Annotated in this window: 104 protein-coding genes and 1 riboswitch (1 of these 105 running past the window's edge); of the genes, 60 read left to right on the top strand and 44 right to left on the bottom strand. The window is 57.2% G+C overall.

Annotated elements, in window-relative coordinates:
- Positions 1 to 115: 115 nt before the first annotated feature.
- Complete coding sequence (locus EU556_RS02165; RefSeq protein WP_135430573.1) at positions 116 to 961, bottom strand: hypothetical protein; 846 nt, start codon at positions 959 to 961, stop codon at positions 116 to 118.
- 142 nt (positions 962 to 1,103) lie between these two features.
- On the opposite strand from EU556_RS02165, the gene EU556_RS02160 reads away from it, so the two are divergent.
- Both EU556_RS02160 and EU556_RS02155 read left to right on the top strand, forming a co-directional pair.
- Positions 1,104 to 2,072 (top strand): YihY/virulence factor BrkB family protein, encoded by a 969-nt coding sequence (locus tag EU556_RS02160; RefSeq protein ID WP_135430571.1) that lies wholly within the window; start codon positions 1,104 to 1,106, stop codon positions 2,070 to 2,072.
- A gap of 237 nt (positions 2,073 to 2,309) precedes the next feature.
- On the top strand, positions 2,310 to 3,530 hold the full coding sequence (locus EU556_RS02155) for a hypothetical protein (RefSeq protein WP_135430569.1): 1,221 nt from the start codon (positions 2,310 to 2,312) through the stop codon (positions 3,528 to 3,530).
- 840 nt (positions 3,531 to 4,370) lie between these two features.
- On the opposite strand, the gene rlmN is transcribed toward EU556_RS02155, so the two are convergent.
- Positions 4,371 to 5,438 (bottom strand): 23S rRNA (adenine(2503)-C(2))-methyltransferase RlmN, encoded by a 1,068-nt coding sequence (gene rlmN, locus EU556_RS02150; RefSeq protein WP_135430566.1) that lies wholly within the window; start codon positions 5,436 to 5,438, stop codon positions 4,371 to 4,373.
- Between the two features lie 170 nt (positions 5,439 to 5,608).
- Complete coding sequence (locus EU556_RS02145) at positions 5,609 to 6,037, bottom strand: thioesterase family protein (protein WP_135430563.1); 429 nt, start codon at positions 6,035 to 6,037, stop codon at positions 5,609 to 5,611.
- 139 nt (positions 6,038 to 6,176) lie between these two features.
- On the opposite strand from EU556_RS02145, the gene mnmD reads away from it, so the two are divergent.
- From mnmD to EU556_RS25950, 5 genes are read left to right on the top strand one after another with little or no spacing between them, the layout of a single operon-like run.
- Complete coding sequence (gene mnmD / locus EU556_RS02140) at positions 6,177 to 6,872, top strand: tRNA (5-methylaminomethyl-2-thiouridine)(34)-methyltransferase MnmD (RefSeq protein WP_135430561.1); 696 nt, start codon at positions 6,177 to 6,179, stop codon at positions 6,870 to 6,872.
- Between the two features lie 15 nt (positions 6,873 to 6,887).
- Complete coding sequence (locus EU556_RS02135) at positions 6,888 to 7,436, top strand: hypothetical protein (protein WP_210116202.1); 549 nt, start codon at positions 6,888 to 6,890, stop codon at positions 7,434 to 7,436.
- A gap of 47 nt (positions 7,437 to 7,483) precedes the next feature.
- Entirely contained in the window at positions 7,484 to 8,704 is a 1,221-nt protein-coding gene (locus tag EU556_RS02130; RefSeq protein ID WP_135430559.1) for a DUF2157 domain-containing protein, read from the top strand.
- On the top strand, positions 8,701 to 9,276 hold the full coding sequence (locus EU556_RS02125) for a GDYXXLXY domain-containing protein (RefSeq protein ID WP_135430556.1): 576 nt from the start codon (positions 8,701 to 8,703) through the stop codon (positions 9,274 to 9,276). Before EU556_RS02130 ends, EU556_RS02125 begins: the two co-directional genes overlap by 4 nt.
- Before the next feature lie 6 nt (positions 9,277 to 9,282).
- A complete protein-coding gene (locus EU556_RS25950; protein ID WP_167855415.1) occupies positions 9,283 to 9,522 on the top strand; it encodes a hypothetical protein in 240 nt (79 codons plus the stop codon).
- A gap of 275 nt (positions 9,523 to 9,797) precedes the next feature.
- On the opposite strand, the gene EU556_RS02120 is transcribed toward EU556_RS25950, so the two are convergent.
- The 10 genes from EU556_RS02120 to EU556_RS25945 all read right to left on the bottom strand — a co-directional run bounded on the left by EU556_RS02120 (position 9,798) and on the right by EU556_RS25945 (position 18,722).
- On the bottom strand, positions 9,798 to 10,310 hold the full coding sequence (locus tag EU556_RS02120) for an ExbD/TolR family protein (RefSeq protein ID WP_167855414.1): 513 nt from the start codon (positions 10,308 to 10,310) through the stop codon (positions 9,798 to 9,800).
- Positions 10,311 to 10,406: 96 nt separating this feature from the next.
- Complete coding sequence (locus EU556_RS02115) at positions 10,407 to 10,985, bottom strand: 5-formyltetrahydrofolate cyclo-ligase (RefSeq protein WP_135430551.1); 579 nt, start codon at positions 10,983 to 10,985, stop codon at positions 10,407 to 10,409.
- 73 nt (positions 10,986 to 11,058) lie between these two features.
- Positions 11,059 to 12,651, bottom strand: a complete 1,593-nt coding sequence (gene bshC, locus EU556_RS02110; RefSeq protein WP_135430550.1) for a bacillithiol biosynthesis cysteine-adding enzyme BshC — start codon at positions 12,649 to 12,651, stop codon at positions 11,059 to 11,061.
- Positions 12,652 to 12,973: 322 nt separating this feature from the next.
- Positions 12,974 to 14,287 (bottom strand): 30S ribosomal protein S12 methylthiotransferase RimO, encoded by a 1,314-nt coding sequence (gene rimO / locus EU556_RS02105; RefSeq protein WP_135430547.1) that lies wholly within the window; start codon positions 14,285 to 14,287, stop codon positions 12,974 to 12,976.
- A 269-nt stretch (positions 14,288 to 14,556) separates the two neighbouring features.
- Complete coding sequence (gene ftsY, locus EU556_RS02100) at positions 14,557 to 15,540, bottom strand: signal recognition particle-docking protein FtsY (RefSeq protein ID WP_135430545.1); 984 nt, start codon at positions 15,538 to 15,540, stop codon at positions 14,557 to 14,559.
- 190 nt (positions 15,541 to 15,730) lie between these two features.
- Positions 15,731 to 15,892, bottom strand: a complete 162-nt coding sequence (locus EU556_RS02095; protein WP_072144823.1) for a DUF4295 domain-containing protein — start codon at positions 15,890 to 15,892, stop codon at positions 15,731 to 15,733.
- 7 nt (positions 15,893 to 15,899) lie between these two features.
- Complete coding sequence (rpmG, locus tag EU556_RS02090) at positions 15,900 to 16,082, bottom strand: 50S ribosomal protein L33 (RefSeq protein ID WP_045689232.1); 183 nt, start codon at positions 16,080 to 16,082, stop codon at positions 15,900 to 15,902.
- 220 nt (positions 16,083 to 16,302) lie between these two features.
- Complete coding sequence (locus tag EU556_RS02085) at positions 16,303 to 17,964, bottom strand: aminopeptidase P family protein (protein ID WP_135430542.1); 1,662 nt, start codon at positions 17,962 to 17,964, stop codon at positions 16,303 to 16,305.
- Between the two features lie 236 nt (positions 17,965 to 18,200).
- Positions 18,201 to 18,440, bottom strand: a complete 240-nt coding sequence (rpmB, locus tag EU556_RS02080) for a 50S ribosomal protein L28 (protein WP_045689230.1) — start codon at positions 18,438 to 18,440, stop codon at positions 18,201 to 18,203.
- A 96-nt stretch (positions 18,441 to 18,536) separates the two neighbouring features.
- Positions 18,537 to 18,722 (bottom strand): DUF5522 domain-containing protein, encoded by a 186-nt coding sequence (locus tag EU556_RS25945; protein ID WP_210116201.1) that lies wholly within the window; start codon positions 18,720 to 18,722, stop codon positions 18,537 to 18,539.
- A 145-nt stretch (positions 18,723 to 18,867) separates the two neighbouring features.
- Between EU556_RS25945 and EU556_RS02075 the strand changes: the two genes are divergently transcribed.
- Entirely contained in the window at positions 18,868 to 19,341 is a 474-nt protein-coding gene (locus EU556_RS02075; RefSeq protein ID WP_135430540.1) for a hypothetical protein, read from the top strand.
- A gap of 21 nt (positions 19,342 to 19,362) precedes the next feature.
- On the opposite strand, the gene EU556_RS02070 is transcribed toward EU556_RS02075, so the two are convergent.
- Complete coding sequence (locus EU556_RS02070; RefSeq protein WP_135430538.1) at positions 19,363 to 20,277, bottom strand: LEA type 2 family protein; 915 nt, start codon at positions 20,275 to 20,277, stop codon at positions 19,363 to 19,365.
- A 209-nt stretch (positions 20,278 to 20,486) separates the two neighbouring features.
- Between EU556_RS02070 and rocD the strand changes: the two genes are divergently transcribed.
- The 6 genes from rocD (at position 20,487) to EU556_RS02040 (ending at position 25,145) form a co-directional block, all read left to right on the top strand.
- Complete coding sequence (gene rocD, locus EU556_RS02065; RefSeq protein WP_135430535.1) at positions 20,487 to 21,734, top strand: ornithine--oxo-acid transaminase; 1,248 nt, start codon at positions 20,487 to 20,489, stop codon at positions 21,732 to 21,734.
- A 381-nt stretch (positions 21,735 to 22,115) separates the two neighbouring features.
- Complete coding sequence (locus tag EU556_RS02060) at positions 22,116 to 22,319, top strand: LPXTG cell wall anchor domain-containing protein (protein WP_135430533.1); 204 nt, start codon at positions 22,116 to 22,118, stop codon at positions 22,317 to 22,319.
- Between the two features lie 340 nt (positions 22,320 to 22,659).
- Positions 22,660 to 22,920 carry a hypothetical protein gene (locus tag EU556_RS02055; protein WP_135430530.1) on the top strand — a complete coding sequence of 87 codons (261 nt, stop codon included), beginning with the start codon at positions 22,660 to 22,662 and terminating at the stop codon, positions 22,918 to 22,920.
- A gap of 162 nt (positions 22,921 to 23,082) precedes the next feature.
- The gene (locus tag EU556_RS02050) at positions 23,083 to 23,298 is read left to right on the top strand and encodes a hypothetical protein (RefSeq protein WP_135430527.1); all 216 of its coding nucleotides are present in this window, start codon (positions 23,083 to 23,085) and stop codon (positions 23,296 to 23,298) included.
- 186 nt (positions 23,299 to 23,484) lie between these two features.
- Positions 23,485 to 24,477, top strand: coding sequence for a porphobilinogen synthase (gene hemB, locus EU556_RS02045; protein WP_210116200.1), 993 nt, complete (start codon positions 23,485 to 23,487; stop codon positions 24,475 to 24,477).
- 155 nt (positions 24,478 to 24,632) lie between these two features.
- A complete protein-coding gene (locus EU556_RS02040; RefSeq protein WP_135430525.1) occupies positions 24,633 to 25,145 on the top strand; it encodes a GNAT family N-acetyltransferase in 513 nt (170 codons plus the stop codon).
- 18 nt (positions 25,146 to 25,163) lie between these two features.
- Here EU556_RS02040 and EU556_RS02035 read toward each other — a convergent pair whose 3' ends face one another.
- Positions 25,164 to 26,537 carry an APC family permease gene (locus tag EU556_RS02035; RefSeq protein ID WP_135430523.1) on the bottom strand — a complete coding sequence of 458 codons (1,374 nt, stop codon included), beginning with the start codon at positions 26,535 to 26,537 and terminating at the stop codon, positions 25,164 to 25,166.
- A gap of 285 nt (positions 26,538 to 26,822) precedes the next feature.
- Here EU556_RS02035 and EU556_RS02030 point away from each other — a divergent pair, with 285 nt between their 5' ends.
- The 3 genes from EU556_RS02030 (at position 26,823) to EU556_RS02020 (ending at position 29,906) form a co-directional block, all read left to right on the top strand.
- A complete protein-coding gene (locus tag EU556_RS02030; RefSeq protein ID WP_135430520.1) occupies positions 26,823 to 27,782 on the top strand; it encodes a cation diffusion facilitator family transporter in 960 nt (319 codons plus the stop codon).
- A 136-nt stretch (positions 27,783 to 27,918) separates the two neighbouring features.
- Positions 27,919 to 29,133, top strand: coding sequence for a glycosyltransferase family protein (locus tag EU556_RS02025; protein ID WP_135430518.1), 1,215 nt, complete (start codon positions 27,919 to 27,921; stop codon positions 29,131 to 29,133).
- A complete protein-coding gene (locus EU556_RS02020; protein WP_135430517.1) occupies positions 29,130 to 29,906 on the top strand; it encodes a phospholipase D-like domain-containing protein in 777 nt (258 codons plus the stop codon). The genes EU556_RS02025 and EU556_RS02020 overlap by 4 nt, the downstream gene beginning before the upstream one ends.
- Here EU556_RS02020 and EU556_RS02015 read toward each other — a convergent pair.
- The gene (locus EU556_RS02015) at positions 29,878 to 31,452 is read right to left on the bottom strand and encodes a PA14 domain-containing protein (protein WP_135430515.1); all 1,575 of its coding nucleotides are present in this window, start codon (positions 31,450 to 31,452) and stop codon (positions 29,878 to 29,880) included. The two genes, EU556_RS02020 and EU556_RS02015, sit on opposite strands and share 29 nt — an antisense overlap.
- 450 nt (positions 31,453 to 31,902) lie before the next feature.
- Here EU556_RS02015 and EU556_RS26405 point away from each other — a divergent pair, with 450 nt between their 5' ends.
- Entirely contained in the window at positions 31,903 to 32,214 is a 312-nt protein-coding gene (locus EU556_RS26405; protein ID WP_245327369.1) for a methylated-DNA--[protein]-cysteine S-methyltransferase, read from the top strand.
- Between the two features lie 82 nt (positions 32,215 to 32,296).
- Here the strand turns inward: EU556_RS26405 and EU556_RS02005 are convergent, their stop codons facing one another.
- Positions 32,297 to 32,656 carry a winged helix-turn-helix transcriptional regulator gene (locus EU556_RS02005; RefSeq protein WP_135430510.1) on the bottom strand — a complete coding sequence of 120 codons (360 nt, stop codon included), beginning with the start codon at positions 32,654 to 32,656 and terminating at the stop codon, positions 32,297 to 32,299.
- A gap of 227 nt (positions 32,657 to 32,883) precedes the next feature.
- Between EU556_RS02005 and EU556_RS02000 the strand changes: the two genes are divergently transcribed.
- Positions 32,884 to 33,480: an FMN-dependent NADH-azoreductase gene (locus EU556_RS02000; protein WP_135430508.1), complete on the top strand. Its 597-nt coding sequence runs from the start codon at positions 32,884 to 32,886 to the stop codon at positions 33,478 to 33,480.
- 146 nt (positions 33,481 to 33,626) lie between these two features.
- On the opposite strand, the gene EU556_RS01995 is transcribed toward EU556_RS02000, so the two are convergent.
- Positions 33,627 to 34,526, bottom strand: coding sequence for an alpha/beta hydrolase (locus EU556_RS01995; protein ID WP_135430506.1), 900 nt, complete (start codon positions 34,524 to 34,526; stop codon positions 33,627 to 33,629).
- Between the two features lie 186 nt (positions 34,527 to 34,712).
- On the opposite strand from EU556_RS01995, the gene EU556_RS01990 reads away from it, so the two are divergent.
- Both EU556_RS01990 and EU556_RS01985 read left to right on the top strand, forming a co-directional pair.
- Positions 34,713 to 35,447, top strand: a complete 735-nt coding sequence (locus EU556_RS01990) for a tetratricopeptide repeat protein (RefSeq protein WP_135430503.1) — start codon at positions 34,713 to 34,715, stop codon at positions 35,445 to 35,447.
- A gap of 77 nt (positions 35,448 to 35,524) precedes the next feature.
- The gene (locus EU556_RS01985) at positions 35,525 to 36,283 is read left to right on the top strand and encodes a hypothetical protein (RefSeq protein ID WP_135430501.1); all 759 of its coding nucleotides are present in this window, start codon (positions 35,525 to 35,527) and stop codon (positions 36,281 to 36,283) included.
- A gap of 97 nt (positions 36,284 to 36,380) precedes the next feature.
- Here the strand turns inward: EU556_RS01985 and EU556_RS01980 are convergent, their stop codons facing one another.
- A complete protein-coding gene (locus EU556_RS01980; protein WP_167855412.1) occupies positions 36,381 to 38,861 on the bottom strand; it encodes a M4 family metallopeptidase in 2,481 nt (826 codons plus the stop codon).
- 304 nt (positions 38,862 to 39,165) lie between these two features.
- On the opposite strand from EU556_RS01980, the gene EU556_RS01975 reads away from it, so the two are divergent.
- Positions 39,166 to 39,957: an SDR family oxidoreductase gene (locus EU556_RS01975; RefSeq protein ID WP_135430497.1), complete on the top strand. Its 792-nt coding sequence runs from the start codon at positions 39,166 to 39,168 to the stop codon at positions 39,955 to 39,957.
- A 231-nt stretch (positions 39,958 to 40,188) separates the two neighbouring features.
- On the opposite strand, the gene EU556_RS01970 is transcribed toward EU556_RS01975, so the two are convergent.
- The 3 genes from EU556_RS01970 to EU556_RS01960 form a co-directional block, all read right to left on the bottom strand.
- Positions 40,189 to 41,058 carry an ATP-grasp domain-containing protein gene (locus tag EU556_RS01970; protein ID WP_135430494.1) on the bottom strand — a complete coding sequence of 290 codons (870 nt, stop codon included), beginning with the start codon at positions 41,056 to 41,058 and terminating at the stop codon, positions 40,189 to 40,191.
- A 164-nt stretch (positions 41,059 to 41,222) separates the two neighbouring features.
- A complete protein-coding gene (locus EU556_RS01965) occupies positions 41,223 to 42,536 on the bottom strand; it encodes an amidohydrolase (RefSeq protein WP_135430493.1) in 1,314 nt (437 codons plus the stop codon).
- Between the two features lie 74 nt (positions 42,537 to 42,610).
- On the bottom strand, positions 42,611 to 43,921 hold the full coding sequence (locus EU556_RS01960; RefSeq protein ID WP_135430491.1) for an amidohydrolase: 1,311 nt from the start codon (positions 43,919 to 43,921) through the stop codon (positions 42,611 to 42,613).
- A gap of 189 nt (positions 43,922 to 44,110) precedes the next feature.
- On the opposite strand from EU556_RS01960, the gene EU556_RS01955 reads away from it, so the two are divergent.
- A complete protein-coding gene (locus tag EU556_RS01955; protein WP_135430479.1) occupies positions 44,111 to 44,764 on the top strand; it encodes a phosphatase PAP2-related protein in 654 nt (217 codons plus the stop codon).
- A gap of 106 nt (positions 44,765 to 44,870) precedes the next feature.
- Here EU556_RS01955 and EU556_RS01950 read toward each other — a convergent pair whose 3' ends face one another.
- Both EU556_RS01950 and EU556_RS01945 read right to left on the bottom strand, forming a co-directional pair.
- On the bottom strand, positions 44,871 to 45,656 hold the full coding sequence (locus EU556_RS01950) for an SDR family NAD(P)-dependent oxidoreductase (protein WP_135430477.1): 786 nt from the start codon (positions 45,654 to 45,656) through the stop codon (positions 44,871 to 44,873).
- A 91-nt stretch (positions 45,657 to 45,747) separates the two neighbouring features.
- Positions 45,748 to 46,566, bottom strand: coding sequence for a phytanoyl-CoA dioxygenase family protein (locus EU556_RS01945; RefSeq protein ID WP_135430475.1), 819 nt, complete (start codon positions 46,564 to 46,566; stop codon positions 45,748 to 45,750).
- Positions 46,567 to 46,794: 228 nt separating this feature from the next.
- Between EU556_RS01945 and EU556_RS01940 the strand changes: the two genes are divergently transcribed.
- The 5 genes from EU556_RS01940 to EU556_RS01920 all read left to right on the top strand — a co-directional run bounded on the left by EU556_RS01940 (position 46,795) and on the right by EU556_RS01920 (position 50,778).
- Entirely contained in the window at positions 46,795 to 47,565 is a 771-nt protein-coding gene (locus tag EU556_RS01940) for a WG repeat-containing protein (protein WP_135430473.1), read from the top strand.
- A 109-nt stretch (positions 47,566 to 47,674) separates the two neighbouring features.
- The gene (locus tag EU556_RS01935) at positions 47,675 to 48,331 is read left to right on the top strand and encodes an energy transducer TonB (RefSeq protein ID WP_135430471.1); all 657 of its coding nucleotides are present in this window, start codon (positions 47,675 to 47,677) and stop codon (positions 48,329 to 48,331) included.
- 82 nt (positions 48,332 to 48,413) lie between these two features.
- Positions 48,414 to 49,970 carry a hydroxymethylglutaryl-CoA reductase gene (locus EU556_RS01930; RefSeq protein ID WP_135430469.1) on the top strand — a complete coding sequence of 519 codons (1,557 nt, stop codon included), beginning with the start codon at positions 48,414 to 48,416 and terminating at the stop codon, positions 49,968 to 49,970.
- A 223-nt stretch (positions 49,971 to 50,193) separates the two neighbouring features.
- A complete protein-coding gene (locus EU556_RS01925; RefSeq protein WP_135430467.1) occupies positions 50,194 to 50,481 on the top strand; it encodes a hypothetical protein in 288 nt (95 codons plus the stop codon).
- A gap of 9 nt (positions 50,482 to 50,490) precedes the next feature.
- Positions 50,491 to 50,778 carry a contact-dependent growth inhibition system immunity protein gene (locus tag EU556_RS01920; RefSeq protein ID WP_135430465.1) on the top strand — a complete coding sequence of 96 codons (288 nt, stop codon included), beginning with the start codon at positions 50,491 to 50,493 and terminating at the stop codon, positions 50,776 to 50,778.
- Here the strand turns inward: EU556_RS01920 and argH are convergent.
- On the bottom strand, positions 50,773 to 52,083 hold the full coding sequence (argH, locus tag EU556_RS01915; protein ID WP_135430463.1) for an argininosuccinate lyase: 1,311 nt from the start codon (positions 52,081 to 52,083) through the stop codon (positions 50,773 to 50,775). The two genes, EU556_RS01920 and argH, sit on opposite strands and share 6 nt — an antisense overlap.
- A 169-nt stretch (positions 52,084 to 52,252) precedes the next feature.
- Here argH and EU556_RS01910 point away from each other — a divergent pair, with 169 nt between their 5' ends.
- Entirely contained in the window at positions 52,253 to 52,717 is a 465-nt protein-coding gene (locus EU556_RS01910; RefSeq protein ID WP_135430461.1) for a VOC family protein, read from the top strand.
- Between the two features lie 701 nt (positions 52,718 to 53,418).
- Here EU556_RS01910 and EU556_RS01905 read toward each other — a convergent pair.
- Entirely contained in the window at positions 53,419 to 54,489 is a 1,071-nt protein-coding gene (locus EU556_RS01905; protein ID WP_135430459.1) for a M20 family metallo-hydrolase, read from the bottom strand.
- Positions 54,477 to 55,259, bottom strand: coding sequence for an acetylglutamate kinase (gene argB / locus EU556_RS01900; protein WP_135430457.1), 783 nt, complete (start codon positions 55,257 to 55,259; stop codon positions 54,477 to 54,479). The genes EU556_RS01905 and argB overlap by 13 nt, the downstream gene beginning before the upstream one ends.
- A gap of 617 nt (positions 55,260 to 55,876) precedes the next feature.
- On the opposite strand from argB, the gene EU556_RS01895 reads away from it, so the two are divergent.
- The 12 genes from EU556_RS01895 (at position 55,877) to EU556_RS01840 (ending at position 68,188) form a co-directional block, all read left to right on the top strand.
- Positions 55,877 to 56,458 carry a GNAT family N-acetyltransferase gene (locus EU556_RS01895; protein WP_135430455.1) on the top strand — a complete coding sequence of 194 codons (582 nt, stop codon included), beginning with the start codon at positions 55,877 to 55,879 and terminating at the stop codon, positions 56,456 to 56,458.
- A complete protein-coding gene (argG, locus tag EU556_RS01890) occupies positions 56,455 to 57,645 on the top strand; it encodes an argininosuccinate synthase (protein WP_210116230.1) in 1,191 nt (396 codons plus the stop codon). The genes EU556_RS01895 and argG overlap by 4 nt, the downstream gene beginning before the upstream one ends.
- Positions 57,635 to 58,615, top strand: a complete 981-nt coding sequence (gene argC, locus EU556_RS01885) for an N-acetyl-gamma-glutamyl-phosphate reductase (protein WP_135430451.1) — start codon at positions 57,635 to 57,637, stop codon at positions 58,613 to 58,615. The genes argG and argC overlap by 11 nt, the downstream gene beginning before the upstream one ends.
- A gap of 179 nt (positions 58,616 to 58,794) precedes the next feature.
- Positions 58,795 to 59,934, top strand: coding sequence for an aspartate aminotransferase family protein (locus tag EU556_RS01880; protein ID WP_135430449.1), 1,140 nt, complete (start codon positions 58,795 to 58,797; stop codon positions 59,932 to 59,934).
- 530 nt (positions 59,935 to 60,464) lie between these two features.
- Positions 60,465 to 61,550: a glutamine-hydrolyzing carbamoyl-phosphate synthase small subunit gene (carA, locus tag EU556_RS01875; protein ID WP_135430447.1), complete on the top strand. Its 1,086-nt coding sequence runs from the start codon at positions 60,465 to 60,467 to the stop codon at positions 61,548 to 61,550.
- Between the two features lie 87 nt (positions 61,551 to 61,637).
- Positions 61,638 to 61,910, top strand: coding sequence for a hypothetical protein (locus tag EU556_RS01870; RefSeq protein ID WP_135430445.1), 273 nt, complete (start codon positions 61,638 to 61,640; stop codon positions 61,908 to 61,910).
- 68 nt (positions 61,911 to 61,978) lie between these two features.
- A complete protein-coding gene (locus tag EU556_RS01865) occupies positions 61,979 to 62,344 on the top strand; it encodes a hypothetical protein (protein ID WP_135430443.1) in 366 nt (121 codons plus the stop codon).
- Positions 62,345 to 62,358: 14 nt separating this feature from the next.
- On the top strand, positions 62,359 to 62,727 hold the full coding sequence (locus EU556_RS01860) for a hypothetical protein (protein ID WP_135430441.1): 369 nt from the start codon (positions 62,359 to 62,361) through the stop codon (positions 62,725 to 62,727).
- Positions 62,728 to 62,824: 97 nt separating this feature from the next.
- Positions 62,825 to 66,055 (top strand): carbamoyl-phosphate synthase (glutamine-hydrolyzing) large subunit, encoded by a 3,231-nt coding sequence (gene carB / locus EU556_RS01855; protein ID WP_135430439.1) that lies wholly within the window; start codon positions 62,825 to 62,827, stop codon positions 66,053 to 66,055.
- A gap of 139 nt (positions 66,056 to 66,194) precedes the next feature.
- Positions 66,195 to 66,485: a GIY-YIG nuclease family protein gene (locus EU556_RS01850; protein WP_135430437.1), complete on the top strand. Its 291-nt coding sequence runs from the start codon at positions 66,195 to 66,197 to the stop codon at positions 66,483 to 66,485.
- Between the two features lie 33 nt (positions 66,486 to 66,518).
- On the top strand, positions 66,519 to 67,163 hold the full coding sequence (locus tag EU556_RS01845) for a hypothetical protein (RefSeq protein ID WP_135430435.1): 645 nt from the start codon (positions 66,519 to 66,521) through the stop codon (positions 67,161 to 67,163).
- 80 nt (positions 67,164 to 67,243) lie between these two features.
- Positions 67,244 to 68,188: an N-acetylornithine carbamoyltransferase gene (locus EU556_RS01840; RefSeq protein WP_135430433.1), complete on the top strand. Its 945-nt coding sequence runs from the start codon at positions 67,244 to 67,246 to the stop codon at positions 68,186 to 68,188.
- A 156-nt stretch (positions 68,189 to 68,344) separates the two neighbouring features.
- Here the strand turns inward: EU556_RS01840 and EU556_RS01835 are convergent, their stop codons facing one another.
- The 3 genes from EU556_RS01835 to EU556_RS01825 form a co-directional block, all read right to left on the bottom strand.
- Positions 68,345 to 69,586: an aminotransferase class V-fold PLP-dependent enzyme gene (locus EU556_RS01835; protein WP_135430431.1), complete on the bottom strand. Its 1,242-nt coding sequence runs from the start codon at positions 69,584 to 69,586 to the stop codon at positions 68,345 to 68,347.
- A 237-nt stretch (positions 69,587 to 69,823) separates the two neighbouring features.
- Positions 69,824 to 70,354: a hypothetical protein gene (locus tag EU556_RS01830; RefSeq protein ID WP_135430429.1), complete on the bottom strand. Its 531-nt coding sequence runs from the start codon at positions 70,352 to 70,354 to the stop codon at positions 69,824 to 69,826.
- Positions 70,355 to 70,543: 189 nt separating this feature from the next.
- The gene (locus EU556_RS01825) at positions 70,544 to 71,752 is read right to left on the bottom strand and encodes a homogentisate 1,2-dioxygenase (protein WP_135430427.1); all 1,209 of its coding nucleotides are present in this window, start codon (positions 71,750 to 71,752) and stop codon (positions 70,544 to 70,546) included.
- Between the two features lie 181 nt (positions 71,753 to 71,933).
- Between EU556_RS01825 and EU556_RS01820 the strand changes: the two genes are divergently transcribed.
- Positions 71,934 to 72,947: a transglutaminase-like domain-containing protein gene (locus EU556_RS01820; RefSeq protein WP_245327368.1), complete on the top strand. Its 1,014-nt coding sequence runs from the start codon at positions 71,934 to 71,936 to the stop codon at positions 72,945 to 72,947.
- 237 nt (positions 72,948 to 73,184) lie between these two features.
- On the opposite strand, the gene EU556_RS01815 is transcribed toward EU556_RS01820, so the two are convergent.
- Complete coding sequence (locus EU556_RS01815; RefSeq protein WP_135430425.1) at positions 73,185 to 74,867, bottom strand: S41 family peptidase; 1,683 nt, start codon at positions 74,865 to 74,867, stop codon at positions 73,185 to 73,187.
- A gap of 423 nt (positions 74,868 to 75,290) precedes the next feature.
- Between EU556_RS01815 and ruvX the strand changes: the two genes are divergently transcribed.
- The 5 genes from ruvX (at position 75,291) to EU556_RS01790 (ending at position 80,513) form a co-directional block, all read left to right on the top strand.
- Complete coding sequence (ruvX, locus tag EU556_RS01810; protein ID WP_135430423.1) at positions 75,291 to 75,701, top strand: Holliday junction resolvase RuvX; 411 nt, start codon at positions 75,291 to 75,293, stop codon at positions 75,699 to 75,701.
- On the top strand, positions 75,698 to 76,297 hold the full coding sequence (def, locus tag EU556_RS01805; RefSeq protein WP_135430421.1) for a peptide deformylase: 600 nt from the start codon (positions 75,698 to 75,700) through the stop codon (positions 76,295 to 76,297). Before ruvX ends, def begins: the two co-directional genes overlap by 4 nt.
- A gap of 338 nt (positions 76,298 to 76,635) precedes the next feature.
- Entirely contained in the window at positions 76,636 to 77,487 is an 852-nt protein-coding gene (locus tag EU556_RS01800) for a zinc dependent phospholipase C family protein (protein ID WP_245327367.1), read from the top strand.
- A gap of 115 nt (positions 77,488 to 77,602) precedes the next feature.
- Positions 77,603 to 77,974 (top strand): DMT family protein, encoded by a 372-nt coding sequence (locus EU556_RS01795; protein WP_135430419.1) that lies wholly within the window; start codon positions 77,603 to 77,605, stop codon positions 77,972 to 77,974.
- Between the two features lie 202 nt (positions 77,975 to 78,176).
- Complete coding sequence (locus EU556_RS01790) at positions 78,177 to 80,513, top strand: patatin-like phospholipase family protein (RefSeq protein ID WP_135430417.1); 2,337 nt, start codon at positions 78,177 to 78,179, stop codon at positions 80,511 to 80,513.
- 192 nt (positions 80,514 to 80,705) lie between these two features.
- Here the strand turns inward: EU556_RS01790 and EU556_RS01785 are convergent, their stop codons facing one another.
- The 4 genes from EU556_RS01785 to EU556_RS01770 all read right to left on the bottom strand — a co-directional run bounded on the left by EU556_RS01785 (position 80,706) and on the right by EU556_RS01770 (position 85,556).
- The gene (locus tag EU556_RS01785) at positions 80,706 to 81,545 is read right to left on the bottom strand and encodes an MIP/aquaporin family protein (protein ID WP_135430415.1); all 840 of its coding nucleotides are present in this window, start codon (positions 81,543 to 81,545) and stop codon (positions 80,706 to 80,708) included.
- A gap of 94 nt (positions 81,546 to 81,639) precedes the next feature.
- Entirely contained in the window at positions 81,640 to 83,649 is a 2,010-nt protein-coding gene (pulA, locus tag EU556_RS01780) for a type I pullulanase (protein WP_135430413.1), read from the bottom strand.
- A 188-nt stretch (positions 83,650 to 83,837) separates the two neighbouring features.
- Positions 83,838 to 84,572, bottom strand: a complete 735-nt coding sequence (locus EU556_RS01775; RefSeq protein WP_135430411.1) for an alpha/beta fold hydrolase — start codon at positions 84,570 to 84,572, stop codon at positions 83,838 to 83,840.
- A gap of 54 nt (positions 84,573 to 84,626) precedes the next feature.
- Entirely contained in the window at positions 84,627 to 85,556 is a 930-nt protein-coding gene (locus EU556_RS01770; RefSeq protein WP_135430409.1) for a LysR substrate-binding domain-containing protein, read from the bottom strand.
- A 294-nt stretch (positions 85,557 to 85,850) separates the two neighbouring features.
- On the opposite strand from EU556_RS01770, the gene EU556_RS01765 reads away from it, so the two are divergent.
- The 5 genes from EU556_RS01765 to EU556_RS01745 all read left to right on the top strand — a co-directional run bounded on the left by EU556_RS01765 (position 85,851) and on the right by EU556_RS01745 (position 91,192).
- Complete coding sequence (locus EU556_RS01765; protein WP_110976297.1) at positions 85,851 to 86,528, top strand: response regulator; 678 nt, start codon at positions 85,851 to 85,853, stop codon at positions 86,526 to 86,528.
- A complete protein-coding gene (locus tag EU556_RS01760; protein WP_135430407.1) occupies positions 86,528 to 87,904 on the top strand; it encodes a sensor histidine kinase in 1,377 nt (458 codons plus the stop codon). Before EU556_RS01765 ends, EU556_RS01760 begins: the two co-directional genes overlap by 1 nt.
- Positions 87,905 to 88,142: 238 nt before the next feature.
- Positions 88,143 to 88,418, top strand: coding sequence for a hypothetical protein (locus EU556_RS01755; RefSeq protein ID WP_135430405.1), 276 nt, complete (start codon positions 88,143 to 88,145; stop codon positions 88,416 to 88,418).
- 54 nt (positions 88,419 to 88,472) lie between these two features.
- Positions 88,473 to 89,414: an SdiA-regulated domain-containing protein gene (locus EU556_RS01750; protein WP_135430403.1), complete on the top strand. Its 942-nt coding sequence runs from the start codon at positions 88,473 to 88,475 to the stop codon at positions 89,412 to 89,414.
- 260 nt (positions 89,415 to 89,674) lie between these two features.
- Positions 89,675 to 91,192 carry a catalase gene (locus EU556_RS01745; RefSeq protein WP_135430401.1) on the top strand — a complete coding sequence of 506 codons (1,518 nt, stop codon included), beginning with the start codon at positions 89,675 to 89,677 and terminating at the stop codon, positions 91,190 to 91,192.
- Positions 91,193 to 91,328: 136 nt separating this feature from the next.
- Here the strand turns inward: EU556_RS01745 and EU556_RS01740 are convergent, their stop codons facing one another.
- Entirely contained in the window at positions 91,329 to 92,141 is an 813-nt protein-coding gene (locus EU556_RS01740) for an SDR family oxidoreductase (RefSeq protein WP_135430399.1), read from the bottom strand.
- Positions 92,142 to 92,224: 83 nt separating this feature from the next.
- On the opposite strand from EU556_RS01740, the gene EU556_RS01735 reads away from it, so the two are divergent.
- Positions 92,225 to 92,587, top strand: coding sequence for a winged helix-turn-helix transcriptional regulator (locus tag EU556_RS01735; protein ID WP_135430397.1), 363 nt, complete (start codon positions 92,225 to 92,227; stop codon positions 92,585 to 92,587).
- 121 nt (positions 92,588 to 92,708) lie between these two features.
- On the opposite strand, the gene EU556_RS01730 is transcribed toward EU556_RS01735, so the two are convergent.
- From EU556_RS01730 to EU556_RS01700, 7 genes are all read right to left on the bottom strand, one after another.
- Entirely contained in the window at positions 92,709 to 94,178 is a 1,470-nt protein-coding gene (locus EU556_RS01730) for a M16 family metallopeptidase (protein ID WP_135430395.1), read from the bottom strand.
- Between the two features lie 9 nt (positions 94,179 to 94,187).
- Complete coding sequence (locus tag EU556_RS01725; RefSeq protein WP_135430393.1) at positions 94,188 to 95,630, bottom strand: M16 family metallopeptidase; 1,443 nt, start codon at positions 95,628 to 95,630, stop codon at positions 94,188 to 94,190.
- A 356-nt stretch (positions 95,631 to 95,986) separates the two neighbouring features.
- Positions 95,987 to 97,324, bottom strand: coding sequence for a family 1 glycosylhydrolase (locus EU556_RS01720; protein ID WP_135430391.1), 1,338 nt, complete (start codon positions 97,322 to 97,324; stop codon positions 95,987 to 95,989).
- Between the two features lie 198 nt (positions 97,325 to 97,522).
- Positions 97,523 to 99,214, bottom strand: a complete 1,692-nt coding sequence (locus tag EU556_RS01715; RefSeq protein WP_135430389.1) for a GMC family oxidoreductase — start codon at positions 99,212 to 99,214, stop codon at positions 97,523 to 97,525.
- 150 nt (positions 99,215 to 99,364) lie between these two features.
- The gene (locus EU556_RS01710; protein ID WP_135430387.1) at positions 99,365 to 99,964 is read right to left on the bottom strand and encodes a gluconate 2-dehydrogenase subunit 3 family protein; all 600 of its coding nucleotides are present in this window, start codon (positions 99,962 to 99,964) and stop codon (positions 99,365 to 99,367) included.
- Between the two features lie 287 nt (positions 99,965 to 100,251).
- A complete protein-coding gene (locus EU556_RS01705) occupies positions 100,252 to 101,238 on the bottom strand; it encodes an SDR family oxidoreductase (protein ID WP_135430385.1) in 987 nt (328 codons plus the stop codon).
- 335 nt (positions 101,239 to 101,573) lie between these two features.
- Entirely contained in the window at positions 101,574 to 102,707 is a 1,134-nt protein-coding gene (locus EU556_RS01700; RefSeq protein ID WP_135430383.1) for an alkene reductase, read from the bottom strand.
- Between the two features lie 397 nt (positions 102,708 to 103,104).
- On the opposite strand from EU556_RS01700, the gene EU556_RS01695 reads away from it, so the two are divergent.
- Positions 103,105 to 104,046: an NmrA family NAD(P)-binding protein gene (locus EU556_RS01695; protein ID WP_245327365.1), complete on the top strand. Its 942-nt coding sequence runs from the start codon at positions 103,105 to 103,107 to the stop codon at positions 104,044 to 104,046.
- Positions 104,047 to 104,056: 10 nt separating this feature from the next.
- Here EU556_RS01695 and EU556_RS01690 read toward each other — a convergent pair whose 3' ends face one another.
- Positions 104,057 to 105,184, bottom strand: coding sequence for a PA14 domain-containing protein (locus EU556_RS01690; RefSeq protein WP_135430382.1), 1,128 nt, complete (start codon positions 105,182 to 105,184; stop codon positions 104,057 to 104,059).
- A 275-nt stretch (positions 105,185 to 105,459) separates the two neighbouring features.
- A riboswitch (SAM riboswitch) is annotated at positions 105,460 to 105,573 on the top strand.
- A gap of 71 nt (positions 105,574 to 105,644) precedes the next feature.
- Here EU556_RS01690 and metH point away from each other — a divergent pair.
- The 6 genes from metH to EU556_RS01660 all read left to right on the top strand — a co-directional run.
- A complete protein-coding gene (gene metH, locus EU556_RS01685; RefSeq protein WP_135430380.1) occupies positions 105,645 to 109,361 on the top strand; it encodes a methionine synthase in 3,717 nt (1,238 codons plus the stop codon).
- A 189-nt stretch (positions 109,362 to 109,550) separates the two neighbouring features.
- Complete coding sequence (gene metF / locus EU556_RS01680; RefSeq protein WP_135430378.1) at positions 109,551 to 110,507, top strand: methylenetetrahydrofolate reductase [NAD(P)H]; 957 nt, start codon at positions 109,551 to 109,553, stop codon at positions 110,505 to 110,507.
- A 129-nt stretch (positions 110,508 to 110,636) separates the two neighbouring features.
- Positions 110,637 to 111,116: a tetratricopeptide repeat protein gene (locus EU556_RS01675; RefSeq protein WP_135430376.1), complete on the top strand. Its 480-nt coding sequence runs from the start codon at positions 110,637 to 110,639 to the stop codon at positions 111,114 to 111,116.
- Positions 111,117 to 111,381: 265 nt separating this feature from the next.
- Entirely contained in the window at positions 111,382 to 111,957 is a 576-nt protein-coding gene (locus tag EU556_RS01670; RefSeq protein ID WP_135430374.1) for an energy transducer TonB, read from the top strand.
- 96 nt (positions 111,958 to 112,053) lie between these two features.
- Positions 112,054 to 112,590 (top strand): hypothetical protein, encoded by a 537-nt coding sequence (locus tag EU556_RS01665; protein ID WP_135430372.1) that lies wholly within the window; start codon positions 112,054 to 112,056, stop codon positions 112,588 to 112,590.
- Positions 112,591 to 112,654: 64 nt separating this feature from the next.
- Positions 112,655 to 113,084: the 5' portion of an N-acetylmuramoyl-L-alanine amidase gene (locus tag EU556_RS01660; RefSeq protein ID WP_135430370.1), read on the top strand. It continues 1,091 nt past the right edge of the window; 430 of the gene's 1,521 nt are visible here — the first part of the coding sequence; its start codon is at positions 112,655 to 112,657; its stop codon lies beyond the right edge, outside the window.

Below are 113,084 nucleotides of genomic sequence, written 5' to 3'. Positions count from 1 at the left end.
GAGAAGATCCTTCGCAAGCTCAGGATGACGTGCTGTTGTAGTTGGTCGTCGGTATTACAACGTCAGCCAATGAGACTGTTCGACATTCTTACCGTGACGTTGCGTAACTACTGGCCTAGAGCTTGGTGATGGGAGTTTTGCTGGTCATTACGCCCGCGGGCACCGTGTCCGAAGCATAGACGTGGTCGAGCTTGCGGCCGTCCTTTCCGTCGGTGCGGTCGGTGGCCAGCATGATGCGGCCGTAGCGGCGGTAGTCGGCCCAGCGGCGGCGGAAGGCGGGCTGTGCGTCGGTGGCTTTCGGGAAGTAGGCCCACTCCTCTACCAGGTTGGTAGCGGGATTGATGAGCACTTCGTACTTATTGTCGGGCGTGACGCCCACGTTTTTAAACGTCATGTTAAGCACTTCGGCGGGCTTGCCGTCCATCAGGGTGCCGGCGCCCTTGTAGGTCAGCGTCACACCTGAGTCTTTGAGCTTGAAGGGCATCACCAGCCACCAGGAGTTGTTCACCCAGATGGGGTACATCCGGCTCAGCAGCTTTTGGCCGTCGGGAGTAGCCGAAATGTCTTTGCCGCTGCGGTAGGCCTGTCCTTGCTTAGTGTTTATGTTGTACACGGCCACGGTGCTATCCTTTTGCCAGCGGAAGTCGCCGGTATGCTTGTCCCAAAGCTGGTACGAGCCGTCTAGGAAGTCCCAGCCAATGAGGCGCGTCTGTTGCCAGGCGGGGTAACCGCCCATCTGGCGCATCACTTTGTCGGCCAGGGCCAAGGCCTTGGCATCGGAGCCAGTGCGGTCAAAATCTGGGGCGGCGGGGAAGGAGGCCGTATCGGTCGCTACCGTGGCCGACTTACTCGCCCGCTGTTTTTTGCCCGAGGGCGACTTTTGCTGGCAGGCGCCAACACTGATGGACAGCCCCGTGATGCACAGGGCCAGGGCTACTTTGGAGAGGCTACGTACTCGCATGATGAGGGAAAAACTGCACCCGAAAGCCACGCGGCTCCGGTTCAGCTTGTACGCTAAAGCTACGAACGGCGGCCATCTTTAGCCAACGTAGTGCTGATAGCCGCCGTACTACCTCCAATCACCTTTCTGTTTTAGCTGCCCTATGCCCACGCACTATCGCCTTTCCGATGTTCTTGGTATTCTGAAAACGACGGCCAGTGAGTTTATGGTGAATAACTCCTTTCGCCATGCGGCGGCCTTGTCGTACTACACCATTTTTTCGCTGCCGCCCCTACTTATCATCGTCATCACCACGGCTAGTGCCATTTATGGTACCGAGGCCGTAACGGGTCAGATTTATGGGCAGATGCGAGGCTTCCTGGGGCCCGACTCTGCCAAGTTTCTGCAAGACTCCATTGCCGAGTTTACCAAGCAGCAGAAATCCGGTGTGGCGTCCATTATTGGGGTGGGCACGCTCATATTCGCGGCCACTACCTTCTTTGTAACCCTGCAGGAAAGCATCAATGATATCTGGAACCTGAAAGTGAAGCCCCGTAATGGTCTGCTGCAGTTTGTGCGCGACCGTTTTTTATCCTTCGGCTTGATTCTAAGCGTAGCGCTGCTGCTGCTTATTTCTTTCGTAATCAGCGCCTTGTTGAGCGTATTCACGGATCAACTTCAGAAGTGGTTTCCGGAAGTTGCCGTGATATTCATTCACATCGTTGATTTTACTCTCTCGCTGTTCATCACGTCTTTGCTCTTTGGGTTGATTTATCGGTTCCTGCCCGATGCCATTATTCGGTGGCGCGATGTGGGCATTGGAGCCGTGATTACTGCCCTGCTCTTCTTAGTGGGCAAATACCTAATTGCCTTTTACATTGCCAAATCGGACCCTGGCTCGGCCTTCGGCGCTGCGGGCTCGGCTATTGTGCTGTTGCTGTGGGTGAACTACTCGTCGCTGATCATCTTTTTCGGGGCCGAGTTTACCCAAGAGTTTGCTGATGCCTTTGGGCAGAAGGTGCAGCCCAAAGCGCATGCCGTACGCATTGAAACACGTGAGGTGCCCGAAGGCGAAACCAAGGAAGAAATCAGTACAGGCCGCCCGCGCTCCGAAGGACGCTGGCGCGGCTAGGCTGCGTGCTACTTGGCTCTATTCTGCCCTTGTTTTGCACAAGTAGAAAGTCAGATTTTTCTTTTAGCAAAGCGCCACTCCTGGCCTAGAATAATGTTCTAGGCCAGGAGTGGCGCTTTTTTAACTTACTCTCAGAGTACACACAAAGTCTGATTACCCAACATTATAGCTAAAGCAATATATTGGAGTGAAGTGCCGAAGTGATACGTTTGGATTGTACTCCTATTCCTCGGCTATATGTGCTCCTTATTACGCTTACCCCGGTTGCTGCCCGCGTTACTGCTGCTGTTGGGTAGCCACACCTTGTATGCGCAGCAACCCACTACGCGTCAGCTGGTTATCAGCCCCATCGTTGGGCCGGTCATTGATGCGCAAGAACGCACTCGCTACCAGCTGTTTCCTTTCTATTCAAACAAGGAGTTTAAGGAGGCCAGCTTCGAGCAGAACATTACTCCCGACAGCATGATTACGCTGCGTACTGCCTTCACGGATGGCCGAATTGTGCTACGCCCTATGCCGCAGTATGAATACCTGAATACCCGGCGGCAAATTGAAGAGAAGGAGCAAGTATTGCGGGCGGCGGCCGGCGCTACCTCCCCCGATTCCATTGGTGGTTCTTACCGCGTAACGTTGCTTTCAGGCTCCACGTTTGCGGGCATCTTGCGCGCCACCCGCCCCCAAGAGCTGGAGTTTAGCACCAATGAGCCGGGGGCCGTTATTATCCCGCGCAGCCAGATCAGCCGCCTGGAGCTGGTGCCCCGAGTAGAGCTGGCCGATGCCATGCGCCACCCTGGCTGGGGCTACGTGGGCAATGGTACGCGCGTATTTTTTGCCCCCACTGCCCGCAACCTGCGGGCTGGGGAGGGCTATTTCCAGACAATTGATCTGTTTTTGCTAGGCGTCAACTACGGCATCACCGACAATGTCTCTATCGGTATGTTGGCGTCGGCTGTTCCGGGCATTGGCATCGGCAACCAAGTGGTGGCCATTACCCCTAAATTCAGCTACCCCGTAAGCAACAAGCTAAGCGTGGGGGGTGGGCTCTTGTACGCCCGCATTCCCACCTTCGATTCGTATAACTATAGCACCGGCTACGGGGCCGGAGTGGCCTACGGCTTGCTCACTACGGGCAGCGCCGACAATAACTTTACCGTTGGCTTGGGCTATGGATTCTCCGGAGGCCGCGGCGACCAGGGCTTCGGCAAGTCGCCGGTGGCGGTTGTTAGCGGTGCCACCCGCGTGAGCAGGCGCATTTCGCTCATGTCGGAAAACTACCTGATTACCTCGGGCACTGGTGGCCTAGCCGGCCTTTATGGCATTCGCCTGAACTGGCCCCGCACTACGTTAGGTATCGGCTCCTTCTATGTGGCACCCTTTGAGGGCGAAGGCGCTTTCGGCTACATCTACCCCGTGTATCTCGACCTCTCCTTCCGGTTTGGCAAAACAGCGCAGCAGTAGTGACTAGTGCCCCTCGTTGTGAGACAGGACTATTATACTTGACGGTCGTTATAAGCCTGTCACGTTACTTACTCTATGAAATTCATTAGCTCAGTACTTATCCTACTAGCCTGTCTTTGTCACTCTGCAAGCTACGCCCGTACGCTCCCATCCCTTCCTGATACACTTGCTGGCCAAAGCCACTTGATAAGGCAGCTTAGCACAGAGGCCTGCGAGCAACTTCTCCTTAAGCAGAAAAGCTCTGCTTTTTCTACCCTAAGCGCTGCTGATGCCCAAAAGATCTTTGAGGAGGAGTTATCCGCGGTTATTGAAAAGCGCGTGAGCAACATTCGGCAGCTAGCGGCACGCTCGGAGGCAGCCGGCGCTTACGAGAAGCTTCGGGCTCTTCTGCCTACTGCAATAGCCATTCAGCTCGTGAAAACCTGTCAGCCTGCTGCTGCTTTATACGGCCGGTTTCAAAGTACCATGCCTTCCTCTGCGGAGCGGGCGTTACTTGAACCCTGGGCGAACGAGCTTTGCAGCCGACTCAAGGCGTTAAAAGATACCGGGAGCTTCCGGGGCAAGACTTCTGCTGAACGAATAGAGCTTTTCCACAAGGAGTTTCTCGCCTCTTTGAACACACGCGGCCCGCAGATTATGAGGCTATATGGCCCTGCAGGCAACAGCCCACAAGTTGTAGGCCGGTTAAGTCAGCTGGTATCGCAGCACATGCAGGAGCAATGCACTCCGCTCCTGCAGCTCTTGTATCAGGCTGATTAACGCATTTTTTAACCCTACAAACGACAACAGCCCCGTCGTTATACGTTAATGACGGGGCTGTTCTTTGCTCTTATTACTGGCCTAGGCCACCTCGGTCTTCTCCTTCACGGCCAACTGACCGCAGGCAGCGTCGATGTCTTTGCCCCGTGAGCGGCGGATGTTGGTCTGCACGCCGCGGTCGGCGAGGTACTTGTGGAAGGCCGTCAGCTTGTCGTCGGCGGTGTTTACGTAGGAAGCGTTTTCGATAGGGTTGTACTCGATGAGGTTCACCTTGCAGGGAATCCACTTCGAAATCTGGAACAACTCTTCGGCGTCCTGCAGAGTGTCGTTGAAGCTCTCGAACACGATGTATTCGTAGGTAACCTTACGGCCGGTTTTCTGGTGGTAATACTTAAGCGCTTCCTTCAGCGAGGCCAGGGAGTTGGCTTCGTTGATAGGCATAATTTCGTTGCGCTTAGCGTCGTTAGGGGCGTGCAGCGAGAGGGCTAGGTTGGCCTTCACGTCGTCGTCGGCCAGCTTCTTGATCATCTTGGCAATGCCGGCGGTGCTGATGGTGATGCGGCGCGGGGCCATGTTCAGGCCATCGGGGGCGGTGATGCGGCGCACGCTTTCCACTACGTTGGCGTAGTTCAGCAGCGGCTCGCCCATACCCATGTACACGATGTTGGTGAGCGGCGTGCCATACTGAGCCTCGCACTGCTCCCGAATGCGTACCACCTGGTCGTAAATCTCGGCAGCATCGAGGTTGCGCTTGCGGTCCATGTAGCCGGTGGCGCAGAACTTACACGTGAGGGAGCAGCCCACCTGCGACGAGATACAAGCCGTCATGCGGGTGTCGTGCGGAATGAGCACACCTTCCACAATGTTGCCATCGTAGAGTCGGAACGCCGACTTGATGGTGCCATCGTTGGAGAGCTGCGAGTTCTGCACCTTCACCCCATTAATGGTGAAATACTGATCGAGCAACTGCCGGGTAGCCAAAGAGATATTGTTCATCTCCTCAAACGACGAGGCGGTGTTCTTCCACAGCCACTCGCTCACTTGTTTAGCCCGGAATGGCTTTTCGCCGTGCTCCACCATAAAGGCTTTGAGCTCGTCGGGAGTGAGTTTGCGGATGTCGCGCTTGGTGAGTACGGGCAGGTCAATCATAGCTGCAAAGATACAACACCAGAGGCAGTTGGGTTCCCAGAAATTTACCTTTGCGCATATAGTCAGGAATCTGGTTTGTCATCCTTCCCATCGGGCTGTGTTTACTGCAAAGCTTCATATCGAGCTGGCTGAGACACGCCGGGCGCTTCTAACTACAGAGGCCTAGGCCACTACTCGCCGCGTAGGCGACGGGTGGCTTCCTCACCCAGAGGCAGCAGTTTGCGGGTGTTGTAGTCGAAGCCGAGCATGCCGGTTTTGGCGCGGGCAATTTCGCGGCCGTCTTGGTTTTTAACCCAGTACACAATGTCGAAGCCGAAGGTGTGCAGGTCGGTGGCGGCCATTTGGATGTGCAGGACGTCACCGTGAAAGCCTTCGCCCTTGTACTCAATGGCCACGTCGGCCATGATGTGGCCTAGGCCAGTGGCGCGGTCAACCTCGGGGCGGCCCACGAACTGCAGGAACTGCACGCGGGCTTCATGCAGCATGCTAAGCAAGGCATCATTGCCTAAGTGCGCTCCATAGTTGAGGTCCGTAATTCGGATGGGAAGCTGGGTGGTGAACAGGAAGGTTTCGGGCAGATTTACTTTGATGCGGGCCATAGGGTGGGGCAATGGAACATAATGAAGTACTAGTAGGACTACATAAAGCCCGTAAAGTTGCCGTTCAATTCGTATTTTCCGGTCTGCTCTCTCGTCTGCCTCCCCCACCCCGTGTTTCACTCCACTCCACAACCCCTGCATGTCTACCCCTTTACTCGAAGTACGCGCCACCGCCGACGGCTCCAGCACCCTCTACGTACCCGCGCTTGACGAGCATTACCACTCAACCCACGGCGCGCTGCAAGAAGCCCGCCACGTATACCTGGCCGCTGGCCTAGAGCCGGCGCTTATGCCGGTTACGGAAGCACCAACGCCGGTTTGGGTGCTGGAAATTGGCTTTGGCACGGGCCTGAACGCCTTACTCACGCTGGAGCGCAGCCTGGCCCTGCCCAGCTCCCAAGTTATTTTCTACGATACCATTGAGAAGTTTCCCTTGCCCGCCGAGGTCATTGGGCAACTCAGCACCGAAACCTACTCCGACGAGCTACTCGATTATCAGCAGCAGCTGCACGCCGCCGCCTGGAACCGGCCAGTAGTACTAACTCCGCAGTTTGTATTGCTCAAGTTGGCCGGACAGCTCCAAGAAACTCCGCTAGCCGAGAACACCTATCAGGTTATCTACTTCGATGCCTTTGCTCCCGAAAAGCAGCCCGATATGTGGACCGACGAAATATTCGCCCAGCTTTACGCTGCCACAGCTCCGGGTGGAGTGTTGGTGAGCTACTGCGCCAAGGGTAGCTTCCGCCGCAGCCTGAAGGCAGCCGGCTGGCTGGTAGAAAAAATTTCTGGCCCTCCCGGCAAGCGCGAAATGACGCGGGCCCGGAAGGTGGCGTAACTATTCATATACCTAATGAAGCTCAACCGTCGCCTGAATCAACTTACGGAAGCCGATTACCTAAACCTGTTGGTCAACCATCAGCGCTACACTGATTTCAACTCACTAGGCCTGTTTCGGAGCCTGCTTGAAAATGAGAAACTGAATCTGGAACAGCGGCAACATTTGCGGGATGTAGCTATTGATGTCTTTCCAAAGTTCTACGACTTTCTGCAGCTGAAGGACCCGTACACTTATTTCCGCCTCCAGACGCTGGGCCAGGAGCTGACAGTGGCTGATGAGCAAACCGCGTGGGATGAAATCAGGCGGGCACAACAGCGCATCCTGACCGAGAAGCGCATCCGACACCGCAATTTTGGAACATACACTAAGCATAATTGCGGCTACGACATTTGTCCATTCAATGGCCTCATGGTCAGGCAAGGAGCGCGTCTTGCAGAAGGCGTGATGGGGTTTGGCTCAGACAAGCGGATTTCTAATAACAGGCACGTTGACCACCGGGCCGACCTGCGCCGCCGGGAGCGGAAAGCTTGGGCTAACCAGCGAACCTACCTAGAAGAATAGCAGTGTACCTGCTAACTTCTCTGCATCCTGCGTAAGTTGGGCCTGTTATGAGTCGAAAATTCCTGGAAACCGACGGTCCTCAGTGGGTGCAGAAAGGCATCATCACCGAAGAGCAGCGGGAGCAACTACTGGCCCTTTACCCCACCGACGCCACGGCTATAGGCCTATTGCCGCTCCTGGGCAGCTTCCTGGTGGGCTTAAGCGCACTGAGTCTCGTGGCCGCCAACTGGCAGGGCTTGCCAGAGCTGGTGCGCCTAGCCTTGCTACTTGGCTCGTTGTGTAGCGCTTACGCGGCGGGTGAGTACTTCCGGCGGCGCGGCAACACTAACCTGGGCATGGGCCTGGTGGCGCTGGGCCTGATTCTGTTCGGAGCCAGCATTGTGCTTACCAGCCAGCTCTACCAGCTCATCGGCTACGATTTAACTGGCCTACTGGCCTGGGCCGTAGCGGGCATGGGCCTGACGTGGCTCTACCGCAGCCGCCTGCTGTTCATCATGACTGTGGTTATTGGGGGCATTGTGCAAGGCTATAATACGGGGCAACTGGGCGCTTTCAGCTACCTCACGGCGGCTTTTACGGCGCTAGGCCTCGGCTACTACTGGTGGCGCCGCCCCGATTCTCTGGCGGGGGGCGTACTGGCGGCTGGGCTGCTCTGGCAGGCTGCTTTACTCATCAACCACCTCCACATCAAAATCACGTGGTTCGTCGTGCCGGCTATGCTCATCTACGCTTTCGGCGACTGGCAGCCCGACCGGCCCGCGGGCCGGGCCATGCAGGGGCCACCGCTGGTAGCAGCCTTCCTGTTTACACTAGGCCTAGCGTTGTTCGGCGAATCAGATTTATACACCGGTCAGCTCCGGCCGCCGCTACTGGCCTACCTTGGGGCCATGGGCGCGGTGCTAGCCATATCCTTACTGGGCAAGCGGCAGCGCGGCCGCCTCACCAGCGCTACCGACTGGCTACTGCTATTGCCGGGCTTTTACTTTACGGGTGGCCTAGCCCTGGCCGTAGCAACGCTGGTGGTGCTGTATGCCTACTCTGGCTCAGTGCTGTTTCGGGCTCACCAAGAGCAGAACCCCGACCGCGTGACGCTGGGCACGGTGCTGTTTATTGTTACTACGGCAGTGGCCTACTTCAAGCTCACGTGGGGCTTCATGGATAAGTCGTTGTTTTTCTTGCTGGGCGGCGTGTTGCTGCTGGGGCTGAGCTGGTACCTGCGGCGCCGGGCAAACCACACCTTCGCCGATAAAACTCCCGCGAAATCATGAGTGAGCAGCCTATTTCTGTGGCGCCGCCTACGCCCGTGCAGCCGGCCCCACTCCCTGAGCTAGCCCCGGCCCTACACCGGCGGTGGCTACAGTGGCTGGTGGCGGCTCAGGTGCTGTTTGTGCTGGGAGTAGCGGCGGCGGGTTACGCTACCGGCGCACTAGGGAAGTCCATCTGGCTCCGTACCGCGCCCGTCGATCCGCGCGACCTGCTTTACGGCGACTACGTGCGTCTGAACTACTCCATCAGCCAGCTACCAGGCCACCTCTGGCACGGCTCCCAACTCCCGCGCCGGCAGCAGGCCGCCTACGTGCTTCTAGAGCAGCGTAACGGTTCTTACGAAGCCGTGGGCATCTACCCTGAAAAACCCGTAGAGCAATCCAATCAAGCTATCCTCCGCGGCTCAGTGCAAGATGTGTGGCGGCGAGGCCTGCGCCTACGCTACGGTCTAGAGCGCTACTACGTGCCCGAAGACATGAGCCGCGAACTACAGAAAAGGCAGTCGTTGCGGGTGCAGGTGAGCATTGCGCCCTGGGGCCAGGCCCGCATCACGAAGGTAGAAACGGCTCCCTAGAGGCCTATGAAGTTTTGGAAGCGGCTATATCGGGAAGTGTTGCTAGCCGTAACCATAACTATTTTGGTTGCAGTAGGACTGATGTTCCTACTGGGGCCTTACTTTTTTCAGGTTTCGCCCCTCGATATCCAACTGCACAACACGTATATCATAATCCATTCCTGGGAGCTTGTGTTGCTGCTTTCCCTACCTATTTGGCTGCTGGCTCAGCTTACCCGAGGCGTACTTTACTGGTGGCAACGGTAGCCCTCAATTGCAGTTGCTACACGATTTTATCTGCTATATATTGCTACTGTAATTTTTGCCCCTAGCTATTCAGGGGAGGCTCTATCTATATCAGTAATTATTTCTCGCATGAAAAGTGGTTTGTGCAAACTAGCCCAAGTCTTGGCCGCGCAGCGCATCAATAGTTCCTCCTCTTCTAGCAAGAGTACGCCGTCCAAAGACCGACAACGAAATCGGGCAGAAGGTCCAACTTATTCAAGCCAAGCCTAAGCATTCTGCTTCTATTTCGTCTGCGTTTACAACCTGCCTTTCTTGACCAGGTCGTACTCCTCCGCGCTTATGTCTACCATTGCGTACTTCTTGCGGTTGGTGATATTCATCTCATCCAAGGCGTCCACCATATCCTGATATTTAGCGTCGTCACTAGCTTTGATATAGACTACTTCTTTGCCCGATAAAGTAAGCAACACTTGTCGCAAGCCAGCAGAGCTTAAGTCCGTAACATGTATCTCAGGATTTTGAACTGCCCCATACACTCCTGAGTAATAATACACCTTGCTATTTTCACCTAGAATTACTGTCAAGCCTCCTAAAAGACCAAAGCATGAGTAACCGACTCCATCTGGTCGCTCTTTAACCGGCATTGTCACCTGCATCACGGTAGGCTTTTCTAGAGTGGCCGTTAGCAAAAAGAACGATACTAGTAGAAAGCCCACGCCTACCATAGGAGTCATATCGGGTATTACAATGGCCCGGAAGGCGCGGCGGGGACGCTTGGCGGATATGTCTAACGGTTGGGTAGAAGCCATAGTTATAAACTGTTTAATGAATATTACCGCTTCAACGCCCATCTGGGCTGCCGAAGTATATTGAACCAATAATATTATGGTGTAGCACTCCGCTTTCTATTGCTCAAACCGCCACACCTTTTCCGGCGTGATGCAAGCGTGCAGGCGTACATCACCGGGCCAGGCGTCGGTTATGCGCGGTACTGGCGGCTCCAGGCTCAGGCCGATACGCACCGTATCAGGCCGACACTGGCCTAGGAAGTGGTCGTAGAAGCCTTTGCCGTAGCCCACGCGGTGGCCGGTTTCGTCGAAAGCCAGCAGCGGCACCAGCACGGCATCTAGCTGCGCCGGCTGTACCTCGACGGCTCCTACTGGTTCCGGAATACCCCAGCGGTTTTCTACCAACTGCGTATCAGGCGAGAGGTGATAATGACGCAGCGTGTGGCCATCGGCCTGTACTACCGGCACGGCTAACTTCACCGGAGACTCTTCGTGCAGAAACTCACTAATAATTGGCCACGTGTTAGGCTCCTTCTGGTGCAGGATGGGCAGAAATACATGCAGCCATTGCCAATTATCCGTCGGGAATTGTTGGATCAATAGATTGCGTAATCTGTCGCTACGGCGCGTCACTTCTTCCTCCGACAAAGCGCGGCGGCGAGCCAGGAATTTTCGCCTGATATCAGCCTTCAGCATACTCTTGGATACTAACACGGCCCGCATCAATCTGTGAGGCGGGCCGTGTCTACAGCGTTACTACTTGAGTTTTCTACTCTTCTTCCAGCACCGTAAATTCCAGCGCCAGCGGGTCGAAGGCCTCGATGAGCTGATCTATAAAGCTGGGGTTGTTGATGAGAATGCTCAGCACGTTATCCACCCGCTCCTGCAACGAACCACCTGGGAAAAGCTTCTCCTTGAGTGCCGTAAGCTGACTGTAGGCCACTTCGTGCTTAGTTTCGGCGGCTTTGCTTAGTCGTTTTTCCAATCCGGCGAGGCTGCCCGCTGCTTTTTGCTGCTCAGCGGCTACGGTTTTCACCAAGGTTGGGTCGAGGCGCTGGGCTAGGTCAGCTACTTCCTTAAATACTGCTGCCAAGGCTTGCTGCTGAGCCGCGAGACTCACTTCTTCCTGGCCTAGTGATGCACCCACCTGCTTCTTCAGCTCGGGCAGGGGCCGGAAAATATCGGGAGCCGTGAGGCTGAGTTTACGCAGCTTGCCGGCGTTGGCTTTCCCAATGTACAGTCCAGAGTTGCGGAGCAGCAGAATGGGAAAGGGCACTTGGTTGTCAGTGAAAATCTGCTTCAGCTGAAACCAGTAGGCCACTTCCGCTCCGCCCCCAATGTAGCAGAGGTTGGGCAGTAGCAGTTCCTGATACAGAGGCCGCAGTACCACGTTGGGGCTGAATTGCTCCGGGTGTTGGCGGGCCAAGTCGAGTAATTCCTGCTGACTATGACATCGGTTGGTGTTGCGCACAGTTATCTGCACGCAATCAGCCGCGGCATCGTACTCCAGCCGCTCCCGCTTGCCGCCATCGGTCAGGAAAAACAGGTTAATGGGGCGCGAGTACACCTGCGGCTTGTAGCCGGCCGCTTCGAGCTGCTGGTTGGTGGCCTGCACTGCTTGGTTGGAGGCCTGCTCCTGAATTTCCTTTTCCAGCACCGGCACCAACGCTTGCTTCAGGGCTGGCGAGTCGCCATCTAACGCCACTAGGCCATATTGCCCGAATAAGGAGTGCGTGAGCTTGCGCATGGCCTCGGCCAAGGTAGCAGAGCTCGTGTAGGCCTCCCTGAAGGCAGCCGGAATATCGGCGGGCAGTTGCTGGAGCAGCTCTTCTTCCAACCCATCCAGCGGCAAGCGTCCTACGGGCCCACCGGTATTGGCGGCGTTCCACTCGTATTTCTTTCCGAACAGATGCAGGTGGTTGATTTCAGCGAAGTCGTGGTCTTCGGTAGCCATCCAGTACACCGGCACAAAATCGTACTGGGGGTACTGCTCCTTCAGTTGGCGGCTCAGCTTCAGGGCCGTTACAATCTTGTAAATGAAGTACAGCGGCCCAGTAAGCAGGTTGAGCTGGTGGCCCGTCGTGATGGTAAAGGTGGTGTCCTTTTCCAGTAGCGCTATGTTGCTCTGCACGGCGGAATGTACGTCCGGCACGGCGGTATACTGCTCCCGCAAGGCAGCTACCAACCGCTGTCGGGCCTCCGGTGTGTAGGTTGCCTTTTTTTCTTCAATCTGAGCCGCAAACTCCTCCAGCGTCGGGAAGCGGTGGTAGTATTGGTTGAGCTCGGGGCGCCGGCTGAGGTAATCAGTAAGAAGAGGCGAAAATGAGCCAGTATCGGCGTAGCGGAGGGTCGTGACGGACATGGATTGGGGAGTAATTCGGCTATAACCGGCCAGACGCCATAAAGTAACTGGGTATTTGCCGAAACTAGCTTCCGCAGGTTTCTAGGCTACTTACGTTTCCGGCCATAATATCGCCAGACTGAGTGTAAAGGCGGTTTTCCTGCGACTAAGCCAGGGTAACGAAATGAAGTAAATTTGGAAGGCATTCCGACCACAGGAAGGAATCAGGCTAGTCTCCAAGCCCAGTTCTTATATTCCTCCTTCAGTCAAATTCACAGCTTAAAAGAAAACCCTGCCTTAGCCAAGTAGCTAAAGCAGGGTCATCGAAGGTGGCCTAGGCCAGTTAAATCAGCTTGCCGTACAAATCGAAGTCTGAGGCCTCCGTGATTTGCACCTGGGCAAAGTCGCCGAGGCGTACGTAGGTGTCTTTGGTGGCAGGTACCAGCACCTCGTTGTCTACTTCCGGCGAGTCGAACTCAGTACGACCCACAAAGTAGCCGCTTTCCTTACGATCGAAGAGAACTTTGTAGGTCTGGCCTACTTTCTCCTCGTTTAGCTCCATTGAAATACCCTGCTGCAATTCCATAATCTGGTCGGCGCGGTCCTGCTTTACTTCAGCGGGCACATCGTCTTCCAGCGTGTAAGAGTGGGTGTTGTCCTCGTGCGAGTAAGTGAAAATGCCAAGGCGGTCGAAGCGGGTTTCCTCCACGAAGTTGTAGAGGTCCTCGAAATCCTGCTGGGTTTCGCCGGGGTGACCGGCAATAAGCGTGGTACGCAGGGCAATATTGGGTACCCGCTGCCGGATGGTGTCTACTAGCTCCACGGTGCGCCGCTTGCTGATGCCCCGGCGCATGGTTTTCAGCATATTATCGGAGATATGCTGCAGGGGCATATCCAGATACTTGCAAATGTTGGCGCGCTCGTTCATCACGTCCAGCGCATCCAAAGGGAACTGCGAAGGGTAGGCGTACTGCAGACGAATCCAGTCGATGCCGTTTACGTCAGAGAGGTTGCGCAGTAGGTCGGCTAGTTTCCGCTCACCATAGTGCTGCAGGCCATAATAGGTCAGGTCCTGAGCAATCAGAATGAGTTCTTTTGTACCCATAGAGGCTAAGCGCTTGGCTTCTTTCACTAAATCCTCAATAGGCCGGTCTTGGTGCTTGCCGCGCATGAGCGGGATGGCGCAAAACGAGCACGGACGGTTACAACCTTCTGCAATTTTGAAGTATGCATAGTGCTTGGGCGTAGTCAGCAGCCTCTCCCCTATCAGCTCGTGCTTATAGTCCGCCTCCAAGGTTTTCATCAACTGAGGCAGCTCCAGGGTGCCAAAGTAAGCATCTACCTGCGGAATCTCCTGCTCCAGGTCGTCCTTGTAGCGCTGGGAGAGGCAACCCGTCACGTAGAGCTTATCCAGACGGCCGGCTTCCTTCTCGTCGGCGTAGCGCAGAATGGTGTCGATGCTTTCCTGCTTGGCGTTATCAATAAAGCCGCAGGTATTGATAATGACGATATTGGCGTCGCTCTTATCGACTTCGTGCGTTACCTCAAACTGGTTGGCGCGCAGCTGCCCCATCATCACCTCCGAATCGACGAGGTTTTTGGAGCAGCCGAGGGTAATAACGTTGACTTTATTGGCCTGCTGGCTTCTGACTTTCATGCTGGGTAGGTAAGCGGGCGGCCGGACAATTTCTTAGGAGTGAGAAAGTTGCCCGCTACGGCCCGCGGCGAATTTTGGACCGCAAAGGTACGAACTCGGCAACGCCTTTTCCTACTGCGAATGTTCCATTACCGGAGTAGTTGCGTCAGCTGCCCCACTTCTTACCGGCAGGAGCTTACTTCTATCGGCCGCATCAGTTATCGGCCGCGAAAGCAAAAGCCCCACCTAGCAACTGCCAGGTGAGGCTTTGTAGTCTTTGCGTAAGTGGCCTAGGCCTGCTTTTTAAACAACGAATTCACGAAGGTGTGGCGGTCGAAGAGCTGCAGGTCGGTCATCTTCTCACCTACGCCAATGTAGCGTACCGGAACTTGCAACTGGTCAGAGATGCCGATAACCACGCCGCCCTTAGCCGTGCCATCGAGCTTGGTAATGGCTAGGGCCGATACTTCGGTGGCCTTGGTGAACTCCTTGGCTTGCAGGAAAGCGTTCTGGCCCGTGCTACCATCCAGCACCAGCAGTACCTCGTGAGGCGCATCCGGAATAACCTTCTGCATAACCCGCTTGATTTTACTGAGCTCGTTCATCAGGTTCACCTTGTTGTGTAGGCGGCCCGCTGTGTCGATAATTACCACATCGGCCTGCATTTCCACGCCCTTCTGCACCGCGTCGTAGGCCACTGAGGCAGGGTCGGTGTTCATGCCGTGCGAAATCACAGGCACGCCAACCCGCTCACCCCAGATGATGAGCTGATCTACGGCCGCCGCCCGGAAGGTGTCAGCAGCACCGAGCACTACCTTTTTGCCAGCCGAATGGAAACGGTGCGCGAGCTTACCAATAGTGGTAGTTTTACCCACCCCGTTCACTCCCACTACCATAATCACGAAGGGCGAGCCAGTATTATCGGGGCGGTCAAGGATAGCACGTGAGCCGGTGGCCCCACTGTTGCGGTCCAGCAGGTCGGCAATTTCTTCGCGCAGGATACGGTCAAGCTCCGAGGTGCTCACGTACTTGTCGCGGGCCACGCGCTTCTCAATCCGGTCAATGACCTTCACCGTCGTGTCGATACCCACGTCGGCGTGCACCAGCAACGTTTCTAGGTCGTCGAGCACGGCTTCGTCCACCGTATTCTTACCGACCACGGCTTTGCTGAGCTGATCAAAGAAGCTGGTTTTGGTTTTCTGCAGACCTTCATCGAGGGCCTGCTGCTGCTCCTTGCTTTCCTTGTCTTTCTTGAAGAAATCGAAGAGGCCCATAGTGTGGGGTCTTGGGGGCTTAGGGTCTTGGGGTCGGGGATGGGGACGGCAATCCGAAGAGTAACCTCAGCGGACCTTGCTCAGAAACCTAAGACCCCAAGACCCTAGGCTCCGTAGCCCCTAACACGCAAAAAAGTCCCACAAAGGCGGGACTTCTTCATTTACGTTGGAAAGCCGCGAAGGCGCCCAATTACTTAACGCCCGTGGCGATGTACTCCTGTACTTTGTCAACCGGCACCATCTCTTCTTTGAAGGTGTAAGCACCAGTCTTTTCCGATTTCACCGCGCGGATAACCTTAGCCCAGTCTTTGCCGGTAGCGGTTTTCAGGGTTGCTACTACTTTCTTAGCCATTGCTCAATTACTTGATTTCCTTGTGAACGGTCATCTTCTTGAGCACGGGGTTGAACTTCTTCAGCTCAATGCGCTCAGGGGTATTCTTGCGGTTCTTCGTGGTGATGTAGCGCGAGGTGCCCGGCTGGCCCGAGTTTTTGTGCTCGGTGCACTCCAGGATTACCTGCACCCGGTTTCCTTTTTTAGCCATCTCGACTTAGGTTTTAGGATTAAGGACTGCAAAGGTAAGAAGGTTCGCGGAATTGACAAACAATCAGATGGAGAAACCTTTGTAAAGTTATTTCCCTCCTGCGCGCTTCCTCGCGCTCAACGTTTGCTGGATAGGCCTAGCAGCGTTTGAAAATGCATTTTAAGCTTCAGAACGAAGCATGTGCCTGAGCCTATATTTTAAGCAAACACTCTTACAGCAATTAGTTGAGCTCAGGCAACTTGAAACCATCAAGGGCGCTAGGCCTATCCATCATAGCCTCTATTTCAGCTACAGTGCGCGGCGCTTCCTTCGATAAATTGTCGTAGCCTTTCTCAGTTATGAGCACATCATCCTCAATTCGTACGCCAATGTTCCACCATTTTTGGTCGCAGGGGCTGCCTTCGGGAATATAGATGCCGGGCTCAACGGTAATTACGCTGCCCGCCTGCAAAGGCCCGTTAGTACCCCGGTCGTGCACATCGAGGCCGAGGTAGTGACTGGTGCCATGCGGAAAATAGCGGCGAGTTTCTTCCACTTTCTTGATAATTCCCAGCTTTACCAAGCCCTGCTCAATGACTTTTTGAGCTGCTGCGTGCGGGGCCTGAAAGTCTTTGCCAGCCTTGCACTCTTTAAAGGCAGCATCCTGCGCAGCCAACACCAGCTCATAAATCTGGCGTTGAGCGGGGCTGAACTTGCCTGAGGGCGGAATGGTACGGGTGACGTCGGCGGAGTAGCCGTGGTATTCGGCACCGCAGTCCATCAGCAGCAGGTCGTTTTTCACCTGGGGCTTGCTGTTTTCAATGTAGTGCAGCACGCAGGCATTGTTGCCGGCCCCTACAATGCTGGGGTAGCCTTCAAACTCAGCCCCATACTTGCGGTACACGTACTCGTGCAGGCCCTGGAGCTCCCGCTCACTCATGTTGGGGCGGGTGGCTTTCATCACTTCCTGCTGGCCTACGGCACTGATGCGCACCGCCCGGCGAAGCAAAGCAATTTCTTCCGGTGTCTTGATTTCCCGTAGCTGGTCAAGGGCGCTACTCAGAGTACCAGACTCGAAACGGCTGCTTGGCTTATTAACTATTGCGCGTTGCCGCTCGGCATCGGTCTTTGCAGCCAAGTAGCTCTGAATGTAGGCGTCTTGGCCTAGAGCAGCTTGTTCCTGCGACAGCCGCTGCAAATACGGGCGAAGCTGGTCAGCGGCTTTGAGGCCGTATTGCTCAATGAGCTTGTGCACCTCGGAGGCTGAGGCGTCAAAGGTTGCGGGCACGGCGGCCTGCTGCCGGAAGGTGGCCACTAGGTCGTATAGGTCGGCAGGGTCGCGTGGGTCATTGCGTACATCCGCAGGCAATTCCAAGAAATGTACTTGCTGGAAACTAGCCCACTTAATTCCCGCCGTTGCAAAGTCTTTGTTATCGGCTACGTACTGCACCTTGAGCTGTTGCTTGGTACCCTCGGTGCCGAGGCGGTGGCCGGTCCACTGCTCCCGCTCCGGGTTGCGGGGCTGCACAAAAATGGCCTCCGTTATGCCCGTTTGCCCATTAATAGTCTGGGGTTCCTTGAACAGCACCAGCATTGCCTCGGGCTCCTCATACCCCGTGAGGTAGTAAAAGTCAGGGTTCTGATGGTACACGAAATCTACATCATTGGCGCGGTTGCGCACAGGAGCCGCGAAGAACACCGCCACCGAACCCGCCGGTAGGGCCTGGCGCACCAGATCCCGGCGCTGCTTATGAAAGGCAGGGTCCAGAAAATCGGTGGGGCGGTCGGGGCCGGCGGCGCGCTGGGCCTGCCCTGAGTGGGGCGCGGCAAGGGCCAGTAGGCCAGTTAGCAGCAAAGCGGGCAGCGCCGGCCAAACGCAGGGCTTCAGGAGAGAGTAGGGCATAGTTACCGCAAGAACCTGGATTATCTTCTGGCCTTGCGCCAGAAGGCAGCCGTGGCTGAGGTGACTTGGGCGGCGCTAACTTCCGGAAAAAACCGCAACCTGCAAGCGGCACTGGCCTAGCAAAAAGCAAGCGCAACGCTTCCATTCTGAGTAGCCACCTAGGCCTCTTCAACAAGAGACCCGGCAATAATCAGAATAGAAGCGTTGCGCTTAACTTTTTCTAGCCTTTGCTAAGACTAGTAAACGATAAAGCCCTGCTCTTTGGCCTTCTTCAGAACCGACATGATGCCGTTCTTATTGATGGTGCGGATGGTGCTGGCAGCAACTTTCAGCGTTACCCAAGCATCCTCTTCAGGGATGTAAAAACGCTTTTTTTGCAGGTTCGGGTAGAACTTGCGCTTGGTTTTGTTGTTGGCGTGCGAAACGTTGTTGCCTACGCGGGTACGCTTGCCGGTCAGATCACAAACACGGGCCATGATATCAGGAGCTTAGAGGTTTCAATGCTGGAAAAAGGGACGCAAATATCGGTATTTCTTTGACAGAAGCAAACCGGATGGCTGAAAAATAGCAGGTTAGCCCCGCCCAGTGCCTCCAGGGCCACTCTTTTTTTCGCGGGCCCGCCGCCACGGGCAGTGCCGGCAGCCGTTTCCGCAGCAACTACCCCGCCGCAAGTGGTACTGCTCCGTAAAGACCATGTAGCCTTCTGGAGTGTAATAATAGTCGCCGGGTTGGAGTGGCAAAGGAGCTGAACTGGGCACGCCGAAAAACCAATTTAGCCCGCAAGATACAACCTGCTTGCCGGAAGAGCTTCGGTAAAACTCTAACAGGCTTTCTTTTGTATCTTACCTATGTAGCGGTTTTGCCGCTGCTTTTCTTTGGCCAGCGCTTTTAGCTCTTCTGCGTATGCGTACCGTCTTGACCTTCCTGCTGGCGTTTTCTTTATCTGGTCCCTTACTGGCACAACAGCCCACTTCCACCTTGGCTACTCTAGTAACGCAGCTAGAGCAACTGCAAGGCCCACTCCCAGAAGTGCCACGGAAAGAAGCAAAGCGCACCTTGCCGCAGCTTCGGCAACGCTATCAGCGGGGGCTTCCCGTTGGTACAATCTGCTACCTCACGGTTAATACTCTTAACGAGTCGGCTACCCCTGAACCGCTGGTAGTGGAGGTTGCTACCTGGCAGGCAGGTAAGCTTACCGGCCGCATTATGCGCCTTTCCCACGAAGAAGGACGCGCTATGGCTGGTGCTCCGGTTAGCTTTGAGGAAACTGCTATTCTGGATTGGTTGCTGCTCCGGCCTAATGGCGCTGAGGAAGGCAACTACGTTGGGAAGTACCTGGATTTGGAGGAGCGCCTGGCTACTTTGTCGAATAAATAGGTCACTAGGCCACCTGCGTAGCTAGTCCTTTAGCTTTTCGGGCTTGGCAATTTCCTTTAGGTCCTTCAGCGAGCCGCTGCTGTTGAAATTCATCGTCATATCTTTTGGGTTATGCTCGCCGGCGGCAATGACGGCGGCACCCGTTAGCTTGTAGGGCGTTTTCTCAGCCTTGAATAAGCCTTTGAAGGCTACTTTGGGCATGGCTTTGGGCTCGAAACGCACGTGAATAGGCATGAGCTCCGCCCCTTTTTTGTTGAAGGTGACGTCTTTGGTCTCAGTGCCCTCTACCTCCATATCGTCGCTGACGCTGAACTTGTAGCGGACGCTGCGCACGGTTACCGGGAAAGGATTATAGTTGGTGACGCGTAGGCTTACAACAGCTTCCCCATTCTTGAGGCCTAGGTCCTTGATATCTACGTCCGCTACTTCAATTTTCGGCAGCTTCGGGATGTACACGCGCTTGGTTACGCGCACCGGAATGGTTTGAGGGCCAGCTACGGGTAGCCGAGTAAACAGCTTCATGACCATTTCCACATTCACGCAGTCTTGCTGGCTGGTGCGCACCTTGCGCTTGAGGTTATCCATCTGCACCGAGACGGGCAACGTGAGGTGCGACACGGAGTCGCCGTGCAGGACGGTTGGCTCATCCTTCGTGCCCTGCGTGAGCAATTCCCCATCCACGCGAGTCACGTAGCTGAAGCTGTCAATTTTAAGCGTAACAGGCATTTGGTTACGCAAATCCACCTTCATCTGGGCCTGCAGGGTACTAGGTGTAATGTTCTTGATATTGAGGGAAGCGTTTTCCAGCGCGGGCAGCAGTTCTTTGCCCTTGTCGGTTTTGAAATATGTGTAGGCACCGCCAGCTATGAACAACACCAGTACAATCAGAAAAAAGGAAGCAACCCGGTGCCGTCCAAAAAAACCCTGCGTAGCCATACCTCTTCACGTGTAAGCAGAACCGTAGCTACAAATTCATAGCTCAACAATTCAACAACTTGTATTACAATTATTTACGATTCCATACGAGTTGTACCCCGTGGGTTGTTATTGTCGCGTTTAGGATTGTTGAGGCCTGACCTTCGCGCATTCTTTTGCGTAGTTTTGGGTTATCTGCTTACCCGTCCATCTCAATCCCACCCACGCATATGCACTCTACCACTGCCACCACCCACCGCCGCAGCCAAGAGCTGATGGCCCTTGAAGACCAGTATGGCGCCCATAACTACCACCCGCTGCCCGTGGTGCTTAGCCGGGGCGAGGGCGTGCACCTATGGGACGTTGAAGGCAAGCACTACTACGATTTCCTATCGGCTTACTCGGCCGTAAATCAGGGCCACTGCCACCCGCGCATCATTGGTGCTCTAACAGCGCAGGCCCAAAAGCTTACCCTCACCTCCCGGGCCTTTTTCAACGACCAGCTGGGCGCCGCCGAAAAACAGCTGTGTGAGCTGTTCAACTACGACAAGGCCTTGCTGATGAACTCTGGGGCGGAGGCCGTAGAAACGGCTCTGAAGCTGGCCCGCAAATGGGGCTATCAGGAGAAAGGCATTGCTCCCAACCAAGCCGTCATTATTGTGGCTGAACATAACTTCCACGGCCGCACCACGGGTATCATTTCCTTTAGCACCGACCCCGACTCAACTGGCGGCTTTGGGCCCTACAACCCCGGCTACCAGGTAGTGCCATACGACGACTTGGAGGCGCTGGAAGAAGCCCTGCATAACCCGCACGTGTGCGGTTTTCTGGTGGAGCCCATTCAGGGTGAGGCCGGCGTAGTAGTGCCCTCAGAGGGCTACTTGGCTAAAGCCGCAGCCCTGTGCAAAGCGCACAAGGTGCTGTTTATTGCTGATGAAATTCAGACTGGCCTAGGCCGCACCGGCGAGCTGTTAGCCGTGTGCTACGAGGGAGTGCACGCCGATATCCTGATTTTGGGCAAGGCACTTTCGGGCGGGGTGCTGCCAGTATCGGCGGTGCTGGCCCGCAACGAAATCATGCTCACCATTCAGCCCGGTCAGCATGGCTCCACGTTCGGCGGCAACCCACTTGCCAGCGTAGTATTGCGCGCCGCCCTCGATGTGCTGCTGGAAGAAAAGCTCACGGAAAATGCCCGCGCCTTGGGTGAAGTATTCCGGGAACGGATGCGCCGGGTGCAAGCCAAGCGCCCCGAAGTGGTAGAGCTGGTGCGTGGCAAAGGGCTGCTGAACGCTGTAGTCATTAAGCCCCACGCCGATGGCCGCACCGCCTGGGACGTGTGCGTAACCCTAATGGAGCGCGGCGTACTGGCCAAACCTACGCACGGCGACATCATTCGCTTCGCGCCCCCACTGGTAATTACCGAAGAGCAGTTGCACGAGGTCTGCGACATAATTGAGCAAGTGATTCTGGAGTTCTAGGCCACCGCTTCGCCTTATATGAATCCTGCAACGGACTGCCTTACTTTAGGCAGTCCGTTATTTTTTACTGGTGCTGTTATGCGTTATCATGTAGTATGTTGCGTAGCCTTGTTCTTACTACTGACGAGCAGCTGCCGTAGCAGCCAAACGGCTTTCCAGTTTCGCCCACCCAATGGCTCTAGGCCACCTGAGGTAGTGAATGCTGCTTTGAGGCAACTACCTCAGGCACCGTTGGTCACGGCCCCAAAGTCCTCCCTAGCCCAACTAGCTCATTTCTCTTGTAGGGAGCGGCCTAAACAACGCCACAGATCTCAGCTACGGGCTGCCGCAGCGGCTATATACCCCTCTCGTGCTAAGCCTATCACAACCAGCCAGCAGGCTGTGCCGTACCGCAGAGCACTTCTCCGCCCCGCTCACCCTACCCGCGACTATATGCCGCTGGTGTTAGCAGTGCTAACGGCCGCTCTCGGCACCTTGCTTCTTGTGGGGGCAGCGGCGGGTTCCAGCTCGTCGTTTATTCCGCTGATTGGGATATTGCTACTTGTGCTGGGCGGGGTAATCTTTTATTACTGGCGCTACGAATAGTATTCTGCTTCACCTCTTTACTACACTCTCAATGCCGCTTCGGCTACCTCTACGCTTTTCTTCCTCTCGTCAGGCTCTTCTTGTTCTCGTAGTTGCGTTGGGTGGCCTATTAGGTAGCTGCCGCAGTGAGCGGATAGCCTTCCAGTTCCATCCCTCACCGCAGGCTCACAGGCCTAGTTCTGCCCAGTCTCGGTCCGATAGTACGGTGAGCAGCATACCCTTGATAGTAACAACAGCGCCACCTTCCGCTGTAACGGCGCCTCTTTCGCCTGTCCACCGCTGCCAGCTGCAGAAGCATAAGACGTTCATCTCCACGCATGCTCGAGTGGCCCACCGGGTTATGCGCAGCGTTTCCCATAGCCTACTCCCTGCATCAGCCGCCGTTAGCAAGCCAAGCGGTACCTCAGCTCACGAAACGCGCCATTTGCTGCTGGGCATAGCAGCCATTGTGGCGGGAGTAGTAACGGGCTTATTGCTAGGCGGATGGCTAGGCTTGGGCGTGGGCGCCCTCATCGTCATTCTGGGGTATTATTTCCTAGGCATGGCCTTCGGGGGAGAGCACGCTTGGCTGGAGGTGTTCCAAGAGTTTTTCAATATGTAGGCCAGTCTGGCGGGTACAATCAGGGCTTCGCCTGAGGTCCTGCTTCGCTAACCGACGAAACCACGTAGCTGGTAGCGCATCGCCTGCCATTGACCGAGTTGCCCAGCATTGGGCTAGAGCCCCTAGTAGTTTTGCTGCATAACTACTTCAAGCTCTACCATTATGCGTGCTCGTCTTCTACTTCTGCTCTGTGGTGCTTCCATGTTGGCTAGCTGCCAGACCAGCCGCTCAGCGTTTGTGTCGCGCCCGTTTAAGAATGTAGTGGATATGCCCGCCGACTCGGCCCGTACCATCGTGATTCTGCACGACTCGCAGGGGCCCCAAGGCACTCGCGTTGCTCTCACGGCTGCCCAGGCTGCTGAGTTCAGCCAGCAGTAGGCCACTCTTTTCCGGCGCCGGTATTACCCGCGTTGGTTTCGATCTGATTTTCACACACCGCCGCTCGCCGTGCCGCCCCTGTTTTCTGGGAGCAGCGCGGCGTTTTGGTGTACTGGGAATTTGGTGTCACCGCAACCTTACCTTTGCCGCAGTTGTTCTAGTTCGTCTCATTTCTGAAAACAACGCATGGCCATTATCCCCACGCATCGTCCGCGTCGCAACCGCAAGTCTGAAGTTATCCGCAACATGGTGCAGGAAACGACGCTTTCGGTGCACGATTTTATTTACCCCGTCTTCCTGATTGAAGGGCAGAACCAGCAGCTCGAGATTCACTCCATGCCCGGCATCCACCGCTTCAGCGCCGACCGCCTCATCGACGAAATAGGGCGTTGCGTGGAGCTGGGTATCAAGAGCTTTGCCCCTTTTCCTAGCATTAATGATGGCCTAAAGGATCGGCTTGCCAAAGAAAGCGCCAACCCTGAAGGCTTGTACCTGAAAACGGTAGCCGACATCAAGCGGCAGTTCCCCGACATCGTCATCATGACCGATGTGGCCATGGACCCCTACTCCAGCGACGGGCACGATGGCATTGTGGATGCCGATTCCGGCGAAATCCTCAACGATGCCTCTTTGGAGGTGCTAGGCCAGATGGCCCTGGCCCAAGCCCGTGCCGGCGCCGATATCATTGGCCCGTCGGATATGATGGACGGCCGCGTAGCCTGGATTCGGGACGTGCTCGACCAGAACGGCTTTTCGCACGTGAGCATCATGAGCTACACCGCCAAGTATGCCTCAGCCTTCTACGGCCCCTTCCGCGACGCCCTGGATTCGGCCCCCAAACGCGGCGACAAGAAGACGTATCAGATGAACTACGCCAACCGCCGCGAAGCCCTGCGGGAGCTAGCGCTAGATGAGCAGGAAGGCGCTGATATGGTGATGATTAAGCCCGCCCTGAGCTACCTAGATGTGATTCATGAAGTGCGCACCAACACGCACCTGCCAGTCACCGCTTACAACGTCTCGGGGGAGTACGCCATGGTGAAGGCTGCCGCTCAGCAAGGCTGGCTCGATGGCGAGAAAACCATGATGGAAGTGCTCATGAGCATTAAGCGCGCCGGCGCCGATGCCATCCTGACCTACTTCGCCAAGGAAGCCGCAGCCGTATTGCGCCGCGGATAAACAAGAAATGGCTTAGGTGGCCTAGACGAAAAAAGCGACCTACTACAGGTCGCTTTTTTCGTCTAGGCCACTGCCGGTTGCACAAGCGGCCCCGCACGCAGACTTTTGCACTGCCTTCCTGCCTTGCATTCATTCACGTATTCTTTCGTTGCACTATGGCTTCTCACATCCGCCTCGCTACGCTCCCTGATATTCCGGCCATCATGGCGCTAGTACGCCGAGTGGTACCCCTTATGCAGGCCAGTGGCAACCAGCAGTGGTCGGCTGAATACCCAAATGAGGAAGTGTTCCGGCGCGATATTGAGCAGCAGCACTTATGGGTGACAGAATTGGATGGACACATAGCCGCTATAGCCGCACTCACTAACAACGAGCAGGACCCCGAGTACGCCCAAGCCGACTGGGACCCAACGGAGCCAGCTCTCGTCACGCACCGTTTAGCAGTTGACCCAGCCGCCCAGGGCAGTGGCCTAGCTGTGTCCCTGTTGCAGCACGCCGAAACACTAGCCACGCAACTAGGTCTCAGCACCTTGCGCGTAGATACCAACTCCGAGAACCAAGCTACCCAACGGCTCTTCCCCAAGCTCGGCTACCACTACGCCGGTGAAATCACACTTGCCTTCCGGCCCGGCTTGCGGTTCTTCTGCTACGAAAAACGATTGGCCTAGCAGCTGCACAGAGTAATGTTACTGCTCAAACGGCCAACGGCCCTGGCTCCGGCTCCACAGTAAAAAGGCCACTACCCCCGCCGCCGTTACGCCCAGCGCCGACAGAATGAGCGTGGGGCCGGTGCTATAGAGAATAAACAGCCACACCGCAATGGCCAACACCACCGGCAGCGGATACAGGGGCATTCGGAAGGGCAGCCCTTGGGTACCCCGCCGGTTGCGCAACAGCACTAGCCCTACCGCCTGGCCTACGAACTGAATAAGAATGCGCATGGCCAGGATGGCGCTAATCACTTCCCCCAATCGGAACAACAGACTGAACACGAAGCCCACCCCGCCCAGAATCAGGAGGGAAACGTGGGGGAACTGTTTGGTAGGGTGCAAGCGCCCAAAAACCGGCAGAAACTCCCCATCGGCAGCGGCGGCATACGGTATGCGGGAGTAGCCCAGCAACACAGCAAATAGTGAGGCAAAGGCCACCCATAGTACCAGGGCCGTGGCGGCCTTGGCGGCGGCTACGCCATACAGGCGCTCCACGAACGTACTCACAATGAACTCCGACTTACTGGCCTCCTGCCATGGTATTACGGTACCCACGCTCCAGTTGAGCAGCAGGTACAGCGCCGCAATACCCAGAATGCTCAGGAAAATGCTGCGCGGAATGAGCTTATGAGGCTCTTTCACCTCGCCGCCCAAATGGCACACGTTATAATAGCCCAGATAGCTGTAGATGGTTTTTACCGCGGCCTGTCCCATAGCCGCCGAAATTAGGATGCCGGGCAGCGCTGCTAGGCCACCCTCCGGCAGCCAGGCCACTTCATGGGTGGCGTGCGTAATACCACCAAAAATCAGCCAAGTCATGAGCCCTAGCACTCCTACCCACAGCATCACGCCCAGCTTTCCAATGTCCTCAATGCGGCGGTAAAGCAGAGCAATGAGCAGCAGTACCACCGTTCCCGATACCAGCTTGGGCTGCCAGGGCGCGGCAGCATCAAACGGTACTAAGTAGCCGAAGTACTGCGCAAAGCCAATGGCGCCCGAGGCCAGCACTAGCGGGGCTTGGATCAGGGTTTGCCACACGTAGAGAAACGACATTAGCCGACCCCAGGTGTGCTCACCGTAGGCCAGTTTCAGGAAGCGGTACGAGCCGCCGGCCTCGGGGTAGGCGGCGCCCAGCTCGCTCCAGATCAGCCCGTCTACTACGCTCAGGCCAGCTCCTACCAGCCAAGCCAGCAGAAAATACGGCCCCATGAACCCCATTACCAGCGGCAGGGTCACGAAGGGGCCGATACCGACCATGTCAATCATATTCAGGGCGGTGGCCTGCACAAGCCCGAGCCGGCGACGGAGGGGCGCCGTAGCTTCGGGAGAAGTAGTAGAAGTCTGCGTCATGGGTCGTAAAAGTCGGATATACGCAGATTGTTCAGTGCACCCGTTAACTCGCTCCCCCACGTTCGCCTTCGAGGTGGCCTAGCAAGCACCTGCTCGCGCTAGCTAGAAGGCCTCTCACTTGCCCACGATCAGGCCGCATTTGCCCCGTTCGATACCTCCTTCGACCTGAACGGTAGGGCGGGCGCCCCTGCTTAGCAATGCGGGCGCTGCCAACCCCGGTTTAGCGAGTTGCGTAGGACGCTCACTCCCGCTAGCCTCAGCGGATGCCAACCAATCTCCTCTTGCATGTCTGCGGGTTCTTCCAAAATTGCGATTTACGGGGCCATCGGGGCTAATGTCGCCATTGCCATTTCCAAGTTTGTAGCGGCGTTTTTCACGGGCAGCTCGGCCATGCTCTCGGAGGGTATTCACTCATTAGTAGACAGCGGCAATGGCCTATTGCTCTTGTTTGGGGTAAGGCAAGCGGAGAAGCCCGCCGATGCCCGCCACCCCTTTGGGCGCAGTAAAGAACTGTACTTCTGGTCTTTAATTGTAGCCATCCTGGTATTTTCCGTGGGTGGAGGCATGTCGTTTTATGAAGGGGTAGAGCACTTGCGCCACCCGTCCCCCATCACCGACCCCACCTGGAACTACGTGGTGCTAGGCCTATCCATGCTGTTTGAGGGCATTTCTTGCTTTTTGGCACTGCGGGAGTTCAACAAAGAGCGCGGCGAAACAGGGTTCTGGGCCACACTGGGTCGCAGTAAGGACCCTTCCATCTTCGCTATTTTGATGGAAGATATGGCCGCCCTGCTAGGCCTAGTCATTGCCATGGCCGGAGTATATTTTGGGCACCTGCTAAACAACCCTTACTTTGATGGCGGGGCTTCCATTTGCATTGGCATCTTGCTGGTATCGGTGGCTATTTTCCTGATCTACAAAACCAAAGGCTTGCTGGTGGGAGAAGGGGTAGATGATGAAACCCTGGACAGCCTCGAAGCTATTGCCCGGCAGCAACGCGGCGTAGAGCAGGTGCGGCGCCCCCTCACCATGTACATGGGTCCGCACGACGTTGTGCTGGCCCTCGACGTAGAATTTCACGACCACCTTTCGGCAGTTGAAGTAGAGCGCACAGTGGATACGCTGCAGGATGCTATCCGGGCAAAGCACCCTGAGTTTAAGCGCATCTTCATCGAAGCCAAAGGGTTATCCGGAAAACAACGGACCACGTCGCCGACTGACCCGCTGGTGTCGCCGCAGATTTAACGTGTAACCTTCGAACTCAACGGTTCGTCTTTGCTTTACTACCAGGTTTGTACAGCACGCGTTGTTCCGCTTACAGGAGCAGCAGTGGCGTGCTGGTGTGCTGTCGTTTTTCCTGTTTTGCCTCTTCCCTTCCTCTATGCAAAAAGACTTATCCGCCGCTTCGCCTTTTAACTCTTTCTGGATGGGTGGCTTCGAGTGCACCGACCAGCTCAATGCCTTCGGCCACCGGGTAGATTTTCTGCCCCTGACTGGTCATTTGCCGCTGTTGGATGAGGACTATACTCGTCTGCAAGAGTTTGCCATTGGCAGCGTGCGTGAAGGCATTCGCTGGAGCCAGATTGAAAAAACGCCCTATCACTACGACTGGAGCACCGTGCAGGTGATGTTGGATGCGGGCCAGCGCCACGGCATTCAGCAGATCTGGGACCTGTGTCATTTCGGTTACCCCGACGACCTGACGCCCCTACACCCCATGTTTGCCCGGCGCTTTGCGTTTCTGTGCCGCGCCTTCGTAGACTTCTACCGCCAACAGCGCCCCGACGATGTGCTGATTGTAACGCCCATCAACGAGGTGAGCTTCATGAGCTGGCTGGGTGGCGACGTTCGGGGTACCTCGCCTTACTGCGTAGGCCAGGGTTGGGAGGTAAAACGCGGCCTGATGCGGGCCTACATTGAGGGCGTGGCCGCGCTGCTGGAAGCCGACCCCTCCATTCGGATTCTTACCACCGAGCCTCTGGTAAATGTAGTGCCGCGTTTTGGGGCCAGCCCCGAGGAGCTGCGCTGGGCACATGACTCCCACGAGTCTCAGTTTCAGAGCGTGGATATGCTCTGCGGCCGCCTGTGCCCCGACCTGGGTGGGCAGCCCGAATACCTAGACCTGCTCGGCTTTAATTTCTACTACGACAACCAGTGGCAGCATCATCCGCACCATATCTTGCCTTGGGTTAATGATAGCAACGACCCCCGCTGGAAGCCGCTGAGCTACCTATTGGCCCAGGCCTACAAGCGCTACAACCGGCCCGTTGTTCTCACCGAAACCAGCCACCCCGGTGTCGATAGGCCCTTGTGGTTAGAGATGATTGCGCAGGAGTCGGCGGCGGCCATTAAGGCGGGAGTGCCACTGCTGGGCGTATGCCTCTACCCGATTATTGACCGGCCCGACTGGGACCACCTTTCTCCCTGGCACCACGCGGGCCTCTGGGATGCGGACCTGGCTCACCCAGAACCAGGCCTAACGCGCGTATTGCACGAGCCTTCGGCCGAGGCACTCTTGGCAGCGCAGGCCCAAGTGGCCGCCGCCCAGCAGCAGGCCAGCAAGCGCCGCCGCGTATCCGTTGCTCCGTCAGTATGAGTCAGCCTCCTGCCCCTGCAGCCGCGGCCTTGTTGCAGCAGTTCCGTCAAGCCTTCGCCGATGTTAACCTCTCGCCGGAGGAGGCCCAGCAGTTGCGCAGCAGCCTCACCCACTACACCCAGAGTGGCGGCTCTCTAGATACGTTACGCCACCAGCTGTTTGCCCTGGCGCAGGAGCGCTTCAATACGTTTAAGGATAAAGCAGTGCTGGAATGGCTGGAAGAGGCTACGGCACTAACCTCCAGCGAGGTGGCGCCCCGAGCTCCTGCTGAGCTGACTCAGGACTTAACGTACCGCTCCGGCGTGTACTTCAGCCCTGGCCTAGCTTGCGTAGAAGCCATCCAAGGCTTTATCCAGACGGCGCACCGCACCCTGGATGTTTGCGTGTTTACCGTGGCCGATGACCGCCTGACGGAGGCGTTACTGCTAGCTCACCGCCGCGGAGTGAAGCTGCGCCTGCTCACTGACAACGACAAGGTGTACGACCAAGGCTCTGATGTGCAGCAACTCTACGCGGCCGGAGTAGCTACCCGCACCGACTGCACCGAGTACCATATGCACCACAAGTTTGCCGTTGCAGACGGGCAAGCTGTGCTAACGGGCAGCTACAACTGGACGCGCTCTGCCGCCGCTCACAACCACGAGAACCTGCTCATCACCCAAGACCCTACCATTGTAGGCCACTACGCCCAGCAGTTTGAACAGCTGTGGGAGCAAATGGCCATCTTTGGTGAAGGCTCTAGGCCTACTGCGCCGCGGCCTGGCCGTCGGTAGCCTCTGCTTTGGGCCGCCGAATCTGCAGGGGCTGCGAGGTTGTTACGGTGCCTACCGTGAGGTGCAGGTTGTAGTCGCCGGCGGGCAGGCTGGTGAAGTCCAAGGACTGGTTGTGCTGGCCCGGTGCCTGCTTGCGGTAGTCAGACACCCGCACCACAATACCACGCTGGTCGTAGAGCACCCAACCCAGAGGCATAGTTTCTGCCAAGGTATAGTTCATCTGCACCACCCCGTTAGATGGGTTCGGGTACACACTCATGTTATTGGCCCCAATGCCCGGGATTCGGCTGGCAGCTAGTGTGGTTTTAGGCACTTCAATTACGGCAGGCTCTATTTTCCACTGCTGCGTTGGCTCGCCCTTGTAGCGCCACTGCTGGATACCGCCATCCACGGAGTCTTTGGCCGTCAGAGCTTTACGACTGTGCTTGGCAATAAGCTTATAATATCCGTCGCCAGCTTCTTCAATCTGCCAGAGTTGGTTGTTGCCGCTATAGAAACTCCACAGGCTCATGGGGGCCCCGTTGGAAGTGGAGCTGCCTAGTACTTCGAGCACTTTGGGGCTTCCTTGCACCAGCAGCCGGTAATACCCTTCGCCAGCACTTTCAATCTTCCACTGTGGTGCCGAGGTGCGGGCTGCCGCTGTAGACGTGCCACGGAACGGACGACTCTCGTCTATCACCTCAAGCGGTGTGCCCGTTGCCCTTGATTTAAGCGTGAACACGCCACCAGCCAAAGCCCCGGGAGGTACCACCGGTGCCGTAGAAGCAGCTGTTGTGGCCGCACTAGCGGTTGAAGTGCTTGCCGCTGGCGTAGTGTTCTTGGTTGCGGGTTTAGCAGGAGCTGTTTTGGCAGCGGTGGCTTTAGCAGCCGGAGCAGGAGAGGCTGGCTTAGTTTTGGCGGCCGCTGGTTTAGCAGCGGATGCTGCCGGGGCCGGGGCTACTGCCGCCTTGGTTGCCACTGGGTGAGCCGCCTGGGCAGCCGCTGCCTTGGCGGCCAAGGCAGCTTGCACTGCTTCTGCCGGGTCAGGCGTAGTTGGTGAGCCCACGGGATACAGGTCGCCGGCCGGAATAGTTTGTAAGGCCTGTCCGGGAGGCATCCACTGCAGTGCCACACTGGCGTCGCCTTCTTCATCAAAGTATTCCAACTTGATGGTTGTTTTCTCGCCGGCGGCTAAGCTTACCGAGTTACCATCGAGCTGCACTGAGCCTTTACCATTCCAGGTGTCAAGTACTTTCTTGCCATTCACCCAGAGCCGCACACCTTCCTTGGTAGCTACTGCAAATTTATAGCTACCCGTAGAAGGGGCTGCCAGCAGGCCCTCCCAGCGCACGGAAAAGTTATCTTTCGACACCTCGGGCGCGGGAGCGGTATTCCCCCAACGAAATTCTACGGTGGGATCTAGGCGCTTCAGGACGGGAGCACCCGCCAAAGTGCCATTATTGAAGTAAAGGGCCGTAAGTCCTGTGCCAAGGCCCTGCGCCAACGCGGCCGAAGACCAATCGAGTAAGCTTAACCCCAGAACAGAGCAGAACAGTAGTTTTTGCACAGCAGAAAGGATATTGGTAGCGAAGAGCGGCGGCTAGCAGATATAATTTCACACGCCTCAGAAGATGATCTTGCTTACTGCCAGCCGGTCTTCACTCGTAAGACCATCACAATATAAATCAATTAGTCTGGCATTTGTCGCATGTCCTTGCCATACTACTATTAATCAATATTTTAGTACACAAAAACCGTAAATTTGACCCGTACAGTTGAGTTTACTCAACCATATTTCGTGCATTTTTACTTCCCTTTTTGTTTGGCTATGTCTGCAGTATCTGCTTTTTTATCAACATCCCTTGGACTGCTAGAAATCAGGGGCGATGAGACAGGCTTGAGCGCCGTGTGTTTCCTAGACCAGCCAAGCCCTGGATTGTACGAAACCAGGAAGAATGCTGTACCTGCCTGCCTACAAGAGGGGTACCGGCAACTACAGGCGTACTTCACCAGGGAGTTGCAACAGTTTGACTTAACGTACTCTACCCCTAAGGGCACTGATTTTCAGCGGCAGGTTTGGGCGGCGCTAGCCCAAGTAGGGTTTGGCCGAACGGCTTCTTACTTGGATGTAGCCCGCCTGCTGCAGAACCCCGGGGCAGTGCGGGCAGTGGGAGCGGCGAATGGCCAAAACCCTTTGGCCATTGTGTGGCCCTGTCACCGCATTATTGGGGCCAATGGGCAGTTAACTGGGTATGCCGGTGGCCTAGCTCGCAAGCGGTGGCTACTTGACTTCGAACGCCCATCCCAGCAAGGAAATCTGTTTACGTAGTAACTGCCACCTGCTAGGCCAGTAGCACCCCGTATGCCTTGCGGGCACACATGCATCACCAACAGAGTGTAGAAGCATATCCCTACTCTGGCAGCACGGCTCCCGCTTCTAGGCGCTGCTGGTGCTGGAGGCCCCACGCTTTCAACACCTCAATTACCGGGTCGAGTGACCGGGCGTAGGGCAAGGCCTCGTATTCGACTACCACGGGCGGGCCGGGGTGCACCGTGCGGGTAATGAACTGATGCGCTTCTAAATCCTTCAGCTCCTTGGCCAACACTTTGGTGGAAATACCTGGCACGCTGCGCTCTAGGCCCCGAAAGTGGCGTGCCCCGGAGTGCAAAGCCACAATTATTTGCAGCTTCCACTTGCCATTAACCACTAGTAAAGCATGCCGCAGGGCCTGCATGGTCTGGACGCACTCGGCGGAATCTCGCTTGGTCATATCGTAAAAAGAATAAAGACGGTGAGAGTATACACCTGATTACCTGCGGGTAACCATGCTACCAGCACGTAATCGGAAGTGCAGGAAAGGTACAAACAAACGGCTAGCTGATTACTTGAGGTAACCTGAATACCAACCCATCGGGGTGGCTACTTCAAGGGGCAGGCAGCTACCGGAACTCCCGGAGCTGACCTGCAATATTTCACCTCTTTTTTCACCTTCCGTTTATGCAGATTCTGCACATTATTTCCAGTGCCCGCGGCGCCGAGTCGTACAGTACGCAATTGAGCCAAGGAATTATTGACAAGCTGTTGGCCGCGCATCCGGGCAGTACAGTTGTGGTTCGCAACCTGGCTACCCATCCGTTTCCGCACCTCGAAGAAGCGCACCTGCAAGCGTACTTCACGCCGGCCGAAGGTCGCTCCCCAGAGCAGCAGGAAGCAGTGCGCCACTCCGATGAAGCTATTGCCCAGGTACTAGCGACCGATGCCTTGGTGATTGGGGTGCCCTTTTATAACTTCAGCATCACCTCTTCCCTGAAAGCGTGGCTCGATCATTTGACGCGGGCAGGCGTCACGTTTCGCTACACCCCTACTGGCCCCGAGGGCCTCATAACCGGTAAGAAGGTGTACTTGGCCGTTGCCAGCGGTGGTATCTACTCCGAGGGGCCCATGCAGCCTTATGATTTTGCCGTACCCTACTTGCGCTGGATGCTGGGCTTCCTAGGCCTCACCGACGTAACCGTGGCCCGCGCAGAGGGCGTGAAGCTGCCAGAGTACCAACCCTATGCCCTGCAGAAGGGACTGGATAGTGTAGTCGTGTAAACAGTTTCGGTGGCACTGCCTCCAGTCGGCTGCCGCTAACAGGCCTAGCACACGCTACCCACCAGAAAGCGTTTGTGCTAGGCCTGTTTTTGTCAGCATCTAGCAACAATTTTTAGTTAGCGCTTGGAGCTTCGAGCCACCTAGGCCTATCTAGCTGACTGCGCTCCGGAAGCATGCACAAACGCAAGTAGCTCTCGGTAAATGATGTTATACTGCCAATAGAGCTGCAACACCATGGGTACGTGCTTCTTGCCTGGTAGCTCCTGTAGCACCGGGTGCTGGCCTAGCGCCACTAGCTTCTGCCGGAACTTCTCGCTGCTGTTCCGGATAGAAGGGTATGTCTCGCCCCCTACGAACAGTAAGAACGGCGGCGTGCTAGCCGTGACGTGGTACATAGCCGACACGTCTCGCCATACGGCGGGGCTGTTGCCGAAGGGCAGCAAATACTGCTCGTCGCCGGGGTACTGCATCTTCTGCAGATAATCCAGCATATCCAGTCCGGCCGGATCATCGAGGATGGCTCCGCGAATGGAACTAGGATTCATGCCCCAGCGGGCTAGTCGTTGGGTATCGGCGGTAAGCAAGGCCGCTAGGCCACCGCCCGCAGAATGACCCATCAGGTACAGGCGCTGCGGGTCGCCCCCATACTCCGCAATGTGCTGCGCCGTCCAAGCTACAGCCCGGGCACAATCTTCAGCCATGGCTGGCACCTCCACTTGCGGGGCCAGCCGGTAATTGATTATGACGGCTACTACGCCCTGCTTAGCCAGGCGGCGTCCAATAAATGAGTAGAAGTTTTTGTTGCCGCTGTTCCAGCTGCCGCCATGAATAAACACTACTACCGGCCGCGGAGCTGCGGCCTGTTTTTTGGGCGCATACACATCAAGGCGGTGGCGCTCGGTATCAAACGCCGGATCGGTGGGCGGTACGTAGGCTACGTCCTGGGTCCGGCGGCTGGGGCGCGCCACGGCGTATTCATTGGACAGGCCTAGTAGCAGGGTTAGAAGCAACAAACCGGGTACTACCCGAGAGAAAAAAATGCGCATGAAACACAGAAAAATGGCCACCGAGCGTTTGCTCTACTGGGGTAGCTAATGGGAGCAGCTGCTTGATATACTGCGCAGCCACCCGCTCGGATTGCCGAACTGCCCCCAACGCGCTAACTCAGCCAGGGTTACGCGCATCAGCTTATCTTTGGTTCTTACGCCACTCTTTCTCTGGCTCTACTTTTTATGAAATCAGTATCCGCAACGCTGCTACTGGCAGCGGCTCTGCTTACCTGGGAAGCCACTCCCGCGCTGGCCCAACGCAAAACCAAAGTCAAGACCAAAGGCGAAACGGCAGTAGCTATTACCTCAGCTAACCGTTTGCAGCCGCTATTTGGTGGACTCACACCGGCCCAGGCAGAGCAAGCCGTGGGGCCTGCTTTTCTGGCCGACATCTCCCGCAGCTTTGCGTCGCGCGAGGAGGCCAGCCGCTTCTTTTCCACCAAGGGCTACGAATACCTGAGCGAGAACCAAGCCGACACGGCCCAGTACCGCTTCAATCTGGCCTGGCTTCTCGATCAGAGAAACCCCGATGCCTACCGGGGCCTAGGCATCATTGCCAGCCAAAAAGCCACGCCGGAGGTAGCCATTGGGTTGCTCAGACAAGGCTTGGCTTTCGACCCTAAGAATGCCAACCTGCTCAACGACCTGGGCGCCTGCTACCTGATTGTGTATGAGCAGTCAAAAAAGAAAAAAGACCTGACCACCGCCGCTACATACCTAGAGCAGTCGGTGGCGCTGCCCACCGCCCCCGCCGATGCCTGGCAGCAGATAGCGCGGGTGTATTTCTACCAGGAGAAGTACCCACAGGCCTGGGAAGCCGTTCATAAGGGCCAGCAATTGAGCGTAGGCAGCCTCGACTTTGACCTTATCTCCGACCTTATTGCGAAGCTCCCTGACCCGGCCGGCCAGTTCAAATAAATCGGGGAAGAGCCGCGTTATACAACAGTCGGCGCCGTGGTAGCGTATGCCGTAGCCTCTCACCAACCTCCCTCCGCGTGAACCTTCGACCTCTGCTTCCCACCCTATTGCTGCTGTCTGTAGTCACCATTGAGCAGGCAGCCGCGCAGAATGGCGGCCCCGAGCGCCGCCGTCGGCACTACGATGGCAATGCCCGCCCTTACTACCGTGGCCCGGTGCGCCTTACGCTAGGCCTAGGCGCCGGCTTTTACAATGGCGACATAACCGGCAGCCTCGGCGACCAGTTTGTGGGGCCTAGTGTTAGCGCAGGTCTGTTGTATAAGTTTCGGCCGCACTGGCTGGTGGGTGGCGAGGCCACGTACTTTCAGATAGGAGCCAAAGATCATATTCCGGAGCGCAACCTAGCTTTCAGGGGGCGGAACGGCTCGGGAGTGGTATTTCTGCGCTGGGAGCCCTTCCACGACGAAGCCGCCTACGCCGATCCTCGCAGCCCCGCCGCCCTGGTAAAGCCCTACCTGAAAGCTGGCGGCGGCTTCCTGCTTTACAACCCCGATGCGTACCTGGGTACCGAGCGCCCGTCTAACGGCACAACCTTCCTGGGCCCCGAGCGCCTTGATTACCCGGCCCTGACGGTGGTTGCGCCGGTAGGCGTGGGCGTTACGCTCCGACTCACTCGTCAGCTCAACGCCTCCATTGAAGGCACCTACTACTTCACCGCTACCGACCAACTCGACGATGTAAGCCCCATCTCGGGCCGGGCCATTTCCGACAAAAACCGCAACGACGGCTACGGGCTGGCCGAAATCAAGTTTGAATACGCTCCTTGGCGCCGCTAGGTCAGTAGCAGCACGCTGCCTCCGCCGCCACAGCTAACCACACAAAAAAAGGGCCCACCGTAAAGTGGGCCCTTTTTGCTGGGTGAAAACGCTGTGTTTATTGCTTCATGAAGCGCTGACGGAATGTTTTCTGTCCGTCGCTCACGGTGAGCAGGTACAGACCCTTGGCTAGCGTAGAAACATTGAGCTGGCCATTCTCGAAACGGGCACCAGCAGCTTTAGCGCCGCGCAGATCCGTGATGGTTACCGACTTCACTTCGGCGCCGTTGGGCAGGGCAATGTTGAGCACGTCAGCAGCCGGGTTGGGGTACACTTCCAGTTGCTTAGCCACTTCGGCGCCAAGTGTAGTGCCGCCCGCCAGCGAAGGCAGGCCCTCCGGGGCCAACGTGCCACCGCTGATGTTGAGGGTATAGTCCTCGGTTTCGCCGTAGCTGTAGCTACCGCAGCTAGTTGTAGCCGATGCATCACTCACAATTACACGCATCCGGGTAGCGCCGCTCTTGGCCGTGGTGGGTACCGTGAAGGTGCTGGTGAGCGTGCCGCTGCTAGAAGAAGAACCTGATACCACTAATTCGCCAGAGTCGGTAAAGTCGCCATCTTGGTTGTAGTCGATGTACACTTTCCAGTACTCAGTGTAGGCCGTAGAGGCGAAGCCAGCCGAGAAGCTGATGGTCTGAGAAGAACCCGCTGCTACCGAAGTAGACGAGGCCGTGCCGTTGTAGTAGCCACCATCAGCACCCGAAGTACGGGCCATAGTGCCCAGCTTCACGTAGTCGATCCACTCGTAGGCCACACTGGTGCCTTTGGAGGTGCAGTAGGCCACTGTGGTAGGTGGCGGAGTAGTGCTGCCAGCGGCAGCGCCCACACCTACTGCATACCAAGCGTTAGTCACGGCAGTTACTTGTGTTGAGCCGGCACCGTACAGGTCAGTAGCAGCCGAAATGGCCGCGGTGCGGGCGTTGGCAAACGTAGAGGAAGCGGTGAGGTACACGCTTTCAGTGCGGTAGGCAATTTTAGCGGCGGCATCTAGTCCGATGCCCGTTACCGAGTATGCGCTGCCGATGTCGTTGGTGCCCGAGCCACCCTGGGTCAGCAAGTAGAACCAGAAATTCAGCACGCCCGAGTTGGTGTGCACTCCACCGTAGTCATTGGAGGAGGTTGGCGAGGTAGTAGTGGCTTTCCAGTAGGTACCCTTATAGGTATCGGGTTGGCCATAAGTGTTGGGGCTGCTCATGGAGCGCAGTGCACCTCCGCTCTTCTTGATTTCCTCGCCGATAAGCCAAGTAGATTTGCCGGTTAGGCCATAAATCCCCACGGTGTAGGCCTCTACGCAAGCACCCCAGATATCGGAGAAGCCTTCGTTCATGGCGCCCGACTCGTTCTGGTAGGCCAGATTAGCGGTTTTTTCGCACACGGCGTGGCCTATTTCGTGGCCGCACACATCCAGAGCCGCCAGGGGCTTGAAAGTAGTGGCACCGTCGCCGTAAGTCATTACCGAACCGTTCCAATACGCATTTTCAAAGCCGACGCCGTCGCCGGGCGTGTCGTCGAAGTGCACGTAGCTCTTGATTTTGGCGCCCGCATTGTCAAAGGAGTTGCGGTTGTGGGTGGCTTTCCAATAGTCGTAGGTAGCCTGGGCCCCAAAGTGCGCATCACCAGCCACGTTGTCGAAGTTGGCGTTGTTGTACTCAGTGGCCGTCCAGTTGTTGTCGGTATCAACGAAGTCGGTAGCGGCGGTATAGCTGCTGCCTTTCTTAGCGTTGTAAGTTTCGATGCCTAGGCCGCGGGTAGCCTCCCGCAGGTAGTAGCCACCCGTGGTAGTACTGTTGGCTAAGGACCGTGTACCGCTGTAGGCAGTGGCAAACGTGGCCGTAGCCGCTGCATGCTTGATAATGTTGTCTTGCAGCACCACCTCACCGGAATGTGCATCAACATAAATATAGGCGCGGCTTACAGGCTGCTGCGCATAGATGTTGAACTTCCAGGCCAAGGTAGGCTTGCCCGCCAGCGACTCGTCGGCGGTGCGGGAGTTGCGCACAATCACCAGTTCGCCTTTGGGCAGGTAAGTGGCGTTTTCGTTGTTCTCGAGGATCTTCAGGCCGGCTTCCTCGCGGGCGTCCTGCCACATGTACTTCTGCGCACCCACAAAGGCCATAGCCCGCTGCAGTGCAGCTTGGGCATTCAGCGAAGGAGTAACATTGAGGCCCTTAATCCGCTCAAATTGGCCACTGATGCTGGCTACATCGTTCTGGCGGGCGTGCACCGTGTACGAGGCTTGCTCTACCTTAATGCCTTTGTAGTACTGATTGTACTTCTCATGCACGAAGCCCAACTCATCAATGTCGGTTTTGGCGCGCAGCATCTGGTCTTCAGAAGTGAGCTGCAGGTGCTCTTTTAGCACTTGGTCGGCCTGGCTAAGCTTGTAGGCCCCCGTTTGCGCTTTAAACTCTACTAAGAAGGGGGTGCCGTTGTCGTTGAGCTCTTTGCTCTGTACGCGGGATTGATCCTGGGCGTGTGCACTAGAAACAGCCAGGCCGCCGAGCAACAGCAATGCTGCCGCAGGGTATTTGTTTACCATAAAAAGGAGGTTGTGGAAAAGAGGGGAAGGATAGGCTCCTATTCCTGCCGGCATAAAGCGAAACAGAAATAAAAGGCCTCCAAATTAATTATTTTTTAATATAAACATCAATATTTTATAAATACCACCTAAAAAATAGCCGTATAAATAAAAATATGTCAATTAATACTCATTATCCTAACCGGTATGGCAAAATGCAATACTTCTGGGTTGGAGCCACTTACTTTGCCGTACCCCTCGGGTAGCCGTACAGCTATGGCCATGCCCCTACCATACTCCTATACATTTCTAAGAAGCCACGCCCATGGAACGCGTTACCTCTCCCTCATTTTCATCGCGCTGGTCTCTGCAAGGGCAAGTTGCTGTAGTTACTGGCGCCTCCAAAGGCATTGGGGCCGCCGTAGCCGCTGAGTTGCTGGCGCTTGGCGCTACCGTACTTGCCGTGGCTCGCCAAGCTGATCCACTCAATGTTCAGGTGGCGGAATGGCAGCAGAAAGGCTTTGATGCGCACGCCTTTGCCGCCGACCTCAGTCAACCCACCGACCGGCAGGCGCTGGTGCAGGAAGTGGCCGGCCGCTGGCCACAGTTACACATTCTGGTCAACAACGTGGGTACCAACATCCGCAAGCCTACTACAGAATACACTTCGGAGGAGTACCGCCATTTGCTGGCCACTAACCTCGACTCAGCTTGGGAGTTAAGCCGGGCGGCTCACCCGTTGTTACAGGCGGCAGGCCATAGCAGCATCGTGAATATCTCGTCGGTGGCGGGACTGGTGCACGTCCGCACGGGCTCTATCTATGGCATGACCAAGGCAGCCTTGGTGCAACTCACGCGCAACTTGGCGGCCGAGTGGGCCTCGGCGGGTATTCGGGTGAACTGCGTGGCTCCATGGTACATCAAAACTCCGCTGGCCAGCGCAGTGCTGCAGAATGAGGCCTACCTGAAACAGGTAGTAGACCGCACCCCATTGGGCCGAGTGGGTGAGCCAGAGGAGGTAGCCGCTGCCGTAGCCTTCCTCTGCCTACCCGCTGCAGCTTACATCACAGGCCAAACCATCAGCGTAGATGGTGGATTCTCAGTGAATGGTTTCTAAGCAGTAACTGAGTGTTTGAGTGGCCTAGCGTATTATAAGGATGCACAACGCACCCGCAGGACAGCGCAGTTGCTTCTTGTTTAGCGCAGTCAGAGGCATTGAAAACAAGAAAAGCCCTTACGTCCTGTATAGACGTAAGGGCTATTGAATTGGGTCACTAGAAGTGGCCTAGCGTCATTGCGAAGGACCTTTCACTATGACGCTAGGCCACCTCACAAATTCACAAACTCTCTACTTCACCGCTAGGCCTGCCTCGTAGCGGGCCAGGGAGCCTTCGGCAGAAGCTAGGTAGAGGAAGGGCTCAATGAGCTCCAACTCCATCAGCAGCAGCTCACCGTTGGCATCTACCCCATCTACGCGGGCGTAAAGACAGTCGGCGGCGTAGCGGGCCACAATGGCGTCGGCGGCTTGGCGTAAGTGGGAGGGGGCCTCGCGGGGCTCAATGCCGCCGCCTAGGTAATGCTGCACCCGGAAGTCGCCAGATTTTGGGGTTTTCAGCACGCAGTGGCTATACTCGCCGCCCAGGTAGATGAGCGACCATTCGCCTTCCTGCTGAATTTCGGGTTGGAAGGGCTGCACCAGGAAATCTTCGTGCTGCAGCAGTTGAGCCAACTGGGGCTGCCGCACCGCCGACTCTTGCCTGGTGAGCGTGAACGTGTTTTTGGCGCCGCCGCTAACGGCTGGCTTTACTACTAGCTCGTCGCTGCCGAGAATAGAGAACAGCTCGTCGATATTGACTTCGCTACCGCGGTTCAACCAGTGCGTGGGCACAATGCTCACGCCCGCTTCCTGCATTTCCAGGAGATAACGCTTATTGGCATTCCAGCGCACGGTAGCCACCGGGTTAAGCATGCGCACACCTAGCGCTTCCATGCGGTCAAGCCACTGGTAAAACTCTTCCACCCGGTCGAAGTAGTCCCAAGGCGACTTCACCACCACCACGTCGTAACGCTGCCATTCAACAGACGGATTGGTCCAGACGCGTGGCTCTACGATGTGGCCCTGCTCGCGCAGGTACCGGGTAAGTAAGCTGTCCTCGTCTTCCACGTTGGGGGCAGCGTATTGGGCGAGACTCTCACAGGTAACAAGGGCAATATTCATTACGGACTTAAGCAGATTTATTGGCTTGCGCAGATGCAGAGCGGCGCAATTGGGGGTGGGGAACAGGACGGAAAGCACGGGCAGGCGGCCTAACAATGCGCTATCAGACGTAACGCTTACCTAGCGGTTGCTTCTCGGCATCGATAGCACAGAAGCTGAGCTACTTACTTTTTACCAGCAGTTAAATAGTCGGCGGCGAGGGTGGCCAGGGTTTTCACGCCTAGGGTGAGGCCACTCTCATCAATGAAGAAGCCAGCAGTATGGTGCGGGGCCGTTTCAGCGGGGTTCTTGCCCTTGGGCATGCCACCCACAAACACGAACAAGCCGGGTACCTTCTCCTGAAAGAAAGCGAAGTCCTCGGCACCGGTCACGGCTTTCTGCACCACTACTTTGTCGGGGCCGGCCGTGCGGCGCAAGCTGGGTGCCATTTGCTCCGTTAGGCGCAAGTCGTTGAAGGTGACAGGGGCGTAGTTGGTAATTTCCACCTCAGCCGTGGCGCCGGCGCTTTCCGCAATATTGGTAGCTGTGCGGCGGATGGCAGCCCATATCTTCTGCTGCATGTCTTTGTCCAGGGTCCGGATGGTACCCGTCAGCTCCACTTGCTCCGGAATGATGTTGTTGCGCACCCCACCGTGCACCATGCCCACTGTCAGCACCGCCGCATCCTGGGTTAGCTCCGTCTGCCGACTCACGATAGTTTGCAGGCCCATAATAATTTGGGCGGCGGTTACGACTGGGTCCACGGCCAGCCACGGATATGCGCCATGCGCCGACTTGCCTTTCACCTTGATGCTGAACACGTCTGAAGAAGCCATTTCCCCACCAGGCCGGTATTTAAGGGTGCCCACCTCAGTTTGCGCGTTGATATGAACGCCGAAGATGGCATCGACCTTGGGGTTTTCGAGGGCTCCTTCCTTCACCATCAGCTTGGCGCCACCTTCTACGCCGGGCAAGGAGCCTTCCTCGGCGGGCTGGAAGATAAACTTCACGGTGCCCGGCAGGTCCTTTTTCACTTGGCTCAATACCTCGGCCGCACCTAGCAACATGGCTACGTGGGTGTCGTGGCCGCAGGCGTGCATCACGCCCACTTCCTGCCCGTTGTAGGTGGTGCGCGCTTTAGAGGCGAAGGGAATATTCACGCTTTCCGTCACGGGCAGGGCGTCCATGTCGGCGCGCAGGGCTACTACGGGACCGGGCTTGCCGCCGCGCAGCAATGCTACCACACCCGTGCGTGCCACACCAGTTTGTACCTCTAGGCCTAGCTTTTTGAGTTGCTCGGCTACCAGCGCCGCCGTGCGGGTTTCCTGGTTGCCCAACTCCGGGTGCTCGTGAATGTCGCGGCGCCAGGCCACTACCTGCGTTTCTTGCTGAGCCGAGAGCTTGGCAATCCGGTCGTTCAGCGTTTTATTCTGGGCAGTGGCGCGGGTTATGCTGCCCCCTACTACGAGGGCTAGGAGGGCGTAATGCGTTATTCTCATAAGCAAAGAAGACACAAGGAGGAAGACAAAGTAAGGAGGGGCAACGTGCGGCAGGTAACCACTGGCCTAGCGCATTATTTGTTCATTTCCAGGTAATCGGTGGCTAGAGTAGCCAGGGTTTTAACGCCCAGCGTGAAGCCGCTCTCATCTAGTTTGAAGCCGGCCGTATGGTGGTCGGCGGCGGTGGCGGGGTCCTGGCCCTTAGGCATGCCGCCCACAAACACGAACAGGCCCGGCACTTTTTCCTGATACAGCGAGAAGTCCTCGGCCCAGGTGTTGGGCTTCACTTCCTTCACGTTGGCGGGGCCGCCGGCTACGGCTTGCAGGGTTGGCACCATGCGCGCCGTGAGAGCCAAGTGGTTGAAGGTGACGGGCACGTACGACTCAATATTGACCTCGGCGGTAGCACCGGCACTTTCGGCAATATTAGTGGCCGTGCGGCGAATGGCAGCCCAGATCTGCTCCTGCGTGGCGGGGTTGAAGGCGCGAATGGTGCCACTCAGCTCTACATCGGCCGGAATGACGTTGTAGCGCACACCCGCCTTCAGAGTGCCCACCGTTACCACGGCGGCATCGTCGGTGAGGTTTACTTGGCGGCTAACGATAGTTTGCAGGCCTACAATGATTTGCGCAGCCGTAACTACGGGGTCGACGCTGCTCCAGGGCCGAGCCCCATGGGCACCTTTGCCGAGTACCTTGATGGTAAACCGGTCGGAGCTGGCCATTTCACCACCGGGCCGGTAGGCGAGCTGGCCCACCTCGGTTTGGGCATTGATGTGCAGGCCGAACACGGCTTGCACTTTCGGGTTTTCAAGCACGCCTTCCTTGATCATCAGCTTGGCGCCGCCCTCCACGCCAGGCAAGGAGCCTTCCTCAGCGGGCTGGAAGATGAACTTCACGGTGCCGGGCAGATCGTTCTTTACCTGGCTCAGCACCTCAGCGGCTCCCATGAGCATGGCGGTGTGAGCATCGTGGCCACAGGCGTGCATTACGCCCACCGGCTGGCCCAAGTAGGTGGTCTTGACGGTGGAAGCAAAGGGCACCCCAGAGGCTTCCGTGACGGGTAGGGCATCCATATCGGCGCGCAATGCTACCACGGGGCCGGGCTTACCGCCCCGCAGGATGCCTACCACGCCCGTACGACCCACACCAGTCTGCACTTCTAGGCCTAGCTTTTTCAAGTGAGCGGCCACAATGCCCGCCGTGCGTTTCTCCTCGTTGCCGAGCTCGGGATGCTGATGAAAATCGCGCCGCCACGCAATGACTTTGCTTTCTTCCTGCGCGGCGAGTTGGGCAATGCGGGCGTTAAGAGCAGTATTTTGACCCAGAGCAGGGGCGGCAGTCAGCAGAGCTGCTACCACAGGAGCGGCGGAAAGAAACTTCATCAGAGGACGGTAAGCTAAGCAATGCGGGACACAGGTAGCCGAAAAGGTACGCCGCAAACCCGCTTCAATGGAATGCTTCAGCTAAAAAAACACCTAGGCCAGTGCCACCTGATTTAATGGCCGCTTTGCCAACTTGCAGCCGCGCCCGGCCCGCTTTGGCTTGTGGGTTATCGGGGCGCCGTTTTTCTGATGAACTCACCTTCTTTTACGTGGCGCGAAGCCTGGGCTAAGTCCGCCTTTCGCGGGCGGCTGGTTGCAGTGCTAGGCCTGTTACTTACGCTGGCGGCCTTGCTGCCCCGCTTTTTTGCCTTTGTACAGGCCCGGCCCGGCCGGCTCCTCCCCGATCCACTCCTGGCTTGGCTACCGGCCCACAATGTATCGGTCCCCGCCTTTGTGGTGATTTATCTCGGAATAGGCCTAGGCGTGGTTACGCTGGTGCCTAGGCCACTGCGGCTGCTGCGGACTTTGTGGGCGTACTGGCTGCTGCACCTGCTGCGGTGCTGCACCCTATTTCTGCTGCCACTAGAGCCCCCCACGGGCCTCCTAATACTGCGCGACCCATTGGTAGAGCGTTTTTTCTACGCCGCGCCTGAGCCCATTACCAAAGACTTATTCTTCTCGGGCCACACGGCCACACTGCTGCTACTTACCTTAGCCGTACCACCGGGCTGGCGGCGGGGGGCGCTGGCTGTGGCTACTCTCCTTATCGGCTGCTTAGTGCTGGTACAGCACGCTCATTACACGTATGATGTGCTAGCTGCCGTACCACTCACCTTATTGGCCTACTGGCTAGCTGGCCAAATTTCTCGGCCTGCCAGGCCAGCTGCTCATTTACAAACGTAGGCCACCTTCTCCGGCTTTCATCATGACAGATAGAGTCTACTCTCAAAAATGCCACGGGCCACTGCATACCGCAGCGGCCCGTGGCATTTTTGAGAGTAGACTCTATTTACTTCAGATGCTTCTCGTAGATGCCCGCTGCAATGCGCTCGGTCAGAGATTTGGGCACGAAGCTGGTGAGCTTGGCCGACACCTTGTTGAGGGTGCCCGGAATAATTTCTGCCACCCCACTCAACAGGGCCGCTACCGCCGCCTGCGCTACTTGCTGGGGCGTCATGGATACCTTGTTGGCAGTTTCCTGGAGCTGAGCGTTCATGCCCGCCCGGTCGGCGAAATCGGTGGTGGTAGAACCGGGGCTGAGGCAGGTTACCGATACGCTGGTGTCGCGCAGCTCGTAACGCAAGCCGCGGGAAAAGCTCAGCAAAAAAGCCTTGCTGGCGGCGTAGAGTGTGAGCGTGGGTACGGCTTGGTAGGCCGCCGTGCTGGCCACATTCAGAATGTAGGCCTTCGGCTGCTGGCGTAGCTGGGGCAACAGGGCGTGAGTTAGTTCCATGGGGAGCAGCATGTTGAGTTGCAGCATGTTCTGTTGCTCTTCCAACGACAACTCCTCAAAGCGCCCCCACAAGCCATAGCCAGCATTATTAACTAGCACCGCCAGCTCCGAGGTTTGCGCCTGAGCCCAAGCGGCTAGCGCCGCGGCGGCGCCGGGCGTAGCCAAGTCGGCAGCATATACGTGAACCTCAATGCCATGACGCTGGCGCAGCTCGGCGGCTACCTGCTCCAGTTGATCGGCGGAGCGAGCGGCCAGCAGCAGATGGTAGCCACAGTGAGCCAGCTCGGCCGCTAAGGCCCGACCAATTCCGCGAGAAGCACCAGTAATTAGGGCAGTTTTCAAGAGTGAAATTGCGAAGTTGTGAGGTTGAGAAAGGCGAAGCGGCACTACTGCCTATTAGTAATTACAGCAACTTCAGCCCTTCACAAGTTCACTATTTAACCAAATGGAGGAACCGTAGGTAAAAAGGCGTAGGACTATTCTCGTGCTTGGGCTCGTATTTACCCGAGATAATGGGCACATACATCACCCGGCGGCGCGAGGCCTCGCCCACTAGCGGTGACTGAGCTACGCGGTGCCACATGCGGCCATCGTGCACGGTTAGGTCACCTGACTCGGTTTCTACGGCTATTTCGTTGGAGTCGGGGCCTACGTCTTTGTAGTACTTCTTGCGGAAGAGGATGTCGCGCAGGCCCTGGCGGTGCGTGCCCGGAATCACGCGCAGGCCCCCATTAGTAGCCGGCGTACCATCTAGGTGCACCCCCACGTTGAGCATGGGGCCAATTTTCTTGCCGTAAAACACGTCGCGCAAAGAATCGGTATGCCAGCCCATCTGCGAGAACTCACTGCCCGCCACGTTCACGTAGTGGTTGATAACGAGACCATCCTTCTCGTTTTCACCTACCCGGCCGTGCGGAGCTTCCAGCAGCGGAAACAGTGCTCGGAAGCGTGGGTCTTGCAGAAACTCGTGCAGCACAGGGCTGTGGTGCGAGGCAAACGCAAACCGCTGCACAATAGGCGAGCCATCCACGTCTTTACCGTACTTGATGGGCACGCCATTTACTTTCTGCACCCCGTCGGCCAGCCAGCGCTGCTGCACATCTTCAGAAGCTTGCAACAAGCTCTGAACCGTTTCGGGGGAGATAAAAGCGCGGAAGTGTAAAAAGCCGTATTCGCGAAAAAAATCCAGTTGCTCCGACGTTAAGCTGTCGCCGAGTGTGAAACGAGGATAGTTCGGTAGTGAAGAAGACATATAGCAAAGGCGGCCAAACAAACGCCTGTTGAGAGGAGGCAAAGATACAACACCAACTGTGGCCTAGGGGTAAAATCCAGCATTTCCGTCGAAAGCTGACAAACTCCCGGCGCTAATATTACTGCCAGTCGGTGAAGAACGGGTGAACCAACCAAGAAGTAAGCAGAAGGTTTGTACCGGACCTGTATCTTCGCTGCTATACCCAGTACTCTCCCGTTGCCCTTCCTAATGAATCGTGCTACGCTCTTATTCTTACTGGGAATGCTGGCGGCACAGGAACAGGCCGCGGCGCAAACAGCTCCTTCACGGCTGGTGCCGTTCCGGCAGGGTAAGCGCTGGGGCTACGCCGACCACACGCGCCGCTTGGTGCTGCCCATCCGCTACGATGAGGCCGGCCCCTTCGTGGCGGAAATAGCCTGGGTGCGCCAGGGCGCGCTCTACGGCTACATTGATGGCGGCGGCAACCCTATCACGCCCATTCAGTACACCCGCGCCAGCACGTTCCGGCACGGCCATGCTACCGTGGAGCTCAACGGCGAAACCTTCGACATCGACCTCAGTGGCCGCCGCCTGACCGAGCCCGCCCCGCCTGAGCCTGAGGTGGAGCCCCTAGAGCATGGCGACCTTGTGCGCAAGAATGGGAAGGTAGGCTTCCGCTTCACGGTGGGCACAGCCAGCGTACCCGCCGAATACGATGAGATTCGGGAGAATTACAACGGCTTGCTGTTCGTGCGCCAGGGTGCGAAGTGGGGCGTCATCAACAGCAAGGGCAAACTGGTGCAACCCCTAACCTACGACGCCATCCGGACGGAAGGCAACTTGGTGTTTCCGGCCGTGCAGCGCGAAGGCCTCTGGGGCTACCTTGATGAGGAAGGCAACACCCTCACCGAACTCCGCTACCGCCAAGCCGATCCGTTTCTGGGCGACATTGCCCGCGTCATCACCGCCAGCGGCCAGCCCGGTTACATCGACGCCAACGGCCAGGAGTTCTTCGAGTAGCTCCCCGTTCACCTCACCCCCGTCCCCTCTCCTCAGGGAGAGGGGACGGGGGTGAGGTAACCGTGTTAGCGGATAAACCTGTATTTTCCAGGACCTATCCGCTACTGCTATGCTCCCGCTACCTATCCTGAATGTGAAGCTAAACACTTGCCAAGAAGACTGGCAGCAGATGACGCCCGTGGCGCTAGGCCACCATTGCGCCCAGTGCGACCGGGTGGTCATCAATTTTACTACCTCCAGCCAAGCCGATTTAGCCGCCGCTTTCCAAAACTCGCCCGATGGCCGGGTCTGCGGGCGGTTTAGGCCGGAGCAGTTGGCGCCTAGGCCACTGCTGCGCCAAAAGCTACGGCGGTTTCTGGTGGCGCTGGTGCTAGTATGTGGCCTAGGCCTGTCGGGGCAGGAGGCGCTGGCGCAGGTGCGGAAAGTAGCGGCGAAAGCGCAGCAGGTACCGGATAACTGGCTGGGAATGGTAGTAGAGCAGATGCCCAAGTACAAGGATGGCAGTCAGGAAGCCCTACAGAAGTACATTAAGCAAACCCTTCATTACCCTAGTGGTGCTAAGGCATCCGGAAAGATCTTTATAAGCTTCATTGTCACGAAAACCGGGCAGGTAGCGAATGTTGAAGTAGTTAAAGGATTAGAGCCACTGCTTGATAAGGAAGCTATTCGGGTAGTGCGCCAAATGGGCAACTGGACACCTGGTCAGCAGCAAAACCGTCCTGTAGATGTCCGGTACACTTTGCCAATTACGTTTACACTTCGATAAACCGTCGGCAGTTTTATACAGCTTTCGTACTGAACTAAAACCTTCCTACTTTCCTGCACTTCCAACCTAACTCTCCCGCCCTATGCTCTTCACGCCTAGCCCCATGCTGCTCAAGTTGCTCTACACTCGCGGCAGCCTACACAACACGCCTGAAGGGGTAGCCTTCAGCATCAAAAACCGACTGGATACGGTCCGCGTGACGCGCATCGACCACGTGCAGATTGATGGGGTGCACATTCCGGCTGAGCAGATTGCGCTAGATATGGGTGAGGGCAACGTGCGGCCCGCTGTGGCGCTGAACTCTGATGGCAACGGCGTGAACCTGCCCGTAGGCCAGTCGGCTACCTTTCACCTGGCTACGGAACAGTTGAAGGAAGGTATGCACACGGTGCAGGTGCAATTTGCCGCCGATCCGTTTGGGGAGCTAACGGTGGAAGTAGAAGATGCCATTGCCCTGCGGCCCGAAAACCGAACCCGCATCCCTCGCTCCGAGCAAGATGATTACTCCGAAGAAGCCGTGCAGGCCCGTCAGCGCTTCGCGGAGGAGTTTTCGGGCCAGGAGTTTCAGCACTTAAAGCACTACTCCTTCGATGCCCACATGCTGCAGGGTAACTGCGAGCATTTTACGGGCGTGGCCCAGATTCCGGTAGGCCTAGCCGGCCCGTTGCGCGTGAATGGGGAGCACGCCCAGGGCGACTTCCTCATCCCGATGGCCACCACCGAGGGCACCCTGGTAGCTAGTTACAACCGCGGCATCCAGGTGCTCAACCTCTGCGGCGGCGTGAAGTGCACTGTCATTGGCGATGCCATGCAGCGCGCCCCGGTATTTGTGTTTGATGATGCCCGTGGAGCCCGCGACTTTGGCCGCTGGGTAGCAGAGGAAATTGAGCGCATCCGCCCCGAGGCCGAAAGCACCTCCCGCGTGGCCAAGCTCCAGTACATCGACACCTACCTGGCCAACAAGTTCGCCTACCTGCGTTTCAACTTCTCTACCGGCGACGCCGCCGGCCAGAACATGGTAGGCCGGGCAACCTTCGCCGCCTGCTCCTGGATTCTGGAGCACTACAAGGGTGCCCCCATCCGCCACTTCTACCTTGAATCGAATTTCGCTACCGATAAGAAGGCTTCGCAAATCAACGTGATGCGAACCCGCGGCAAGCGCGTGGTGGCGGAGTGCGTTATCAAGCGCGACATTCTGCAACAACGCATGCGCGTCACGCCCGAGCAACTGGCCTACCACGGCCAGGTCAGCAACGTGGGCGCCTTCCTCTCCGGAGCTAACAACAACGGGGCCCACTCTGCCAACGGCATCACGGCCCTGTTCATTGCCACCGGCCAAGACGTAGCCAACGTGTCGGAATCATCGGCGGGGGTGCTGTACTCCGAAGTCACGAAGGAAGGCGACCTGTACCTGAGCATCACCATTCCCTCGCTCATCGTGGCTACTCATGGCGGTGGCACTGGCCTAGCCACCCAAAACGAGTGCCTGCGCATGTTGGGCTGCGTGGGCCGCGGCACCGTGAACAAGTTTGCCGAAATCGTAGCTGGCGTGGTACTTGCTGGTGAGTTGAGCTTGGGTTCCGCCATCAGCAGCAGTGACTGGGTAAGCTCCCACGAACAGTACGGCCGCAACCGATAGCAAATCAACCTAAACAGTATTCCTTGCTACATATCAAATAGTTATGCTAACTCAATCATATTGGTCATTCTCCGCAATCTTAGGTCTAGGCCTATTCCTTGTAAGCTCGACGGCTACCGCGCAGACCGCTCCTGCGCCGGCTCCCATGCCAAACGCGGTTCCACCGAGTCAGCAAATGAAGCCGCAGTTTGAAGGGCGCAGTCTTTACACCTATGTTGAGCAAATGCCCGTTTACTCAGATGGGGGGAAAGAAGGCCTTCAGACATTTATCAGCAGCCACGTACGCGGCTCAGCCAAAGGCCGCGAGGCCTACGTCACCTTCATCATCGACCAGACCGGCAAGGCCCGCCTGCCTGCCTTGGGCCCACAGCCTGCAGAGTCGGAAGCATCCGTTGATCCGGCTTTAGCTACCGCTTTTAGCGACATCAAACCCTTCACCCCCGGTCACCAAAACGGTAAACCAGCTGACGTTCGGCTGACGATGAGAATAGCCGGCCCGCTAAAGAAGTAGGAAGTAGCTATGCAATACAAGGAAAAATATCCGCAGCTATACCAATTTTTAGGAGGCTATTTCCCTGATGCGGACCTTTTCGATCTAAGCGACGAGGAGGTTACAATTAATTACAAAGCTGAAGCAAGACCAGAAAGTGTTTCTGAGGTAATCAAAGAACTAGAAGCTCTGGTATCAGACCCACCATCATGGCAGACTGCCGCAGAGGATGCCAACAGATATTTCGAACATCCCGACGATATAGTTGACTGGCTGAGAGGTATCAGAAGGATTTTGGCTAGTGAGAACCGCCTATAAAGCGGTTTTCACTAGGCTACTTGTTTCTCGTAAGCGGGCCACCTTCGCCTGAATCACATCTAGGCCTAGGTTGTGCACGCTGCCCAAATGGGTAGTTTGGAATTCCTTGTGCGGCACGTAGCTGCCATCTTCCACGGCTAGGCCTACTTGCTTGTAGGCGGTGCGGAAAGGCGTGCCGCTTTGGATGAGCTGGTTGATATTTTCGACGGTGAATACGGCGTCGTACTTCTCCTGGTTCAGCAGGTTGGGCTTGATGCGCAACTGGGGCAGGGCGAAGAGCACAATGTCGAGGATGTCGAGAAACTGGGTCATGGGCTCGAAGAGCAGCTCCTTCAGGATCTGGAAGTCGCGGTGGTAGCCGCTGGGCAGGTTACTGGTGGCCAGCATGAGCGTGTTGGGCAGGGCCTGCAGAGCGTTGCAGCGCGCCCGAATTAGCTCAAACACATCGGGGTTTTTCTTGTGGGGCATGATGCTGGAGCCGGTGGTAAACTCCTTGGGCAACTCCACGAAGGCCATATCCTGGCCATTGTACAGCACCAGATCATAGGCCATCTTGGCAAGGGTAGCCGCCATGCCGGCCAGGGCAAACGCCACCGTTTTCTCGGTTTTACCGCGCAGCATCTGGGCGCCCACGCTGCTCACGGCCAGGTTACTGAATCCCATTTCCTGAGTGGTCTGGAGCCGGTCGATGGGGAACGAGCTACCGAAGCCGGCGCCGGAACCCAGCGGGTTTTGGTCAGCTACGGTGTGCGCAGCTTCAAACAGGGCCAAGTCCAGCAACAGGTGCTCAGCATAAGCCGAAAACCACAGCCCGAAAGAGCTAGGCATGGCGGCCTGGAAGTGGGTGTAGCCGGGCATCAGGTCTTCTTTGTGCACCTCAGCCTTCTGCAGCAGCACTTGCACTAGCTCCAGCGTTTTGGCCGCGGCGCGCTCCGTGTAATCCTTCAGAAACAGCTGAATAGCCGTAAGCACCTGATCGTTGCGGGAGCGAGCGGTGTGGATTTTCTTACCCGCGTCTCCGAATTTGTCCGTGAGATAGTACTCAATCTTGGAATGCACATCCTCGAACTCCTCCTCAATAGTGAAAGTACCCTCCTCGATATGCGCGGCGAGTTCCGTGAGGCCCTGTTGCAGTTGCTGGTTTTCTTCTTCTGAGAGCAGCCCGGCTTTTGAAAGCATGTTGGCCTGGGCTTTGGAGGCCTGCACGTCGAACTGCGCGAGGTACATATCCAGCTCCCGGTCGCGGCCTACGGTGAACTGTTCTATCTTCTTATCGACGGCAATGCCCTTATCCCAGATTTTCATATTTCAGGTTGTGCAGAAGCTACGCATAGTGGCTCCTCAGTACTATGTTCTACCTCGTTGAGTTACAAAACGCTTTGTCGCAATCAACCCGGTTTTTGTCGGCTTTTACCGCCTTTGAGGCCAGGCAGGCGTGGTAATTTCGCTTATCACCTTCAAGCCCTACCGCGTCATGCAAAAGATTATCACCTTCCTGACTTTCAATGATCAGGCGGAAGAAGCCGCCAAGTTATACACGACTATTTTCAAAGACTCGCGCATCACGAACATTACCTACTACCCCCAGGGAACGTACATGCCGGCGGGCAGCGTGATGACCGTGGAGTTCGAGTTGGCCGGACAAAAGTACGTGGCTCTAAACGGAGGACCATATTTCACCTTCACTACCGGCATTTCCTTGTCAGTTAGCTGCGCCGACCAGGCGGAAATTGACCACCTATGGGACCAACTAACGGCCAATGGCGGCGAGCCGGGCGACTGTGGCTGGCTAAAAGACCGGTTCGGGGTGTCGTGGCAAATCACGCCGGCAAAGATGGGACAATTGCTTAGCAGTGATGATCCGGCCCGTGTTCAGCGCAAAATGGCAGCCATGATGCAGATGCACAAAATTGACATTGCCACGCTGGAACAGGCCTAGAAGCTACAGTCTAGTTCCCCTCCTCAGATGAGGCGGGGTTAGGGGTGGTTGATAATCGTTGAATGGATTTTAAAACTATGTCTTTATTAACAACTTAATTATCACACATACTTCTGGTCAAGGTGTAATGTATACCGTTTTCGTTCGTCAAGACAAGCTCTGTATATTGGCCTAAGCCTTCGCTCTTTTTGAGGGCAATATTATATCGTCCTTCCGGCAAAAAATTTGACTCACTGTCTCCAGGCCGCTCTGGATTTAGGTGGCGGATTAAAAGATTATTACCTCGAATACCCCAAATAAAATTAGGTAATGAATATTCGCTCGAACCTTCGAGTTTTATTGTAGCTATTGAGTCCGCTCTGAAAGTTATTTCAGAGCAAACATTACAATGGATCTTCGAGGTTTTTTTGACAACCTCCTTTTTTGAAACGATTGTTCTTTCTTCCCATTCAGTAGCTGAGCTAACCCATTTGCCCAATAGGTTCTCCATCCGAAGATGTTGCGACTTAGTAGGCCTCTGCTCTATCTGAGCGAAACTTGTTGAGGATAATAAGCTCACTAGGGATAGAACGACAATGTGAGATTTCATATATTCTGAATCAATCGAATTGATGCTATTACCCTCAGTATAGATGCTTCGACAAGCTCAGCATGACGCTGTTTGTAGTTCGTTTTACGATACGCGAAGCGGGAGCTTCGCGCTACAGTACTAGTCCGTCCAGCAAAGCTACGTAGCCCTGCACACCATCTCGGATTTCGCTGAGCAGGATGTACTCATCGGGCGTGTGAGAGCGGGCTGAGTCGCCGGGGCCAATCTTCACTGTCGTGAATGGCATCATAGATTGGTCAGATAGCGTGACGGAGCCAAACGTACGGCGGCCTAGGCCTATACTGCGCTGCACCAGCGGGTGGCCTAGCTCAATGCGCGAGGAGTTGAGATGGGTAGAGCGCGGTGTAACCTCGGAGGTGACATGCTGGCGCACGAGCTCCACTACTTCTTGGTTGGAATACAGCTCATTGGTACGAACATCTACCACGAAAGTGCAGCGGTCGGGCACAACGTTGTGCTGGGTGCCCGCCTGAATCTGCGTTACGGTCATTTTCACCGGGCCCAGCAGCGGTGATACTTCCGGGAAGCGGAATTGCTCGAACCACCGGATGTCGGCTACGGCTTTGTAGAGAGCGTTTTCGCCTTCCTCGCGGGCGGCGTGCCCGGTCCGGCCGTGGGCCACGCAGTCGAGCACCACCAGGCCCTTTTCCGCCACGGCTAGGTCCATTTGGGTGGGCTCTCCAACAATCCCCAAGTCGATATGGCCTAGCTGGGGCAGTACGCTCCGGATACCATTTATCCCCGACACTTCTTCCTCGGCCGTAATGGCACAGATGAGGTTGTAGGCTAGGTCGGTGCGCTCATGGAAGTACAGGAACGTAGCCAGCAAGCTCACCGCCGAAGCCCCGGCATCGTTGCTGCCCAAGCCAATCAGCTTGTCGCCTTCTATTACCGCGCCCAGCGGGTCGTAAGTCCAGGTGGTGCCAGCCTTTACGGTGTCGTGGTGGGAGTTGAGCAGGATGGTGGGCTTAGCGGCATCAAAATGCTTTGACATGGCCCAAACGTTGTTCTTATCCCGCCGCGGGTGGGCGCCGTGGAAGGTCAGAAATCGAAAGATCAGCTCCGCCGTCTGGTCTTCTTCCCTTGACAAGGAGGGCGTCTGAATCAGCTCCTGCAGCAGCTCAATGGCGTCCTCGGTCAGCCGCTCGATTAGCTCCGGCATAGCACAGTTTTCACGGGTTCGTTGATCTTGAGTGCGTTTTCAATCACCACACGCTCCACCCCAGCTTCCAACGCTGCAAAGGCATTATCGAGTTTAGGCACCATACCAGCGGCAATAACACCCTCGGCTTTTAACTGCTGGTACTGGACCGGCACTATCTGCGGAATTACCGACTGTCCATCGTTGATGTCCGCGAGCACGCCATCTTTCTCGAAGCAGAAGTGCAACTCCACCTCATACTGCGCGGCCAGGGCGCGGGCCAGGGTGCTGGCAATGGTATCGGCGTTGGTGTTGAGCAACTGGCCTAGGCCATCGTGGGTGATGGCGCAGAACACGGGCGTGATGCCGGCCTGCAGCAACTGGCCTAGCAAGGTGGTGTTGATGCTGTCCTCGGGCAAGTCGCCCACGAAGCCGTAGTCGATGTCCTTCACTGGGCGCTTCACGGCCCGAATAACGTTGCCATCGGCGCCCGACAGGCCTAGGGCATTCACGCCGGCGGCTTGTAGCAGCGCCACCACTTGCTTGTTGGTTTTGCCCGCGTAAAACATGGTCACAATGTCGAGGGTAGCAGCATCGGTGATGCGGCGGCCCTGCACCATCTGGGGCTCAATGCCTAGGCTTTGCAGCATCTGGCTGGCGCCTTTGCCCCCGCCGTGCACCAGAATCTTTTGGCCGGGTATGCGGGCTAGTTCCGTCAGGAAGTGGCCTAGCTGTGCTTCATCGTCAATGATGCCGCCACCAATCTTAAATATTTTTAAGCCTTCACGCATAGGAGGGAAAAGGGAAAAATGGCGCGTACGGCCACCGAATGCCAAAACATGCTAACCGTTGAGCTACCTGCTAACGGAAACCCACATAGAGTGATAACTATTTTTTAAAGTTGGGCCGACAAAGTTTCCGAAAAAAAACATCTAGTTTTGCAACGATTTAGCGGTCCAATTCATTTTAAACCGCAGAAACACCTCTCTCGCCTCACGGCAGTCTTCATGATTCGTCTCTCTTCTATTGCGCTTCTGCGACGACCCAATCTGGTCGTGCGAACAATGCCAGCTTAAGCGCTGGCATGCAATATCTCGTCGGCCAGTTAGCACACTATCCCCGACGACGCAAGGGCCTCCAACCTTAGCCCCCTGCTGAAGAAAGTTTCTACGAATAACGAATTGACACGAGTGTAAGCCCTGGTGCGCCTCCCCTAGCCGATTTCACGTTCTGCGCCGCCTTGGCGGCTTGCTAAACTGGCTTCCCCACATTTCCGGGCTTCTTTTCTGGCACCAGAACCTGTTCTGGTTACGGCGCAGCCACACCCCACCGCTGCACTTCTAGCTCCTCCTTTACCGTCTTCCCGAGTCTGTTGCCGTATACAGCGGTAACCAACCGAGCTTCGACCATGCTTTTACGAGTCGCCGATGCTGCCGATGCGCAGTATGTGGAAACCCTCTGTCAATGGTACGCCGAATCCGCCAAAGCGCGCGGAGTCGGCATCGCCAAGCGCGACCCTAACTATCTGATCAAGAAGATGGACCGGGGCGACGCCATTATCGCCTTCGTGGATGAGCAGCTGGCGGGCTTCTGCTACATCGAGACCTTCGAGGACAACAAGTTTGTGGTCAACTCGGGCCTCATTGTGAATACGGAGCTCCGCAAGGAAGGTCTCGGCCGCGCCATCAAGCACCGCGTATTTGAGCTGTCGCGCACGAAATACCCGGCGGCTAAGATCTTCGGTATCACTACCTCAGCGGCCGTGATGAAGATCAACAATGAGCTGGGTTACCGCCCGGTTACCTTCCCCGAACTGACCCAGAGCGACGATTTCTGGAAGGGCTGCTCTAGCTGCAAAAACTACGGCATCCTGATGGAAAACGAGCGCAAAATGTGCCTGTGCACTGGCATGGTCTACGACAAGCTCGATGACCAGTACGGCCAGATCGTTCAGGAGTCGATTGAGATTCTTACACCCCAAGGCCAATAATGAAAAAGGTAGTTTTAGCCTACAGCGGCGGCTTGGATACGTCCTACTGCGTTGTATATCTGACCCGCGAACTGGGTCTGGAAGTTCACACCGTCATTGTCAACTCCGGCGGCTTTTCCGAGGAAGAGCTAGCAGCCATCGAGAAGCGAGCCTACGAACTGGGCTCGACTAAGCACGAGGTGATTGACGTGACCCAGCGATTCTACCATGACTGCCTGCGCTACCTCATTTTTGGCAACATCCTCAAGAACGACACCTACCCGCTGAGCGTCAGCGCGGAGCGTATGTTCCAGTCACTGGCCCTTGCCGAGTACGCCCGGGAGCACAAGGCTGACTACATTGCCCACGGCAGCACCGGCGCCGGCAACGACCAAGTACGTTTCGACGTGGCTTTCTCGGTTATCGCGCCCAACACGGAAATCATCACGCCCATCCGCGACCTAAAACTGTCGCGTCAGGCCGAGATTGACTTCCTGAATCAGCACGGCTTCGAGATGAGCTGGGAAAAGGCCAAGTACTCCATCAACAAGGGTATTTGGGGCACCAGCGTGGGCGGCGTAGAAACCCTGACTTCGCACCAGGCGCTGCCCGAGTCGGCGTACCCCACGCAACTCACGGCCAACGAGCCTACTACCGTTGAAATTACATTCGCTAAGGGTGAGCCCGTGGCGCTGAATGGCAAGTCGATGAACCCCGTGGAGCTGATTCAAGAGCTCAACGACTTGGGTGGCCGCTACGCTATTGGCCGTGACACCCACGTGGGCGACACTATTCTTGGCATCAAAGGCCGCGTAGGCTTCGAGGCTCCCGCTCCGCTGATTCTGCTGAAGGCTCACCACTTGCTGGAGAAGCACACCTCCAGCCGTTGGCAGCTGCTGCACAAGGACTACATCGCCAACTGGTACGGCACCCTGCTGCACGAGGCGCAGTACCTCGACCCCGTAATGCGCGACATGGAGGCTTTCCTCACGTCGTCGCAGGAGCGCGTTTCGGGCCAGGTGTTCGTGACCTTGAAGCCCTACCAGTTCGAGCTGCAAGGCATTGAGTCGAAATACGACATGATGCGTTCCAAAGTGGCCACCTACGGCGAGGAAAACGATGCCTGGGACGGCCGCGATGCCAAGGGCTTCATCAAGATCTTCAGCAACCAGCTGCGGATTCACAGCTCGTTCAACGATGAAAATTAAGGTTGGCATCGTAGGGGGCGCCGGCTACACGGCCGGGGAGCTTGTCCGTATTCTGCTGCACCACGAATACGCGGAGCTGGGCGCCATCGTCAGCTCTTCCAACGCCGGCAACCCCATCTACCAGGTTCACGACGACTTAGTGGGCGAGACGGACCTGGTATTTGCCTCGGAGCTGGGGGGGGATGAAGACGTGGTGTTCTTGTGCCTAGGCCACGGTAACTCCAAAGCCTGGCTCACGAAGCACGAACTGCCCGAAACTACCCACATCATCGACCTGAGCAACGACTTCCGCCTGGAAGCCGATGCGGAGTTTGAAGGCCGGGAGTTTGTGTACGGGTTGCCGGAGCTGAACAAGAGCCGCATCCAGCAGGCCCAGAGCATTGCCAACCCTGGCTGTTTTGCTACGGCTATTCAGCTGGCCTTGCTACCCCTGGCCCAGGCCGGAAAGCTCACGGACGACGTGCACGTATCGGCCATTACAGGCAGCACGGGCGCAGGGCAGAGCTTGTCGGAGACGGTGCACTTTTCGTGGCGCACGAATAACGTGTCTATCTACAAGCCCTTTACGCACCAGCATCTCGGCGAAATTGGGGAGAGCCTGGCGCAACTGCAGCCGCAGCTGGAAAGCGCCATGCACTTCATTCCGTACCGTGGCAACTTCTCCCGGGGCATCTTCGCCAGCGTCTATACGCCATCGGACTTGACCCAAGAAGAGGCGCGAGAGCTGTACCAGAAGTTCTACCAGGACGCCCCCTTCACCACGGTGTCGGATAAAGAAATTCACCTGAAACAGGTAGTCAACACTAATAAGTGCCTGCTGCATGTGCAGAAATTCGGCAAGCAACTACTCATCACCTCGGTTATCGACAACCTCGTGAAAGGCGCATCCGGCCAGGCCGTGCAGAACATGAACTTGCTGTTTGGCCTACCCGAAACAACTGGCCTGGGATTGAAAGCGGGGCTCTTCTAATTCTGCAGAACGTCATTCCGAGCGTAGCGCAACGAAGTCGAGGAATCTCGCTTGTTGACGCCGGAATAGTATGGCAGCATCAGCACGCGAGATTCCTCGGTAAGCTCGGAATGACGTTCTTTTCTTGAGTTCTGACGACTGCTTATAACATCTAACCTCTCAGCTCTTACTTCTTTAAAATGGAGCTTTTCAATGTATATCCGCTCGTTAACATCACGCCGGTAAAGGCGTTGGGAGCGAAACTTTGGGACGATAAAGGCCAGGAGTACCTGGATTTCTACGGTGGGCATGCTGTTATCAGCATCGGCCACAGCCACCCGCACTACGTGCAGCGCCTCACGGAGCAGTTGCAGAACATCGGCTTCTACTCCAACTCGGTGCAGATTCCGATTCAGGCGCAGCTAGCTCAGAAGCTAGGCCATGTGTCGGGCTACGAGGACTACTCACTGTTTCTGTGCAACTCTGGCGCCGAGGCCAACGAGAATGCCCTGAAGCTGGCGTCCTTCCACACCGGTAAGAAGCGTGTACTCGCCTTTAAAGGCGCCTTCCATGGCCGTACCTCCGGTGCAGTAGCGGCTACTGATAACCCTAAAATTGTAGCTCCCTTCAATGCCGACCACGCCATTTCCTTCGTGGAATATGACCTAGCGGCGGTAGAGCAGGTGCTGCAAGGCGGCGACGTGTGCGCAGCCATCATTGAGCCCATTCAGGGGGTAGGCGGTATCATCATGCCCTCCGATGAGTTCCTGACTGGCCTAGCCGCACTGTGCAAGCAGTACGGCGCCCTACTGATTGCCGACGAGGTGCAGAGCGGCTACGGCCGTAGCGGCAAGTTCTTTGCCCACCAGCACGCCGGCATCCGCCCCGATGTTATTTCAGTGGCGAAAGGCATGGGCAACGGCTTCCCCATCGGCGGCATCCTGATTGCGCCGGAGCTGAAGGCCTCCTATGGCTTGCTGGGCACCACGTTTGGGGGCAACCACCTGGCCTGCGCCGCCGCCTTGGCCGTGCTGGAGGTTATTGAGCAGGAAAACCTGCTAAACCACGCCGCTGAGCTAGGCCACTATCTCCGCTCGGAACTGGAAGCCAACGCTGGGGCCGAGGAAATTCGGGGCCGGGGCCTGATGGTAGGCATCAAGTACGACTTCCCCATCAAGGACGTGCGTGACAAGCTGCTTTCTGACTTCCACATCTTCGTGGGCAACGCCTCCGACCCCACGGTGCTGCGCTTGCTACCCCCATTGAACATCACTAAGGCCGAAGTTGACCGGTTCCTACAGGCGCTGTACACACTTATTCCGGCCGAGGTAAAAAAGTAAGCGACTTGTAGCCTAACTTGCAGCCCCAATGAGTAGCACGATGAAGCCCAAGAGCCAGGCTCCCCTTCTGATTAGCTGCACGCTGCCATTGGTGACTATTGCGCAGCAACCGGCTGGTTCTTTCCGTGAAAGAACGGCCTCCCACATTTTCTTTCAGCAGTCGTGCCCGCCAGACTTCCCGATGCCTGACATCTGGGAGCGGCTGGGTGCGGGACCGATTGATATATCTTCTTTCGCTCCCGTTTGGCTTAAGTCATCGTTCGGCTGGAATAGACCTCTAATTTTTGGTTCTGTTCCAGCCGAAATTGTATCCGGGCGGCTGCCCAAGCCGGCGAAGGCTACGCTGCGCACCCGCAAGACACTCAACAGAGGCGCCGAAGTACCGCATTGCCTCTCAATAGTAAGGTTCCGATCAGCATTGATCGGGCAGAGGGATGCACCTGCCATTGGCTCTCAACTCAACAAGAGAAGAGCGGGCCTGACTACCGCAGAAAATCAATAACAGAGTAAACCCTTTTTCGCATAACAGAGTGGAAAACGCTAAATCGGTAAAACTCGTCCTGGAAGACGGCACTGAAATTCAAGGCCAATCTTTCGGCGCCTTCACCTCCGCCGCGGGCGAGGTGGTGTTCAGCACGGCCATGACCGGCTACCCCGAAAACCTCACGGACCCGTCCTTCGCCGGCCAGATTCTGGTGCTGACCTACCCCATGGTGGGCAACTACGGCGTACCAGGCGAGGAACTGTACGAGTCGATTTCCAAGATTTTCGAGTCGGACAAGATTCACATTGCCGGTCTGGTAGTGAATTACTACTCGGAGGAGCACAGCCACTGGAACGCCGCCAAGAGCCTCGGCGACTGGCTTGCGGAGTACAACATCCCCGGCATCTTCGGGGTGGATACGCGCATGCTCACCAAAATCCTGCGTGAGAAGGGTGCCATGTTGGGTAAGATTGTGGCCGAGCAGGACGTAGAGCTGCACGACCCCAACCAGGATAATCTGGTAGCCCAGGTGAGCCCCACCGAGGTGAAGCACTACGGCAACGGCCAGCACAAAATCGTGCTGGTAGACTGCGGCACTAAGACCAACATTATCCGCTGCTTCCTGCAGCGCGACGTAGAGCTGATTCGCGTGCCCTGGGACTACGACTTCACCAAGCTCGACTACGACGGCCTGTTCCTGAGCAACGGCCCCGGCGACCCAAAGATGTGTACGCCCACTATCCAACACCTCCAAACCGCACTAGGCCAGGACAAGCCCATCTTCGGCATCTGCTTGGGTTCCCAGCTCATGGGCCTGGCCGCGGGCGGCGACACCTTCAAGCTGAAGTACGGCCACCGCAGCCATAACCAGCCGGTGCTGCTCTCGGGCACCAAGCGCAGCTACATCACCAGCCAAAACCACGGCTTTGCGGTGGACACCAACACGCTGCCCGCCGAGTGGGAAATGTTGTTCGAGAACCTGAACGACGGCACCTGCGAAGGCATCAAGCACAAGAGCAAGCCGTTCTTCTCCACCCAATTCCACCCCGAAGCCGCCGGTGGCCCCGAGGACACGGAGTACCTGTTCGATGATTTCCTGAAAGCAGTAGCCGAGCACAAAGCCACGAAGTAGACTGGCCTAGAATGCCACTTCCTATGATGGTGAGCTTGCCGAAGCCTCTCTGCCAATTCGTCCATATATAATTACGTACAAGCCCTGATGCGTCAAGCAGATCTGCCAGAACGTTGGAAAACTAAACTGAGAGATTATTTGACTGCAATAGGAGGTAATTATGAGACACTAAGTGCTCCTGACTTTCCAGCTGATAATGTAGTACGCATCTTGTTTGAAGACGACTCCAAAATTGAATTCTACTATGCCTTCGTTATCGAGGCTCCTGAATACAAAGAGGTAGCTGTTTTTACCGAGCATTGCGGCCATCATTTATTTCAGTTGTCCGACGGAATAACCTTGACAATAGAGAAGCAATAAAGATGCTCCGGCAAGCTCAGCATGACGTTTCTTATCTTCAGCCCAGTCATTTTTAATGCATGAGCACTATGCAAGAAAAGAGCGGAAGCACGCGGAACTGGGTGTATGTAACGCTGGGAGTTGTAGCGTTTGCGGTGTTCTACCTCATTAAGAGCGTCAAGATGAAAGACGTCGTCAAACTTGCCGTGGGCAAGCAGGATATCTTTCTTTCGATGCTGGACAAGGGCAATGTCTCACCTCGCATTCTGAGCCGTACCGGCAAGATTGTTTCGAGGAAGTTTGACGCCGGGAAGCCTGGACCGAAGCAGGATTCTCTCTCCTTCCGGCTCGTGCTGAAGGGCGAGAAAGCTACCGCCACTATCAGGACCAAAGTCATGAAACAGCCTGATGGCAAATGGCAGATGGTTAAGAGCGACACCACTTTCTCCGAATAAAATACCCAGTCCTCATGCCATCAAAGAGTAAAGGGTTTCCGAACTGGGGATATGTATTGCTGGGGGCGCTGGCTTTCGCGGGGTTTTACTTCGTCAGGAACCTAGGCCAGCGGACGCTTATGAAAGCAGTGCTGGGGGAGCCGGCCGATCTGATTGCCCAGGCAATGAGTTCGGCTAGAGTTTCCCCCAGAATAACCAGCCGAACAGGACGGATAACCTCTAAGAACTTCAAGGTGGAGAACCTGAGTGCTAAAAAAGACTCGCTCGTCTTTCGCTTTTTACTGGACGGCGAGCGGAGCAATGCCACCATCAAACTCTGGATGACTAAACGGGCATCCGGCAACTGGGAAATCGTGAAAAGCGACACCCTATTTTCTAATTAACACCGACTCTACCCACATAAACCACCGGCTGTAGCCGGCCTAGCACGACTGCCTTTTAACATGACCGCCCTAGCGGCCTGTTACTCTACCCCCTAGAATGGAAAAACCACAGAAAGTTCTCATCCTCGGTTCCGGCGCGCTGAAAATTGGCGAGGCCGGTGAGTTCGATTACTCCGGCTCCCAGGCCCTCAAGGCGCTGAAAGAGGAAGGCATCCGCACCATCCTCATCAACCCCAACATCGCTACCGTACAGACGTCGGACAACATTGCCGACGACGTGTACTTCCTGCCCGTGACGCCCTACTTCGTGGAGGAAGTCATCAAGAAGGAGCAGCCCGATGGTATTCTGGTAGCCTTCGGTGGCCAAACGGCCCTGAACTGCGCCGTGGCCCTGTTCCGCGCCGGGGTGTTTGAGAAGTACAACGTGAAGGTGCTGGGCACGCCCGTGCAAAGCATCATCGACACCGAGGACCGCGACATTTTCAAGGAGAAACTCGACCAGATTGGGGTGCTTTCGGCCCGCAGCGTGGCCGTGACCACCATGGAAGATGCGGTGGCCGCGGCCGAGAAAATCGGTTTCCCCATCATCGTGCGGGCGGCGTTTGCGCTGGGTGGCCTAGGTAGCGGTTTCGCTAATAACATGGACGAACTGCGGGCCCTAGTCCAGAAATCCTTCACGACTTCTGACCAGATTCTGGTGGAAGAGTCGTTGAAGGGCTGGAAGGAAGTGGAGTACGAAGTGGTGCGCGACCAGTACGACAACTGCATCACGGTCTGCAACATGGAGAACTTCGACCCCATCGGCATCCACACTGGGGAGAGCATTGTGGTAGCTCCGTCGCAGACCTTGAGCAACCGCGAGTACCACAAGCTGCGCAGCATCGGCATCAAAACCATCCGCCACCTCGGCATTGTAGGCGAGTGTAACATTCAGTACGCCCTCGACCCCGTGTCGGAAGATTACCGCGTAATTGAGGTGAATGCGCGTTTGTCGCGCTCCTCGGCGCTGGCTTCTAAGGCTACGGGCTATCCGCTGGCCTTTGTGGCGGCCAAACTGAGCCTGGGCTACTCCCTGTCGGAGCTGAAAAACAGCGTAACGCAGACTACTTCGGCCTTCTTCGAGCCGGCCCTGGACTACGTAGTAGTAAAGCTGCCGCGCTGGGACCTAGGTAAATTTGAGGGTGTGAACCGGCAGATTGGCTCGGCCATGAAGAGCGTGGGCGAGGTAATGGCCATCGGCAAATCCTTCGAGGAAGCCATTCAGAAGGGCCTACGCATGCTGGACACCGGCAAGCGCGGCTTTGTGGCCAACAAGCCCGAGCAGGTGGATAACGCGACCATCGACAAGCTGCTGAGCGAGCCGAACGAGGAGCGCATCTTCGCCATCAACCTGGCGTTTGAGGCCGGCTATACCCTGGAACAGGTGCACGACCTGACCAAGATTGACCACTGGTTCCTGCAGCGCCTGTACACCATTTTTGAGCTGAGCAACCAGCTAGCTGCTAAGCGCGGCAGCGGCGTGGATGCTCTCGATACTGGCCTACTGCGCGAGGTAAAAAAAGCCGGCTTCTCGGACCAGCAAATTGCGGTGAAGCTGCTGGGCCAGGGTGACGTGAAAGCCGACGAGCTGCTGGTGCGGGCCCGCCGCAAGGCTCTTGGTGTGCTACCCGTTATCAAGCAGATTGACACGCTGGCGGCGGAATTCCCGGCCAAAACCAACTACCTCTACAGCACCTACCACGGCACCGAAAACGACCTGCAGCCGGAAACTGACAAGTCTATTATGGTGCTGGGCTCGGGCGTGTACCGCATCGGTAGCTCCGTGGAGTTCGACTGGTGCGGCGTGAATGCCGTGCAGACGGCCGCCGAAGAGGGCTACAAAACCATCATCATCAACTATAACCCCGAAACCGTTTCCACCGACTACGACGTGTCGGACCGGTTGTACTTCGAGGAGCTGAGCTTTGAGCGGGTGATGGACATTCTGGAATTCGAGCAGCCAGAGGGTGTTATTCTCTCTACTGGCGGCCAGATTCCGAACAACCTCGCTACCCGTCTAGCCGACGCCAATGCCCCCATTTTGGGCACCGCTCCGGCCCGCATCGACGAGGCTGAGAACCGCCACAAATTCTCCAGCATTATGGACGAGCTGGGTATTGCCCAGCCCCGCTGGAAGGAGCTAACCTCGCTGGAAGCCATGTTTGAGTTTGTGGGTGAGGTAGGTTACCCCGTACTGATCCGCCCGAGCTACGTGCTGTCGGGGGCTTCGATGAACGTGGTGTCCAACGCCTTCGAAATGGAGGCCTTCCTGAAAGCTGCCGTGGAAGTAAGCGCCGAGTACCCGGTGGTGGTATCGGAGTTTATGCAGGATGCCAAGGAAATTGAGCTGGACGCGGTAGCCGACAAGGGCGAAATCGTGAGCTATGCCATTTCTGAGCACGTGGAGTTTGCCGGCGTGCACTCCGGCGACGCCACCATGTACTACCCGCCCCAGAAGGTGTATGTGCGCACCATTCGGAAGCTGAAAATCATTGCCGAGAAGATTGCCAAGCGCTATGAAATCAGCGGACCGTTCAACATCCAGTTCTTGGACAAGAACGGCGAAATCCGGGTAATTGAGTGTAACATCCGCGCCTCGCGCAGCTACCCCTTCGTGTCGAAAGTATCGGGCAACAACCTCATCAAAAAGGCAACGCAGGTGCTACTGGGCAAGAAAGTGGAGCGCGACGAAAGCGAGCGGGTGTATGACCTGCCCTTCGTGGGCGTGAAGGCCCCGCAGTTCTCGTTCACCCGCCTACCCGGCGCCGACCCCGTGCTGCGCGTAGACATGGTGAGCACCGGCGAGGTAGGCTGCCTGGGCGATACCGCTGAGGAAGCCCTGCTGAAGTCGATGCTGAGTGTGGGCTACAAGATTCCGCAGAAGTCGGTGCTAATTTCCGGCGGCCCCATCAAGTCGAAAGTGGCCCTGCTCTCGGCCGTGGAACTGCTGGTGAAGAAAGGCTACCAGATTTACGCTACCCAGGGCACGCACCGCTTCTTCGCCGAAAACAGCATCCCCAGCAGCCTCCTCTTCTGGCCCGACGACCACGAGGAACCCAACGTGCTGACCTACCTCAAGGAGAAGAAGATCGACCTGGTCATCAACATCCCGAAGAACCTCTCGAAGGGTGAGCTAGACAACGACTACAAAATCCGCCGTACCGCCATCGACTTCGGCATCCCACTGCTCACCAACGCCCGCTTAGCCAAAGCCTTCATCCAAGCCTTCTGCAAGCTTGAAATGAAGGACCTGAAGATCAAGAGCTGGAACGAGTATAAGGCAGGGTAGTAGTTGAATATGTAAATTATAGACCGTCATGCTGAGCGGAGTCGAAGCATCTCTACCGCTTCGTTTGAACGGCTCTGACGAAGCGGTAGAGATGCTTCGACTCCGCTCAGCATGACGGTCTAGTTTTCTTCGTACCTGTATGTACGTCTATATTCTAACCAATCCTACTAAAACAGTCCTATACATCGGCACCACCAACGACATCACACGGCGTCTTTATGAGCACGGTAGTAGCCGGGGCGATGCAGGCAAGTTCACTGGAAGGTATCAGGCGGATTTGCTGGTGTACTTCGAACTTTTCCCGGATGCCACGCAGGCTATTGCGCGAGAAAAGCAGTTGAAAGGCTGGACACGCCTGAAGAAGGATACGCTGATTGCGGCGTTTAATCCAGAATGGCAGGTTATTGATCTTGAGACGTGGTTAGGATAGCCATAAAGCATACACTTCAAGCTTCTGATAAAGTTGAAGTCAGACCAATCAAAATCTAATGTTGAGATATACTGGATTAGCGCTTTTCTAGTGATACCTCTGGTCATTGCTATACAGTTTGGCAATGAATACACCACTGATAAAGGAATGAAGATTCTCTACAGTGGATTAGCTGGCCTTGTTATCGGTTCAGTAGGCTTTGCTGGGTACTACTTCACTAATAAACGATCCTTCGCCGTTCGTGCAGCTGTATTAGCATGTGTGATAGTCATATCAGCATTGCCAACCACTCTTCTATATACGCCTGCCAAAGCCATGGCAAAAGATGGTACCATTTACTCGACTTGTCCAGTTTGTGGCTACATAGCTTTTAACTCGCAGGAAGAAGCATGTGACAATTGCGGTGAAGAGCTAACCGAAGAGGAAATGCGCGAATCAGGTTTTTCTTCTATGGACTCATTAATTCGGCTGGATCAACTCTATTATTTTGTTCCTGATGACGAAAAAGCAGCCATAACGTTTGAGCAACCTACCATATCCGAAGATGGCTACACACTAGATGAATCTTGGCGGCCTAGTGTGTCTAAGGACGCAATAAAAAAGCAAGCAATTCATTATCACGAATTCAGAAGAAAATATCCCATTAAGGTTGAGATAATCAAAAAGGGTCAAGATTAATTCTTCACTTAACGAAGCGGTAGAGATGCTTCGACAAGCTCAGCATGACTTTTATTTAGGCCTAGGCCACTCAATACCATATGAAAAACTTCACTTCCTTCGCCGATGCGGGCGACTATAAAGCCCTGTTGCAGCAAGCCTTGGAAATTAAGGCGAATCCGTACGGGTACCAGCACATCGGCAAGAACAAAACCGTTGGGCTGATCTTCTTCAACCCTAGCCTGCGCACCCGGCTTAGCTCGGTGAAGGCGGCCTACAACCTGGGCGCGCAAGCGTGGGTACTCAACGCCGGTGCCGACTCGTGGACCTTGGAAATGGCCGATGGCGCGGTGATGAACGGCGGCACCCAGGAGCACATTAAGGAGGCCATTGCCGTGATGAGCCAGTACTGCGACGTGCTAGGTGTGCGCACCTTCCCCACACTTAAGGACCGCGAGGCCGACTACAGCGAGGAAGTCTTCAACAAGATATTGAAGTACGCCACCGTACCGGTTATCAGCTTGGAAAGCGCCACCTTGCACCCACTCCAGTCGTTTGCCGACCTGATTACGGTGGCCGAGACGAAGAAAAAGGACCGCGTGAAAGTGGTGCTGACCTGGGCCCCGCACGTGCGCGCCCTACCCCAGTGCGTCCCCAACTCATTCTGTGACTGGTTCTCGGAAGTAGACTGGGTAGACTTTGTCATTACGCACCCCGAGGGCTACGAGCTGGACCCCAAGTTCACGAAAGGCGCCCGCATTGAGTACGACCAGAAGAAGGCCCTGGAAGGTGCCGACTTCGTGCAGGCCAAGAACTGGAGCAGCTACCAGGACTACGGCCAGGTTATCAGCAACGACCCTAGCTGGATGCTCACGCCCGAGCACATGGCCGGCACCAACGACGCCAAGTTCCTGCACTGCCTGCCCGTGCGCCGCAATGTGGAAGTATCGGATGCTATTCTAGATTCACCGAACTCCCTGGTAATACAGGAGGCTGGTAACCGAGTATTCTCGATGCAAACCGTGCTGCACGAGCTGCTCAAGTAAGACTTCATACAAACAGCACGTCATCCTGAGTGCTGCCGAAGGATCTCTCACGCTACAACGGGCTTCTAGGCCAGTCGTTCAAACGCGAGAAGATGCTTCGCGCACTCAGGATGACGTGCTTTTTTACAATAGGGTGCGCTGAAGACAATGACAGGCCTAGCGCATGTTGCGCACGGCCTCTAGAGCGCGGTCTATTTCCTCTTCAGTATTGATGATGCCGGGCGTGAAGCGGGCGTAGTTGTAATGCGTGTAGGGAGCCTTCGTGGCCACAATCGTCTGTTCTTTGAGCCGCTCGATAACCTCATCGGTGTTGTAGCCGCGCACTTCGAAGGAGGTAATACCAGAGGATAGCTCATCTGACAGAGGCGTGTGCAACGTGACGTGCGGCATAGTGGCCAGACCTTCTTTACACTGGCGGTTGAGTTGATGCACTCGCGCACAAACCTGCTCACGACCCAGCTGCTCCATAAACTCAAAGGCCGCCGTGAAAGCCCAGCGGTTCTCCAAGGAGTGAAAGCCGCCGGGAGTCATCTGCTTACCGTCCATGTGGTCAGGCCGCTCGTTCTCCTCGATGATTACGTCCATTGCCTCGGTGTAGCTGGGGATGATGGGCGACACCGTTTGCCAGGCCGTCTGCGTGGCGGCCACTAGGCCAGTCCCGCGCGGACCGTACAGCCACTTGTGGCCGCTGGTGACAAAGAAGTCGCACTGCAGGTCCGGGAAGGTCTCGCGCTCAATCCCGAAGCCGTGCACACCGTCTACCAGAAGTAGCACTTGGTCGGCTTCGTCGCGGTGGCGGTTGAGGTCGGATAGGGCTTGCCCGATGAGGCCTACGGGTGTTTTCAGGCCAGTGCTGGAATGCACCCACGTAATGCCCACCACCCGCGTCTCGGGGTGCACCGCCCGCACGATGGAATCTACCATTTCCTCCTGCGTTACGTGGTTGAGGCGCTCATACATGCGCACTTTACGGTAGGTGGCGCCGGTGCGCGCCGTGGCCTGCCGGATTGATTCGTGCTGGGAGTAATGGTCGTGCTCGGTGGTCAGAATCTCCTGGCCGGGCTGCAGGTTCAGGCCGGTGTACAGCATGCCCAGGCCCATAGTAGTGCTGTCGGTGAGGGCAATGTTGTCGGGGTTGTCGAGGTGGAGGTAGCGGGCCGCCGCTTGGCGCACCTTCTGCATCTCGTCGTTTTCCATATCCAGTGTATTGAATACGGGGTTCTCGTCGAGGATGCGGCGGTAGTTGGCAATGGCTTCGCGCACTGGCCTAGGATTGGAAGCAATGAACTGCGAAGCTCCCAGGTGCAGGTAATCGGGTGAAAGATTGAACTGGGCGCGTACAGCTTCCCAGTCTTGGGGGCGGGTGGGCTGTTGGATGGTTTGGGGCTGATCAAGCATGAAGAACAAAGGCGAAAAGGATAAAGAAGTAGCCAGAAAAAGCTGCTACATGCTTATGCTCTTTACGCCCTCCTATATCAGCTGTTATTCCGAAAAACACGGAAATTGATCCGTATAAACACATTTCACCCTTACCAAGCCTACGTAGTCAGCCTAACTTTTGCACTCCAGCACGCATAAGAAAAGCCCGATGGCTTCGATACCATCGGGCTTAGTATACCGGGTGCAGACGGTGGCCTAGAGCGGATCGGCGGTTACTTTGAAGCGCGAGTCGGCGCGGATGGTAATATCACGGCTGATGGCTTTGCGGATGCGGGCTTCGGTGGAAAGCGTGTAGCTGCTGGCTTTGATATACTTATCGAGCTTTTCGGTGGTGGGTGTCAGCTGAACCGTGTTCACGCCCATGGGTATGTTATCCTTGGAAGCCAGCAGAATCCGGTCGTTGCCGTCGGTGCTGATGTAAAGGCTGATGCTGCTCAGAAAGTCGAAGTTCTCGGAGTTGGGGTCGGTAACGGTGAGTGTGAGGCGGTCGAGCTTCACGTCTTTTACCAAGTTGGCGCTGGTGTTTTCGTTCTTAAACTTCTCGTCGGAGCGGGTAGGAACGGTGATGGGCGAAACCGGCGTAACCACGTTTACCGGGAAGCCCGTGGCAATTTTCACCGACTGCGAGTCCTCAATGGTAAAGGTCAGCAGCTTGTCGAGTTTGTCGCAGCTAAACAAGAAAGTTAGCAGGACCAAAAGGGGAGCTAGAAAGAGGACTTTTTTCATGGTAGTTGCAATTTGAGCGGAAGTTACGAAACTAATTCTAACCCGGATTTGCAACTGGCTGTAGTCTACCTCACCGCACATAAACGTGTCATTCCGGGCGCAGCGAAGAATCTGGGGCAAGTCGTTGAAAGCTTACCCCAGATTCTTCGCTGCGCTCGGAATGACACGTTTACTGGTCTAGGCCACCTACTAGTCCATCATGTCGGCGGAGCGCGGCGGGTCGGGCACAAAGCCGGGCTGCCAGCTCATGGGGTAGCGGCCATCTACGTAAGGCAGGGCGGCTTCGGTGAGGTAGAGCGGACGGAAGGTGTCTACCATCACGGCCAGCTCATGGGTTTCCTTTTTGCCGATGCTAGCCTCCACGGTGCCCGGGTGGGGGCCGTGTGGAATGCCGCTGGGGTGCCAAGTAAACGACGCCAGATCAACGCCCTTGCGCGACATAAAGTTGCCGGCCACGTAATACAGTACCTCGTCAGAATCGACGTTGGAGTGGTTATAGGGCGCCGGAATGCTCAGCGGGTGATAGTCGAAGAGGCGCGGCACGAAGGAGCAGATGACGAAGTTGTGGCCCTCGAAGTGCTGGTGCACGGGTGGTGGCTGGTGCAGGCGGCCCGTAATCGGCTCAAAGTCGTGGATGCTGGTAGCGTAGGGGTAGAAATACCCGTCCCAGCCTACCACATCAAACGGCGAGTGACCATAGGTGAGCGTGTGCAGCAGACCGTCTTTCTTGATCTTCACCACGTACTCCCCCGATTCTCGCTCATCATCCGTCACCAGTTCATGCGGGGGCCGGATATCCCGTTCGCAGTAGGGTGAGTGCTCCAGCAACTGCCCGAAGTGGTTGCGGTAGCGGCGGCACGTCTCCACGGGGCTAAACGACTCGATGATGAGTAAGCGTACCGGGCCCTCCTCGAAGTGCAGCTGATGGATGATGGTGCGCGGGATAATAACGTAATCACCGGGCTCAAACTGGACCTTGCCCAACTGGCTCCACAGCTCCCCCCGTCCCTCGTGCACGAAGATAACCTCGTCGGCTAAGGCGTTCTTGTAGTAGTAGTCCATGCGCCGCTCGGTGGGGTTGCAGATGCTGAGCGTCACGTCGGCGTTGCCGAGCATGGTTTGGCGGGCCTGCAGGTAGTCGCCGCCAGTGGTGGTTTGAGCCAGGGTGCGCAGGTGAGCTGGCTCCAGGGGTCGGTCTTTGAGCAGCTTGGGCGCAAACGGCTCGGGCTGGCCTACGGTCCGGATTTCAGTGGGTGGGTGCTTGTGGTAGAGCAGCGATGAAACGCCGTGGAAGCCCAGCGTACCCACCAGCTGCTCCGAGTACAGAGAGCCATCGGGCTGGCGGAACTGGGTGTGGCGTTTGCGCGGAATCTGGCCGAGGCGGTGGTAGAAAGCCATGGTTCAGAAATGAGTTGGGTGGGAAATACGAGTGGGTAGGTGAGAATGTGAAGGTAAGAAGGTTTGGTGGTTGCGAGTCTTTGGTCAACAGATAGCAACCATTTGAATATCTCAGCGGTTAAACCCTCACTGCTATACTACCTTTGCACTTTATTTCAGCTGCCTACTTATTACCTCTGCCGTGTCCTCCCCTATTTCCCGCTTGCTGCCGCTTCTGCTGACTGGCCTAGGCTTGTTTTCCGTGGCTTCAGCACCCAAAACAGCGGAGCCACGTACCCGCACATTCAACTTCGAATACACGGCCACGGTACCCGCCCAGGCAGCCGGGGTGAAGGAGGTAGATTTGTGGCTGCCCGTACCGCACGATGATAAGTCGCAGGATATCCGCGACCTGAAGATTACGGCGCCAGTGGCCTACGAGGTCAAGACCAGCTCTTACGGCAATCAAGTGCTGCACGTGCATGCCACGGGGGCGGCGCTGCAGGGCTTCACGGTGAGCATGAAGCTGCAGGCTACCCGCCGGGAACACCTCAACCCCACGCTGGCCGGCCAACCAGTTTCGCGGAAAGACCTGGCCCCCGCCGACCCCAACATGAAGCGTTGGCTGGCGCCGGATAGCCTCGTCCCCCTTGACCCCAAAATCCGGTTGTGGTCGCAAGAAGTTATAGCCAAAGCCCACGCTAAAACCGATCTGGAGAAGGCCAAGGCCATCTACGAGCATGTGGTCAGCACCGTGACCTACGACAAAACCGGCCAAGGCTGGGGCCGCGGCGACATCTACTACGCCTGCGACGCCCGCCGCGGCAACTGCACCGACTTCCACGCCGTGTTCATTGGCTACTGCCGCGCGGCTGGCATTCCGGCCCGCTTCAGCATCGGCTTCCCGCTGCCCCCCGAGCGCGGCACCGCCGAGGTAAAAGGCTACCACTGCTGGGCCGAGTTCTACACCAAGGAAACCGGCTGGGTACCCGTCGATGCCTCTGAGGCGGCCAAGAACCCTGCTAAACGTGCCTATTTCTTCGGGGCCCACGATGAAAACCGCCTGGAATTTACTCGGGGCCGCGACCTATTGCTGGCACCCAAACAACACGGTGGCGCCCTCAACTACTTCATCTACCCATATGCCGAGGCTGATGGCCATCCAGTAAGTGGCCTACAGCAACAGTTCCGGGTGCAGGACTTAGCCAAAAAGTAGTTTCGCTATCGAGCTATTTAAGCAGTCAAAGGTGAACGTCACGTTAAGCGCAGTCATGACGTCTTGTTAGAAGCTACTTAAGAAGCCTAGAAACCACAACGTCAGCACGCGAAATGTCTCTACTGCACTAGACAGAACGCTCTTGTAGGCTTTCGTCGCTTTATGAACCACTCCTAACAACAAAGCGCCCGCGGCTAGCAGCTACGGGCGCTTTGTTGTTAGAGGCTGCGTAGCCAATTATTTCATTGACAATCCTTGCATCAAGGTAGCATTGCCGTCGGTGATGACCTGCAAGGCTTGGCGCATTTCGGCGTCGTCTTGATTAAGGACCTGGAAGTAGGCGGCTTTACCGTAGGCGGTGCGGGCAATAAGGGCTTTAAGTTGGTTGCGCACTAAGTTGGCGCAACGGCGCAGGCCAGCGGCATCGGCCGGGATGCCATCTTGGGTAGCTAGGCCTACTAGGCGTTGCAGTTGAATATCGGTGATGCGGAAGTTCTCGTTGAACTGCTCGAAGCGCAGACCCTCCAGCTCCTCTTTGTGGTCCTGCACGTAGTCGAGGGCGTACTTGCGGATCAGGTTGTGGCTTTGCAAGCGGGTGTAATATGCCGAGAAGGCCATGGTGTCGCGGGCAACAAACACGTCGGGCATGATACCACCACCACCATATACAGTTCGCCCGTGCGAGGTGCGGTAGCGCAAAGAGTCGGCGAAATGAATGCTGTCGGCGTGGAAAAACTCGCCGTGACGCTGCCGGTTCGCCAAATCCTTTTCGTAAGCCTCTAGGCCACCCCGATACGATTTTTGAATACTGCGACCCGAGGGGGTGTAGTACCGGGCAATGGTCAGGCGCAGCTCCGAGCCGTCATTCAGCGCAATGGGCTGCTGCACCAGGCCCTTGCCGAAGGTACGACGTCCCACTAGCAGGGCACGGTCTTGGTCCTGCAGGGCGCCGGCCAGTACCTCAGAAGCGGAGGCGCTGCCTTCATCCACCAATACTACCAGCGGGCCTTGCTCAAACTCGCCGGCTACGCGTGAGTACGTCTGGGTGTCGTACTGGTCGCCTTTGCCATCCGTGTACACAATCTTCTTAGTGCCCCCGATAAACTCATCGGCCATTTTGGTGGCGCGGTCGAGGTAGCCACCGGGGTTGCCGCGCAGGTCAAGAATGAGGCGGGTGAGGCCCTGCCGACGTAGGTCGCCGAGGGCGGCCTTGAACTCGTCGTAGGTGCCGCTGGCGAAGCGGCTCACTTTGATGTAACCGGTCTGGTTATCCACCATGTAGGCCACGTCCACCGAGGAGTTGGGAATACGGTTGCGTGTTACCTGCACGCTTAGGGGCTTAGCCATTCCCCGCCGCACAATTTGCAGCACCACGTTGCTGCCGCGGGGTCCGCGCAGCTTGTTGAACATCTGCTCGGTGCTGATGTGGGTGCCCGATACCTTGGTACCGGCTACGGCTAAAATCTTGTCGCCAGGTTGCAGGCCAGCTTGCTCGGCGGGCCCGCCGCTTACCGGCGATACCACCGTTATGGTGTCGTGGAAGATGTTGAACTCCACGCCCACGCCGTCAAAATCGCTCTGCAGAAAAGAAGATGCTTGCTGCTGCTGCTTGGCCGGAATGAAAACCGAATGAGGATCTAGGCGCTCCAGCATGCGGCTGATGGCATAATCCGAGAGCTCTTCCGCATTCACCGAGTCTACGTAGTCGCGGTCCACGTAACTCAGAATTTCCTTGAACTTCAGGTACCCGCGGGCCGTGCCATCGGGGTTTTGACTGGACGGCCGGAAGGGGTTTGCACCTAGCAGAATACCGCAAGCCAGCGCCAAGGCCAGCAACAGAGGCTGACGCACCTGCCGCCGCGTATTTCGCGGGGCTGGCTCAGTCGCGGGAAGCGGCGAGACATTCGGCTCGGTGTTCATAAAGTGCTGGGAGAGTAAACGTTTAGGCGATATGCAAAAGGAATGTAAGCGAATATGTAGTCAAAACTATTGAAACTTTTCCAAGAAAGCCACAGCATTTAGTTAGCGTCGGCAAACTTCAAATACCAGTGCAATTTTTTATTATTTAATACCAAATAACGCCGTTTTAAGAGCAAAAATACAATTTATAGAACGTTCATATTCAGCTAACAATGACTTCGACATTTGTAATTTTATTAAGTCCTGTATTTAGACATTATGGCCATTTGCTAGGCCTCTGACCTACGCACTGTTTTCTGCAACGGATTTACACAGGTCTCGAAAGCACTACCACCTTTCCGGCGCAACGCCGTATCTTTGACGCCCGGCTCTCTTAACTATCTGGCTTGCCGGACCTTTGCTTTTCAAGTCAATTCTTTTGTGATGGGCCGAATTCTTGCCATCGACTACGGCAACAAGCGCGTGGGGCTGGCCGTAACGGACCCGCTTCAGCTGATTGCCACCCCCCTCGAAACCATTCATAGCCAAGATGTAATGGCCTACCTCAAGGCTTACCACCAGCGCGAGCCGCTGGCGGCCTTGGTAGTGGGCATGCCCCGCACTCTGAGCAACGAGGCCACCGACTCAACCAGCGCCGTAGTGGGCCTGATTCGGCGGTTACGTAAGGAGTTTCCGGAGGTGCCAGTGCACGAAATTGATGAGCGGTTTACGTCCCGCATGGCCCACGCCGCCATGCTGGCCGGGGGCTTGAGCAAGAAAGACCGCCGCGACAAAGCCACCGTAGACCGCGTAAGCGCTACCATCATTCTGCAATCTTTCCTCGAATCCCGATGATATACCCCATTGTTGCCTTCGGCGACCCGGTGCTGAAAGCCCCGGCCAAACCCATAGCCCCCGACTTCTCCCCTTCTGAGCTCAAGCAACTCGTGCAGGACATGTACGATACCATGTACTACGCCCACGGCGTAGGCCTAGCCGCCCCCCAGGTGGGCAAGAGTATCCGGCTGTTTGTTATTGACTCTGAGCCCATGCTGGATGAGGACGAAGAGGGCAACCCCATCATTCCGGAGCCCACGGCGGCCCCGGTGAAGCGCGCCTTCATTAACCCTCAAATAGTAGAGGAAACTGGCGAAGAATGGGCATTTGAGGAAGGCTGCCTGAGCATTCCCGGTATCCGGGAAACGGTATACCGCAAGCCCGTGGTTACGTTGCGCTACGAAGACGAAAACCGCCAGCAGCACGAGGAAACATTCTCCGGCATGACCGCCCGCGTAATCCAGCACGAGTACGATCACCTGGAAGGCGTGCTGTTCACCGACTACGTATCGGGGCTGAAGAAGCAACTGCTGAAGGGCAAGCTCAGCCGCATCAGCAAGGGCGACGTGAAAGCCGATTACCGGATGAAATTCGCCGGGCAGGGCCGCCGCTAGGCCAGTAGCCGCAGTAGGTTTAGAGAGCCGAGTAACCGTACTTTGTCAGACGGCTACTCGGCTTTTTTATAAGCTTGTTTCTTAGCGTTTTACTTGTTAAAAACTTTCGTACTTAGGTTATGCATTTAGGGAGCACTAGGCGTCTATAGAGGTCAATGCCGCCACTGTCAACATACCCTCTATAATTCTTTAGCTAATCGTTATTTGTCATTATGTTCTCTCGCAGAGCAAGCATTCTGCTATTTGCTTTCTTACTATTCTCGCAGCCACTGCTCGCTTGGGGATTTTTCAGTCACCGCCTTATCAACCGGCTAGCAGTGTATACCTTGCCTCGGGAGATGATTGGGTTCTATAAGGCCAACATCGATTACCTCACCGACAACGCTACTCGCCCTGACTCTCGCCGCACGGTGGTGCCCGGCGAGGCGCCGCGTCACTTTCTGGACGTAGATGTGTACGGCGACTCGGCGGTGTACAAACTGCCCCGCTCCTACGCCGATGCCGTGGCCCAGCTGGGTGAAGATTCTCTGCTTCGTCACGGTATAGTGCCCTGGCAAGTGGCCCGCATGAAAGGCCAGCTCACGGAAGCCTTCCGCGCCCACGAAACCGACCGGATTCTGCACCTCTCCGCCGACCTAGGCCACTACATTGCCGACGCCTGTGTGCCCTTGCACGCCACCCACAACTACAATGGACAGCTTACGGGGCAGCGCGGCATTCATGCCCTCTGGGAAAGCCGCTTGCCGGAGCTGCTCAGCAGCGGCTACGACTTCTTCACGGGTCCTGCCCCCTACCTGGATAGGCCTACGGATGTTATTTGGCAAGCTGTGGGTCGGTCGGCAATGGCGGTTGACTCAGTGCTGCGCTTTGAGCGGGAGCTGACGCTGAAGTTTCCGGAAGACCGCAAGTACGGCTTTGAGCAGCGCGGTAATCAGACCGTGCGCGCCTACTCCCGCGACTTCGCCCGCGAGTACCACCAACGCCTGAACGGGCAAGTGGAGCGGCAAATGCGGCTGGCTCTGCGCTTGGTAGGTGCTTTCTGGTACACCGCCTGGGTAGATGCCGGCCAACCCGACCTCGACAAGTTACCCCGCGCCCCCTCTCGCAAGGAGCAGGAGCGCCTAGCCCTAGAAGCCAAGCAACTACTGGAACCAGCCCCTAAAGCCCCCGTGCCCGGCCACGAGGAGTAAGGCCCGGTGGCTTACCGTAAAGCGAAACGATTTGCCGGTTGTTGCAGTAGACGGGCAAGTTCCCCACTCCAGTGCGGAGCTTGCCCGTCTACTACTTCCCCTCTCTACTTAGCCCATGAAAAGCCTCTCCACTATCGTCTTGCTGCTGATTTCCAACCTGTTCATGACGTTTGCCTGGTACGGACACCTGCAGTTCAAGAAAATCAGTTGGTTGCATGGTCTAGGCCTAGTGGGTGTCATCCTGATTAGTTGGGGGCTGGCCTTTTTTGAATACGTGTTTCAGGTGCCGGCCAACCGCATTGGGTTTGAGGAGAACGGGGGACCCTTTAACCTATTTCAGCTGAAGGTGATTCAGGAAGTGGTGTCGTTGTCGGTTTTTACCCTGTGCGCGGTGTTTGTTTTCAAGACTGATAAGCTGGGCTGGAACCACCTCGTAGGCTTTGCGCTGCTGGTAGCGGCGGTGTACGTGATTTTCAAAAAGTGGTAACCGAGACCAGCTTAGGATAATCCTTTACCAGGGCTTTACGCTTTGGCCTCAGTGTTGAGCTTGGGCTCAGGCTCCGGTTGTGCTCACGTTCACCGAGAATTGTAAGTCGTTGGCCCTTTCCGGGCAACTCCGCTGCGTGGTATGCGTACGGAAACGCGCCCCGCTGCCGGGGCTTTTCACGTTTCTACTCTCTGCTGCGCGTATGCCCAAAAGATACTATTTCCTGTTACTTCTCTGCCTGTGGCTGGTGCACAGGCCTACCGCTCAAGCTCAAAAAGTGGGCTTAGTACTTAGCGGCGGCGGGGCAAAGGGCCTAGCGCACGTGGGTGTGCTGAAAGTGCTGGAGAAAAATCGCATCCCCATCGACTACATTGTGGGCACCAGCATGGGCGCCATTGTGGGGGGCATGTACGCGGCCGGCTACTCTCCTGAGGAAATTGAGGAAATTGTGCTGAAGCCAGAGTTTCAGAACTGGGTAGCCAACCGCCCCCTAGAAGGCAAGGTGTTTAATTTCTACGACGCCGACCCTTCGCCCGCAGCTTTGCACCTAGGCCTGTCCATCGACTCGGCTTTTCGTACCCGCGTGACGCCGCGCATCATCAACGATGCTACGCTTAACTACGTGCTGGCCACCATGCTGGCCCCGGCCGGTGCTATTTCCAACTACAACTTCGATAACCTATTCGTGCCCTACCGGGCCGTGGCCTCTGAGGTGTTTACCCGCCAGAAAGTGATTCAGCGCAGTGGCTCCCTCTCCGATGCCGTGCGCAATTCCATGGCGTTTCCGCTGGCGTTCCGGCCTATTCGGCAGGAAGATGGGCGCTACCTGTTTGATGGGGCCGTGGTCGATAATTTCCCGACCGGCGTTATCAAGGATGAGTTTAAGCCCGACGTTATTATTGGGGTGAATGTGGGCGACGTGGCCTACAACAAATACCCCAAGGAGAAAGACGACCAGCTACTGACCAGCACCCTAATTTTCCTGGGCTCGAATGGCGCAGATACGACTTCCGTGGGTCCCAACGGCATCTTCATTCAGCCCGACCTGACTGACTACACCGCCGCTGATTTTGGTCGTGTGCGCCGGCTGGTGGCCCTAGGCGAAGGCGCAGCCAATGAGAAACTGGCCCTCATGCTCAAGCGCATTCAGCGCCGCGAGGATACCGTGTCGTTGCAGCAGCGGCGGCGGGCATTTCAGGAACGGGCTCCCCGTCCCGATTTTACTAGCGTTTCGGTGCAGGGCTTACCTCGGCAGCAGCAGGAGTTTGTGCGGCGGTTCTTTCAGCGCACCGGCTCTACCTATACTCCCAGCGACATTGAGGAGGGCTACTTCCGTTTGGTGAGCAACGACTTCTTTACCAATGTGTACCCCCGGGTGCGCTACTCCGAGGCGCAGAAGGGTTACGGCCTCAGCATTGATGCGCGCCAAGCCAACAACCTCACCGCCGACTTGGGCGTGCTGCTCTCGTCGCGCTCCATGAGCAACTTTTACCTAGGTGGGGCTTACCGCTACTTGAGCCGCTACCTGTATACCGTGCGCGGCAACGCCACCGTTGGGCGCTTCTACAACGCCGTGCAGGGCTCGTTTAGGGTAAGTGTGCCTGGGCAAGTACCGCTGTATTTCGAGCCGATTGTCACCTTCAACAACCTCAACTATCAAGACACGGGTGGCCTGTTAGGTCAGAATGCTGCCACCAGCCAGTTGGTGCAGCGCGACCTTAAAACGGGTATCAACGTTGGCATCAGCCCCAATTACCGTAGCCGCTACGTGCTTGATCTGGCAGCCTTTACCAACCGCGACCGGTTTGCCAACACGCGGGAGGTGAATACCACCGATGAACTAGACCTGAACCGCTTCCAGGGCTTCACGGGGGGCATCCGCTTCGAGCGCAACTCCCTCGACCGCCGCCAGTATGCCACCAAAGGCCGCCGAGCCGACTTCGCCTTCCGCGGGGTTTCTGGCCAAGAGAAGTACGACCCAGGCACCACGTCTAACGGCGTAGTGGGCCGAACCAAAAATCAGCAGTGGGTGCGCGGCTCCTTGTTCGTGGAGCAGTATTTCTCGCTGAGTAAGAGCGACTCAGTGGGAGCTAAAACGCATTCCTGGGGCTATTTAGTTGATGCCGTAGCCAGCACTCAAGGAGCCTTTGCCACTTACCGCTCGTCGTTGACCACCTCAGCCGCCTTCTTGCCCCTGCCTGATTCCCGCACCCTGTTCCTGGATAACTACCGGGGCACGGCCTATGCCGCCGCTGGCCTGCGCTACGTGCGCGGCATTTTCCGGGGACTGGAGTGGCGCACCGAGGGCTACGCACACGTACTCGTTCGCCCCTGGAAACAAGCCTTCGACAACCCAGTGCTGGTCCGGCGCTCCAACAACGTCAGCCGGCCCTACCTCACCCTGATGACTGGCCTAGTGTACCAGACGCCCGTGGGCCCGCTCTCTGTGCAAGCCATTCACTACGACGACAGCAACCACCGCTTCGGCGTCTTCGCCCATATCGGCTACGTTCTCTTCCGCGAACGGTCGTTGGAGTAGGTTTGGTAGTGAGGTGACGAGGCGACGAGGTAAATGGTAAAAGCACGTCATCCTGAGTGCAACGAAGGATCTTGCCACACATGAACGGCTTGTACTAGGCCAGTCGTTTTCGCGTGATAAGATCCTTCGCAAGCTCAGGATGACGTGCTTTTTGCTTCATGGCTCCATCTATTCATCCATCTCATCACTCTATTATTCCTTTCCCTCATCTGGGTATTGGGGAGGCTCTTCGCCGGGAGAGTGAGGAGAAGAGGCAGTGGGGCCGCAGCCGGCCAGGATGGCGCAGGGCAGATCTTCGCCATGATAGAGGCGCCTGAATAATACCGTGGCCAGCCACATGGCAAGAATGGGGGCAGCCCAGTACAGCCACATACCCCGGTAGCTGTCGGCGGCTACCGCCGAGCCCAGGCTGCGTGCCGGGTTGAGGCTCATGCCAGAGTAAGGAGTTTCAAACACGATATACAAGGCCAACAGGATACCTATCAACCACCCAGTCAGCTCTTTTAACCGCTTCGAGTGCAGGGCTACTAGCAACACCAGCATCAGGACAAAAGAGATAATAAACTCTGCCGCAAAAGCCAGCGCCTCTCCGCGCGGCAACGGCACGGGCTGCGTAACCGTGAAGTTGACGGTGGGATGAGCATACAGTTGGCCGAGAACAAGCTTTAGGAGTTGCGCCGCTCCAATGGCGCCAGCTACCTGGCCTAGCACGTACCACACGGCGTCGGGCGTCTTGATTTTGCCCAGCTGCCAGAAGGCCACCGTTACGGCGGGGTTGATGTGCGCCCCCGACTGCTTGCCCCAAGGGCTATACACAATCAGCACAATCACCAAGCCCATGGCTAAGCCCATCAGCCAATGGCGCACCGTGTCGTTGGTTTGCAGGGCCTGCCGGACGGGTGAGGCCGGGTGCTCCAACAAGGTAGTCAGGAGGCCGGCACAGGTCACGAAAAAGGCAATGCCCAGGGCTTCGGCCAAGTAGTGCCGCCAGTGCCGCCGAAAGGCAGACCGCAGCTGAGAAACGAACGACATAGGCAACTCCGGAAGGAAAAGGGTGGGCTAGTTACAACGAGCTCCACCGTTAGCGGTTTCTACGCTTGAGCTTCCGGATCTTGGCCCCACAGACCTAGCGCTGCACCAGAATGAGGGCTGAAGAGGCAGGTACTTCCACCGGTAACACTTCCTCAGAGCCTTCCACCGTCCGGATTCCTTGCTGGTTGATTTGCTGCCCTTCCAGCACCACCGAGTAGCGCCCGCCGGGAATGGGCAGGCGGGCAGGTTGGCGGCTGCCATTCAGCAGCACCACAATAGTGTTCCAGGCGTCGCCGCCGGCGTGATTCTTCAGCCGATACCCAATGGTACCCGCCGGCAACGCGGGCAGAAACTCTAAGTGCTGCTGCACCAGCTCTTGGGTGGGTAGCCGGAAAGCTGGGTGGGCGCGCCGCAGGGCAATGAGCTGGCGGTAGAACTGATTGATGCGCAGGTACTGCGCCTTCCGGGCCCAATCAAGCTGATTGACGTTATCCGGCAGATTGTAGGAGTTGTGGGAGCCACCCTTGGTCCGCAAAAAGTCGTCGCCTACGGGCAGGAAGGGCACGCCTTGGGAGGTAAACACAATGGTATTGCTGAGCAAGTCCATCTTAATCAGCTCCTCCTCGGTGGCGCCGGGGTTGGATACGGTGAGCTTGTCCCAGAGCACCCGGTCGTCGTGGCAGGCCACGTAGTTGATGGCCTGCATGGGCGAAGCGGCCCAGGGTGCTTTTGAGTAGTTGACTTTGCTGTAATCGAGTTGAGGGTGTTGGGTGGCGCCCACAATGCCGAACTTCACGCTCTCTTCCAGTCCTGGCTGCCCGCTGGCAAAGCCGGGCTCGGTCTGACGGGCGTAGTGACCTTTCACGCCGTCGCGCAGCTCGTCGCCGAAAGCAGCAATGCGGTCGAGGCGGCCGATGTTGGCCTTCACGGCTCGTTCGGTTTCGGGCAAGGGGCTGGTGCCAGCGGCCCAGCCTTCGCCGTACACAAAAATGCTATGGTCGATTTGGTCCAGGGCCACGCGCACGGCCCGCATTGTTCGGATATCGAGAATGCCCATGAGGTCAAACCGGAACCCATCGGCGTGGTACTCCCGGGCCCAGTAGGCCACCGACTCCACAATGAGCTTGCGCACCATGGGCCGCTCCGAGGCTACTTCATTGCCGCAGGCCGCAGCATCAGAATAGGAGCCATCGGGGTTGTGGCGGTAGTAGTAGCCGGGCACCAGCTGCTCGAAGGAGCTGCGGCCAGCATCGGCGGTGTGGTTGTACACTACGTCCAGCACCAGCCGTAGGCCACTGCGGTGCAGAGTCTGCACCATCTGCTTCATCTCCCGAATGCGGGCTGCCGGATCGGCGGGGTCAGTGGCATACGAGCCTTCCGGCACGGAGTAGTTCAGCGGGTCGTAACCCCAGTTGTAGCGGTTCTGCTGGAGCTGACTTTCATCTACGGAGGCAAAGTCATTTGTCGGGAGAAGGTGCACATGGGTAAGGCCAAGCTCGGTGAGGTGGTCTAGGCCAGTCTGCACGTCCTGGGGGCCGCGGGTGCTGGTTTCGGCCACACCCAAGAACTTGCCCTTGTGCTGCACGCCCGATTGTGGATGCCTGGTCAGGTCGCGCACGTGCACCTCCCCAATTACGATATCGGTGGGGCTCTTAAGCTTAGGCCGAAGGTCGTCTTCCCACTGCGCAGGGCTCACGGTGGCGGGGTCGAGCAGGGCGCCGCGCTGGCCGTTGATACCCACGGCGTGGGCGTAAGGGTCGGGCACTTCGGCCAACTGCTTGTCCTTAATAGTGGCCTGCACCACGTAGAACTGGCCTAGGTGCTGGGCCGGCAGTGTGTAAGTCCAGGTACCGCCCGTTGATTTCTGCATGGCGTAATCGGCCACCGGCGTGCCACCGGTGCCTTCGGTATACAGCTTGAGGGCCAGTGCTTCGGCCGTAGGTGCCCAAACCCGCAGCCGGGCCTGCCCCCGCACAAACGTCAGGCCCAGGTCGGGCCCATCGTAGGTGGGGTACGTAGCATATACATCCGTAACGCGGGCAGTGCGGCAGGTGGTAAGAGTCGCCAAGGCGAGCAGCAACGATAGGAAAAACCTGGATTTCATGTAGAGTGGGGATGGGCCCACAAGTTCGGAGTTTTAGACTGTTGCTCGATGCGCGGAGTTGGTGCCTGAGTGGCCTAGGCCACTAAAGTTGTCCTTCCAAACGAAGTGAGGAATCTGAATGAGGCCACTGAATGGTAACCCAGATTCCTTACTTCGTTTGGAAGGACAGTACTAAGCCAGTGACCTAGCTATAGCTTCTCCGCAAAGGCGCGTAACAAGTCTACAACCTCCTGTGGTGCCTCGTAGGGCAGCAGGTGGCCCGCGCCGCCAATGATTTCCAGCGGCGTACCAACGGGCAGAAGAGGCAGGGTTTCCAGACCGTGCACGGAGGGCGACATTACGTTGTCTTGGTCGCCGGCCAGTATGGCGCAGGGCACTACTACGTTACACATCCGGGCACTGATATCTTCCCGACTTCCGTGCAACAGCCAAGCGTCCCAGGCCAAGCGGGTGCTTTGCATATTATCCTTCAGAATTTGCTGACGAATTTCTTCTGGCAGTGGCCTAGCGGTTATTTTACTGAAGGTTTTCTCGGCTTCGGTCAGCTTGCCGTAGCTGCGCATACTGGCCATACGGTCTTCGTCGGTCATGGGCTCCGGGGTAGGCGGCGAAGGGCTGAGCAGGGCCACCCCAGCTAAGCCGGCAGGTTGGCGCGCGGCCAGGGCCAGCGCAATCTTGCCGCCCATGCTGTGGCCTACCAGCACGTAGCGGGCTATCTGCTTGTCCGCAATAAAGCTGGCTATCTGATCGGCGTACGCATCTACCGAGTAGCCGCCCCCCACCGGCGGCACCGATTCGCCAAAGCCAGAGAGGTCGGGGGCCAGGAAGTTGTGCGTGGGAGCAAGCAGTTTCGCCATTTGTTGAAATTCGCGGCCGGAGCCGGCCCAATAGTGCAGGCCAATGAAGGTGAGAGAGTCGGGCATACGAGCTTCTACGCGAACTACGCGTTTCGGGTCCGACGGCAAGTTTTCCCTAGCCTAGCGCCACTTTATTTTCTGGCGGGCCTTGCCGGCCTGCAGCCGCTCGGGTACTTGCCGCAGAATAATGGCGCGGAGAGTCTCTAGCAGCGGCAGGCGCACAAACCCGTGGTGCACCACCAAGCTGATTTCGCGTACCGGCTCGGGTGCCTCGAAGCGTTTCACCATAGGATTATCTAGCTCGGGCAACACTGATAGCTCCGGCACCAGCGTGTAACCGTGGTTGCGGCGCACCAACTGCTTGAGGGTTTCAATAGAGCCGCTTTCGTAGGTGAAGGGCCGGGTGGTGTCCACGGGGGCCGGGGAGCAGATGTTGAGCACCTGGTGCCGGAAGCAGTGCCCTTCCTGCAGCAGCCACAGGCCCGGCGCGCCCATATCCTGCGGGCTGATGGTGGCCTGGGGGTACAGCTCGTGGTTTTCAGAAATGTAGCCTAGGAAGGGCTCTTCCAGCACCGGAATTTCGCGCAGCTGCCGGTCGTCGAGGGGTGTTACCAGCAGGCCTACGTCTAGCTGGTTATCCTTGAGCTGCTGGATAATCTGGGCCGACTGTAGCTCCTCTACCTGCACCCGCAGCTTGGGGTAGCGCTCTACCAGCTCCACCAGAAACAGCGGCACCAGGTAGGGCGCCAGCGTCGGGATGATGCCTAGGCGCAGTTCGCCCACCAGCTCATCCTTCTCTACTTGCACTACCTCGCGCAGTTGCTGCACCTCCCGCAGTACCTGCCGCGCTTGCTGCACTACCTTCTCCCCCACAGCCGTGGGCTGCACACCCTTAGTGGTACGGTCGAAGAGCAGCACGCCCAGTTCCTCTTCCAGCTTCTGCAACTGCATACTGAGCGTGGGCTGGGTGACATGGCACTTCTCCGCCGCCAGCACAAACTGCCGGTGCGTATCCAGGGCCACCAGGTACTCAAGCTGCTGAATGTTCATGCCGCAAATATAGACGCAGTCTATACGTTTAGCATTGAGAAGCTACTCTGACTATAAAGCTAACTAGGGCAATGAGCCAAGAAATGCCAGGCCGTCATGTCGAGCTTGTCGAGACATCTCGCGTGCTGACGTTGCCAGGCTAACCCAATGACACCACGCGAGATGTTTCGACAAGCTCGACATGACGGTTTAGAGAGTTGTATTAGGCCAGCAACCTGAATTACAGCATCTTACTTGCTAAACCGCAACCCTAGGCCAGGTTTGTAGTTCAACTGGCTATACTGTTCTGTTGCTATGAAATTACTCCTGGTGGAAGACGAGCCCAAGCTGGCTTCCTTTGTGCAGAAAGGCTTTCAGAATGAAGGGTATGACCTGGATGTGGCCTACGATGGGCAGCTCGGGCTTTCCCTGTTCCGGCAGCACGCCTACGACCTCATCATCCTCGACGTCAACCTGCCTTACATCAACGGGTTTGCCCTCTGCAAGCTCATCCGGGAGGACAACCCACACGTGCCGGTGCTCTTCCTCACGGCCCTCGACAGCCTCGACGACAAGGTACTGGCCTTCGAAGCCGGCGCCGACGACTACCTGGTAAAGCCCTTTAAGTTTCAGGAGTTGCTGCTGCGCACCCGCGCCCTCACCAAGCGCAACGCCGACCATGCCGCCGTGAAGCGCGTGCTACAAATTGCCGACTTAGAGCTAAACCTGGAGCGTAAAACCGTCACGCGCGGCGGCCAACGCATCGACCTCACGGCCAAGGAGTATGCCCTATTAGAGTACCTACTCCTGAACCGGGGCAAAATCATTTCCCGCGTCGATATCACGGAGAAAGTCTGGGAGCTGGACTTCGACACCAACACCAACGTGATTGACGTGTACATCAGCCACCTGCGGCGCAAGCTCGATAAGGGCTTCGACACCAAACTGATTCATACGGTGGTGGGCATGGGCTACGTAATGCGGGAAGGCTGATGCTGGTTCGGAACAAGTTGATTCTGCGGTTTATGGCGCTGGTGGTCACCATTCAGCTCTGCCTGACTGCGTTTATCTACTACTACAGTGCCCAGGCGCGGGAGCTGCGCTTCTACCACCGCCTGGAGGCCAAAGCCGAACAAACCGCCAACCTGCTCATTCACCGCCTCGATCTGCAGCCCGACATGCTGCGCAGCCTGCGCAAGAAGGATTTGCTGACCATGCACAACGAGCGCATCAGCATTTATGACCCGCAGCGCCGGCTGGTTTTCCACATTGCCCAGGAGAAGAAGGACGCCGGAACGCCCACCCAGGACACGGCCTACTTCGACCAGATTACCCGCAAGAAACCCGCGCGCTTTCAACGGGGCGACATTGAAACCCTCGGGATGCTGTACCGCCACCACGGGCAGCCCTACCTCATTTTCGTGGCCGGACGCGACCAGTTTGGCGGCAAGGAGTTCGAGACGCTGCGTTCCATTCTGCTCGGCGGCAACCTGGGGGCGCTAGTGCTCATTATTGGGGCGGCGTGGTACTTCGCCAACCGCTCCTTACAGCCGCTCTCGCGGATGGTAGCGGAGGTAAAAGGCATTACGGCTACCAACCTACGCCAGCGTGTGAACGAGGGCAACCGCCAGGACGAAATTGCCCAGCTGGCCATGACGTTCAACGAGATGCTCAGTGGCCTAGAGCAGGCTTTTGAAGCCCAGAAGAGCTTTCTTTCCCACGCCTCCCACGAGCTACGGACACCCCTGGCCAACGTGCTGGGTACCCTGGAAACCTCCTCGGCCTACGACACGGAGCTAGCCGCCTCCAAGCGCAGCATCGACTCGGCCGTGGAGGAAATTCAGCGCATCATCGACCTCACCAACGGCCTGCTGGCCTTAGCCAAAGCCGACGATACCTCCTTCCGCCGCACCCCCGTACAGCTCGACGACGTGGTGCTGCAAGCCGTGGATGAATGCTCGGCCCGCTACCCCGGCCGCACGGTGCAGGTGGAATTCGGCACGTGGCCCGAGTCGGTGGAAGAGGTGTTTATGGTGCGCGGCAACGCTCAGCTGCTGCAAACGGCCGTGCTCAACCTGCTGGATAACGCCTGCAAATACTCTACCCAAGCCGTGACAGTGGGCTTGGGCTACGAAACCGCCCACCACATCCTGCTCACCATCACTGATACTGGCCTAGGCCTGCCTGCTGAAGAACTAGCGCGCATTCAGGAGCCCTTGTACCGGGGCACCAATGGCCGCGACAAGCCCGGTTACGGCCTCGGGCTGGCCATTACCCTGAAGATTATCCAAGTCCACGCGGGGCAATTGCAGATCGACTCCGAGGTAGGAAAAGGGACCCAGGTTTCAGTTCGCCTGCCTGCAGCCTAGCCCTTGCGGAGCAAATTACCCTAATTGTCATGCTGAGCTTGCCGAAGCATCTCTACAGCTTCGTTGCTAGGCCACTTGGTTAGCCAGAGGAAGAGATGCTTCGGCAGGCTCAGCATGACGTTCTTTTTCAGAGCGCAAGCTTCTACTCCAGGCCTAGGCGTTCATGTTATTTTAATGTGGTAGTCAGACGACGTTAATCTCGGGAGCGGTCCTTTGTGGAGTACTTACACGCTTCCCAATGTCTGCAACTTCCCGCTCTACTGGTTTTCTGCTGACGTGGCTGCTCGCGCTGGCCCTGCTGGTTTCGGTGGGTGTCAACGTGTATTGCCTTACCCCCGGCTACCGCTCTGCTCGTTCCGTCCCGGCGTCTGTCCTTAACGACCTCGACGATGATGACGATAACGACGATGATGAATCCTGGGCCGCCCTGACCGAGGAACTGCGCGCAACCCGTCAGCAACTGGCCGCTTGCCAGGGCCAAGCTGCCCCCAACACTACGGCTACTGCCCCCTAAAGTCTGGCTACTTCAGCTAGGCCACTTCTCATTTTCCGCTTCTACTACACTCCCATGAAAACGCTGTTTTTGCCGCTATTACTGCTCACGAACTGGTGCAGCACCCCTACCACTCACTTAGCTTCTGCTTCCATTCCGGTAGTGCCGGTGCGCACCGTGAGCCTGCCCGGCGCGGGCGCTGAGTCGCGCGCTTCCTCAGCTATGGCCTACGACTTTACCCGTCCGGCCGCCTCGTACGCTATGCCCGCTGAGCTCATGGAACTCTCGGGTATTGCCCTCCACGGCGCCAACCAGATTACAGGCGTCGAGGACGAAACCGGTAACCTCTACGAGTACAACCTCACCGCCAAGCGCGTTGACCGCGTAGTGCCCTTCGGGAAAGATGGCGACTACGAGGACCTAGCCCGCGTGGGCAACGACTGGTTTATCCTGCGCAGCGACGGCACCCTCTTCCGCTACGATGGTACCAACACCCAGGAGTACGAAACTGGCTTAACCTTCGCCAACGAGCCCGAAGGCCTCACCTACGATACTGCCTCACAAACACTTCTAGTAGCCTGCAAAGGCGAACCGGGAGCCGACCTACCGGACACCAAACGGGCCGTGTACCGCCTGCAGGCTGGCACCTACAAGGCAGAGACTACCCCTGCTTATATCCTCGATGTGGAATCGATAGTAGCCAGCGTGCCCGGCCAGGATAGCGCCCCCAAGAAGTCAGGTAAAAAAGGCAAGAAGGGCGGTATGAAGGGCTTTGCCCCGTCTGCCGTAGCGGTGCACCCTCTCACGCACCACGTATTTGTGCTTTCGGCGCGGCAGAACGGTATTGTGGAGCTCGACAAAACGGGGCAACTGCTAGCTGCTCAGCCTCTCCCCACCGATTTGTTTCCGCAGCCCGAGGGGCTGGCCTTCACCCCCAACGGAGAGTTGTATATAGCTACCGAAGCTGGTAAGAAGTCGGGCCAAGCTACCATTCACTTGTTCCGCCCCCGGCAATAAGCACTTTCTGAGCCTGCTAGGCCAGTCAAGCTAGCAGATTATTTCCCTCTGCCTATACCAACTACACCCCGCTTACCTCTCTGGTAGGCGGGGTGTAGCTATTTGCCCAAGACGCAAAACACTCAACAGCTATAGACACATACTATACCACTATAAAAACAATCGATTTTACTTATATCCTGCGAAGCTCAACCTTTGTGCACCGCCTAGGCCATGTGCCGTGGCTGCAAACGCTGACATCTCCTTACTCATCCTCTCCCATGGAAGAATCAACTCAACCCAAGAAGCTGACCACCGCTTCCGGCCGGCCCATCTTCGACAACCAGAACTCTGTTTCGGCGGGTGCCCGCGGGCCGCTGCTGCTCCAGGATTACTTTCTGCACGAGAAGCTAGCCCACTTCAACCGGGAGCGGATTCCGGAGCGCGTGGTACACGCCAAAGGCTCGGGCGCGTACGGCACCTTCACCGTAACGCACGACATTACTAGCCTTACCCGCGCCCAGATCTTCAGCCAAGTGGGCAACCAGTGCCGCATTTTTCTGCGTTTCAGCACGGTAGGCGGTGAGAAGGGCTCGGCCGATACCGAGCGCGACCCCCGCGGCTTCGCCCTGAAGTTCTACACCGAAGGCGGCAACTGGGACGTGGTAGGTAATAACACGCCGGTGTTCTTTGTGAAAGACCCGGTGAAGTTCCCCGACTTCATTCACACCCAGAAGCGTGAGGCTCGTTCCAACCTGAAGTCGGCCACAATGATGTGGGACTTCTGGAGCCTGAACCCCGAGAGCCTGCACCAGGTAACCATTCTGATGTCGGACCGCGGCACGCCCTACGGCTACCGCCACATGCACGGCTACGGCTCGCACACCTTCTCCCTGATCAACGCCCAGAATGAGCGTACCTGGGTGAAGTTCCACTTCCGCACCGAGCAGGGCGTGAAGAACTTCTCGAGCGAAGATGCCGCCCAGATGAAGGCTCAGGACGCCGACTTCGCCCAGCATGACCTGGTGGACGCCATCGATAACGGCAACTTTCCCCGCTGGAAGATGTTCATCCAGACCATGACCCAGGAGCAGGCCAAAACCTTCCGCTGGAACCCCTTCGACCTGACCAAAGTGTGGCCCCAGGGTGAGTTCCCACTGCAGGAAGTAGGCGTGCTGGAGCTGAACGAGGTGCCCGTAAACTACCACGCCCACGTGGAGCAAGCCGCCTTCGCCCCCGCCCACGTGGTAGATGGCATTGGCTACTCGCCCGATAAAATGCTGCAAGGCCGCATCCTGAGCTACCCCGACGCACAGCGCTACCGCCTGGGGGCCAACTACGAGCATCTGCCCGTAAATGCTTGCCCTTACGGCTTCAGCAACTACCAACGCGACGGCCGAATGGCCCTCGGCGACAACGGCGGCCCCGGCCCGAACTACTTCCCCAACTCCTTCGACGGCCCTGTGGAAGACAAAACCGTAGGGGAGCCCGCCCAGGAGCTGGACGGCCTCTTCGCCGACCGCTACGACCGCAACGTAGGCCCCGGCGAAGACGACCACTACACCCAGCCCGGCAACCTATTCCGCCTACTGGATGCCCAAGCCCAGCGTAACCTCATCGATAACGTGGTGGCCTCTATGAGCGGCATCGACGGCCCGAAGAAGGATATGATCATCCAGCGTCAACTCTGCCACTGGTTCCGCGCCGATATCCGCCTGGGTATGGCCATTGCCAAAGGCCTGGGAGTTGACGTGGAAATGCCAACCCAGCACCCCCAGCCCGCAGCAGCGGCTGTTTAACTACACTCGACCTCGCACACCTACTTGCAAGAAAAGCCAGCCCAAATGGGCTGGCTTTTCGATTTTAACCGAAAGACCTAGGGGGCCTGGCCTAAGAACTCCAGCATTAACTTCAGTCAAAAGCCTAGCACACGGGCTAGCTGGCGGGTTGCCCTGCCAACATTTGAAGAACCCCCTTTCTGAACTCTTCATCACCAACGGCCAAGCGTTGGGCATACAGCGCTTTCGCGTCCTCCCCGCACACATACCGCAGGGTATCGGTGCCATCGGTAGCGGCTTCGTACACCACTTCTGCAATTTGCTCAGAGCTAGAAACTCCCATGCCAGGCGCGCTGATGGCCGCAAAGAATTTGTTCGCCAGCTCGTCATACTCGGGGTGCGAAACGGTGACCGACTTATCCCCTATCTCAGTGGCTACCAAGCCTGGCTCAATGTTTTTGATGCCAATTCCGAACTGGCTTAGTTCAAATGACAAGCTTTCGCTCCAGCCTTCCAGGGCCCATTTGCTGGCATCATACATTGAGCTGACCGGAAAAGCCATCAGCCCAGCCGAGGAACTAGTGGTAATAAACAGGCCAGCCTTCCTAGCCCTGAAACTCGGAATAAAGGCTTGGGTGACGCGCACCACGCCTAGAAAATTGGTTTCCATCTGCCGAACCACCTGCTCGTCGGTAGCAGCCTCCAGCGGCCCTAGCAGGGCATAGCCGGCGTTATTAAATACTACATCAACGGGGCCCAACGCCAACGCTTGTTGCGTGATGTCTTGGATTTGCTCTAGGCTAGTTACATCCAAGGGCAACAGCTTCACATTGTCCAGCAGGTTGAGCTCGGTTTCATTTTCGGGCTTGCGCATGGTGGCAATTACATTCCAGCCTTTGGCCGCAAATAGCTTAGCGGTTGCTTTACCGATGCCAGACGAGGCGCCCGTAATAAAAATGGTCTTTTTCATTTGGCTTGTCTTGATTACAAACCAAAAGTGTGGGCCAGTCACTATACTTTTGTTATCCGTTACCTTTAGGAAAGCGACTATTTATGCCGGCGACCTGCGAACAACCCCTCACCCTACACAAGGAGAAAGTATTGGCCCTAAAAGACGCCATTGAGCTGTTGAGCGGAAAGTGGAAATTCTGCATCCTGCTTAACCTATACAACTATGGTACCCTGCGCTTCAAAGACTTACAAGAAACTTCGGTGGGTATCACACCCAAGGTGTTATCGAAAGAATTGCAGGAGCTAGAGGAAAACCAGCTTATTACCCGAACAGTCAATAACACCAAGCCGGTCACGGTTTCGTACGCTCTCACGCCCCATGCTACCGAAATCCAACCCGTCATTAATGCCTTGGTGGAGTTTGGCCTGAAGCACCGCATGAAGATCAAAGGCACCTCGAGCTAGGCCAGGCAACTTATAACTTGGCCAGACTTCTCGTGCTTTCGCACATCTTATCGTGCGATACCATCGTGATTAAGCCAGTTCCCTTCCTTGGATGAGGAGGAAAACTGGCTTTAGCATTAGTTTACAACGCCTTCTTGCGGCTGTCCTTGAACTTCTTGATCTGGGGGTCGATGATTTTCTTGTCGCCAACGACCACGATGGTCATGGCCTCGGGGCGGACGTATTTACGGGCGGTTTCCGAGACTTGCTGGGGCGTAACGGCGTTGATGTTTTTGACCTGCTCGGTGAGGTAGGAGTCGGGGAGGCCGTGCAGATCTAGGCTGTTGAGCTGGCCGATGATGCCGCTAGGCGTGGAGTTGCGCAGCACGAATAGGCCCGACTCGTAGTTCTGGATGCCTTTCAATTCCTCCGTAGTAGGCGGGGTTTTCTGCAGGCGCTCAATCTCGTACACGATTTCCTTGAGGGAATTGCCGGTTTCCTGGGTGGTCACATCGGCGTTCTGGCTCCAGTTGCCGGCCCGGTAGTGCGTTTCAATGAAGCTGTAGGGCGAGTAGGTGTAGCCCTTGTCTTCACGGATGTTGCGCGTGATGCGCGAGCCAAAGGAGCCGCCCAGCAGGGAGTTCATCACCCGCACCTTCATGTAATCGGGGTGCGAGGGGTCGACGACGGGCATGCCAATGACGATGGTCGACTGGGGCGCGCTAGGCCTGTCGATGGTCATCACGTCGGGCCGGATTTGGGCTTTGGCAATTTCAATGTGGGGCACCGGGCCTTTGGTCCAGTCGCTCCAGCTCTTGGTAATAGCCTGGCGCAGCGCTGCTTGGTCGAACTTGCCGGCCACGTAGACGCTGGTGCGCTGGGCGCCGTATTGGTTCTGGTAGAAGGCCTTCACCTGCTCCATGGTGAGGGCATCGATGGCGGCATCGGTGGGGATAGGCCTACCGTAGGGGTGGTTGCCGTAGAGCGAAGCCGTGAATTTCTGGCGGGCCTGGGTGCTGGGCTGGGCACGGGCCAGGTTCATCTGGCGCTTAAAGTCGCTCTTGATGCGGGGCAACTCGCTGGCTGGCAGGGCGGGGTGCTGTACCACCTCGGCCATGAGGGCCGCTAGCTCAGGCGCAAACTCCGAGAGGCAGGAGGCCCAGATGTTAGTTTGGTCCTGGCCTACGGAGATGTTGAGGGAGCCGCCCATGCGGGCGACCTTGTCGGCGAGCTGGGTGGCGTTGAGGGTGCTGGTGCCCTCGTTCATCAACTTGCCCACCAGATCGGCTACGCCCACCTCATCAGCACCTTCATGCACGTTGCCGGCCTGAATGGCTACCATCATCGTGACCTTGGGTACCTGGCCGTAGGGCACTAGGCGGGCTTTCAGGCCGTTGGGCAGCTCGAATTCCTCCTTGGCGGGCAAGGCAAAATCGCGGGGGGTGCTGCCAGGCGGGGGCGTTTCTTTGGGCGCACTGGCTACGGCCGGAGCCGCCGCGGACTTAGCAGCAGGTTTGGATGTTGGTTTGGCAGCGGGCTTGGTCTGGGCCGAGGCCTCTAGGCCAGTGGTGAGCAGGGCCGCGCTCAGCAACCCGAGATAGAACGTTTTCATAAGTCGGGGTTAGCTTTTGGCCAATGGGTTTACAACTACAATGGTGCGGTTGGTGGGCCGCAGGTACTCCTGAATGGTGCGCTGCATGATGGCCGGCGTGATTTTGCGGAACTCACCTTCCAGGGTATTAATGCGCGAAGGGTCGTTATCGAACAGCGCGAAAGCAGCCAGCATATCAGCCCGACCGAAATTGTCGGAGCCCGACAGCTGATCGTAGAGGCTGGAGCGCAGCTTCACCACGGCCAAGTCTAACGTCGGCTGATCAATACCGCCTTTGGCTAAGCGGTTGATTTCCTGATCCAGCACGCTCACCACGGAGTCAGACTTCACGGTTTGGTCGTACACGAGGTTGCCCATCCAGAGCATGGGGCCGGCGTAGTTGAAGGCGTTGCCGAGGTAGTTGATGCCCCCGCTCACGTCGTCGGTGAGTCCGCGCTTCTGCACCATGGCCTGGTAGAGGCGCGAGTCTTTGCCCTGGAGCAGAATCTGGTCGAGCAGAATGAGGGCATAGTACTCGGGCGTGTTGCGCTCAGGCATGTGGTAGGCAAAGGCCAGGGCCGGTTTGGTGGCCAGCTTATCGTCCTTGGTGAAGCGCTGCTCCTTTTCCTGGCGGGGCTCCGTGAGGTCGGGCTTGGGCGGCTGAGTAGCGGCCGGAATGTTGCCGAAGTACTTCTGCACCCAAGCCTTGGCCTGCGCCGGCTCAAAGTCTCCGACTACCGCCAGGGCAGCGTTGTTGGGGGCGTAGTAGGTTTTGAAGAACTGTTGGGCATCTTCCAGGGTAGCAGCGTCGAGGTCCTTCAGGTCGCCGTAGAAGTTGTGGGCGTTGTTCCAGTTTTTGTTGGCGTACTGGGGCATATCCAGCCACGGAAAGCCGCCGTAGGGCTGGTTGAGCACGTTTACGCGCACCTCATTCTTCACTACCCCTTGCTGGTTGGTGAGGTTGGCTTGGTTGATGGCTAGGCCCCGCATCCGGTCGGCTTCGGCCCAGAGCATGGTTTCCAACTTATGCGAGGGCACTACCTCGAAATAGTTGGTAAAGTCGAAGCGGGTAGAGCCGTTCAGGATGCCGCCGTTCTTCTGAATCAACTGAATGAACTCCATCTTGCCCAGGTTCTGGGAGCCCTGAAACATGAGGTGCTCGAACAAGTGGGCAAATCCGGTCCGGTCGCGCGGCTCATTGCGGAACCCAATATTATAGTAGGCCGCCACGGTAGCCGTGGGGGCCGTGTGGTCGGGTGAGAGAACTACCTTTAGGCCATTCGGTAAGGTGTAATACTCCACCGGAATCTGGAATGATGAAGCAGCCGCCGAAGCCGGCGTGGCTTCGGCAGTGGGAGGTGGCGTAGCACTGGTGCTGGCTACCGGGGTGGCTTTGGGGCTGCAGGCACCCAGCGTCAGCAGGAAGGCGGTGCCCCAGCCCAGCGCCTGGCCTAGCGGAGTAATTTGCTTCATATCAGGAGAATGGGAAGTGAGGAATGAGAAAGTGTTCCTAACCTACATAATCTGAATCAAAGAATTAATCCTACCCTATATAAGAAAAGCAACTATTCAACGAACCGACTCAGCCAGGGTATTGGCGGCTGGTTTTGGTCAATGAATGGATGAGGTGGAACTGGCCTAGTATGCTTTCACCAGAACATGAGCTCCCCTCCTCAGATGAGGAGGGGTTGGGGGTGGTTGACCAATCGTTGAACATCCACTAGCTCTAGTTCTAGAAGTCGTTCTAGGCCAGTCAACCACCCCTAGCCCCTCCTCATCTGAGGAGGGGAAATAGCTCCTTGGTATTTAGCAGTTACCCTAGGCCACCCCTACTTCTCTACCTTCAGCGTAGCGGGGCGGCTGGTGAACTCGAAGACTTCGCCGTGGGGCATGATGGTGATTTGGCCGAACTCCTGAATCATCATTTTGTAGCTCTCCCCTACCGGGCGGATTTTCCGGTCGAGGTCATAGAGTCCGCAGGCATTGACGGACAGGCGTTTTTCGGCGAGGCTGATGTCCCAGTCGAGCTGGTCGAGGAGGCTGTACCAGGTGAATCCTACCACCGGCACGCCGTCCTGGCGGATGCGCTGCACATTTACCCACTGCTTCCAGAGCCAGCACTCGGCGTCTTTCACGTTGAAGGTGTTGGTTTCGGTGTGGAACACGGGCTTGCGGTACCGCTCGTAGTACTGGCGCGTCATGGTGTACCAGCCCAGCACGTCTTCGGCGGAGCACCAGTCGCCGTTAGGCTTGATGATGCGCTCGTTGCGGCCGTAGTAGTCATTGCCCATGATCTGGTAGCCGGGTGGCTCGCCGGCCATAAACCACTCTAGCTCCTTGCGAGTCAAGCCGTTATCCAGGCAGTAGAGCAGTACTTCGGCATCAATGGTGTGGGCGTACAGCAAATCCAGGGACAGGAAGCGGAGCTTGTTGGTCAGGCGAATTTCGTCGCTCTCCACGGCGCGCATTTCGTGGATGTACTCCGCCGACTCGCTTTGCACGATGATGCAGTCGGGGCGGTAGCGGGCAATCTGCTGGTTACCCATGATGCTGGCCGCCGCAATGTGCTTCATGGCCGTGATGAAGGCGCGGTCGTCCTTGAGCTGCTCGTTCCAGATGCCATCCTTGGCCGAGGCCCGCGCTGTCACGTAAATCTCGTTTACGGGCGTGTAGAAGCGCACCCAGGGGTAGCGCTTGGCCACGGCCCCGCAGTACTCGGCAAAGTGCACCGGCAGCTCGGGGTTCTGGAAGTTGCCAATCCAGTCTGGCACGCCGAAGTGCATCAGATCCAGAATGGGCGTAATGCCGAGGCGCTTGATTTCGGCCATGGCCTGGTCGGCAAACTCCCAGTCGAACTTGCCCGGCGCCTTGTGGATGAGGTAGTACGGCAGGTTGTAGCGCAGCACCTTCAGGCCGAGCTCTTTCACCAGGCCCAGGTCTTCCTTGTAGCGGGCGTAGTGGTTGGTTTCGGCCAGCAGGTCGCGGCGGATAGTGCCGTGGCCAATGGTGGGGTACGAGCACTCAATACCGGTAGCAAACATGAAGTTGCCGGGGCTATTGGTGGGTAGGCCGCTGCCGTCGTGACCGGCCGCGCCCCCGTACTCGTCGCCCTCGTAGGTGCCGTCGCCGAACTTGTCTTTGATATGGGTCAGGAAGCTTTTGGCCATGAGGAAGTGATAGAACATCAGCTCCCCTCCTCAGATGAGGAGGGGTTGGGGGTGGTTGACCACGGAGCTGGTGTTCAGTTTGGTTTTGATGTTGACAAGTGGGTATTGGGCTAGGTTGTTGTGGTCGTTCAATGTCCATCAACCACCCCCAACCCCTCCTTATCTAAGGAGGGAAGTTGATGTTCTGCTAATTGGCCTTCACCCATCCAGGCGCTGTTGGGCGGCCAGAAATTTATCAGCGGTGCGCAGGCTGAGGGCCATGAGCGTGAGGGCGGGGTTGACGCTGAGGGCGCTGGGAAATACGGAGTTGTCGCAGATGTAGAGGTTGGGCACGTCGAAGGCGCGGCCGTCGGCATTTACTACTGCGTCGTCGCCGCTAAGGCCCATGCGGGCGGTGCCGATGGTGTGGGCGTAACGCTCAAAGGCCCAGATGTCGCGGGCCCCGGCGGCTTCCCAGACCTGGCGCATAATGCGCTCAGCGTGGGCGTTCATGCGCTGCTCGTTTTCCTGGGCCGTGAAATGCACGCGGGGCTTGGGCAGGCCGCGGGCGTCTTTCTCCTCAGCTAGTTCCAGGAAGTTGTTCTCGTGGGGCAGACAGTCGCCGAGGATGTTGATGCCGGCCGTGTGGTTGTAGCTGCGCATGTAGTCGCGCAGAGGTTGGCCCCAGAGCTTGCGCCGGCGGGCCATCTGGGAGGCAAATGTCACGGGCATCACCCCAATGCTTTGCAGCAAGTAACCTCCCGCAAAATCGGCGTCTTTGGGCCGGTGCGTGTCCTCGGAAATCAGGCCACCGGGAATGCCTTTGTAGGGGCGAATGTCTTCCTCGAACGTGCCCCACACCTGTAGGCCAGGGTGGGCCATGAAGTTCTTGCCCACCTGCCCGCTGGTGAGAGCCAACTCATTGAGCAAAAGCAGGCGCGGCGTTTCTACGGCTCCGGCGCACAGGAACAGGTGGCGGCAGCGCTGGCGCTTCTGCTCCCCGTGCTGAGTATAGACCACGGCCGTCACCCGGCCTTTAGCGTCGCGCTCAATCTCCGTCACGAAGGCATCGGCCCGGATTTCGGCCCCGTAGCTTTCGGCCAGGGGCAGGAAGGTTACGTCCATACTGGCCTTGGCGCCGCGGTTGCAGCCAGCCTGGCAGAAGCCCCGGTTGGTGCAGGCCTCGCGCCAGCCAATGCCCTCCTGGTAGTACCGCGCCGAGAGGGCCGCGTTGGCCGCCGGAGAGGTAGTGATGCCCAGCTGTGCACAGGCCTTCTGCATGAGCAGCGCGGCACCGTTCAGGGGCAGCGGAGCCAGTGGGTAGCTCTTGCGGCGGTTGGGGTCCCAGGGGTAGCTAGCAGGGCCGCTTACGCCCAGAAAGTGCTCCAACTCCTCGTAGTAAGGCTCCAGCTCCTCAATGCCAAACGGCCAGTCTACGCCCTTGCCGAAGTCGGTGAACAGGCGCAGGTCGCCGCGGGGGGCGCGGGGGGTGTAGGCAGTGTAGTGCAGGGTGGAGCCGCCGACGCCGGTGCCGGAGTTGTTATTGCCGAAGGCCACCGGAGTCTGGCCGGCCGAAAGGCGCTCATCGTTCCAAAACAGGAAGTGCTGGGCTTTTTCGTCGGTGGCGTAGGTCTTGGTGGGGTCACGGCGGGGGCCGGCTTCCAGGGCTACCACTTTCAGGCCCGCCATAGCCAGGCGGGCCAGCAGGGGCGCGCCGCCGGCACCGGTGCCAATCACCACACAGTCCACCTCGTCCACGGGGTCGGGCAAGGGAGCGGGCTGCTCCAGCTCCACGGGTGCTTGGGTGGGCAGCGCTTCGTTTTCGGCCAGAATGCTTTTCAGCAATGGGTCTTGTATTTCCGGCTGTACTGGGTTCAGCACGCCTTCTTCCAGTACTTCTTCGTCGGGCATATAGCTAGTAATGAGTAGTTCGTAGGGAGTAGCGAGACTCAGGCAGAGGTCTGGGAGAAGCGAAGACCTAGTGACCAAAGTGGCCTAGGCAAACCGCTGGCACTTTGGAGCAGCACAGCGGCAACTTGCCCCTCACTACACTACCTGGTGCTAGTTCACTGGCTTCGGTTCGCGGTCCTCCAACTGGTTGGGCTCGATGCGCTGCCAGCCGGGCACGTCGGCCATACCCACGTAGCCAATTTCCTCCTGGGCCAAGGGGTGCGAGTAGTAAGCCTCCGTCAGCTCGGCCAGGAGCTCCTCGAAGAATCGGTCGATGGGTAGCTGCTGCCAGTTTTCGCCGGGGGCGGTGCCGTTGGCTACCGTCCCTATCACCTGGTCTTGCTGGGCTTCGGAAAGCGCCACGAACGGCTGTTGGAACAGGGCCTGGGCCGCCTGGTTGATGCCGCCCAGCCCGAGGCGGTAGGCCTCCCGGTCGGGAGGCATGGCGTCGTAGCGCCAGCCATCGGAGTCGCCCTCCGCCAGCCGCTTATCTACCACGGGAGCTAGCTCGATGGGCTCCGTGCGCTCTGGCTGGGGATAGATGCGGGCCGCTACCGCCCGCAGCAGCTCGAACGTGTTATCGTCGAAGAACTGGGGGGTGTAAGGGACTGTATCGAGGCGGGGCAGCAGGGCGGCGCGGGTGGCTTCCGTCACGAGGTCGGACTGGAGCAGGGCGCGCACGGTGCCTTCGGGGTAGTGAGGGGAAGCCATTCAGGTCGGAAGTCAGCCGGTGAGGTTCAGGAGCTTGCCTTATACTGACGAGCTAAGCCAGCGGAATGTTTTAGCTGAACAGTAAAAGCGCCTTTCCTGGGTAGAAAAAGCGCTTTTAGATTTACTGGTTGATTTATACCAGACCGTCATGTTGAGCTTGTCGAAGCATCTATACCTCTGGCTAATCACTGGCCTAGAGAAGCGGTAGAGATGCTTCGGCTGCGCTCAGCATGACGATCTGGTATTTGCCGCATATCATCTTTTACCTCATCGCTTTATAACCTCCCCTACTGGTCGCTGCTCATTTTGCCGCCGGTTACGTGCACCAGGGACCCGGTCATGAAGGAGCCGTCTTGAGAGGCTAGCAGCACGTAGGCGGGGGCCAGTTCTTCGGGCTGACCGGGGCGGGCCAGGGCTACTTCGTAACCAAATTTTTCGATTTCCTCCTGCGGCATGGTGCCGGGGATGTTGGGCGTCCAGACCGGGCCGGGCACCACGCAGTTCACCCGGATATTACGCTCGCCTAGGTAGGTAGCCAGGCTTTTGGTGAGGGCATGAATGGCCGACTTGGTGCAGGCATAATCCACCAAGATGGGGATGCCGGTGAGGCCTACGATGCTGCCGGTGTTGATGATGCAGTCGTGCTCCTGGAGGTGCGGAATGGCAGCCTGGGCCATCCAGATGTAGCCGAGAATGTTGGTATCGAAAGTGCGCCGAATCTGCTCTTCGGAAATGTCCTCGAACTTCTCCTGGCTCATTTGGAAGGCCGCGTTGTTAACCAGAATGTTGAGGCCGCCTAGCTCCTGGCGAGTCAGGCGTACGGACTGCTTACACTGCTCCGGGTCACGCACGTCTAGTTGCAGCAGCAGGCATTGGCGGTCCTGGGCTTCTATGAGGCGCTTGGTTTCCTCAGCGTCCACGGTGTTTTCGTTGTAGAGCACAGCCACGTGGGCGCCCTCCATGGCAAAGGCCACGGCCACGGCCCGCCCGATGCCGGAGTCGGCGCCGGTTACCAGGGCAATCTTATCCTGCAGCTTGCCGGCGGCCCGGTAGGTAGAGAAGTCCATGGCCGGCTGCAGCTTCATGTCGGCCTGCTTGCCGGGGTAGGGCAGCTTTTGCGCGTGCTCCTTCATTTCCTTGGCCGTAGGCCTCTTCACGGGCTTGGGCGCCTCAGAGGCCGCAGCAGCAGCTTGCTTAGCGGCCGGCGTAGCGGCTGATTTTTTGGGAGCAGGGTTGGTAGAATCGGAAGGGCTAGTGGTTTTCTTAGCGGCCATGGGTAGCGGAGTATGGTTGAGTTATCCACCTTACGCAGATTTCGACCTCGACAGCTAACGTTGCAGTGGTAACCAACTGACCAACCACTAACACGTCATCCTGAGCTTGCGAAGGATCATCCCACACAGGAACAACTGGCCTAGCGCCTCGTGCTGATGTGAGAAGATCCTTCGCAAGCTCAGGATGACGTGCTTTTAGGAAGGTTGCTTTGGCACCATCAGCACGCGAGATGTCTCGACTAGCTCGACATGACGTGCAAATACTGCACAATAAGAAAACCCGCCCTAGCTTGCGCCGAGACGGGTTTTCCGAGATCTAACTAGACCTAAGCCAGTTAGTTGTTCTGGTAATCAACGGGCTCTTTCGTGTCTACGCCCTGGTCTTGCAGGGAGGGGTAGTCGATGTAGCCTTTGTCACCGGGCACGTAGAAGGTGCTGGGGTCGGGGGTGTTGAGGGCGGCCCCGATGCGGAAACGTTCTACCAAGTCGGGGTTGGCGATGAACGGTACACCGAAGGCAATTACGTCGGCTTCGTTGTTGGCCAGAGCCTTATCGGCGGTTTCCTGGGTGTAGCCACCGTTCAGGATGAAAGTGCCGTTGAAGATTTTACGCAGGTGCGCGGCTACGGCCGGAGCCTGGGGCTGGGCCATGGGGTGGCCGGGCAGGGCTTCAATTACGTGCAGGTAGGCCAGGTTAAACTTATTGAGTTGCTCGGTCACGTAGCTGAAGGTGCGCACCGGGTCGGAGTCTTTGATGCTGTGGCTGCCCTGGGGCGAGAGGCGGATGCCTACGCGGTCGGCGCCTAACTCGTCCACTACGGCCTGCACTACTTCGAGCGCAAAACGGGTGCGGTTTTCCACGCTGCCACCATACTCATCGGTGCGCTGGTTGGAACCGTCTTGGATGAACTGGTCGAGCAGGTAGCCGTTGGCGCCGTGGATTTCAGCCCCATCGAAGCCGGCCAGCTTGGCGTTGCGAGCGGCCTGGCGGAACTGGTCTACTACGCCCGAGATTTCGCTTAGCTCCAGGGCGCGGGGCGTGGGTACGTCCTCGAAGCCCTGGCCGGTGAAGGCCTTAGCTCCTTCGGGCTTGATGGCCGAGGGGCCTACGGGCAGCTCGCCATTATGGAAGAACGGGTGCGACACGCGGCCCACGTGCCAGAGCTGAATGAAAATGCGGCCCCCGGCGGCGTGCACCGCGTCGGTTACCTTTTTCCAGCCGGCTACCTGCTCCTCCGAGTAGATGCCGGGCGTGTTGATGTAACCTACCCCCTGGGGCGACACCTGCGAGCCTTCTGAAATAATCAGGCCGGCCGACGCGCGCTGTACGTAGTATTTCACCACAGACTCCGTGGGGACGGTGGCCTCATTGGTGGCGCGGCTGCGCGTCATGGGGGCCATGGCGAAGCGGTTGGGCAGCGTGAGGGCGCCCACTTGCACGGGCGTGAACAGATTGGTGGTTTGGCTCATGATGAAGTCTATATAGTGAGAACCCGCTGCCTGCGGATTCAGCGCGTAGCAACTCGGGTAGCTACATATATGTTTCCGCCACGGTTACATTTATTTTTTGTTACCAGTTACTGCTGGGTATTCAGCTTATCGAATTGGGCAAAAAGAACGTCATTCCGAGCTTGTCGAGGAATCTCGCATGCCAGTGTTGTAATGCTGATCCTAGCGTCAGCACGCGAGATTCCTCGACAAGCTCGGAATGACGTTCTAGTTCAATGCCCATGCAGTAAGCCTGGAGCCTTGCTGTTGATTGTCAACAACCTTCTGCGGGACATCTGTGTATTATCGACTCCTAGCGTTGCGCTTTCCGTAGCGCGTTACTTTACCGCATTCCTCCGACCACTTCACCGCTCCTATTTTGGCTGAACCAGTTATTTCCTCGCCCCGCTCCACATCAGCTCCCGCCACAGTTGTAGTAGCGGGTGCCACCGGCGACCTTGGTTTCCGCATTGCCAAACACCTGCTGCAACGCGGTGCCACCGTGCGGGCTTTGCTGCGGCCGGGCAGCAGTTCGAAGCCGGAAGCTATTGCCCTGCGCCAATTGGGCGCTACGCTCACGGAGGTGAATTTTGACAGCATCATCTCCCTCACAGCCGCCTGTGCGGGCGCCGACTGCGTAGTATCGGCACTTTCGGGGCTGCGGGAGGTAATTGTGGGCATGCAGACGCGCCTGGTAAAAGCAGCCGTAGCGGCCGGGGTACCGCGCTTCATTCCCTCCGACTACTCCATTGATTACACCAAGCTGCCCGACGGCTCCAACCGCAACCTCGACCTGCGCCGGGAGTTCAACCAGCGCCTCGATCAGCAGCCCATTCAGGCCACGTCCGTCCTCAACGGCATGTTCATGGACTTGCTGACTGGCCAGGCCCCACTAGTGCTGTTTGGACTCAAGCGCATTCTGTACTGGGGTGATGCCGACCAGCCCCTGGACTTCACCACCGTCGAGGATACCGCCGCCTTCACCGCTGCTGCTGCCCTCGACTCTGCTACGCCCCGCTACCTCCGGGTGGCCGGCGAAGTGGCTAGCATCCGGGGGCTACAAGCTGCCGCCAGCGCCGCCACCGGCGAATCATTTGGCTTGATGCGGGCAGGTGGCCTAGGCTTCCTGGCTACCATGATTAAGGTAACTCGCACGCTCGTACCAGCTCGTGATGAGGTGTTTCCGCCGTGGCAGGGCATGCAGTACATGCACAACATGTTCACGGGCCTACCTAAACTGGAGCCACTCGACAACGACCAATACCCGGAAATTCGGTGGACGCCCATTCGGGAGGTGCTGGCTAAGCGGGAACAGAAGTAAGTTTCACTCCTTACTGTACTACTACCTCAACCCGGCGGTTGCGGGGCCGTTGCTGCGGGTCGCGGTTGTCGGCTACTGGCCTAGCGCCGCCGTAACCGCGGGCCGTGAGCCGCACCGAGTCGATGCCCTGCTGCACCAGGTACTGCCGCACCACGCGGGCGCGCTGCTCCGAGAGGCGCTGGTTTAAGGCAGCTTCGCCCACGTTATCGGTGTGCCCGGCTACTTCCAGCCGCATACCCGGCTGCTCGCGCAAGGTGCGGGCCAGGGCATTTAGAGTGGGGCGGGAGCTAGGTAGCAACGTGGCCGTGCTCTGGGTGAAGTACAGATTGGGCAGCGTGACGGCGGCACCTTTACTAAGTGACGTCAGATCGGGCAATTTTACGGCCGCGGTATCGACTACCGGTGGCCCGACCGGTGCTAGCTTGGCAGGAGCAACTGGCCTAGCGCGGCGCGCAGTCGGTACCGCGGCAGCTGTAGGCTTGGCTGCTACTTTCACGGGGGTGGCTACGGGTGCTGTTGCGGCCGTTTTCACCGGGGGCACTGGCGCCGCCGCCGCTTTAGGCGCAGGTGGTGTGGCTTCTGCCAGAACCAGCACGTTGTCGGGGAGGGTGCGGTATAGGTTTTCCGTTGGAATAGGCTGGGGCGCGTCGGGGGAGTCGGGCAGCTGCCACGCCAGTTGCGCCCGGGAGTCGCGGTCAAACTGGTAGTACTCTACCCGCAAGGAGTAATAGCTGCCCGCCTGCATCTTCAGGTGCGTGGTAGAGATGGTAACGGGCTGATCGTTCCAAGAGTCCAGCACCTTGTCGCCCCCGATCCAGACGCGCATGCCATCATCAGTAGCAATTTGGAAGGTGTAGAAGCCGGTTACCGGGGCGTAGATGTGGCCTACCCAGCGGACCGAAAACCACTCGCCCGGCACACCCGGCCCCGGCGACACGAAATGCGCGCCGTTGGGGCCAACGGTCCAGTTGAAGTCGATGGTGGGGTCAGTGCGCGTTAAAACCAGCTTCTCAAACTTCTTACCCGCGTAATACTGCCCGCGTAGGCCAGTACCCGGCTGGTGCTGGGCCTTTGCTAGGCCACTACCCAGTAGTAGAGAGACCAGTAAACCGGCCCGGTAAAAGGGTACAAAAGCCATAGCAGTAAGTTGACAACAGGTTGAATCTAAGTTGCACACCGTATTTCACGTCGTGAAGTTTATTCAACGAACACAGGGCTCTAGCTCAACGAATCGAACTGTTAAGCATATATAGTGCTTCTGCATTTTATATCAATGGCATATTTTATCAGCAATGACCGTCACGTCTCGCCCGGCTCGATATGACGTTCTTTTAGGTTACCGTCTATGCCCCTAGGCCACTCCTTGCGCCCCCAAATTGAAAGTTGAAGATTCCTGCTGTATCTTCGCAGAGTTACTTATCCAGAAAGACCGAGGGATTGGGCCCGATGACGTCTTAGCAACCTGAAATAAAACAAGGTGCTAATTCCCTTTTCACACCGTTTTGGCGGTCTGGAAGAAGATAAGAACAGGACGCGCTTCCCGCACGGCTCTCTCTGGATAGGCACTTTTTCGCTGCCGATTTACTTGATGAGCTGATATGCCGACGACCTTGCGCCCCCACTCCCCGCTGCACGATATTCTTGCCAAGCGCGTCCTGATTTTGGACGGTGCCATGGGCACCATGATTCAGCGCCACAAGCTAGAAGAGGCTGACTTTCGCGGCACGCGCTTCGCCGACCACCCCAAGCCTCTGCGCGGCAACAACGACCTGCTCAGCATCACGCGCCCCGACATCATCAAAGGTATCCACGCCGACTACTTCGCGGCCGGCGCCGACATGGTGGAAACCAATACGTTCAGCGGCACCACCATTGCCCAGGCCGACTACGCTCTGGAGCACATCGTGTACGAGCTCAACTACGAGTCGGCGCGCATTGCCAAGGAGGTAGCCGACGAGTTTACGGCTCAGAACCCCGACAAGCCCCGCTTTGTGGCCGGCGCCATTGGGCCCACCAACCGCACCGCCTCCCTCTCCCCCGACGTGAACCGCCCTGGCTTCCGGGCCGTGACGTTTGATGAGCTGGCCACCGCTTACCACGAGCAAGTGCGCGGCCTTATTGATGGCGGCTCCGACGCCCTGCTCATCGAAACCATCTTCGACACGCTGAACGCCAAAGCGGCCCTGTTCGCGGTGCAGAAGTTCTTCGATGAAGGCGGCCGCGTGGTGCCCGTCATGATTTCCGGCACCATTACCGACGCTTCCGGCCGCACTCTATCGGGTCAGACGGTGGAGGCCTTCTGGAACTCTATTCGCCACCTACCCTTGCTGAGCGTGGGCCTGAACTGCGCCTTGGGTGCCGATCAGCTGCAGGTGTACATCAAGGAACTGAGCCGCATTGCCGACGTGCACATCTCGGCTTACCCAAATGCTGGTCTGCCGAATGCCTTTGGCGGCTATGATGAGTCGGCCCAGGAATTTGCGGGCGTGGTGGAAAACTACCTGAAGGAAGGTCTCGTGACGGTGGTGGGCGGCTGTTGTGGCACCACGCCCCAGCACATCGGCGAGCTGGCCCGCCTGGCCGATAAGTACGAGCCGCGCCAGCTGCCCGAGCTGCCGAAAGCTACCCGTCTGAGTGGCCTAGAGCCCTTCGGTATTTACCCCGACAGCCTGTTTGTGAACGTGGGTGAGCGGTGCAACGTGACCGGCTCCCGCGCCTTTGCCCGCCTTATCCGGACCGGCAATTACGAAGCGGCCCTGCAAGTGGCCCGCGACCAGGTGGAGGGCGGCGCCCAAGTGATTGACGTGAACATGGACGAAGGCATGCTCGACTCGGAGCAGGCCATGACCACGTTCCTGAACCTGATTGCCTCGGAGCCCGACATTTCGCGGGTACCGATTATGATTGACTCCTCCAAATGGAGCGTGATCGAAGCCGGCCTCAAGTGTGTGCAGGGCAAGAGCATCGTCAACTCTATTTCCCTGAAGGAAGGCGAGGAAACCTTCAAGGAGCGCGCCCGCACCGTGCGCCAGTACGGGGCCGCCGTGGTGGTAATGGCCTTCGATGAAAATGGCCAGGCCGACAACTACGAAAAGCGCATCGAAATCTGTCAGCGCAGCTACGATATTCTGGTGAACGAAGTGGGCTTCCCGGCTGAGGACATCATCTTCGACCCCAACATCCTGACGGTGGGCACCGGTATGGAGGAGCACCGCACCTACGCCCTCGACTTCATTGAGGCTGTTCGCTGGATCAAGCAGAACTTGCCCGGCGCCCTCACCAGCGGCGGCGTCAGCAACATCAGCTTCTCGTTCCGCGGCAACGACGTGGTGCGCGAAGCCATGCACTCGGCCTTCCTCTACCACGCCATCCGGGCCGGCCTGGATATGGGCATCGTGAACCCCAGCCAGCTGGCGGTGTACGACGAAGTGCCCAAGGACCTGCTGGAACTGGTAGAAGACGTGCTCCTGAACCGACGCCCCGACGCCACCGAGCGCCTCGTAGAATTCGCCGACACCGTAAAGCAGAAGGACAAAACGGAGGTAGTAGCCGACGCCTGGCGCAGCCTGCCCGTAGCCGAGCGCCTGCAACACGCGCTGGTGAAAGGCATCACGGAATTCATCGATGAAGACACTGAACAGGTTCGTCAGCAAGTTGGTAGGCCACTTGAAGTGATTGAAGGCCCGCTGATGGCCGGCATGAACGTGGTGGGTGACCTATTTGGCGCGGGCAAGATGTTCCTACCCCAGGTGGTGAAGTCGGCCCGCGTGATGAAGAAGGCGGTGGCCTACCTCGAGCCCTACCTGCTGGCTGACAAGCAAAGCGGTGACCGGCAAACCGCCGGCAAAATCCTGCTGGCCACGGTGAAGGGCGACGTGCACGACATCGGCAAGAACATCGTGGGTGTAGTGCTGGCCTGCAATAACTTCGACATTGTGGACCTGGGCGTAATGGTGCCCCTGGAAAAGATCCTGGACGAAGCCGTGAAGCAACAGGTAGACGTAATTGGCCTCAGCGGCCTTATCACGCCTTCGCTGGATGAGATGGTGTACGTGGCCCAGGAAATGGAAAAGCGCGGCCTGAAAACCCCACTGCTCATTGGCGGTGCCACTACCTCCCGCCTGCACGCCGCCGTGAAAATCGCGCCCAACTACTCCGGCCCCGTAGTGCACGTTAACGACGCCTCCCGCTCAGTAGGCGTGGCCGCGGCCCTGCTGGGTTCTGCCGATGTGGAGTACGCCCGCACAGTGCGCGAGGAGTACCGCCAGCTCCGCGAGGACTACGCCGGCCGTCAGCGCGAAAAGAACTACTTGACCATTGAAGCCGCCCGCGAAAACGGCTTCAAGGCCGATTGGGACACCACGCGCATCGTGAAGCCGAGCTTCCTGGGCACGAAGGTGCTGGAAGACTATCCGCTGGCTGAGCTGGCCGAGTACATCGACTGGACGCCCTTCTTCCAGACCTGGGAGTTGAAAGGCCGCTACCCCCGCATCCTCATTGACGAGAACGTAGGCGAAGCCGCCACCCAGCTCTTCAACGATGCCCAGAAAATGCTCCGCCAGATTATCGACGAAAAGCTGCTCACCGCCCGCGCCGTGCTGGGGTTCTGGCCCGCCAACACCGTAGGCCACGACACCATCCAGATTTTCAAGGACGACACCCGCGAGGAAATCCAGACGGAGTTCTTCACCCTGCGCCAGCAGAGCGAGAAAGCGCCCGGCGTGCCCAACCTGGCCTTCTCTGACTTCGTGGCCCCCCGCGAAACCGGCCGCGAGGACTACATCGGCGGGTTTGCCGTGACGGCAGGCCTAGGCATTGAAAAGCTGCTGGAGAAGTACGAGCAGGAGCACGACGACTACTCCAGTATCATGGTAAAAGCCCTGGCCGACCGCCTCGCCGAAGCCTTTGCCGAGCGCCTGCACCAGCGCGTGCGCGAGGAGTTCTGGGGCTATGCCGCCGACGAAAACCTCTCCAACGAAGACCTCATTCAGGAGAAGTACAAAGGTGTGCGCCCCGCCCCCGGCTACCCCGGCTGCCCCGACCATACCGAGAAAGTCACGCTGTTTGAGCTCCTCGACGCGGAAAACACCACTGGCATCCGCCTTACCGAAAACCTGGCCATGTACCCCGCCTCCTCAGTCAGCGGCCTCTACTACGCTCACCCCGAATCCCGCTACTTCGGCCTAGGCCGCATTGGCAAGGACCAGGTAGAGGACATTGCCGAGCGCAAGAACATGCCGCTACCCGAGCTGGAGCGCTGGCTGGCCCCCAACCTGAATTACGACCCGGCCAGCGTGCCCGTAACCGCCCTCTAGGCCACTAGAACTAGTTCCCCTCCTCAGATGAGGAGGGGCTAGGGGTGGTTGAAGTGGCCTAGAACGATACTAGAACTAGGCCTAGTAAGTCGTTCAACGGTCAGTCAACCACCCCCACCCCCTCCTCATCTGAGGAGGGGAGCTTGATTACTACTCCTTCGACTCACTAGCCACCCGCTAGTGCTCTATATGAAAGTAACCGAACACCTGACCCGCGCCAACGGCAAGACGCTGTTTTCCTTCGAGGTGCTACCCCCAAAAAAGGGCGAGAACATTCAGAACCTGTTCTCGAATATTGAGCCCCTGATGGAGTTCAAGCCGCCGTTTATTGACGTGACCTACCACCGCGAGGAGTACGTGTACCGCCAACACCCCAACGGGTTTCTGGAGAAGAAAACGGTGCGCAAACGCCCCGGCACCGTAGGCATTTGCGCGGCCATCAAAAACCGCTTCGATGTGGACACGGTGCCCCACCTCATCTGCGGAGGCTTCTCAAAGGAGGAAACGGAAAACGCCCTTATCGACCTCCACTTCCTCGGCATTGACAACGTGCTGGCCCTGCGCGGCGACCCTATCAAATCGGAAGGGCACTTCAAGCCCGACCCTGATGGGCACGCCTACGCTGCTGACCTCATTGGACAAGTCGCTAACCTCAACAAGGGCGAATACCTGGATGAGGAGCAGGACGATACCTGGGCTACCGACTTCTGCATCGGCACGGCTGGCTACCCCGAGAAACACTTTGAGTCGCCAAACTATGGGGCCGATTTGCGCTACCTCAAGCACAAGGTTGACCGCGGCGCCGACTACATCGTGACCCAGATGTTTTTCGACAACGAGCAGTTCTTCAACTTCGAGAAGCGCTGCCGCGAGGCTGGTATCACGGTGCCCATTATCCCTGGCCTGAAGCCGCTCACTACCAAGAGCCAGCTCACCATGCTGCCCCGGTCCTTCTACCTCAACATCCCGGAGGCGCTGGCCGACGCGGTGCATCATGCTCCTGATAACGCGGCAGCCCGCGAAATCGGGATTGAGTGGTGCATCAACCAGAGCAAGGAACTGATGGCCCACGGCGTGCCGGTGCTACACTACTACAGCATGGGCAAGTCGGAGAGCATTCGGCGGGTAGCGGCGGCGCTGTTCTAGGCCACTCCGCACTGCTAGTTATAAGGGTGCACCAGCCGCTGTTGGTTTACGGCGACTGGTGCACCCTTTCTCGTATACAGAATCCGTATAGAATCTGCTTCTTGCCCTTTCGCGCCTTACTGCTTGTGTATGTCTACCCTCGATGATCTTTTTGCCCGTCTGCAAGCCGCCACTACGCCGGCGGAAATTGAAGCGCTGCAGGAAGGCATCTGGCAAATCTGGCTGATGACCGGGCACCCGCTGCTTGACAAGCACCTGGAAGCGGGGATGCGCGCCATGGCAGCCGGCGACTACACCCTGGCCATTCAGGAATTTACGGTACTGGTAGAAGCCAGCCCCGAGTACGCCGAGGGTTGGAACAAGCGTGCCACGGCCTACTACCTGCGCGGTGAGTACCGAGCCTCCCTCGACGATGTCCGCCAAACCTTACGCCTGGAGCCCCGCCACTTTGGCGCCCTCTCTGGGCGAGCTACCATGTTGCTGCACCTAGGTGATATTGCGGGCAGCTTGCGCACGTTGCAACGGCTTGAGCGCTTGTGCCCTAACTGGCCTGGCCTACAGAATCGGTTGCGCGACCTACGCGACCAGCTAGACGAGACGGGTTGGTGAGTAGTGAGCACTTACTCTTGCCTAGGTGGCTAGTTATTTGTAAATTTCCCGGACTTAGCATTTCAACCGACCTATCTCCTAGGCCTGTTGAATATCTGTTATGCCCTCAAATCACATCCAAACGCATAAATTAACTACTTATCACGTGAATCGCCTGAAAATACATTTATAACAAAAACAATATTAAATTTTACTTCATCCGCTAGCAGCCCCACTTGCTGGCAGATTGCCCGCGCTGTTTCTTTCCCAAATCCCACTCATTAGCATGAAAAAACTTTTACCCCTTGTCTTTCTATTTCTCCTAGTCAGCGAGTTCAGGGCTGAGGCGCAGAAAATGCGCAAAAACGAATGGGAAAGTGGCCTACTGGATAAAGGCGAAAAAGTAGGTGTGTGGGAATACTATGCCTACACCCGCGACGGGCGCCAGGTAATTACCCAGAAGTATGACCACACGGCCAAGAAGCTGGTGTTCTTCCGCGACTTCGACGATGTGTCGTATCCCGTTCAGACTCCGGCTGGTACCTGGAACCGCCAACACCTTACCCAGCCGCCGCTTTTTTTGGGCGGCGATGCTGCACTGGCCCCCTTTATGAGCAAGCTCAACTACCCAGTGCAGGCCCAAAGCAAAAACATCCAAGGGAAAGTGGTCGTGGCCTTCGTGGTAGATACGCTGGGCCGAGCCGTTGATCATAAAATTATGCTGGGTATTGGCGGGGGATGCGACGAGGAAGCACTGCGCGTATGCCGGGCCATTCCGAACCAGTGGCTGCCCGCCCGCATTGGGAGCCGCGCGGTAGTGGTGCAGCATGAGCTACCCTTTACCTTTCGCCTCGCACAATAGCTCTTCGTAACTGCCGAGCTTCAAGAACTACTGGCTACACCCACGGACTCGGGCCGCCGGTGTAGCCATTCCTGCTTTTGACGCGTACATTACGGCATGAAACGAGCCTTTCTCTTCCTAATACCCGCTGCGGCAGTATTGGCCTCTACCCTAACCGGCTGCGACAGCACCCCACGGGAGCGGCAAGAAGCCGTTAGCCAAGGCGCCCGCCGCATTGACTCTATTGCCGACAAAGCCGCCGATAAGCTGAAGGTGGCTGGCAACCGCGCCGCCCGCTTCGACTCGGTTTCCAAGGTCCGCTCCCGCCAGCCGATTGATAAGGCCGCCGAAGCGACCTTCGCCAACGAGCTCTTGGGTACATACTCCAGCATCGAGCAACTCACGCCCACTACTATTGAGCCGGCTTTTGTGCAGTTTATGCAGGAGGTGCGGGCCAAACGCAAGCAGTGGACCCAGCGCGACTGGGATTATGCCACCGCCATTAGCCGGCGCCTCAATCAGCAATTCCGCAACATCCGCCTTGACATTAAGGGGCGCGATGAAATCCATATCCGGGCACTACAGACCGAGTTTACGGCCCTAGAAACCGGGCGTGATGTAAAGGATCTGGGTCAGGCCGTAAAGCAACCGTAAGCGCGCCTACCCGTTTTTCCGAAGCCCCGCCGTGCGCGGGGCTTTTGTTTGCCTGTGCCGTTTGATGAAGAAGTTATACGCCTGGGGTAGTGGCCTAGTAATGGCCGCCAGCTTTTTACTGGGAACACCCACGCGGGCCCAGCAACCACGCCTGATTGAAACTGCCGAAACGGTGCCGGCGGCCGACCAATGGCTGCGCCCCGGCGACCGACTGCAAGTGCGCCTGGTAGGCCAGCCCGGGGCCCGTGCAACGTTCCTGAACGGGCAGCCGCTCACGGAGCTTCTGCCAGCCCAGGCGCAGGGTAAGCGAGGCGTGTACCAGGCCACGTACGTAGTGCAGCCCGGCGACACCCTGCACGATAGGCCCATTACCTTTCAGCTGCTCACGCCGGATAGCGTGATAGCCACGGCGCAAAGCAAAAGCAAGATTCGTTTCCTGAACCCTAATGAGCCGCAGCTAGCCGTTACAAAGGGCAATCTGGCCTACCTGAACT

This window comes from Hymenobacter fodinae (assembly GCF_004745825.1).
Lineage (GTDB): Bacteria > Bacteroidota > Bacteroidia > Cytophagales > Hymenobacteraceae > Hymenobacter > Hymenobacter fodinae.
This window is presented reverse-complemented; position numbering and strand designations above follow the sequence as displayed.

What these genes read in the sequence shown, in the direction of transcription:
- EU556_RS01910 (WP_135430461.1), top strand. Translation starts at nt 52,253, where the DNA reads ATGCAAAAGATTATCACCTTCCTGACTTTCAATGATCAGGCGGAAGAA.
- EU556_RS01970 (WP_135430494.1), bottom strand. Translation starts at nt 41,058, where the DNA reads ATGAATATTGCCCTTGTTACCTGTGAGAGTCTCGCCCAATACGCTGCC.
- EU556_RS01725 (WP_135430393.1), bottom strand. Translation starts at nt 95,630, where the DNA reads ATGAAGCAAATTACTCCGCTAGGCCAGGCGCTGGGCTGGGGCACCGCC.
- EU556_RS02115 (WP_135430551.1), bottom strand. Translation starts at nt 10,985, where the DNA reads ATGCTGAAGGCTGATATCAGGCGAAAATTCCTGGCTCGCCGCCGCGCT.
- EU556_RS02160 (WP_135430571.1), top strand. Translation starts at nt 1,104, where the DNA reads ATGCCCACGCACTATCGCCTTTCCGATGTTCTTGGTATTCTGAAAACG.
- EU556_RS01745 (WP_135430401.1), top strand. Translation starts at nt 89,675, where the DNA reads ATGGAAGAATCAACTCAACCCAAGAAGCTGACCACCGCTTCCGGCCGG.
- rocD (WP_135430535.1), top strand. Translation starts at nt 20,487, where the DNA reads ATGCACTCTACCACTGCCACCACCCACCGCCGCAGCCAAGAGCTGATG.
- EU556_RS02040 (WP_135430525.1), top strand. Translation starts at nt 24,633, where the DNA reads ATGGCTTCTCACATCCGCCTCGCTACGCTCCCTGATATTCCGGCCATC.
- EU556_RS02005 (WP_135430510.1), bottom strand. Translation starts at nt 32,656, where the DNA reads ATGACCAAGCGAGATTCCGCCGAGTGCGTCCAGACCATGCAGGCCCTG.
- EU556_RS01830 (WP_135430429.1), bottom strand. Translation starts at nt 70,354, where the DNA reads ATGAAAAAAGTCCTCTTTCTAGCTCCCCTTTTGGTCCTGCTAACTTTC.
- EU556_RS01930 (WP_135430469.1), top strand. Translation starts at nt 48,414, where the DNA reads ATGCTCTTCACGCCTAGCCCCATGCTGCTCAAGTTGCTCTACACTCGC.
- EU556_RS02135 (WP_210116202.1), top strand. Translation starts at nt 6,888, where the DNA reads ATGAAGCTCAACCGTCGCCTGAATCAACTTACGGAAGCCGATTACCTA.
- pulA (WP_135430413.1), bottom strand. Translation starts at nt 83,649, where the DNA reads ATGAAATCCAGGTTTTTCCTATCGTTGCTGCTCGCCTTGGCGACTCTT.
- rpmG (WP_045689232.1), bottom strand. Translation starts at nt 16,082, where the DNA reads ATGGCTAAAAAAGGAAACCGGGTGCAGGTAATCCTGGAGTGCACCGAG.
- EU556_RS01940 (WP_135430473.1), top strand. Translation starts at nt 46,795, where the DNA reads ATGAATCGTGCTACGCTCTTATTCTTACTGGGAATGCTGGCGGCACAG.
- EU556_RS02025 (WP_135430518.1), top strand. Translation starts at nt 27,919, where the DNA reads ATGCAAAAAGACTTATCCGCCGCTTCGCCTTTTAACTCTTTCTGGATG.
- EU556_RS01750 (WP_135430403.1), top strand. Translation starts at nt 88,473, where the DNA reads ATGAAAACGCTGTTTTTGCCGCTATTACTGCTCACGAACTGGTGCAGC.
- EU556_RS01965 (WP_135430493.1), bottom strand. Translation starts at nt 42,536, where the DNA reads ATGAGAATAACGCATTACGCCCTCCTAGCCCTCGTAGTAGGGGGCAGC.
- EU556_RS01990 (WP_135430503.1), top strand. Translation starts at nt 34,713, where the DNA reads ATGAAATCAGTATCCGCAACGCTGCTACTGGCAGCGGCTCTGCTTACC.
- EU556_RS01670 (WP_135430374.1), top strand. Translation starts at nt 111,382, where the DNA reads ATGAAAAAACTTTTACCCCTTGTCTTTCTATTTCTCCTAGTCAGCGAG.
- EU556_RS02055 (WP_135430530.1), top strand. Translation starts at nt 22,660, where the DNA reads ATGCGCAGCGTTTCCCATAGCCTACTCCCTGCATCAGCCGCCGTTAGC.
- metH (WP_135430380.1), top strand. Translation starts at nt 105,645, where the DNA reads ATGCCGACGACCTTGCGCCCCCACTCCCCGCTGCACGATATTCTTGCC.
- EU556_RS01790 (WP_135430417.1), top strand. Translation starts at nt 78,177, where the DNA reads ATGCCCAAAAGATACTATTTCCTGTTACTTCTCTGCCTGTGGCTGGTG.
- EU556_RS01740 (WP_135430399.1), bottom strand. Translation starts at nt 92,141, where the DNA reads ATGAAAAAGACCATTTTTATTACGGGCGCCTCGTCTGGCATCGGTAAA.
- rlmN (WP_135430566.1), bottom strand. Translation starts at nt 5,438, where the DNA reads ATGATTGACCTGCCCGTACTCACCAAGCGCGACATCCGCAAACTCACT.
- EU556_RS01720 (WP_135430391.1), bottom strand. Translation starts at nt 97,324, where the DNA reads ATGGCCAAAAGCTTCCTGACCCATATCAAAGACAAGTTCGGCGACGGC.
- EU556_RS01960 (WP_135430491.1), bottom strand. Translation starts at nt 43,921, where the DNA reads ATGAAGTTTCTTTCCGCCGCTCCTGTGGTAGCAGCTCTGCTGACTGCC.
- EU556_RS02130 (WP_135430559.1), top strand. Translation starts at nt 7,484, where the DNA reads ATGAGTCGAAAATTCCTGGAAACCGACGGTCCTCAGTGGGTGCAGAAA.
- EU556_RS01925 (WP_135430467.1), top strand. Translation starts at nt 50,194, where the DNA reads ATGCCCGTTTACTCAGATGGGGGGAAAGAAGGCCTTCAGACATTTATC.
- EU556_RS01735 (WP_135430397.1), top strand. Translation starts at nt 92,225, where the DNA reads ATGCCGGCGACCTGCGAACAACCCCTCACCCTACACAAGGAGAAAGTA.
- EU556_RS02085 (WP_135430542.1), bottom strand. Translation starts at nt 17,964, where the DNA reads ATGCCCTACTCTCTCCTGAAGCCCTGCGTTTGGCCGGCGCTGCCCGCT.
- EU556_RS25950 (WP_167855415.1), top strand. Translation starts at nt 9,283, where the DNA reads ATGAAGTTTTGGAAGCGGCTATATCGGGAAGTGTTGCTAGCCGTAACC.
- EU556_RS01690 (WP_135430382.1), bottom strand. Translation starts at nt 105,184, where the DNA reads ATGGCTTTTGTACCCTTTTACCGGGCCGGTTTACTGGTCTCTCTACTA.
- argB (WP_135430457.1), bottom strand. Translation starts at nt 55,259, where the DNA reads ATGCGTGAAGGCTTAAAAATATTTAAGATTGGTGGCGGCATCATTGAC.
- EU556_RS02035 (WP_135430523.1), bottom strand. Translation starts at nt 26,537, where the DNA reads ATGACGCAGACTTCTACTACTTCTCCCGAAGCTACGGCGCCCCTCCGT.
- EU556_RS01700 (WP_135430383.1), bottom strand. Translation starts at nt 102,707, where the DNA reads ATGAGCCAAACCACCAATCTGTTCACGCCCGTGCAAGTGGGCGCCCTC.
- EU556_RS02000 (WP_135430508.1), top strand. Translation starts at nt 32,884, where the DNA reads ATGCAGATTCTGCACATTATTTCCAGTGCCCGCGGCGCCGAGTCGTAC.
- EU556_RS01755 (WP_135430405.1), top strand. Translation starts at nt 88,143, where the DNA reads ATGTCTGCAACTTCCCGCTCTACTGGTTTTCTGCTGACGTGGCTGCTC.
- mnmD (WP_135430561.1), top strand. Translation starts at nt 6,177, where the DNA reads ATGTCTACCCCTTTACTCGAAGTACGCGCCACCGCCGACGGCTCCAGC.
- EU556_RS01665 (WP_135430372.1), top strand. Translation starts at nt 112,054, where the DNA reads ATGAAACGAGCCTTTCTCTTCCTAATACCCGCTGCGGCAGTATTGGCC.
- bshC (WP_135430550.1), bottom strand. Translation starts at nt 12,651, where the DNA reads ATGTCCGTCACGACCCTCCGCTACGCCGATACTGGCTCATTTTCGCCT.
- EU556_RS01765 (WP_110976297.1), top strand. Translation starts at nt 85,851, where the DNA reads ATGAAATTACTCCTGGTGGAAGACGAGCCCAAGCTGGCTTCCTTTGTG.
- argH (WP_135430463.1), bottom strand. Translation starts at nt 52,083, where the DNA reads ATGAAAATCTGGGATAAGGGCATTGCCGTCGATAAGAAGATAGAACAG.
- EU556_RS01675 (WP_135430376.1), top strand. Translation starts at nt 110,637, where the DNA reads ATGTCTACCCTCGATGATCTTTTTGCCCGTCTGCAAGCCGCCACTACG.
- EU556_RS01835 (WP_135430431.1), bottom strand. Translation starts at nt 69,586, where the DNA reads ATGCTTGATCAGCCCCAAACCATCCAACAGCCCACCCGCCCCCAAGAC.
- EU556_RS01825 (WP_135430427.1), bottom strand. Translation starts at nt 71,752, where the DNA reads ATGGCTTTCTACCACCGCCTCGGCCAGATTCCGCGCAAACGCCACACC.
- EU556_RS01955 (WP_135430479.1), top strand. Translation starts at nt 44,111, where the DNA reads ATGAACTCACCTTCTTTTACGTGGCGCGAAGCCTGGGCTAAGTCCGCC.
- EU556_RS01880 (WP_135430449.1), top strand. Translation starts at nt 58,795, where the DNA reads ATGGAGCTTTTCAATGTATATCCGCTCGTTAACATCACGCCGGTAAAG.
- EU556_RS01815 (WP_135430425.1), bottom strand. Translation starts at nt 74,867, where the DNA reads ATGAACACCGAGCCGAATGTCTCGCCGCTTCCCGCGACTGAGCCAGCC.
- EU556_RS01920 (WP_135430465.1), top strand. Translation starts at nt 50,491, where the DNA reads ATGCAATACAAGGAAAAATATCCGCAGCTATACCAATTTTTAGGAGGC.
- ruvX (WP_135430423.1), top strand. Translation starts at nt 75,291, where the DNA reads ATGGGCCGAATTCTTGCCATCGACTACGGCAACAAGCGCGTGGGGCTG.
- EU556_RS01870 (WP_135430445.1), top strand. Translation starts at nt 61,638, where the DNA reads ATGCGTCAAGCAGATCTGCCAGAACGTTGGAAAACTAAACTGAGAGAT.
- EU556_RS02050 (WP_135430527.1), top strand. Translation starts at nt 23,083, where the DNA reads ATGCGTGCTCGTCTTCTACTTCTGCTCTGTGGTGCTTCCATGTTGGCT.
- EU556_RS02145 (WP_135430563.1), bottom strand. Translation starts at nt 6,037, where the DNA reads ATGGCCCGCATCAAAGTAAATCTGCCCGAAACCTTCCTGTTCACCACC.
- EU556_RS02155 (WP_135430569.1), top strand. Translation starts at nt 2,310, where the DNA reads ATGTGCTCCTTATTACGCTTACCCCGGTTGCTGCCCGCGTTACTGCTG.
- carB (WP_135430439.1), top strand. Translation starts at nt 62,825, where the DNA reads ATGGAAAAACCACAGAAAGTTCTCATCCTCGGTTCCGGCGCGCTGAAA.
- EU556_RS02020 (WP_135430517.1), top strand. Translation starts at nt 29,130, where the DNA reads ATGAGTCAGCCTCCTGCCCCTGCAGCCGCGGCCTTGTTGCAGCAGTTC.
- EU556_RS01895 (WP_135430455.1), top strand. Translation starts at nt 55,877, where the DNA reads ATGCTTTTACGAGTCGCCGATGCTGCCGATGCGCAGTATGTGGAAACC.
- argC (WP_135430451.1), top strand. Translation starts at nt 57,635, where the DNA reads ATGAAAATTAAGGTTGGCATCGTAGGGGGCGCCGGCTACACGGCCGGG.
- EU556_RS01865 (WP_135430443.1), top strand. Translation starts at nt 61,979, where the DNA reads ATGCAAGAAAAGAGCGGAAGCACGCGGAACTGGGTGTATGTAACGCTG.
- EU556_RS01995 (WP_135430506.1), bottom strand. Translation starts at nt 34,526, where the DNA reads ATGCGCATTTTTTTCTCTCGGGTAGTACCCGGTTTGTTGCTTCTAACC.
- EU556_RS02070 (WP_135430538.1), bottom strand. Translation starts at nt 20,277, where the DNA reads ATGGCTACGCAGGGTTTTTTTGGACGGCACCGGGTTGCTTCCTTTTTT.
- EU556_RS01935 (WP_135430471.1), top strand. Translation starts at nt 47,675, where the DNA reads ATGCTCCCGCTACCTATCCTGAATGTGAAGCTAAACACTTGCCAAGAA.
- EU556_RS01770 (WP_135430409.1), bottom strand. Translation starts at nt 85,556, where the DNA reads ATGAACATTCAGCAGCTTGAGTACCTGGTGGCCCTGGATACGCACCGG.
- EU556_RS01710 (WP_135430387.1), bottom strand. Translation starts at nt 99,964, where the DNA reads ATGGCTTCCCCTCACTACCCCGAAGGCACCGTGCGCGCCCTGCTCCAG.
- metF (WP_135430378.1), top strand. Translation starts at nt 109,551, where the DNA reads ATGAAAGTAACCGAACACCTGACCCGCGCCAACGGCAAGACGCTGTTT.
- hemB (WP_210116200.1), top strand. Translation starts at nt 23,485, where the DNA reads ATGGCCATTATCCCCACGCATCGTCCGCGTCGCAACCGCAAGTCTGAA.
- EU556_RS01795 (WP_135430419.1), top strand. Translation starts at nt 77,603, where the DNA reads ATGAAAAGCCTCTCCACTATCGTCTTGCTGCTGATTTCCAACCTGTTC.
- EU556_RS02125 (WP_135430556.1), top strand. Translation starts at nt 8,701, where the DNA reads ATGAGTGAGCAGCCTATTTCTGTGGCGCCGCCTACGCCCGTGCAGCCG.
- EU556_RS02120 (WP_167855414.1), bottom strand. Translation starts at nt 10,310, where the DNA reads ATGGCTTCTACCCAACCGTTAGACATATCCGCCAAGCGTCCCCGCCGC.
- rpmB (WP_045689230.1), bottom strand. Translation starts at nt 18,440, where the DNA reads ATGGCCCGTGTTTGTGATCTGACCGGCAAGCGTACCCGCGTAGGCAAC.
- EU556_RS01945 (WP_135430475.1), bottom strand. Translation starts at nt 46,566, where the DNA reads ATGTCTTCTTCACTACCGAACTATCCTCGTTTCACACTCGGCGACAGC.
- EU556_RS01905 (WP_135430459.1), bottom strand. Translation starts at nt 54,489, where the DNA reads ATGCCGGAGCTAATCGAGCGGCTGACCGAGGACGCCATTGAGCTGCTG.
- EU556_RS02075 (WP_135430540.1), top strand. Translation starts at nt 18,868, where the DNA reads ATGCGTACCGTCTTGACCTTCCTGCTGGCGTTTTCTTTATCTGGTCCC.
- EU556_RS01775 (WP_135430411.1), bottom strand. Translation starts at nt 84,572, where the DNA reads ATGCCCGACTCTCTCACCTTCATTGGCCTGCACTATTGGGCCGGCTCC.
- EU556_RS01860 (WP_135430441.1), top strand. Translation starts at nt 62,359, where the DNA reads ATGCCATCAAAGAGTAAAGGGTTTCCGAACTGGGGATATGTATTGCTG.
- EU556_RS01705 (WP_135430385.1), bottom strand. Translation starts at nt 101,238, where the DNA reads ATGGCCGCTAAGAAAACCACTAGCCCTTCCGATTCTACCAACCCTGCT.
- EU556_RS02030 (WP_135430520.1), top strand. Translation starts at nt 26,823, where the DNA reads ATGTCTGCGGGTTCTTCCAAAATTGCGATTTACGGGGCCATCGGGGCT.
- EU556_RS02095 (WP_072144823.1), bottom strand. Translation starts at nt 15,892, where the DNA reads ATGGCTAAGAAAGTAGTAGCAACCCTGAAAACCGCTACCGGCAAAGAC.
- EU556_RS01730 (WP_135430395.1), bottom strand. Translation starts at nt 94,178, where the DNA reads ATGAAAACGTTCTATCTCGGGTTGCTGAGCGCGGCCCTGCTCACCACT.
- rimO (WP_135430547.1), bottom strand. Translation starts at nt 14,287, where the DNA reads ATGAAAGTCAGAAGCCAGCAGGCCAATAAAGTCAACGTTATTACCCTC.
- EU556_RS01975 (WP_135430497.1), top strand. Translation starts at nt 39,166, where the DNA reads ATGGAACGCGTTACCTCTCCCTCATTTTCATCGCGCTGGTCTCTGCAA.
- def (WP_135430421.1), top strand. Translation starts at nt 75,698, where the DNA reads ATGATATACCCCATTGTTGCCTTCGGCGACCCGGTGCTGAAAGCCCCG.
- EU556_RS01980 (WP_167855412.1), bottom strand. Translation starts at nt 38,861, where the DNA reads ATGGTAAACAAATACCCTGCGGCAGCATTGCTGTTGCTCGGCGGCCTG.
- EU556_RS01715 (WP_135430389.1), bottom strand. Translation starts at nt 99,214, where the DNA reads ATGCCCGACGAAGAAGTACTGGAAGAAGGCGTGCTGAACCCAGTACAG.
- EU556_RS01840 (WP_135430433.1), top strand. Translation starts at nt 67,244, where the DNA reads ATGAAAAACTTCACTTCCTTCGCCGATGCGGGCGACTATAAAGCCCTG.
- EU556_RS01760 (WP_135430407.1), top strand. Translation starts at nt 86,528, where the DNA reads ATGCTGGTTCGGAACAAGTTGATTCTGCGGTTTATGGCGCTGGTGGTC.
- EU556_RS02165 (WP_135430573.1), bottom strand. Translation starts at nt 961, where the DNA reads ATGCGAGTACGTAGCCTCTCCAAAGTAGCCCTGGCCCTGTGCATCACG.
- EU556_RS01850 (WP_135430437.1), top strand. Translation starts at nt 66,195, where the DNA reads ATGTACGTCTATATTCTAACCAATCCTACTAAAACAGTCCTATACATC.
- ftsY (WP_135430545.1), bottom strand. Translation starts at nt 15,540, where the DNA reads ATGGGCCTCTTCGATTTCTTCAAGAAAGACAAGGAAAGCAAGGAGCAG.
- EU556_RS01800 (WP_245327367.1), top strand. Translation starts at nt 76,636, where the DNA reads ATGATTGGGTTCTATAAGGCCAACATCGATTACCTCACCGACAACGCT.
- EU556_RS01785 (WP_135430415.1), bottom strand. Translation starts at nt 81,545, where the DNA reads ATGTCGTTCGTTTCTCAGCTGCGGTCTGCCTTTCGGCGGCACTGGCGG.